Origin of the sequence: Ureibacillus manganicus DSM 26584 (genome assembly GCF_000772945.1) — a bacterium.
GTDB classification, from domain to species: Bacteria; Bacillota; Bacilli; order Bacillales_A; family Planococcaceae; genus Ureibacillus; species Ureibacillus manganicus.
On the sequence record NZ_JPVN01000006.1, the window covers coordinates 115,343 to 201,309 of the forward strand.

The 85,967-nt window shown below is 34.9% G+C and carries 88 protein-coding genes, 2 pseudogenes and 1 riboswitch (1 of these 91 cut by a window edge); of the genes and pseudogenes, 58 read left to right on the plus strand and 32 right to left on the minus strand.

Annotation, left to right across the window (positions count from 1 at the left end):
- The 4 genes from CD29_RS06450 to CD29_RS06465 form a co-directional block, all read left to right on the plus strand.
- A protein-coding gene (locus CD29_RS06450; protein WP_036184364.1) for an ABC transporter ATP-binding protein crosses the window boundary here: on the plus strand, window positions 1-1,030 show its 3' portion. Its footprint begins 713 nt before the window's first position; 1,030 of the gene's 1,743 nt are visible here — the last part of the coding sequence; the start codon falls outside the window, past its left edge; it ends in the stop codon at window positions 1,028-1,030.
- Entirely contained in the window at window positions 1,027-2,859 is a 1,833-nt protein-coding gene (locus tag CD29_RS06455; RefSeq protein ID WP_036184367.1) for an ABC transporter ATP-binding protein, read from the plus strand. The genes CD29_RS06450 and CD29_RS06455 overlap by 4 nt, the downstream gene beginning before the upstream one ends.
- 98 nt (window positions 2,860-2,957) lie before the next feature.
- On the plus strand, window positions 2,958-3,839 hold the full coding sequence (locus CD29_RS06460) for a GNAT family N-acetyltransferase (RefSeq protein ID WP_036184369.1): 882 nt from the start codon (window positions 2,958-2,960) through the stop codon (window positions 3,837-3,839).
- A 527-nt stretch (window positions 3,840-4,366) separates the two neighbouring features.
- Window positions 4,367-5,287, plus strand: a complete 921-nt coding sequence (locus CD29_RS06465) for a 1,4-dihydroxy-2-naphthoate polyprenyltransferase (protein WP_036184371.1) — start codon at window positions 4,367-4,369, stop codon at window positions 5,285-5,287.
- A gap of 191 nt (window positions 5,288-5,478) precedes the next feature.
- Here the strand turns inward: CD29_RS06465 and CD29_RS06470 are convergent, their stop codons facing one another.
- A complete protein-coding gene (locus CD29_RS06470) occupies window positions 5,479-5,979 on the minus strand; it encodes a CarD family transcriptional regulator (protein ID WP_036184373.1) in 501 nt (166 codons plus the stop codon).
- Window positions 5,980-6,115: 136 nt separating this feature from the next.
- Between CD29_RS06470 and CD29_RS06475 the strand changes: the two genes are divergently transcribed.
- From CD29_RS06475 to CD29_RS19590, 5 genes are all read left to right on the plus strand, one after another.
- On the plus strand, window positions 6,116-6,553 hold the full coding sequence (locus CD29_RS06475; protein WP_408056606.1) for a MarR family winged helix-turn-helix transcriptional regulator: 438 nt from the start codon (window positions 6,116-6,118) through the stop codon (window positions 6,551-6,553).
- 902 nt (window positions 6,554-7,455) lie between these two features.
- Entirely contained in the window at window positions 7,456-8,454 is a 999-nt protein-coding gene (locus tag CD29_RS06485; RefSeq protein WP_036184382.1) for an LLM class flavin-dependent oxidoreductase, read from the plus strand.
- Window positions 8,455-8,587: 133 nt separating this feature from the next.
- Complete coding sequence (locus CD29_RS20640) at window positions 8,588-8,875, plus strand: sigma factor (protein WP_235801792.1); 288 nt, start codon at window positions 8,588-8,590, stop codon at window positions 8,873-8,875.
- Window positions 8,876-8,930: 55 nt separating this feature from the next.
- Window positions 8,931-9,104: an RNA polymerase sigma factor gene (locus CD29_RS20645; protein WP_235801793.1), complete on the plus strand. Its 174-nt coding sequence runs from the start codon at window positions 8,931-8,933 to the stop codon at window positions 9,102-9,104.
- Complete coding sequence (locus CD29_RS19590; RefSeq protein ID WP_052124025.1) at window positions 9,097-9,738, plus strand: hypothetical protein; 642 nt, start codon at window positions 9,097-9,099, stop codon at window positions 9,736-9,738. Before CD29_RS20645 ends, CD29_RS19590 begins: the two co-directional genes overlap by 8 nt.
- A 51-nt stretch (window positions 9,739-9,789) precedes the next feature.
- Here the strand turns inward: CD29_RS19590 and CD29_RS06500 are convergent, their stop codons facing one another.
- A complete protein-coding gene (locus tag CD29_RS06500) occupies window positions 9,790-10,626 on the minus strand; it encodes a S1C family serine protease (protein WP_036184385.1) in 837 nt (278 codons plus the stop codon).
- Between the two features lie 119 nt (window positions 10,627-10,745).
- Window positions 10,746-10,842, plus strand: a riboswitch (guanidine-I (ykkC/yxkD leader).
- Window positions 10,843-10,894: 52 nt separating this feature from the next.
- Between CD29_RS06500 and CD29_RS06505 the strand changes: the two genes are divergently transcribed.
- The 8 genes from CD29_RS06505 to CD29_RS20185 all read left to right on the plus strand — a co-directional run bounded on the left by CD29_RS06505 (window position 10,895) and on the right by CD29_RS20185 (window position 16,277).
- A complete protein-coding gene (locus CD29_RS06505; protein ID WP_036184388.1) occupies window positions 10,895-11,248 on the plus strand; it encodes a DMT family transporter in 354 nt (117 codons plus the stop codon).
- Window positions 11,248-11,565, plus strand: a complete 318-nt coding sequence (locus CD29_RS06510) for a DMT family transporter (protein WP_036184390.1) — start codon at window positions 11,248-11,250, stop codon at window positions 11,563-11,565. The genes CD29_RS06505 and CD29_RS06510 overlap by 1 nt, the downstream gene beginning before the upstream one ends.
- Window positions 11,566-11,627: 62 nt before the next feature.
- Window positions 11,628-12,191 (plus strand): RNA 2',3'-cyclic phosphodiesterase, encoded by a 564-nt coding sequence (thpR, locus tag CD29_RS06515; RefSeq protein ID WP_036184393.1) that lies wholly within the window; start codon window positions 11,628-11,630, stop codon window positions 12,189-12,191.
- Between the two features lie 287 nt (window positions 12,192-12,478).
- Complete coding sequence (locus CD29_RS06520) at window positions 12,479-13,315, plus strand: phosphate ABC transporter substrate-binding protein (protein WP_036184396.1); 837 nt, start codon at window positions 12,479-12,481, stop codon at window positions 13,313-13,315.
- A gap of 72 nt (window positions 13,316-13,387) precedes the next feature.
- Window positions 13,388-14,281, plus strand: coding sequence for a phosphate ABC transporter permease subunit PstC (gene pstC, locus CD29_RS06525; RefSeq protein WP_036184398.1), 894 nt, complete (start codon window positions 13,388-13,390; stop codon window positions 14,279-14,281).
- Window position 14,282: 1 nt separating this feature from the next.
- Entirely contained in the window at window positions 14,283-15,107 is an 825-nt protein-coding gene (pstA, locus tag CD29_RS06530; RefSeq protein WP_036184412.1) for a phosphate ABC transporter permease PstA, read from the plus strand.
- Between the two features lie 67 nt (window positions 15,108-15,174).
- Window positions 15,175-15,945 carry a phosphate ABC transporter ATP-binding protein PstB gene (pstB, locus tag CD29_RS06535; RefSeq protein WP_036184534.1) on the plus strand — a complete coding sequence of 257 codons (771 nt, stop codon included), beginning with the start codon at window positions 15,175-15,177 and terminating at the stop codon, window positions 15,943-15,945.
- Between the two features lie 188 nt (window positions 15,946-16,133).
- Complete coding sequence (locus tag CD29_RS20185; protein ID WP_156111876.1) at window positions 16,134-16,277, plus strand: hypothetical protein; 144 nt, start codon at window positions 16,134-16,136, stop codon at window positions 16,275-16,277.
- Window positions 16,278-16,369: 92 nt separating this feature from the next.
- On the opposite strand, the gene helD is transcribed toward CD29_RS20185, so the two are convergent.
- The 3 genes from helD to CD29_RS06550 form a co-directional block, all read right to left on the minus strand.
- A complete protein-coding gene (gene helD / locus CD29_RS06540; RefSeq protein ID WP_052124026.1) occupies window positions 16,370-18,628 on the minus strand; it encodes an RNA polymerase recycling motor HelD in 2,259 nt (752 codons plus the stop codon).
- 177 nt (window positions 18,629-18,805) lie between these two features.
- Entirely contained in the window at window positions 18,806-19,897 is a 1,092-nt protein-coding gene (locus CD29_RS06545) for a copper resistance D family protein (RefSeq protein ID WP_036184414.1), read from the minus strand.
- A gap of 2 nt (window positions 19,898-19,899) precedes the next feature.
- Window positions 19,900-20,490, minus strand: coding sequence for a copper resistance protein CopC (locus CD29_RS06550; RefSeq protein ID WP_052124027.1), 591 nt, complete (start codon window positions 20,488-20,490; stop codon window positions 19,900-19,902).
- A gap of 619 nt (window positions 20,491-21,109) precedes the next feature.
- Here CD29_RS06550 and CD29_RS06555 point away from each other — a divergent pair.
- Together CD29_RS06555 and CD29_RS06560 are read left to right on the plus strand one after the other, a co-directional pair.
- The gene (locus CD29_RS06555; protein WP_235801790.1) at window positions 21,110-21,481 is read left to right on the plus strand and encodes an ArsR/SmtB family transcription factor; all 372 of its coding nucleotides are present in this window, start codon (window positions 21,110-21,112) and stop codon (window positions 21,479-21,481) included.
- Window positions 21,474-23,627, plus strand: coding sequence for a heavy metal translocating P-type ATPase (locus CD29_RS06560; RefSeq protein WP_036184416.1), 2,154 nt, complete (start codon window positions 21,474-21,476; stop codon window positions 23,625-23,627). Before CD29_RS06555 ends, CD29_RS06560 begins: the two co-directional genes overlap by 8 nt.
- 119 nt (window positions 23,628-23,746) lie before the next feature.
- Here the strand turns inward: CD29_RS06560 and CD29_RS06565 are convergent, their stop codons facing one another.
- From CD29_RS06565 to CD29_RS06575, 3 genes are all read right to left on the minus strand, one after another.
- Window positions 23,747-24,052 carry a DUF3784 domain-containing protein gene (locus CD29_RS06565; RefSeq protein ID WP_036184417.1) on the minus strand — a complete coding sequence of 102 codons (306 nt, stop codon included), beginning with the start codon at window positions 24,050-24,052 and terminating at the stop codon, window positions 23,747-23,749.
- A 120-nt stretch (window positions 24,053-24,172) separates the two neighbouring features.
- On the minus strand, window positions 24,173-24,589 hold the full coding sequence (locus tag CD29_RS06570; RefSeq protein ID WP_036184418.1) for a hypothetical protein: 417 nt from the start codon (window positions 24,587-24,589) through the stop codon (window positions 24,173-24,175).
- 166 nt (window positions 24,590-24,755) lie between these two features.
- Window positions 24,756-25,280, minus strand: coding sequence for a hypothetical protein (locus tag CD29_RS06575; RefSeq protein WP_036184419.1), 525 nt, complete (start codon window positions 25,278-25,280; stop codon window positions 24,756-24,758).
- A gap of 343 nt (window positions 25,281-25,623) precedes the next feature.
- Between CD29_RS06575 and CD29_RS06580 the strand changes: the two genes are divergently transcribed.
- From CD29_RS06580 to CD29_RS06610, 7 genes are all read left to right on the plus strand, one after another.
- Complete coding sequence (locus CD29_RS06580) at window positions 25,624-26,349, plus strand: glycerophosphodiester phosphodiesterase (protein WP_036184420.1); 726 nt, start codon at window positions 25,624-25,626, stop codon at window positions 26,347-26,349.
- Window positions 26,350-26,680: 331 nt separating this feature from the next.
- Window positions 26,681-28,264, plus strand: a complete 1,584-nt coding sequence (locus CD29_RS06585; RefSeq protein ID WP_036184421.1) for an ABC transporter substrate-binding protein — start codon at window positions 26,681-26,683, stop codon at window positions 28,262-28,264.
- A gap of 62 nt (window positions 28,265-28,326) precedes the next feature.
- Window positions 28,327-29,241 (plus strand): ABC transporter permease, encoded by a 915-nt coding sequence (locus CD29_RS06590; protein WP_036184422.1) that lies wholly within the window; start codon window positions 28,327-28,329, stop codon window positions 29,239-29,241.
- Between the two features lie 14 nt (window positions 29,242-29,255).
- Complete coding sequence (locus tag CD29_RS06595) at window positions 29,256-30,182, plus strand: ABC transporter permease (RefSeq protein WP_036184424.1); 927 nt, start codon at window positions 29,256-29,258, stop codon at window positions 30,180-30,182.
- An 88-nt stretch (window positions 30,183-30,270) separates the two neighbouring features.
- Window positions 30,271-31,254, plus strand: a complete 984-nt coding sequence (locus CD29_RS06600; RefSeq protein WP_036184425.1) for an ABC transporter ATP-binding protein — start codon at window positions 30,271-30,273, stop codon at window positions 31,252-31,254.
- Window positions 31,254-32,297, plus strand: a complete 1,044-nt coding sequence (locus CD29_RS06605; RefSeq protein ID WP_036184426.1) for an ABC transporter ATP-binding protein — start codon at window positions 31,254-31,256, stop codon at window positions 32,295-32,297. The genes CD29_RS06600 and CD29_RS06605 overlap by 1 nt, the downstream gene beginning before the upstream one ends.
- Window positions 32,298-32,325: 28 nt before the next feature.
- Window positions 32,326-33,456, plus strand: coding sequence for a M20 family metallopeptidase (locus CD29_RS06610; protein ID WP_081976167.1), 1,131 nt, complete (start codon window positions 32,326-32,328; stop codon window positions 33,454-33,456).
- Between the two features lie 132 nt (window positions 33,457-33,588).
- On the opposite strand, the gene CD29_RS06615 is transcribed toward CD29_RS06610, so the two are convergent.
- On the minus strand, window positions 33,589-34,611 hold the full coding sequence (locus CD29_RS06615) for a DUF2804 domain-containing protein (RefSeq protein WP_036184428.1): 1,023 nt from the start codon (window positions 34,609-34,611) through the stop codon (window positions 33,589-33,591).
- A gap of 396 nt (window positions 34,612-35,007) precedes the next feature.
- Here CD29_RS06615 and CD29_RS06620 point away from each other — a divergent pair, with 396 nt between their 5' ends.
- Window positions 35,008-35,538, plus strand: coding sequence for an amidase domain-containing protein (locus CD29_RS06620; RefSeq protein ID WP_036184429.1), 531 nt, complete (start codon window positions 35,008-35,010; stop codon window positions 35,536-35,538).
- Window positions 35,539-35,653: 115 nt separating this feature from the next.
- Complete coding sequence (locus CD29_RS06625) at window positions 35,654-36,241, plus strand: nitroreductase family protein (RefSeq protein WP_036184431.1); 588 nt, start codon at window positions 35,654-35,656, stop codon at window positions 36,239-36,241.
- Between the two features lie 114 nt (window positions 36,242-36,355).
- On the opposite strand, the gene CD29_RS06630 is transcribed toward CD29_RS06625, so the two are convergent.
- Complete coding sequence (locus tag CD29_RS06630) at window positions 36,356-37,351, minus strand: sensor histidine kinase (RefSeq protein ID WP_169716162.1); 996 nt, start codon at window positions 37,349-37,351, stop codon at window positions 36,356-36,358.
- Between the two features lie 607 nt (window positions 37,352-37,958).
- Complete coding sequence (locus CD29_RS06635; RefSeq protein WP_036184435.1) at window positions 37,959-38,585, minus strand: DUF4760 domain-containing protein; 627 nt, start codon at window positions 38,583-38,585, stop codon at window positions 37,959-37,961.
- 352 nt (window positions 38,586-38,937) lie between these two features.
- Between CD29_RS06635 and CD29_RS06640 the strand changes: the two genes are divergently transcribed.
- The 3 genes from CD29_RS06640 (at window position 38,938) to CD29_RS06645 (ending at window position 39,973) form a co-directional block, all read left to right on the plus strand.
- Window positions 38,938-39,234, plus strand: a complete 297-nt coding sequence (locus tag CD29_RS06640) for a hypothetical protein (RefSeq protein WP_036184436.1) — start codon at window positions 38,938-38,940, stop codon at window positions 39,232-39,234.
- A 31-nt stretch (window positions 39,235-39,265) separates the two neighbouring features.
- A complete protein-coding gene (locus tag CD29_RS20190; RefSeq protein ID WP_140422897.1) occupies window positions 39,266-39,550 on the plus strand; it encodes a hypothetical protein in 285 nt (94 codons plus the stop codon).
- 150 nt (window positions 39,551-39,700) lie between these two features.
- A complete protein-coding gene (locus CD29_RS06645; protein ID WP_036184437.1) occupies window positions 39,701-39,973 on the plus strand; it encodes a hypothetical protein in 273 nt (90 codons plus the stop codon).
- 55 nt (window positions 39,974-40,028) lie between these two features.
- Here the strand turns inward: CD29_RS06645 and rlmD are convergent, their stop codons facing one another.
- The 3 genes from rlmD to CD29_RS06660 all read right to left on the minus strand — a co-directional run bounded on the left by rlmD (window position 40,029) and on the right by CD29_RS06660 (window position 43,864).
- Window positions 40,029-41,432: a 23S rRNA (uracil(1939)-C(5))-methyltransferase RlmD gene (rlmD, locus tag CD29_RS06650; protein ID WP_036184439.1), complete on the minus strand. Its 1,404-nt coding sequence runs from the start codon at window positions 41,430-41,432 to the stop codon at window positions 40,029-40,031.
- 270 nt (window positions 41,433-41,702) lie between these two features.
- Window positions 41,703-42,569, minus strand: coding sequence for an RNA polymerase sigma-70 factor (locus CD29_RS06655; protein ID WP_036184440.1), 867 nt, complete (start codon window positions 42,567-42,569; stop codon window positions 41,703-41,705).
- A 5-nt stretch (window positions 42,570-42,574) separates the two neighbouring features.
- Entirely contained in the window at window positions 42,575-43,864 is a 1,290-nt protein-coding gene (locus tag CD29_RS06660; RefSeq protein WP_036184442.1) for a phytoene desaturase family protein, read from the minus strand.
- Window positions 43,865-44,107: 243 nt separating this feature from the next.
- Here CD29_RS06660 and CD29_RS19595 point away from each other — a divergent pair, with 243 nt between their 5' ends.
- From CD29_RS19595 to CD29_RS06690, 5 genes are all read left to right on the plus strand, one after another.
- The gene (locus tag CD29_RS19595) at window positions 44,108-44,944 is read left to right on the plus strand and encodes a hypothetical protein (RefSeq protein ID WP_052124028.1); all 837 of its coding nucleotides are present in this window, start codon (window positions 44,108-44,110) and stop codon (window positions 44,942-44,944) included.
- Between the two features lie 16 nt (window positions 44,945-44,960).
- Window positions 44,961-45,584 carry a hypothetical protein gene (locus CD29_RS06670; RefSeq protein WP_052124029.1) on the plus strand — a complete coding sequence of 208 codons (624 nt, stop codon included), beginning with the start codon at window positions 44,961-44,963 and terminating at the stop codon, window positions 45,582-45,584.
- 613 nt (window positions 45,585-46,197) lie between these two features.
- The gene (locus tag CD29_RS06680; RefSeq protein WP_036184445.1) at window positions 46,198-46,641 is read left to right on the plus strand and encodes an NUDIX hydrolase; all 444 of its coding nucleotides are present in this window, start codon (window positions 46,198-46,200) and stop codon (window positions 46,639-46,641) included.
- Window positions 46,642-46,942: 301 nt separating this feature from the next.
- Window positions 46,943-47,509, plus strand: coding sequence for an NUDIX hydrolase (locus CD29_RS06685; protein WP_036184447.1), 567 nt, complete (start codon window positions 46,943-46,945; stop codon window positions 47,507-47,509).
- A 56-nt stretch (window positions 47,510-47,565) separates the two neighbouring features.
- Window positions 47,566-48,114, plus strand: coding sequence for an NADPH-dependent FMN reductase (locus CD29_RS06690; RefSeq protein ID WP_036184450.1), 549 nt, complete (start codon window positions 47,566-47,568; stop codon window positions 48,112-48,114).
- Window positions 48,115-48,195: 81 nt separating this feature from the next.
- On the opposite strand, the gene CD29_RS06695 is transcribed toward CD29_RS06690, so the two are convergent.
- The 3 genes from CD29_RS06695 to CD29_RS06700 all read right to left on the minus strand — a co-directional run bounded on the left by CD29_RS06695 (window position 48,196) and on the right by CD29_RS06700 (window position 50,159).
- A complete protein-coding gene (locus CD29_RS06695) occupies window positions 48,196-48,588 on the minus strand; it encodes a hypothetical protein (protein ID WP_235801791.1) in 393 nt (130 codons plus the stop codon).
- Window positions 48,589-48,739: 151 nt separating this feature from the next.
- Entirely contained in the window at window positions 48,740-48,895 is a 156-nt protein-coding gene (locus CD29_RS20195) for a hypothetical protein (RefSeq protein WP_156111877.1), read from the minus strand.
- Window positions 48,888-50,159, minus strand: coding sequence for a tetratricopeptide repeat protein (locus tag CD29_RS06700; RefSeq protein WP_036184452.1), 1,272 nt, complete (start codon window positions 50,157-50,159; stop codon window positions 48,888-48,890). Before CD29_RS06700 ends, CD29_RS20195 begins: the two co-directional genes overlap by 8 nt.
- A gap of 320 nt (window positions 50,160-50,479) precedes the next feature.
- Between CD29_RS06700 and CD29_RS06705 the strand changes: the two genes are divergently transcribed.
- Both CD29_RS06705 and CD29_RS06710 read left to right on the plus strand, forming a co-directional pair.
- A complete protein-coding gene (locus CD29_RS06705) occupies window positions 50,480-51,010 on the plus strand; it encodes a hypothetical protein (RefSeq protein ID WP_036184455.1) in 531 nt (176 codons plus the stop codon).
- A gap of 56 nt (window positions 51,011-51,066) precedes the next feature.
- Window positions 51,067-52,248 (plus strand): YcaO-like family protein, encoded by a 1,182-nt coding sequence (locus CD29_RS06710; RefSeq protein ID WP_036184457.1) that lies wholly within the window; start codon window positions 51,067-51,069, stop codon window positions 52,246-52,248.
- A 113-nt stretch (window positions 52,249-52,361) separates the two neighbouring features.
- Here the strand turns inward: CD29_RS06710 and CD29_RS06715 are convergent, their stop codons facing one another.
- Window positions 52,362-52,577 (minus strand): hypothetical protein, encoded by a 216-nt coding sequence (locus CD29_RS06715; RefSeq protein WP_036184459.1) that lies wholly within the window; start codon window positions 52,575-52,577, stop codon window positions 52,362-52,364.
- A gap of 228 nt (window positions 52,578-52,805) precedes the next feature.
- Here CD29_RS06715 and CD29_RS06720 point away from each other — a divergent pair, with 228 nt between their 5' ends.
- Window positions 52,806-53,660, plus strand: coding sequence for a ParA family protein (locus CD29_RS06720; RefSeq protein WP_036184461.1), 855 nt, complete (start codon window positions 52,806-52,808; stop codon window positions 53,658-53,660).
- Window positions 53,657-54,124: a hypothetical protein gene (locus CD29_RS19600; RefSeq protein ID WP_052124030.1), complete on the plus strand. Its 468-nt coding sequence runs from the start codon at window positions 53,657-53,659 to the stop codon at window positions 54,122-54,124. The genes CD29_RS06720 and CD29_RS19600 overlap by 4 nt, the downstream gene beginning before the upstream one ends.
- 265 nt (window positions 54,125-54,389) lie before the next feature.
- On the opposite strand, the gene CD29_RS20920 is transcribed toward CD29_RS19600, so the two are convergent.
- Window positions 54,390-54,473 carry a putative holin-like toxin gene (locus CD29_RS20920; RefSeq protein ID WP_408056607.1) on the minus strand — a complete coding sequence of 28 codons (84 nt, stop codon included), beginning with the start codon at window positions 54,471-54,473 and terminating at the stop codon, window positions 54,390-54,392.
- A gap of 598 nt (window positions 54,474-55,071) precedes the next feature.
- On the opposite strand from CD29_RS20920, the gene CD29_RS06730 reads away from it, so the two are divergent.
- Window positions 55,072-55,536, plus strand: coding sequence for a hypothetical protein (locus tag CD29_RS06730; protein ID WP_036184463.1), 465 nt, complete (start codon window positions 55,072-55,074; stop codon window positions 55,534-55,536).
- Window positions 55,533-56,081 carry a hypothetical protein gene (locus CD29_RS06735; RefSeq protein ID WP_036184465.1) on the plus strand — a complete coding sequence of 183 codons (549 nt, stop codon included), beginning with the start codon at window positions 55,533-55,535 and terminating at the stop codon, window positions 56,079-56,081. The genes CD29_RS06730 and CD29_RS06735 overlap by 4 nt, the downstream gene beginning before the upstream one ends.
- A gap of 170 nt (window positions 56,082-56,251) precedes the next feature.
- On the opposite strand, the gene CD29_RS06740 is transcribed toward CD29_RS06735, so the two are convergent.
- Window positions 56,252-57,748, minus strand: a complete 1,497-nt coding sequence (locus tag CD29_RS06740; protein WP_081976168.1) for a bifunctional metallophosphatase/5'-nucleotidase — start codon at window positions 57,746-57,748, stop codon at window positions 56,252-56,254.
- Between the two features lie 6 nt (window positions 57,749-57,754).
- Between CD29_RS06740 and CD29_RS06745 the strand changes: the two are divergent.
- The 8 genes and pseudogenes from CD29_RS06745 to CD29_RS06780 form a co-directional block, all read left to right on the plus strand.
- A pseudogene (locus CD29_RS06745) lies at window positions 57,755-58,231 on the plus strand (PhnD/SsuA/transferrin family substrate-binding protein); the annotation flags it as partial.
- A gap of 113 nt (window positions 58,232-58,344) precedes the next feature.
- Window positions 58,345-59,139, plus strand: coding sequence for a phosphonate ABC transporter ATP-binding protein (gene phnC, locus CD29_RS06750; protein ID WP_036184467.1), 795 nt, complete (start codon window positions 58,345-58,347; stop codon window positions 59,137-59,139).
- Window positions 59,102-59,911, plus strand: a complete 810-nt coding sequence (gene phnE / locus CD29_RS06755) for a phosphonate ABC transporter, permease protein PhnE (RefSeq protein ID WP_036184468.1) — start codon at window positions 59,102-59,104, stop codon at window positions 59,909-59,911. Before phnC ends, phnE (CD29_RS06755) begins: the two co-directional genes overlap by 38 nt.
- A gap of 10 nt (window positions 59,912-59,921) precedes the next feature.
- The gene (phnE, locus tag CD29_RS06760; protein WP_036184470.1) at window positions 59,922-60,725 is read left to right on the plus strand and encodes a phosphonate ABC transporter, permease protein PhnE; all 804 of its coding nucleotides are present in this window, start codon (window positions 59,922-59,924) and stop codon (window positions 60,723-60,725) included.
- A 164-nt stretch (window positions 60,726-60,889) separates the two neighbouring features.
- Entirely contained in the window at window positions 60,890-61,174 is a 285-nt protein-coding gene (locus CD29_RS06765; RefSeq protein ID WP_036184471.1) for a DUF2564 family protein, read from the plus strand.
- A 177-nt stretch (window positions 61,175-61,351) separates the two neighbouring features.
- Window positions 61,352-62,308, plus strand: a pseudogene (locus CD29_RS06770) (ATP-grasp domain-containing protein).
- A gap of 205 nt (window positions 62,309-62,513) precedes the next feature.
- Complete coding sequence (locus tag CD29_RS06775; protein WP_036184472.1) at window positions 62,514-62,945, plus strand: hypothetical protein; 432 nt, start codon at window positions 62,514-62,516, stop codon at window positions 62,943-62,945.
- Window positions 62,946-63,092: 147 nt separating this feature from the next.
- The gene (locus CD29_RS06780; RefSeq protein WP_036184474.1) at window positions 63,093-63,944 is read left to right on the plus strand and encodes a GNAT family N-acetyltransferase; all 852 of its coding nucleotides are present in this window, start codon (window positions 63,093-63,095) and stop codon (window positions 63,942-63,944) included.
- A gap of 108 nt (window positions 63,945-64,052) precedes the next feature.
- Here CD29_RS06780 and CD29_RS06785 read toward each other — a convergent pair whose 3' ends face one another.
- The 3 genes from CD29_RS06785 to CD29_RS06790 form a co-directional block, all read right to left on the minus strand.
- Entirely contained in the window at window positions 64,053-64,475 is a 423-nt protein-coding gene (locus tag CD29_RS06785) for a GNAT family N-acetyltransferase (RefSeq protein WP_052124032.1), read from the minus strand.
- A gap of 6 nt (window positions 64,476-64,481) precedes the next feature.
- A complete protein-coding gene (locus CD29_RS20590) occupies window positions 64,482-64,616 on the minus strand; it encodes a GNAT family N-acetyltransferase (RefSeq protein WP_215490525.1) in 135 nt (44 codons plus the stop codon).
- Between the two features lie 123 nt (window positions 64,617-64,739).
- On the minus strand, window positions 64,740-65,468 hold the full coding sequence (locus tag CD29_RS06790; RefSeq protein ID WP_036184475.1) for a DUF2087 domain-containing protein: 729 nt from the start codon (window positions 65,466-65,468) through the stop codon (window positions 64,740-64,742).
- Window positions 65,469-65,849: 381 nt separating this feature from the next.
- Here CD29_RS06790 and CD29_RS06795 point away from each other — a divergent pair, with 381 nt between their 5' ends.
- On the plus strand, window positions 65,850-67,121 hold the full coding sequence (locus tag CD29_RS06795; protein WP_036184476.1) for an OFA family MFS transporter: 1,272 nt from the start codon (window positions 65,850-65,852) through the stop codon (window positions 67,119-67,121).
- A gap of 57 nt (window positions 67,122-67,178) precedes the next feature.
- Here the strand turns inward: CD29_RS06795 and CD29_RS06800 are convergent, their stop codons facing one another.
- Both CD29_RS06800 and CD29_RS06805 read right to left on the minus strand, forming a co-directional pair.
- The gene (locus CD29_RS06800) at window positions 67,179-67,916 is read right to left on the minus strand and encodes an HAD-IIB family hydrolase (RefSeq protein WP_036184481.1); all 738 of its coding nucleotides are present in this window, start codon (window positions 67,914-67,916) and stop codon (window positions 67,179-67,181) included.
- Window positions 67,917-67,978: 62 nt separating this feature from the next.
- Window positions 67,979-69,187, minus strand: a complete 1,209-nt coding sequence (locus CD29_RS06805; RefSeq protein WP_036184483.1) for an MFS transporter — start codon at window positions 69,185-69,187, stop codon at window positions 67,979-67,981.
- Window positions 69,188-69,311: 124 nt separating this feature from the next.
- Between CD29_RS06805 and CD29_RS06810 the strand changes: the two genes are divergently transcribed.
- Window positions 69,312-69,860: a GNAT family N-acetyltransferase gene (locus CD29_RS06810; RefSeq protein ID WP_036184485.1), complete on the plus strand. Its 549-nt coding sequence runs from the start codon at window positions 69,312-69,314 to the stop codon at window positions 69,858-69,860.
- A gap of 49 nt (window positions 69,861-69,909) precedes the next feature.
- On the opposite strand, the gene CD29_RS06815 is transcribed toward CD29_RS06810, so the two are convergent.
- Window positions 69,910-70,233, minus strand: coding sequence for a DUF779 domain-containing protein (locus CD29_RS06815; protein ID WP_036184487.1), 324 nt, complete (start codon window positions 70,231-70,233; stop codon window positions 69,910-69,912).
- Between the two features lies 1 nt (window position 70,234).
- A complete protein-coding gene (exaC, locus tag CD29_RS06820; protein WP_036184490.1) occupies window positions 70,235-71,755 on the minus strand; it encodes an acetaldehyde dehydrogenase ExaC in 1,521 nt (506 codons plus the stop codon).
- Window positions 71,756-72,003: 248 nt separating this feature from the next.
- On the opposite strand from exaC, the gene CD29_RS06825 reads away from it, so the two are divergent.
- Window positions 72,004-72,945: a Gfo/Idh/MocA family protein gene (locus tag CD29_RS06825; protein WP_036184493.1), complete on the plus strand. Its 942-nt coding sequence runs from the start codon at window positions 72,004-72,006 to the stop codon at window positions 72,943-72,945.
- Between the two features lie 63 nt (window positions 72,946-73,008).
- Here the strand turns inward: CD29_RS06825 and CD29_RS06830 are convergent, their stop codons facing one another.
- Window positions 73,009-73,554, minus strand: a complete 546-nt coding sequence (locus CD29_RS06830) for a chloramphenicol phosphotransferase CPT family protein (RefSeq protein WP_036184496.1) — start codon at window positions 73,552-73,554, stop codon at window positions 73,009-73,011.
- A gap of 980 nt (window positions 73,555-74,534) precedes the next feature.
- Here CD29_RS06830 and CD29_RS06835 point away from each other — a divergent pair.
- A complete protein-coding gene (locus CD29_RS06835; RefSeq protein ID WP_036184499.1) occupies window positions 74,535-75,038 on the plus strand; it encodes a hypothetical protein in 504 nt (167 codons plus the stop codon).
- 36 nt (window positions 75,039-75,074) lie between these two features.
- On the opposite strand, the gene CD29_RS06840 is transcribed toward CD29_RS06835, so the two are convergent.
- Together CD29_RS06840 and CD29_RS06845 are read right to left on the minus strand one after the other, a co-directional pair.
- The gene (locus CD29_RS06840; RefSeq protein WP_036184501.1) at window positions 75,075-75,299 is read right to left on the minus strand and encodes a hypothetical protein; all 225 of its coding nucleotides are present in this window, start codon (window positions 75,297-75,299) and stop codon (window positions 75,075-75,077) included.
- Window positions 75,300-75,302: 3 nt separating this feature from the next.
- A complete protein-coding gene (locus tag CD29_RS06845) occupies window positions 75,303-75,623 on the minus strand; it encodes a YbjQ family protein (RefSeq protein WP_036184503.1) in 321 nt (106 codons plus the stop codon).
- 330 nt (window positions 75,624-75,953) lie between these two features.
- Between CD29_RS06845 and CD29_RS06850 the strand changes: the two genes are divergently transcribed.
- Window positions 75,954-77,357 (plus strand): GGDEF domain-containing protein, encoded by a 1,404-nt coding sequence (locus tag CD29_RS06850; protein ID WP_036184506.1) that lies wholly within the window; start codon window positions 75,954-75,956, stop codon window positions 77,355-77,357.
- Between the two features lie 49 nt (window positions 77,358-77,406).
- Here CD29_RS06850 and ahpF read toward each other — a convergent pair whose 3' ends face one another.
- Window positions 77,407-78,936 (minus strand): alkyl hydroperoxide reductase subunit F, encoded by a 1,530-nt coding sequence (ahpF, locus tag CD29_RS06855; RefSeq protein ID WP_036184508.1) that lies wholly within the window; start codon window positions 78,934-78,936, stop codon window positions 77,407-77,409.
- 12 nt (window positions 78,937-78,948) lie between these two features.
- On the minus strand, window positions 78,949-79,512 hold the full coding sequence (ahpC, locus tag CD29_RS06860) for an alkyl hydroperoxide reductase subunit C (protein WP_036184509.1): 564 nt from the start codon (window positions 79,510-79,512) through the stop codon (window positions 78,949-78,951).
- A gap of 508 nt (window positions 79,513-80,020) precedes the next feature.
- On the opposite strand from ahpC, the gene CD29_RS06865 reads away from it, so the two are divergent.
- The 3 genes from CD29_RS06865 (at window position 80,021) to CD29_RS06875 (ending at window position 85,898) form a co-directional block, all read left to right on the plus strand.
- The gene (locus CD29_RS06865; protein WP_052124033.1) at window positions 80,021-81,745 is read left to right on the plus strand and encodes a methyl-accepting chemotaxis protein; all 1,725 of its coding nucleotides are present in this window, start codon (window positions 80,021-80,023) and stop codon (window positions 81,743-81,745) included.
- Window positions 81,746-82,023: 278 nt separating this feature from the next.
- A complete protein-coding gene (locus CD29_RS06870; protein ID WP_036184511.1) occupies window positions 82,024-83,625 on the plus strand; it encodes a gamma-glutamyltransferase family protein in 1,602 nt (533 codons plus the stop codon).
- 236 nt (window positions 83,626-83,861) lie between these two features.
- Entirely contained in the window at window positions 83,862-85,898 is a 2,037-nt protein-coding gene (locus CD29_RS06875; protein ID WP_052124034.1) for a bifunctional diguanylate cyclase/phosphodiesterase, read from the plus strand.
- Window positions 85,899-85,967: the final 69 nt, after the last annotated feature.

The window sequence follows — 85,967 nt, forward strand, 5'->3', positions numbered from 1 at the left end:
AATAATGCCGGTACTTTTGTTAATCATGAATGTTAGTTTACTTGCCGTTATTTGGTTTGGATCTAATGAGGTTCACGCGGGAAATGCACAGGTAGGTGAATTAGTGGCTATTATTAACTACTCGATGCGAGTAACAGGGAACTTTACGATGTTTGCCTTTATTATCATTGCGATTGCTCGTGCTAAAGCTTCATCAGATCGTATGAAAGAGGTATTAATAGTTGATGAAGGCGGGTTAGAAGAACAAAGTGATAAAAAGGAAACTAAAATAAATTCTTCTATAAACGAAATAGGAACTGTTCGTTTTGAAAATGTATCATTTACATATCCGAATTCTGAGTTACAAGTATTATCAAATATTTCTTTCGAAGTTAAGCGAGGAGAAAAGTTAGCAATAATGGGGGAAACAGGTGCAGGGAAAACAACCTTACTTAATCTGATTCCAAGATTTTATGAACCTTCAATTGGGAATGTTTTTGTAAATGGACGAAATATCATTGATTGGAGCATGGGGGAGTTAAGAGCAATGATTGGTTTTGTCCCTCAAAAATCTTTGCTATTCACAGGATCCATTTCTGAAAATTTAAAATGGGGAAAACAAGATGCGCTAGTTTCAGAGGTTCGTATCTCAGCAGAGCAAGCACAAATTCATGAAACGGTAGAAACTTTCCCCAATAAATACGAAACTCGTGTAGGCCAAAAGGGTGTGAATCTATCAGGTGGTCAAAAACAACGCCTTTCAATCGCAAGGGCACTTATTCGGAAATCAAGGATTCTAGTATTGGATGACAGTACAAGTGCTCTTGATATTAAGACAGAGGGAGCCCTTTGGGAAGCATTAGAAGATGAAAATGCAACGATGTTCGTTGTCACACAAAAAGTTCGAACAGCTAGATCTATGGATAAGATTTTGTTATTGCACGAAGGCAAAGTAGAGGCCTATGGAACACATGATGAATTGATTCAAATAAGCACACGTTATCAGCAAATTGTAGAGTCACAGGAAGAACAGGTAGGTGAAGAAGGGTGAATTATATAAGAAAACCGTTCGGCTATGAACCTATTCTAAAAAAGGAAGACTTAAATCGAAAGACAGAAAAGAAAAAAGGACCCCGTGCAAGTGATTGGAAAAGCACATTGCTTAGGATTTGGAAAATTGTCGATGAACAAAGAATTTTGTTAATTACTGTTTTCTTCATGGTTGTGATTAGTTCGATATTGTCATTAACAGGGCCGTTGTTAATTGGGATTATTATTGATGAGTATATACTAAAGAGCCAATTCCAAGGAATGGCGCCAATGATTATTGTTTTAATAGGGGTTTACATTATTTTGTCGATATCACTATTTTTACAAAATTACTGGATGATTGGTATATCACAGACAACGATTTTTAAAATGAGGACTGGACTCTTTAATCATCTCATGAAATTACCAGTTTCCTTTTTTGACAAAAGACAACATGGGGAACTAATGAGTCGAGCAACAAATGATATTGAAACGGTAAGTGCAACTTTAAATACATCGTTTATTCAAGTGTTTTCTAGTTTACTAACTCTAATTGGAACCGTCATTGTGATGATATATTTAAGTCCACTATTAACAGTTTTAACGATGTTAATAATTCCGCTTATGTTTATGGCGATGCGCTGGACTACAAAACGAACAGGGAAATTGTTTAAAGAGCAGCAAGCGGCAGTTGGGGCATTAAATGGGATGATTGAGGAAACGATTTCTGGTCAGACGATTGTCAAAGCGTTTTCACAAGAAGAACGAGTGATCGAGGAATTCCGAGAAAAGAATGCTAGATTACGTAGAACTGGTTTTTGGGCTTTAACCTATTCAGGTTTTATTCCAAAAGTTATGAACTTTTTAAATAACATTAGTTTTTCGATTGTAGCTGGAATTGGTGGAATTTTAGCATTTAATGGACTTGTAACAATTGGGGTAATTGTAATATTTACAGAGTATGCAAGGCAATTTACGCGACCATTAAACGATTTGGCAAATCAGATTAATACAGTATTATCAGCAATTGCAGGGGCAGAACGGGTTTTTTCAATCATGGAAGAAACGAAGGATATTGATGAGGGGAAACTTCCTGATAATACTCAGTTAAAAGGGGAAGTAGAATTTAAAGACGTGCATTTTAAATATGATTTAAGCGAAGATCAAGAAACATTAAAAGGGATTAGCTTCCATGTTAACCCGGGCCAAACAGTTGCTTTAGTAGGTGCAACAGGTGCTGGAAAGACGACAATTATGCAATTGATTGCTCGTTTTTACGATGTGGAGAGTGGTGAAATTCTGTTTGATGGTAAAGATGTGCGTGACTTAAAAAGAGAAACATTACGCAGCCAAATGGCATTTGTATTACAAGATCCGTTTTTATTTGAGGCATCTGTATATGAGAATATTCGTTACGGTAAATTAGATGCTACAGATGAAGAAATTGTGGAAGCTTGTAAAAAAGCGAATGCCCATGAGTTTATCATGAAGCTTCCGAAGGGATATGACACTATACTTGCTAGTGATGGTAGTGAAATTTCCCATGGTCAAAAACAACTTCTATCTATTGCTAGAGCACTAGTAGCAAATCCTGTAATTCTATTACTAGATGAAGCGACAAGTAGTATTGATACAGTAACGGAAGTGAAGATACAACAGGCATTAGAATTGTTAATGGAAGGAAGAACGAGCTTTGTCATTGCCCACCGTTTAAATACAATTCGATATGCTGACCTCGTATTCGTCATGCATCAAGGTGAACTAGTTGAGTCTGGCTCACAAGAAGAACTGATTGAATTTGGAGGGATCTATTCCAAAATGTTGGAGCAGAAAGATAGTTTTAGGGAATAAGTGAATTTTATAGTAAACAACACAAAAATTCGCGGTTGCACTTCATACTATGTAACTCTAAAATTATATGGAGTGTAAAAAAGAATTGGAGTTTAGCCATGAATTTTTCAATTATAAAAGCATCTTTTCCAATAGATACTGAGACATTTGATGAAATTAAAACTTTATGTGTAGAAGCAGGGAATGTTGACCGTGTAAGTTATTGTTCTTTGCTGAATTTGCGTGAAAGTAAAGAATTATATAGTAAAGGTTTTTTTGTACTAGCGTATGATGACGAACTAAACCAATTAGTTGGTGTAGCAAGTGCTATTGATATAATGGGACTTGAAACGTATGACTGGTCAATGGTCGTTTCTCCCATGTATCGACAAATTGGGATTGGCACAGCGCTATTTAAAGTGCTACATGAAGGTTTGTTTGAACGTGGTGCAGAAGGGGAGCTAGCCCTTGTTCACGAAAATAGCACCTTTGGTAAAAGGTTCTTAGAGCGTTTTGGTTTTATATATAGCTTTTCTGAAGCGACATTTGAGGCAAAGGCTCAGGTAGCAAATCCAGATAGTCCTATTTATATCAGACAATATTCTAAATTAGATCAAAATGCATTAGTTCAAATTTTTAGTGAAGCGTTTGGTGATTTACGTGAAGAATCTTTGGAACTAATTGATTATAATACTACGACCGAAGGAAGCATCCTATGGGTTGCTGAACTAAATGGAGATGTAGTTGGTACTTTAACTACTTCTAAAGAAGGCGATGTTCAAAAGGTTACCGCCTTTGCAGTTCATCCAGAAGTACAAGGAAAAGGAATAGGCACAGCATTACTTGATTGGTCTAGAGACTTTGCATTAAGAAATGGCGAAAAATACGTTATGTTAGATGTAGAAATTGAAAATGAACGTGCGCTATCTGTTTATGAAAAAGCAGGGTTTCAAAAATGTATGCAAGTGGATTATTACGTGTATAGCAGTGGCCGTGACTGATTTTAAACAAAAAGAGGCTGGGACAAAAGATAATTTTCAACCAAAAGTCAGTATTACGTATAATAAAAATCTGCTAACGCTATATTAGAAAGTCGTCGCTTCCGAGGCATGCGAAGACTCTCTCGAAAATGCTAAAGCATTTTCTCGTTGTGATGTTATTCAACGAAGCATTCCTTGTCCTGCAGGACGTAGAAGCAGTCATGAGACCCCGGAGAGCTTTAGCTCCCGGAGGCTCATGGCTTCCCCTGGATGCGCGAAGCATGCATCGGAAACGAACGTCTCTATATCAAAAAGGTACTATCCCAATTGAAAATGGGTTGTACCTTTTTACTTATGTCCCAGCCTGTTTTTAATATGCTCATGAACAAACAACAAATTGTTATTTCACACTTTTTGTGGATAATCTTTCATTCTCGCACTTATTAGAGAATTTGTTATAATGAATAGACGGAAAGATACATCAAACATTATGTTGATAAAAAATAATAGTAGTTTCAAATATTATTAATAGGAAGTTGAATTAATCAATGGAAGATATAAAGAAGGAAATAAGTCCTGCAAAACTTATGTGGAAGATGACACGTCCTCATACTTTAACAGCAACATTTGCACCGGTAATATTAGGAACGGTTATTGCATTGTATGATACAAACATTAACTGGTTGTTGTTTGCTGCAATGATGGTCGCATGTCTTGCGCTACAAATAGCGACAAATTTATTTAATGAATACTATGATTTCAAACGTGGTCTAGATACTGCAGAATCTGTTGGTATCGGTGGAGGAATTGTAAGGCACGGCTTAAAACCTAAAAACGTACTAACAGTTGCTATATTATTGTATGTATTGGCTGCAATAATTGGTGTTTACATTTGTGCAAGCAGTAGTTGGTGGTTAGTCGCTGTTGGATTGTTTGGTATGGCAATCGGATATTTATATACAGGAGGTCCACTTCCTATAGCATATACTCCATTTGGTGAACTTTTTGCTGGAGCGTTAATGGGATCGGGCTTCGTATTAATCTCTTATTTTATTCAAACAGGTACAGTAACGTTATTAAGTTTCATGATTTCCATTCCAGCTATGATTTTAGTTGGGGCAATTAATATGTCGAATAATATTCGTGATATTGAAGAAGATACAAGAGGCGGAAGAAAGACGCTCGCCATATTACTAGGTAGACATGCTGCAGTAATGGCATTAGCGAATTCATTTTTCATTTCGTATTTGTGGATCATTGTACTAATCATGATAGGGGATCTAAGTCCTTGGTCATTAGTTGTATTATTAAGCCTACCAAAACCGATTTCTGCTATAAAAGCATTTCAAAATGGTGTGAAAGAACCGGCGTTAATGCGAACTGCTATGAAATCGACAGCCCTTACTAATACTTTATTTAGCTTCTTATTATCAATTGGATTATTCATTAATTATTTAATAAACGCATAAAAAAAGAAGTAATCTATTCACACACGAATGTGGAAAGATTACTTCTTTTTTGTAAATTCGTGATTGTATCTTCATAATAAATCCAGTGAAGCCTGAAGTTTATTAGGAGGAAAATAGGAGGCGTTAGATACGAGGTTGTAGCGGAAATTAAAAGGAGAAAGGGCGACAAGCCTTTTCTCAATAATAGGAACTTAGAATTGATGTTGCAAACTTTTCACAACACGATTGTAAATTTCGTCGCTCGTCGTTTCTAATGAGAGTGCAAGTTCTGAAAATAGTATATTTTGAATGGACGTTAATAACTTCATATCTTGTGAACCTAGCTTTTTGCCAAGAAATTCATTGTCATGTTGTTTAACCATCAAAGTGTTTACTATTTTTGCAATTTCAAATCGATCACCATTTTTAATAGCTTCTGAGAAAATATGAATACGGTGGTTGTTTTTTTCAATCCAATCTACACCAGGATGCTTGAAGGAATCTATGATTTTCTCAGCAGTTGCTTTATTAACAACATCTTGTAAATTTATTTTATCGCTATGAATGGGTACATTTATAACAAGTTTAGAATCATTGATAGGATGCATTACATAATAAGTTTTTGTTTGGTTTGAAAAACTTTTTTCTGTAATATCGTCAATTTCACAAATGCCGTGGGAAGAATAAATGATTAAATCCCCAACACTATACATACAGTCGCCACCTATTCGGGTATTTTTTGTCAACTAAGTTTACAATACTAGTGTAACATGGAAATATAAAAATGTCAATTTGGTTGACAATAAAATGACGTTCTTCTATAGTAATAGTGACAATTTAGTAGAAGAGGTGCTCATTTTGACTGAACATCTAAATAATGTTGGTTTAGTAAACTTAATAATAGAGAAACACGAGTATGTACGACATATGATTGAGAGTTTGTGGGAGGAACAGAGTGATATAAAGATTTCACAAACGGAATGGTACATCATGCATAAAATTTATGGATATAAACCAACCATTTCAGATGTATCAAAAAATGTTACAATAACAAGACAAGCAACCCATAAAAATATAAAAAGTTTACAGGCAAAAGGCTTAGTAGAAATTAGCAATTCTGAAAATAGTAAGAGAGATAAATGCATAAGTTTAACCAAATTAGGGGTACAATGCTGCGATAAACATACAGAGTTAAAATCCAATTTTGAAAATAAAGTTGCTTTAATAATTGGTGAAGATCGATTACTTATACTAAAGGATATTTTGAAGGCAAACTGGGTAATATAGATGATTTTGCGAGAAGGATGGTCAATCCTCTCGCATTTTTTTATGTGTAAAATTCAATTGTGGACTATAAAAAAGGGGAGATGGACTATTAATAAGTCGAATAAGGTTGAAATAAAGTTTGAGCTTTATGCATTAGCTTATGGGGCGAATTTAAAGGTTTGCAAGACTATTAATCTATCCAAATTCAAAATATACTGCATAGATTTATAAGTTTTATGTCAATGTAGTTTACAATACTTGCAATGGACTAAAGTCGAATTGTCGACGGCATACAGTAAAATAGAATAGTTTCGTTGTATAGTTTTGTAACTATGTGGAATTTTAAAGTTTTCTCGTTAAAATCAATAGATTAGATAAATAGTATAGTTTTTTATGTCAAATCAGTTGACGGAATTATTATCGTGAGGTGCTAAAGTGCTAACTAAACGCAAAGGTTTGAGGTGTTATTTTACAATAGATATTTAAACACCATCAAATAATTGAAATCGCTCTAAAAACAGCTTTTACAAGAACAAGTTAATAACAATTTGTCAACGAGGTTTACAATAAAAGTATATTCAACAAAGGCTTTGTCGAATAAAATCAAACATTTATCGTTTTGCTACAAAAGATTATGCACCACTGTATAAATGTGAAAACCGACATTACAGTTGGTTTTGTTAATAAGGTCAATTAAACTTATTGTCAACTAAGTTGACTGAATAGTTATTAAATGGTTAACGAAATGTCGTTTTATTCAACATATTATTGTCGAAACAATTTAAACTCGAATTTTGGAATTGAAATGAATGAGTTTAGGTAAGTCTATAAAGTGGATATTTTAGAAGGTTGTTCGTTACAATTGAAATGATTAAGCAATTGTTTGGAAAACGAAAAGTATCAACAAAGGGGGAGTTCAATTGATGCGATTAAGCGTATTGGATCAAGCACCGATCACAAAAGGAAATACAGCACAGGACGCGTTAGCAAAAGCAGTTGAGCTTGCTATTGTAACAGAAGAATTAGGATATGAACGAATTTGGATGGCAGAACATCACAATACACAGGGATTTGCTAGTTCAGCCCCTGAAGTTACAGCAGCCTTCATTGCCGCGAAAACGAATCGTATTCGTGTTGGTACTGGCGGAACGATGATTATGCACTATTCACCATATAAAGTGGCAGAGAATTTTAAGACACTTAGCGCCCTTGCACCAGGAAGAATTGATTTTGGCATTGGAAGAGCACCGGGTGGAGATCAGTATGCTATGTATGCTTTATCAGACGGACGCAGACCAGAAGTGGAAAATATTTATGAAAAGATTGATGCTGCATTAGCATTTATTAATGAGGAAATTCCTGAAAATCCATATTATAAAAGAGTTACTGCTTCTCCAAATCATATCCCTCTACCTGAAGCTTGGATTTTAGGTTCCAGTGGAAATAGTGCAATAGAGACTGGTAGAAGAGGTGTGGGTTATTCTTATGCGCAATTTTTCAATGGTTTCATGAACAAAGGAATCTTTGATGCATACCGTCAAAGTTTTGTGCCCTCTGCATTTATGGAAAAACCAGAGATTATGGTTTCCTATTTTGTTACAGTAGGGGAGACAAGAGAGGAAGCGGAATTCGAAGCAAAACCTGCGGATATCTCTCGAATGTTATTTATGCGCGGGCAAGTCAATGCACCTCGTCTAACACCTGAAGAAGCAAAAGACTATCCGTTAACAGAGATGGACAAAATGTGGATTGAAGAAAATCGTAAATTGAATATTGTCGGTACTGCAAAAGAAGTTGGGGATTTTTTAAGACAAGAACAAGAACTATACGGCTTTGATGAAGCAATGATCTGTACGATTCCCCATTCACAAAAAATGCGATTGAAAGTATATAGGCTTTTAGCTGAGGAAATGCTTGGTTAAAATTTTTATTTAGAACTAGAGAGTAGTTTACCTTTCTAGTTCTTTTTTTAATTCAATCATGACAATATATAGAAAAAACAAACTTCTTAATAGTTAGCCTCGTTTATAAGGTGGAAAGGGGAGTGAGAAGTTGATGCAAGAGGAAGAACTGAAACAAATAATGCAGAATTACACTGATTTGTTGTTACGAATTGCCTACTATTATGTGAAAGATTTATATAGAGCGGAAGATATAGTGCAGGATGTTTTTATTAAATTCTATAATTACCAACACCATTATGAGGAACGTGGAGATTTAAAAGCTTTTTTATCAAAAATGACAATGAATAAATGCAAAGACTATTTGAAAAGTTGGTCCTATCGAAAAGTGCTATTCCAAAATAAGTTGTTCATGAAATCGGGGTGTAAAAGTAAAAGATAGCCTCGTTAGAAATGATGAAGAAAAATTAATTGAAATAGCGATATTAAACCTACCGATTAAACAGCGTGAACCAATTATGTACTATTATTTTGAGGAAATGCCGATTAAAGAGATTGCAAGACTTCTAAATATTACAGAGAGTACGGTAAAGACACGTCTAACAAGAGGGAAAGAACTGCTAAAGAACAAATTAGTAGAAGTGGAATGGGAGGTGCTGTTAAATGAATAAACAAAAAATTGAGAAGTTGAGAGATCTTTCGCAAAGTAAGGAAAAAGTTATTAGAAATGTTCTTCAAACTATTCAAGAAAAGCGAGTGAAAAAGGTAAGATGGCAATTTCCTATTTTAGCATTGATTCTAACAGCATCAGTAGCCTTATTTATTATTAACCAAACAGACTTTAGATCATATAATTTTCTAGATACAGGGATTGAAGCGAGTTCAAAAGTAATTGTCGAACCGCAAATCGCACCTCTAACAGATGAAGAATTTTCGTATGTTGGAACACACGAGGTACCTGATGCAACGAAGGATGACTTCCGAAAGTTTACTTTTACGTTTAAAGTGGAACATGGCCAGGATGTGATTTCAAGAGAAGTTGAGATGTTTCAAGGGTGGAAGGACTTGATGAAATCAATAGATGGTTTTGACCGATATTGGTTCGGTAGTGGATGGGAGCTCGACAACGACAGTGAAGATTATGCAGAGTACTACATGGAGTTTGTCCTCTATACAAAGGGAATAAGCGAAGAACAAATACAACAAACATTTGAAGCAGCCATTGTTCAGGTTACGTTGACCGGTGAAGAAGAAAAGGTTTTAAAGAAATATCGCGTCAGTGATTATTTAGAAATTGTAGAATAATAATAGGAGCTGACTCGAATATAAATGAGCCAGTTCCCTTTTCAATTTTTATTAATCATTCAAACGGTCTTGTACAAGGTCAATTGGAACAAACAACCCTACATTTCCATGTTCTTTATCATCAATCGTTGCAAAGACAACGCCAATTACTTCCCCATCCATATTAATCACGGGACTACCACTATTACCTTTATATACTGGCGCATCCATCATATAGACAGCATCTTTCCAATCAGAAAGTGCTTTTGTCCCTAGAATGCGTCCTTCGTTAGCAATACCCGTAAAGAATAGAGGATTACCTATAAAGTAAATTGCCTCGTTAAAGGTGAATTCATAGGTTTTTGCCAAATTTAAGTGTGGGAGGTTTTCCCCTTCAACTTGTATAAATGCAATATCAATTTCAGGGTAGCTTTCAATTACCTCTGCTTCGTATATTCCATCTTCGGGGAAGTAGACCGTTAGTGACAATGCATCTTCAATCACGTGAGCATTTGTTATTATTAACCCGTCTTTAGTTACTGTAAAACCGGTCCCTTTACTGTCTTGGGTTGAAATTTGTACGACTGACTTTTTATAATCTTGGATATCGCTTTGAAATGATAGTGAAGCTGATTTTTTTATGAACTCTACTGCAGGAATAGAAAATATTTCAAAAATCACAGCAAACGTGCTAAAAGCTAACATGATGGCAATCAACCAGGCTAGGAATCTTGCAAATGGAGGTTGTCGTTTTGGATTAACCTTTTCACCAGCCAACCGGGCAAGTCGTTCTTCCCGTGCTTTTTCTAAAGCTTCCTTCTGTGCTTCTAAAACAAGCTCTAGAAATTCTTCATCTTCGCTAATTGGCTCTGATTCATTTTGTTCGTATCGTTCCTTTTCATTTGACATGCCATCACCACCCACATTAATACTCTAAAACTATCATATCGAAAGTTTAAGAAGATTGAAAATTATTAAGAACACTTGAATCGTATTTGTGAATGTGCAATAATACAAATCAATTGGATAAAAAAGTTTTCTAGGGTTCCGCTCATTTGAGGTCTGGACCGAGAGAAAACGCACGTGTGACAACGTGTAACACGGAAGGATAAAAGCCTGGGAGATACTATTTATAGTAATCTCTCGGGCTTTTTTGTTTAAAAAAAGGAGGTACATGATGAATAAACATTGGATAAAACTGCTAGTTGCAGTAGTGTTAGAGGTCATTTGGGTAATTGGGCTAGCTCATTCTTACGATGTATGGACCTGGTCAGGAACAATTTTAGCTATTCTTGCATGTAATTACTTTTTAATTACAGCAACACAATATCTGCCGACGGGAACTGCCTATGCAGTATTTGTTGGACTTGGAGCAGCGGGTGCTGTTATCTCTGAAATTTTATTTTTCGGGGAGCCTGTACACTTTCTAAAATTACTATTTATCATTCTTCTACTTGTTGGAGTTATTGGTTTGAAATTAGTAACTGATCAGGAAGAAAAGAAGGCAGAGGTAGAGGAGGGACATGAGTAATGGCTTGGATTGCTTTAATATTTGCAGGATTATTTGAAACATTCTTTGTGGCAATGATGAATCAGTATAGTGTTAAACGAAACTGGAAACCGCTAGCATTGATGTTATTAGGATTTGGAATCAGCTTATATTTGTTACAATACGCCATGGAGACAATCCCAATGGGAACAGCTTATGCGATATGGACTGGTATTGGAGTTGTAGGTGGCACAATCGTAGGAATGCTCTTTTATGGTGAATCAAAAAATTGGAAAAGAATCTTTTTCATTGCAATGATCCTTATTTCTGCAATTGGATTAAAAATTGTGAGTGGTTAAATTGTTGGTTTGATGTGAATGATGAAACTAATTAAAGAATCAATTAGTAAAGGAATGACATTATGGCAAACAATCATCATTATTTCTTTGCCGTCAAATTACCATATGAAGTAAAAACTTATCTGAATCGTTGGGTTCAAATGCATGATGCGCATTATCCCTTTAAAAGATGGGTACATCCAGAGGATTATCATATTACATTAGCCTTTTTAGGTTTTGCAGAGAAAGAAATGCTAGATCAAGTTTTGAGTAAGGTTGCTGATCTTCTGAAAAATGAAGACTCATTTGAGCTAACATTAAACAAATTGGGGATTTTTGGGCCAGCAAAATCACCTCGTATTTTTTGGGCGGGTGTTAAAGAATCTGATGAGATAAATCTTCTGCAAAAAAAGGTATTTAAAGCATGTCTAGATACGGGTTTTAAGTTAGATAAAAAGCCGTTTAAACCTCATATCACTATTGCAAGAAAATGGGGAATTGAAAAACCATTGGAACATGAAAAATTACCCGAATTGAAAAACAGTGAAGGTGGAGATTTCTCTTTTACAATCAGTGAGGTCGCGTTATATGAAACGCATCTGGACCAATCTCCGAAATACAGGGAATATACACTTTTCTCTTTGTAACTTAACATTAAAACTTAATATTAATATTTGTAATTAGGGTGTCTGTGAAGTATTTATTTAAACTTCTGAGGCACCCTTTTACTAACAGTTTTTTAAAAATTTTAGGATTACTATAAAGGAAGAAAATATTTACATAATTATAGACAAATTTCAACAATTTTTACATCCAATTTACTGCCAATTAATAAATTTACAAAACCTTTACAATAATGTGGTTGTAAATTTACACATCATAATTATTCTAGAGTAGGCTAATTGATGTCTCATGTCTCGGAGGTATAAAAGTTATGTTAAAAACAATTAGAACGTTAGGATTACTAGCCCTTCCTTTAACGGTTTTATTATCAGCATGTGGACCATCGTCAGATGATGGTGAAACATCAAATGGTAATAACTATACTTTAGCAATATCAGGATCCACATCAGTTGGTCCATTAGCGGAAAAATTAGCAGCTAAATATGAAGAACAAGCTGAAATAAATATAGAAGTAAACCAAATCGGTTCTTCTGCAGGTATTACAAATGCAACGAGTGGTGTATCAGAAATTGGTATGTCCTCTAGGGATTTAAAGGAAGAAGAAATCGCCAATGGCTTAATTGATACGATTGTTGCCTATGATGGTATCGTTGTTGTGGCCCATCCAAGTAATAAAGTCAAAGATCTTACGGTAGAACAAGTAAAACAGATTTTTACTGGTGAAGTTACGAACTGGAAGGAACTTGGTGGAGAAGACTTAGAAATTGTTGTTGTTTCTCGAGAAGATGGTTCTGGTTCGCGAGATGCCTTCCAAGAAATCGTTGGTTATTCTTCCGGTGAACTTATTCGAAGCTCAATTGTTGCAAGTGGAAACGGGAATATTAAAACAACTGTTGCTACAAATAAGCATGCAGTAGGGTTTATATCTTTTGAATACATTGATGACTCGATTTCCCCGATAAAAATAAATGGGGTAGAAGCTACAGCTGAAAATGTATTAAATGAAACTTATAAATTGTCTAGACCATTCTTATTTGTCCATAAAGAAGAAAACCTAAGTGAGAAGGGGCAACAATTTATTGATTTCATTTTAAGCCCAGAAGGACAGAAGATTGTCTCAGAGTCAGGTGTAATACCGATTAAATAAACCATTAATATATTGAATAATCTTTAGCTGTTGTTTACTTAGTGATGTAAACAATTTTTGGAGGAATGAAGAATGTCAAGCCCGCCGGTTGAAAAAACAAATAAAAGAAAATATATTCTTGAGAAATTATCAGGCAGACTTTTTTTAATCTGTGCACTGTTATCTGTTATTAGTTTATTGTTAATCATTGGATTTGTATTCATTAAAGGGATTACTCCCTTTGTAGCAGAGGGATATAGTTTTATCGATTTTCTATTTGGAGACGATTGGGTCCCAAGTGAAGATAAGTTTGAAATTTTCCCTATGATAGTAGCATCTATCTATGCTACTATCGGTGCGCTAATTATTGGTGTTCCAATTGGATTATTTACAGCGATCTTTTTAGCTGAAATTGCACCTAAGAAGTTAGCGAAAATTATCTCACCAGCGGTACAGTTACTTGCGGGAATACCGTCTGTACTATATGGAGTTTTCGGTTTAGCTGTAATTGTTCCTTTTTTACAAAATAATCTAGGGTTAGCAAAAGGACAAAGCTTAATTGCAGTAATTCTTGTTTTAGCAATTATGATGTTACCAACTGTTGTTACAGTTTCAGAAACAGCTATTAGAGCTGTTCCCAAAACTTATCGTGAAGGCTCTTTAGCATTAGGAGTATCTCACATTGGTACTATATTTAAAGTAGTTGTACCAGCTGCTAAATCAGGTATTTTAACGGCAATTGTATTAGGTATGGGTAGAGCAATTGGTGAGACGATGGCCGTTATTTTAGTAGCCGGAAACAGTCTCATTATCCCAACAAGTTTAACAGACAGTGTACGTCCGTTAACAACAAATATCGCATTAGAAATGGGATACGCTGCAGGAACACATCAAGAGATGTTATTTGCGACAGGTATTGTGTTATTCTCATTCATTTTAATATTGAATTTTGTATTAGCAAGAATCAGTTCGAAGGGTGGTCATTAAGTTGAGAAGTTTTAAAGATAATGTATTACGTGGACTTCTTTGGTTATCTGCGCTCTTAACAATTGCCATTCTTGTAACGATTGTTGGGTATATTTTTTATAAAGGTATCGGTTTAATAAGTTTTGATTTTATCTTTGGGGATTATTCTCCAACAGGTGGTGGCGGAATATGGCCAATGATTGTTACAACGATTTATACAATCGTGATTTCATTAGTCATTGCTACACCAATAGGGATTTTAGCTGCTGTGTATTTACAAGAATACGCAAAACAAGGGCGTTTAGTAAGACTTATTCGCTTTGCAACAGAAAGTTTAACGGGGATTCCTTCGATTATTTATGGATTGTTTGGTGCTGTTTTCTTTGTAACTACTTTAAAACTAGGTATGTCAATTATCGCAGCGTCATTGACATTAACAATTATTATCTTGCCAGTTATTATTCGAACAACAGAAGAATCGCTTAAAACGGTTCCTCGTAGCTATCGTGAAGGATCTTTAGCATTAGGAAACACAAAGCTTCAAACATTATATAAAGTCATTCTACCTAGCGCGATGCCTGGTATATTAGCTGGTATCATATTATCAATCGGAAGAATTGTTGGTGAATCAGCCGCAATCTTTTTAACAGCAGGAACAGTAGCAGCATTACCAGAAAGCATTTTCTCATCAGCAAGAACGTTAACGGTTCACTCATTTTTAGTAACACAAGAGGCTGGGGACATTGAGCTTGCAGCAGCTGTTGGGATTGTCTTAATTGTAATTATTTTAGCTTTAAACCTAATAGCAACGCTAATTTCAAAAATCTTCAATAAGGCTAATTACTAAAGAGGTGATGATGATGACAACAATAATGGGTAAACACAATAAAGATATAAAGGAAGATCTACCACAAATGACAGAACAATCAAATGAAAATACAAAAATCAGTGTTAGAGATTTAAGTTTGTTTTATGGTGAAAAACAGGCACTTTACTCTTTATCGTTAGATATTAAGGAAAAAGAGGTTACCGCTTTAATTGGCCCTTCAGGTTGTGGTAAATCAACATTTCTACGAACTCTTAACCGTATGAATGATTTGATTGATGGTGTGAATATAACAGGGGACATTACGATTGATAATGAGAACATTTACCAATCTAATGACGTGATTAAGCTAAGAACGAAGGTTGGAATGGTATTCCAAAAAGCGAACTTGTTTCCAATGAGTATTTATGATAATGTTGCTTACGGCCCTCGAGGTCAAGGCATTAAAAATAAAAAAGAATTAGATAAAATTGTGGAAGAAAGTCTACGTGGCGCTGCAATTTGGGATGAGGTAAAAGATCGTCTTAAATCATCAGCACTTGGTTTATCGGGTGGTCAACAGCAACGTGTTTGTATCGCGCGAGCTATTGCTATGAAACCTGAAATCATTTTAATGGACGAACCGACTTCTGCATTAGACCCAATTTCGACTTTAAAAGTAGAAGAATTGATTGCTGATATGAAACAAGATTATACAATCGTTATTGTTACTCATAACATGCAACAAGCAGCGCGTGTATCGGATCGAACTGCATTCTTCTTAAATGGTGAGATTGTAGAATTTGATAAAACAGATAAAATCTTTTCAGTTCCGAAAGACCAAAGAACGGAAGATTATATTACTGGACGTTTTGGATAAAGATGAGGCTTGATTCTATTTATGAATCAAGCCTTTAATTTTTTATTCACTTCTGCAATCCCATTCATTTCATTCCCTAAATTTACGAAAAATAAAATAATAATTCACCTCATAGGGAAAATAAACCTTCAAATATAGAATATTTTACATATTGTAGCAATATAATATATGGAAAGGAGAATGATAAAATGAGGATGCCAGCATTGCCGCAATCTAAAGAATTAGAAACTGAGAAGAAAGTAAAGGGATCTTTTCTAAAAACGATTCGCAAATTTTTTTCAAACAAAATCGGGAAAAAACAAAAGTCATTTCGATTACCCCCAAGAGAGTAAAGCTGTTCTATTCACTATTGATAGAACGGCTTTTTCTTTTGGTTACATTCATCGCGCATTTGTTTAAAGTATTTGTGCTTTGAAGTGGATAACTACACCAATAAAAACGTCTCCTCACTCGGTCCAACTAAATATAACTCATGCATAGCTCTTGTTAATGCGACATATAATAGTTTTCGGTCAATTGGTGTATCGTTATACGGGAACGAAAAGGCAGCTACAATCACGGCATCAAATTCTAACCCTTTGGCTAAATGACTTGGCAAAACAAGAAGTTTCGATTGGCCAAGCTCGGAAGTTTCAGTTAGAAGTTCTACATCTAAGTTTTCTTCGATTAAAGTTTCTGCAAAATAAGCAGCTTCGTCAGATGTTTTACATATTAATGCAATCGAACGATGTCCATTCTTTCTAATCGCTTCATATATCTCACGTATCTTTGATGGATTAAATTCATCATTTTGAACAAAGGTTGGTGGGTTTCCATGTCGTACTACTGGCTCAACTAAAGGTAAGTTTTCATCCATTTTTGCTAACACTTTATTGGCCACTTCCATAATTTCAATCGTTGTACGATAGCTCTTTTGTAATGTGAAATAATTCGCACGAGGGAATAGCTTTAAGACTGAGTCCCATTCCGTCAGAGAACGGTAACTATGAATTCCTTGAGCTAAATCTCCAACCATCGTGAACATGTCTGTTTCAAGCCCCGTTTTTAACGCAGCAAGTTGGAACAAACTATAATCTTGCACTTCATCGATAAAAACGACCTTCATTTTCCACTCATCTTTAACTCCTTTAATTTGCGCGTGTAAATAATAGATTGCAGCCAGATCTTCCAATGCCCATTTTTCCCTTGCGTGAGTACGGATAAATTTCTCCTGTTCTTCAAATGACCATTCTGGTGCTAGTTCACGAAGCAATACACGATCAGTTAATAAGTTGCGATACATTGTTTTAATTTTTACTTTTTCAAATCGACGCATGTAGTTTGCAACAGTTGATTTTATTTCTGCTTTAATTTTAGGTATTCGTTCATCCCGTTCGTCAATAAACCGAGTTACGTTACGCTTTCTTTTCTCAGGATCTCGGAATCCATTCAAAGCCTTACCAATCATCTCATCATAGCGTGCATTTAAAGAATCGAGAACAGCCTTTGACTTCCGCTTCACTTCTGTTTGAACAACCTTCTTAATTCGTTCCAGTCGTTTTTCAATCGGCATGTATGCAAACTCTTCAAGGAAGAGTTTTTTTAGATGACTACCACGCATGATTCTATACTTTTCAATAAAGACATCCTCATCAAATAGGGATGCAAGATTTCGTTCATGGAGTTTAATGTATCGATCTAAGATTGTTTTATATTCCATAGACCCTTTCACTTTTGGAATGTTAAAAGTGGGGAGGGGAGCGTTATCTTCAATGATTTGTTCAAGCAGTTCATTTGGATCTTGTAGTTTTAGTTTTATGCCTGTTGCGTTTTGTACATATTCAGCATAGGTTGTTTGGCAAATTCGATCTACACCAAGTTCAGGTAAAACTTCACCGATATACTCTATAAATAATTTATTAGGAGCTAGAATCATAAGTTGTTGGGGGTTGAAGTGTTCGCCCATTGTATAAAGGAAATAGGAAATACGGTGTAGGGCGATGGTTGTTTTTCCGCTTCCTGCAGCTCCTTGGACAAGAATTGGTTGGCGCAAGTGAGCACGGATAATTTCGTTTTGTTCTGCCTGAATAGTTGCCACAATTTCCGTTAGTCGAACGTCAGCTTTACCAGAAAGTGCTTCTTGAAGAAGTTCATCGTTCGTAGTTAAATCAATATCTTGAAAACTCAATAGTGTCCCATCTTCTATTTTGTATTGTCTTTTGGAGTATAGGTGACCTGAATATACTTCATCTCTTACGCAGTAGGTTACATCCCCAAGCCGTCCATCATAATAGACGTTGGCAACAGGAGAACGCCAATCTACAATAATTGGCTCAAAGGTTTCACTATGAATGAGTGAAGTTTTTCCGATGTATAAAAATTCTTCTGCTTCTTCTGGACGTTGAAAATGGATGCGGGCAAAGTAAGGCTTTTGTCTAACGGCTTCTAAACTTTCCTTTTGAGTTCGGGCTAGTTCAAAAAAGCGGGAGTTCGTCAATATATTTATGAAACTATCACTGGAGTCTAAATATTCAACGTTTGCCATAGATTCTTTAATTTTCGTGTTAGCTGATAAGAGGTCTTCTTGTGACTTCCTTAAGATGTCTTCCATATAATTTCTAGTGTAATCGAGTCGTTCCACTTCCTTTTGGTAATCTGGGTGAAGTGAAAATGAATCCCTGGTATTTTGTTTTGTTTCAGACATTTACAAATCCTCCTATCATAGAAAGTTGTAGTTTCGAGCGGTAATCGTAAAGATAATCTTACTAAATATCCCAGATGAAGTGAAGTTTTAACATAATAAAAAATGTATTACACAGTAGTGAGTAAGAATGAAAACAACAAAACTGCGCCACATTAAAGTGACGCAGTTCAAAGATAGTTACTGAATACTGAACATGAGTGCTAAATAAGCGCAAATGACTAAACAAATACTCATTAGAAAAGAAAAAAGGGCTGGTGCTTTTTTCAAAAATGACAAAAGGCTTAAACCTAAGAATAGGATTGCTAGAATGATCAAGGTTAAACTCGTCATATTCAAACTAAGGGTTATGGCCATTTCAGGATAGACTTGTCCTTGATAAACTGTATTAAATAAAGCAGAGAAATTTTTGTCATTGAGCACAGTTTCTTTAGGTGGAGATTGTTCACTTAATGCAGCTGTCGCTGAAAATATGAATAGAGCAATGATACTTTCAATTTTTACCCAAGGTCTTGGGTTGAAGCTGAGAGATTGTTTTAATCTCCAGCGAATAAAGATACCATTTATTAATGCGTAAACAAGTAACGGGATAATGAATAAATGCTTCCACAATAAGGCTTGTCCATAAGGAACCAACCATGATTTTATGTATTCATTCCAATTTACCATGAAGTTCATGAGAAGGATTCCTGAGAGAGTTGTTACAAGCAAGCAAATGATGGCAACAGGTGTGTACCATTTTAAAAATTTTAACCAATTGGTAGTATTTTTCGAAAACCAGCTGACAACTATTAAAATCCCTATCCAAATACTTACTGCAAGTAGATGTAATGAATCTCCTATGAATCCCCAAACTCGATCGATAGTGCTAGCATGGCTCGACCATCCTAATGTCAAAATTAATACGATTGATAGAGCTAGTCCAACGAAACCATATAACTTATTTTTATAATTTCCGAACATAAGAACATATAAGAAAATTATAGTAGTTACAATTAATGTAAGAATCCAAGCTTTTCCGGTATGGAAATTTAGTAATACAGTTCGAACGGATTCACCAAATCCAATTCTAGAAGATAAAAATAAAATGTTCTGTAAAATTGGTAAAAATGAAAAGATGGCTATTCCTACAATAGCCATCATTAAAACTATTAACGGAACTATAATCTTTGGTTGGGCTGTTCTAGGAACAAAAGACAAAATGAAATAACCTATACAGAGTGCAACACATAGATATAACAAAGCTTGACTAGTAACTGTAATAACCAACATTACTATTTCTTTCTTCTCGCTAAAAATACTGCACTAAGAATCATGATGACCACTAATACACCTATGATAATAAACAGTAAATTTGAATTTCCTTCGTTTGAATCGGTGTCTGTGTTTTCAGATGGATTTGCTTGAACTACTTCATTTATTTCCTCGTTTGTTTGGGTAGTGACTTCTGTTTCACTTTCCTCATCTTCTGATGTGACTGTACTATTTTGTTCTTCAACTGTTTCAGCAGAAGAAGCGTCTATAGAGAAAGTGAAATTATCTTCAATAAGGTGTCCGTCTTCCCCGATGATACTCCAGTCAACTGTGTAATCACCATTCTTTAGAGGAGTGGAAAAGTCTCCTGTTAAAATATTTGCATTGACAGTAATATTTTCGACTGTGATTGTTTCACCATTTGCATTTTGAAGTGTAAAAATACTGCCTTGTTCAATATTTCCTTCAAATGTTAATGTAATTTGATCTAATTCCTCATTAATGACTTCACCATTTTGAGGATTAGAACTTTGTAACCCTGTATGAGCAAATACAGTACTCACAAAAGTAAATATAAGGACAACTGTGAAAAATGATATTTTCTTAAACATAAGAAACCTCCAATAATATTCGAGCATATTCATAACATATTCCATAAACAAAGGTATGTTTGAATAAACTTCAGCTATTCCATCATAAAATAATCAGCTAAATAGGACAATGATTCCAAAATGACAAACCAAGAACAATACTGTGAAGTGTTGTTTCACAACTTTATACATATTAAATGTGTGAATGTATACGTATTTAACATCTTTTCCAAAATCCTCCTCAACCATTCATAAAGGAATTTATAGATGGTGGGATTTGTGGATATAAATTAGTGAGTGATTCAGCAACATATTCAAATGGATATTTGACTGTTTGAGTAATGAGGTATATGATGATGATAACAATCAAATGGGTATTTGAATAATGGGGAAGGATAAAGTGTATGTTAGACACGATAGTCATATTAATTGGGCTAAAGGTTTTACTTCTAATTATTATTGGATAGAAATTAATGATGTAAATAACGGGTAAGGGATAATAGGTCATGAGCGTGGAATAACAAAGGATAAGGGGAAGATTATTTTAGATGGTGAAAAATATCCATGTAACCATCTATTCTCATTGGAATATATTAAAATAAATAATCAAATAAACGTTTGAATGTATGAGGTGAACAGAGTGGTAAAAGATATTGATGTATGTGAAGTGACGTGTGTAGATGAAGAAAAGGTAACACGCGTACAAAATCAATTAAAAGAAGAAAATCCTATAGATGTCGCGAAAATATTCAAGGCATTATCAGATGATACACGTATTAAAATTGCATACGCTCTTGCTTCTGTAGATGAGCTATGTGTATGTGATGTTGCCAATATAGTTGGTGCTACAACAGCAACAGCATCACACCACTTAAGACTCCTGAGAAATCTAGGTTTAGCCAAGTACAGAAAAGAAGGTAAATTAGTTTACTACTCATTAGATGATGACCATGTGAAAAAACTAATCGAGGTAGCTTTTGCACATCAAAAGGAGGGGGCGAAAGTTGAATGAAGTAAAAGAAGCTGCAAATGAACAAGTATTTCGTGTTGAGGGATTTTCCTGTATTAACTGTGCAGGTAAATTTGAGCGAAACGTCAAAGAACTTCCTGGTGTTCAAAATGCGAAAGTGAATTTTGGTGCATCTAAAATTTCTGTTATAGGGCAAACAACGATTGAAGACCTAGAGAAGGCAGGAGCGTTCGAAAAGTTAAAAATTATTCCAGAAAAAATCAATGGGCAAACGGCAGAGGCTCATAAGGATAAGGTTAAAGAAGTGAAAGTTCCGTTCGTAAAAAAGTATGAAGAATTATTATTTTCAACTTTATTAATCGTCTTAGGTTATATTTCAACTTATACGAATGGTGAAGAAAATCTCGTAACAGTTTTACTGTTCCTAGCAGCCATCTTAATTGGTGGATATTCTTTATTTAAAGTAGGATTACAGAATTTAGTCCGATTAGATTTTGATATGAAAACGCTCATGACGGTAGCTATTATAGGTGCGGCAATCATTGGAGAATGGGCTGAGGGTGCCATTGTTGTAATTTTATTTGCAATTAGTGAAGCCCTTGAACGCTATTCGATGGATCGAGCACGGAAATCGATACGTTCGTTAATGGATATTGCTCCAAAAGAAGCGCTTGTTCGACGACATGGTCAAGAAGTGATGATTGATGTTGGAGCAATTGCGATTGGCGATATTATGATTGTTAAACCTGGTCAAAAAATTGCTATGGACGGTGTTGTTGTAAAAGGCGGTTCAGCTGTGAATCAGGCAGCAATAACAGGTGAATCGGTCCCGGTATCAAAATCTCTTAATGACGAAGTTTTTGCGGGTACATTAAATGAAGATGGTTTACTTGAAGTTAAAGTAACGAAATTAGTGAAAGATACTACAATAGCGAAAATAATTGAACTTGTAGAGGAAGCACAAGCAGAACGTGCACCTTCTCAAGCCTTTATCGATAAATTTGCAAAATACTATACGCCAATTATTATGATTATTGCCGCTTTGGTAGCCGTCGTACCACCTTTATTTTTCAATGGAAGCTGGGAGTCTTGGGTGTACCAAGGATTGTCTGTATTAGTGGTTGGTTGCCCATGTGCATTAGTAATCTCTACACCTATTTCCATTGTGTCTGCAATTGGTAATGCTGCGAAAAAAGGGGTATTGATCAAGGGTGGAATATATCTAGAGGAAATGGGCGGTATAAAAGCTATCGCCTTTGATAAAACGGGGACGTTAACAAAAGGTGTTCCAGTTGTAACTGATATTAAAATTGTAAGTAAACAAGTGAATGAAAGTAAAGTACTCACCATTGTTTCGGCTCTAGAAAATCGTTCAGGGCACCCATTAGCATCTGCAATCGTGAAAAAGGCTCATGAACTTAGAGTACCTTATCAAAACGTGGTCGTTGAAAACTTTGAGTCCATTACAGGGAAAGGTATTAAAGGTTCTATTGGTGGAACTGTTTACTATGTGGGAAATCCAAGATTATTTCAAGAAATAGCCGTTAGTAAATCCATAGAAGAAAGTTTAGTTAATCTACAATCTGAAGGTAAAACTACTATGATTGTTGGTAAGCAATCAGAAGTCCTTGCAATTATTGCTGTAGCAGACGAAGTGAGAGAATCAAGTAAATCGATGCTAGATAGACTTCATAAGTTAGGAATAAAGAAATCGGTCATGCTTACAGGGGATAATGAACGCGCGGCTATGGCCATTGGACGTAAAGTAGGGGTATCAGAAATTCAAGCTGAACTGTTACCTGAAGACAAGTTACACACAATCAAACGGTTACGGTCAGAATACGGAAAAGTTGCCATGGTAGGGGATGGTGTCAATGACGCACCTGCATTAGCAGCTTCCACTGTAGGAATTGCTATGGGTGGTGCTGGAACAGATACGGCGCTCGAAACAGCAGACGTAACATTAATGGCAGACGATTTAACTAAACTTCCTTTCACGATTAAACTGAGTAGAAAAGCATTAACTATTATCAAAACTAATATCGCCTTTGCGTTAGGGATAAAGCTTATCGCGTTATTACTAGTTGTACCTGGATGGTTAACTCTCTGGATTGCAATTTTTTCGGATATGGGAGCAACTTTACTAGTTTCGTTAAATAGTATGAGGTTAATGAGGGTAAAAGAATAGTTAGTATGAAAAATCGGTGGGTGATAGCCTGCCGATAATTCATTTCCTACAATAAGAACTTTGTTAAACCAATAATCAATCCAATTAAACGAGGGAATCAATAGTTGATTCCCTTGTTTTTATGCTCTATTGATTAAATTAATATAGATAATTAATCCAATAGTTCCTGCAATAACAATAATTGTGTATATAATACCTATGAAAGAACCGATAAATTCTAAACCAATTGGTAGAAGAACTGTCAATACACCAATAAGCGTACAAAAAGAACCAACCGATTTTGCTAATTTCTCTTTGTCTCCCTTATAAGATTTTTCATCGTAGCCAGCTATTAACGAAAGTTGTTTCTTTTGCGCGATTAAATAACCAAAAAGGAAAAGTAGAAGACTTACAAGAAGACAAGTTATAAACCCACCCCAAAACATTGAAAACACCTCAATTAATGTTTATGAATTAATATTGATACGTCTAAACTGCACAATAAGTTTCAATATATAGTAATTGAGAGTTAATGCGTAACCAATCTCAAAATCCAAGCTTCAACATTACTGGATCAGTGCCTCAACTCTTTCCATAAATGTTTCATCTGTGACTAAATAACCTTTTTTATGATCATTAATGACGAGTATATTTTCATCTAGGAAAAGGTAGAGCTCAAAATCTCTGTTGGTTTTAGAAGTAATTCGATAATCTGCCTCTGAAAGACGATAAGTAGTGTCGGTTTTTCTTATATTAAGTTGGGTTAATAATGAAAGGATTTCTTGTTGAGATGATTTTGAAATATCGAGTGTAGTGTGTTCTGTACCGTTGACTTTTTCGATTTGTATAGAAGGCTGACTCACTAAAAAATCTTCTGATACAATGTCTGTAAGTTGTGAGGTTCTATTTGTAAAGATGGCAACTAATATGACTAGAGCTAAAACAACTGTAAGCATACCAAATACCATTCTTCTTATTCTCATGAATTCAGGTCTCCCTTCACAGGTTCGATTCAGTTCTAGTGTTGACTTAACATATTTATACAATATTAACGATTGGTAATATTAAAGTCAACAAACTTAAGTACTGAAAAAATTCATATCTATATAAAAGGCAGATTCCTAAATTTAAATCTGCCTTCTATGTTCGTTATGCTGTTTTCTTTGGAAATAGTATATATGACAAACTAATAGCACCGTCGATGATCAATGCAATTGACCATATTCTCCAAACATTAAATAAAGCTTCTGTGCTTTCTAGTCCAACATAAAAAATCATTAACCATAGAAGTACACTGCCAAGTATGTAAGCAATGACATGTCTTGCCCACATTTTTAGTTCGTAAATACCTTTTTCTCTACCCAGTAGTGTTCTTTTCGTTGAAGGTTTCTTTAAAAACCAAACTTGGAATTTCTCATCAGCCCAAGCAATCATCGACTTCCCATACGCCAAAGAGACCCCAATATAGATTGCCGCAATACCGTGGGCTGTTGTTGCAGTAGTTCCACTTTGTAGATCAACAGTTGTTAATAGGACTAAAGCTAAATCAATTAATGGTGTTAGTAAGAAAAAAAATAAACTTAATTTCTCTAACTTTAATACATAGCGGAATATAAGTCCTATAACAATAGCTATCCAAAAAGCGACTTCAGCTACAATTATCCAAATTACCATTTTAATGCCCCTTTATTTAATGCGTTTGTATTAAAATATTACCATGTGGATATTTGTTCTTAAAGAAGTAATTTTACTGGATGAAGATATAGTTAAACTTCATGCTTTAATTGATGGACTAATTATATAGATTATTGGACATTGTTCCGGTAACAGACGACCGAGTTCGCTATTTAGTTGAACGTGACCTGGAATGATTATTTAGATAATTATAAAAACATGCATTGATATATACTTAGAAATCGATGCGTTTCTTTTGTACTATTTATCATCTTCACTCATATACAAACCATAGATTGAAAATTTGTTAGTAAAAACTTTGGTAAAAAGGGGAATGTTCGAGTTGAAAATTTACGCACACAGAGGGTATTCTGCAAAGTATCCAGAAAACACACTGGCAGCATTTTGCGCCACTGCAATGTTACCTATAGAAGGAGTAGAGTTTGATGTTCATCTAACTACTGACTCCCGTGTGGTTGTTATACACGATGAGAAAATTGATCGTACATCTAACGGATCAGGGTATGTTAAAGATATGACTTTAAATGAGCTTCGCCAGTATGATTATGGCTCGTGGTTTAGTAAAGAGTTTGCAGGTGAAGCCATTCCCACTCTAGCTGAAGTACTTGAAGTGTTTAAAGACACACATCATCATATTAACATTGAGCTTAAATCAGATGTTTTTGTATATGCAGGGATGGAGGAAATGGTTCTAAGCGAAGTGAAAGCTCAGGGTATGTTGGACCGAGTTGTAATCTCATCGTTTGACCATGAAGCTGTAAATCGAATATCAAAACTTGCACCAGATGTGGAAAACGCAGCGTTGTTCGTGAATATGATTTTAGATGTTGCTAAATATCAAGAAAAACTCCCAGCAAAAGCATTGCATGTGTCTCTGCCAACAGCAGTACGTAAACCAGTGCTTGATGCAATATCAGAAGGTTCTATTGTCCGTGTCTGGACTGTTAATGAAACAAAATATCTTGAGCCGTTACTTCATATTGGTGTGGATGCAATATTTACAGACGAGCCTGAGAAAATGCTGGAGTATTTAACAAAAAGAGCATAAAAAGCTTTTGTAAAAAAGTAGTAGAGTGTTAGAACTCTATTAAATCTCGCCCAATTCGGAGTAGTTAGATTTTTAATAATCTTACTATTCTAAAGATTAGGGCGTTTTTTATTTGAGAAAAATTTAGTTTAATCGAGCAAAAGTAACCTTTGTTACCAATGTTTATAGGGTGTTTTGACTTCAATTTCGCCAAAATTCGCCATATTTATAAAAATTGTGTTGATTTTAATATAAATATGACTTATTATTTTGAATATTAATATTATTGGTATAATATTAATCTTCTATTAACGAAATAGAGTGAAAAGAAAAAATATTAGGGGGGCAAATGATGAAAAGAAAAGCATTTTGGGGAATTTTTCTATTTGTTATCAGTGCGATCTTACTAGTAGGATGTTCTGGCGGAACGTCTACAGGTGAAACTACTGATAATGGTCAAAAAGAGACAGACAAAACGACTGACAATGGACAAGTTGATAAAACTTTAACAATTGCTGTCGGTTCAGATATGGTTTCTTTCGATATCCATAACCACAACAACACTTCTACTGAAGCAGTCCATGTAAATATGTTCAACTACTTATTCAAAAAGGATGCAAGTGGCAATATTATCAATGAATTAGTAGAGGAATATGAAATTATTGATGATTTAACTGTTGAAATGAAATTACGCGAAGGTGTTACTTTCCACAATGGTGACCCACTTACTTCTGAAGACGTTAAGTTTACGTTAGAAAGAGTAGCTAAGGATGACAAGCTTAAAGAATATCCAAACTATAAGCAAATTAAAGAAGTACAAGTTATTGATGAGTTAACGTTTAGAGTTGTTACTCATGCTCCAGAACCATCTCTATTCCACCGACTTTCTCGTCTAGGATCTGGTATTCTTCCAAAGAACTATATCGAGGCAAACGGCTTTGATCATTTCCTAGCAAACCCAATCGGGACAGGCCCATACCAATTTAAAGAGTGGGTTCGTGATGATCATATTACTCTAGTTCCTTTCGAAAACTACTATAACGGTAAAGTAGAAGAATGGGATGAAGTTGTATTCCGTGTAATCCCTGAAAATTCAACACGTGTATCTGAACTATTAACAGGCGGAGTAGATATCGCAGTTAATATTCCTCCAGCTGACTGGGACCGTGTAAATTCAAATGAAGGTACAGCTATTGTACAAGAAGTTTCAAACCGTGTAATTATGTTAATCATGCGTGCAACTGAAGGATTACCAACCGCAGATGTTCGTGTACGTCAAGCGTTAGACTATGCAATTGATGATGGAACTTTAGCGGATATTGTTCTTAAAGGTGGAGCAGTTCCTACTAAGACAATGGTAGGTCCAGGAAACTTTGGTGATAACCCTGACCTTTATAACACTTTCAATTATGATGTAGAAAAAGCAAAAGCATTACTTGCTGAAGCAGGATATGCAGATGGCTTTGAAATGACTCTTCAAGCTCCACGTGGACGCTACTTACAAGATGCTGAAGTAGCAGAAATGATTGCAGGTATGCTTGCAGCTGTTAATGTAAAAGTGAATGTTGAGTTTTTAGAGTGGAGTAATTTTGTTGAAATGCGTAATGCAAATGAAAACAAAGAAGCTTACTTACTTGGGTTAGGAAATTCAATGTTTGACGGCGCGTATTCTGTAGACTGGTACCGTGCTGAACGTATGGCAGGTCATACAGATTACAAAAACGATAGAATTGAAGAATTGTTAGCGGCTTCTGCTTCTAATATGAATCCAGAAGAACGTGAAAAACAAATTCAAGAAATTTCTGCAATTGCAGCAGAAGAAGTACCATTCATTAAGCTTTATCAAGAAAAAATTAACATCGGTGTAAGCGATAAAATTGATTTCGCTCCAACATCAGATGAAATGATTAACGCTGCATCTATTAAAAGAAAATAAATAGAGTTATTAAAAAGGGACTAAGGAGTAATCCTTAGTCCTTTACACTAAGAGGTGAGAAGATGGGTAAATATTTGATTCGACGTCTACTGCAAGTTATTCCGGTTCTTTTCATTATTTCTTTTGTTGTATTTTGTCTAGTCTTTGTTGCCGGTGACCCGGTTGCACTGATGCTTCCAGAAGATGCAAGCCAAGAAGATATTGAACAGCTACGGGAATCGTTAGGTTTAAACGAACCATTCCACATTCAGTACTTTACATATATGGTAGGGCTAGTTCAACTAGACTTTGGAGATTCATTCCGTTATAACCAAAGTGCTTTACCAATTGTCCTTGAACGGCTTCCGGCCACACTAGAACTGGCAGCTGCTGCAATGATTATCGCAATAATTATTGCCATTCCATTTGGTATTTGGTCAGCTACGAAAAAGAATTCCCCAGTAGATTTCCTTGCTACAGGTGGATCTGTCTTATGGAAAGCAATGCCGAACTTCTGGTTAGGTATTATGTTGATTTTATTATTCTCAGTAACATTAGGTTGGTTCCCAGTATCAGGCCGAGGAACCCTTAGCCATCTAGTACTACCGGCGATTACGTTAGGTACTGGTATTGCAGCAGAAATGACAAGGCTAATTCGCTCAAGCATGCTTGAAATTTTAAATCAGGATTATATTAGAACAGCAAAAAGTAAAGGTATAAGAAATTTCTTTGTTGTAAATAAACACGCATTCCGCAATGCACTTATACCTGTAGTAACAATTACTGCACTACAAACCTCCACTTTAGTTGGTGGTACGTTAGTTACTGAAACAGTATTCTCTTGGCCTGGTTTAGGTCAGCTCCTAATCCAAGCTGTAAATACAAGGGACATGGCGATTGTTCAAGCAAGTGTATTTGTCATAGCTTTCATCGTAATCCTTATGAATCTATTAGCAGATATCCTTTACAAAATACTAGATCCAAGAATTAAGTACTAGAAGGGGGAGGACATATGTCGGTAAATTCACAGACTCAAAATCAAAATCAATCAGTTACAAGCACGGTCGAGAAAAAACAAGCACCTAATGCCTTTGTCCGTTGGATGCGTCTTTTGTTTAAAAGTAAAACAGGGACTTTCGGGTTTATTATTGTTCTTGCTGTAATTCTGGTTGCTATTTTTGCTAAATTTCTTGCACCGTATGATCCGAATATGATTAATCCCGCTGCAATGCTTAAACCACCTGTTTGGGTAGAAGGCGGATCAGCTGAACATATACTAGGTACAGATAATCTTGGTCGCGATATGTTAAGTAGAATTATATATGGTTCTCAAATTTCTCTACTTGTAGGATTATCAGCTGTTGCTCTTGCAGGAGTGATTGGTGTTTTTGTTGGCTTAGTAGCTGGATACTATGGAGGATTTGTAGACAATGTATTAATGCGCTTAGTTGACTCATTTTTAGCAATTCCAACGATACTATTTGCCCTAGTTATTTTAAGTATTTTCGGGCCAAGTGTAACAACATTAATAGTTGTGCTTGGAATCACGAACTGGGTTCAATATGCTCGCCTTGTCCGTGGGGAAGTACTATCTATAAAAGAACGCGAGTTTGTAAAAGCGGCAAAATCTATTGGTGTTCGTGATAATAAAATAATACTTAAACATCTTCTTCCAAATGTCATTTCACCTTTCATCGTAATTTCTACTTTAAGTGTTGCGACTACAATCATTCTTGAAGCTTCATTAAGCTTTTTAGGATTAGGAATTCAGCCTCCAACAATTTCATGGGGTGGAATCTTAAGTGACGGAAGAGATTACATTGCTACTAGCTGGTGGTTAGCAACGTTCCCTGGTCTTGCGATTACGATTACAGTGCTTGCGATTATCTTCTTAGGTGATTGGCTTCGCGATGTACTTGATCCTAGATCAACAAATTAATAAAAGTAACATATAAAAATATACTTGCAGTTGAGCAAGGAGAAAATGTGTACAAACATCCAGTAGATATGAAGAGGGGGTCTTGAATATGACAGAAGCTTTATTGGAGGTAAAGGATTTAAAAACCTACTTTCACACGGAGAATGGAGTAGTTCCGTCAGTAGATGGTGTTTCTTTTTCGATAAAGAAAGGGGAAACAATTGCTGTCGTTGGTGAATCAGGTAGTGGTAAAAGTGTGACATCGCTATCAATCATGGGACTAGTTGGATCTCCAGGTAAAGTTGTAGGTGGAGAGATTTTGTTTGAAGGGAAAGATCTTACGACAATCTCAAATCGTGATATGAGAAAGCTTCGCGGAAATGAGATTGCTATGATTTTCCAAGAACCGTTAACCTCTTTAAATCCATTATTTACAGTTGGCAACCAAATCTCTGAATCAATTAAACTACATCAAAAAGCAAGTAAGGAAGAAGCGAAGATTAAAAGTATCGAGATGCTTAGGAAAGTTGGGATCCCTCGCCCAGAAAAAGTTTATTCTTCTTACCCACACATGTTAAGTGGAGGTATGAGGCAGCGAGTAATGATTGCGATGGCACTTTCTTGTAATCCTAAACTATTGATAGCTGATGAACCTACAACAGCGCTAGATGTAACGATTCAGGCACAAATTTTACAACTAATGAGAAACCTTATCCATGAAAACGACACTTCCATTATGTTAATTACCCATGACCTTGGTGTAGTTGCAGAAATGGTTGATACAGTTATCGTGATGTACGCTGGGCAGGTTGTTGAGTATACCGATGTTTATACAATCTTTAAGGCGCCAAAGCACCCCTATACAAAGGGGTTGCTTGATAGCACTCCTAAAATTCATGAATTGAAGGATGAACTACAATCAATTGAAGGGACAGTACCTGCACCTGGTACGATTACTAAAGGTTGCAGATTCCAAACACGCTGTCCGCTTGCAACTAGCAAGTGTTTCAATGAGGAACCAGAGTTAAAAGAAATTCGACCGAACCACCAAGTTCGTTGCTGGCTCCATGAAGAAGGAGAGGTGACAATCTAATGGTACAAAACCTTGAACAAGTTGAAAAACAAGCAAAGAAAGAAGAATACTTATTAGAAGTTAAAGGTTTGAAAAAGTATTTTGATGTTACTGAAGGGATGTTTAAAAAGGAAAGACAATATTTAAGAGCGGTAGACAATATTGACTTCTTTGTAAAACAAGGTGAAACCCTGGGGATCGTTGGAGAGTCAGGTTGTGGGAAATCTACAACGGGTAACTTAGTCATGCAATTGTTGGATAAGACAGAAGGGGAAATTATCTTTGAAGGCGTCGATTTAGGAAAACTAAAAGGCGAAGCTCTACGCAAAAAAAGAGCTGAAATTCAAATGATTTTCCAAGATCCATTTAGCTCACTAAACCCAAGGATGAGAGTATTTGATATTATTGCAGAACCTTTAAAAACACATAATGTTGCGAAGGGTAAAGATTTAGAAAACCAAGTTTATGAATTAATGGATGTTGTAGGGCTAGATCGTTCTTATGCTAGAAGATATCCACATGAATTTAGTGGAGGGCAAAGACAAAGGATTGGTATTGCTAGAGCTATCGCATTAAAACCTAAGTTAATCATTTGTGATGAGCCTGTCTCTGCACTTGACGTTTCAATTCAGTCACAGATTTTAAATTTAATGTCTAAGCTACAAAAGGAATTTCAATTGACTTATATTTTTATTGCCCATGGATTGCCGGCCGTTAAGCATATAAGTGACAGAGTAGCAGTTATGTATCTTGGGAAAATCGTTGAGATCACGACTAAAGAAAAATTATTTGACCAACCATTACACCCTTATACAGAAGGTTTACTATCGGCTGTTCCGATTCCTGACCCAACACTTCGGGACCAAAAAGACCGAATTATTATTGAAGGTGACATGCCAAGTCCAGCAAATCCGCCTTCAGGTTGTCGTTTCCATACAAGATGCCCGTATGCTCAGGAAAAATGCCGTAATGTAGAACCGAATCTGGTTGAAGAAAAGCCTGACCATTTTGTTGCTTGTCATTTCCCGCTTGAGGAAGGACATGGAGTACTAATAGAAAAATAAGTATGTAAAGAATTTGGAGATGGTGGAAGTGGAAACTTTCGTATATGAGAAAAAAAATGAGATGCTTCAACTAATTGAACAACTCGTTAATATCGATAGTGGTTCTTACTATAAAAAAGGGGTTGACCAAGTAGGCTCAATCTTAAAAGAGAAGTATGAAGAACTTGGTTTTGTAGTTGATGTTAAAGAAGAAAAAGAGTTTGGAAATAATATGGTCATCCAGCATAAAAATGCAAAGGATCCGAAAATCATCCTAGTTGCCCATATGGATACTGTATTCCCAGAGGGTACTGTTGCCAATCGCCCTTTCCATATAGAGGGAAGTCGTGCATATGGACCAGGTGTAGTTGATATGAAGGCTAGCCAAGTTGAATTAATCTATGCAATTAAAGCTTTGCAAAAAATAGATTCAAAGAGTGTTGAAAATATTCAAATCATATTAAATGGAGACGAAGAAATCGGTTCGATTACTTCACGCCCATTAATTGAAAAACATTCAATTGGAAAAGAGTATGCTCTAATCATGGAGCCTGCTAGAAAAGATGGCTCTCTTGTTACAGCAAGACGCGGTGGCGGTCGTTATGAGATTGTTGTTAAAGGGGTAGCGGCACACTCAGGAATTGAGCCGGAAAAAGGTAGAAGTGCAATCGAAGAACTTGCCTATAAGATTATACAGTTGCATAAATTAAATGATCACGAAAAGGGTATCAGCGTTAACGTTGGGATCATTGAAGGTGGATCATCTGTCAATACTGTGTCAGCAAATGCAGTAGCGCACGTAGATATCCGAATTTCTGAAATGGAGCAAGCATCCTATTTAGAAGATAAGATAAAAGAAATTTGCTCTACAACAGTAGTGTCTGGAACTGAAATTCATCTAGAAGGTGCAATTAATCGTCCGCCAATGGTATTCAATGAAAAGACAGAACAATTGCTTCATATTATTGAGGATGTTGGTGGAGAGATTGGTTTAAAGGTTAAAAATACAGCAACAGGTGGCGGTGGAGATGCTTCATTTACATCGGCAACCGGGGTTGCTACAGTTGATGGCCTTGGTCCAGTTGGAGGAAATGCGCATAGTGAAGAAGAGTATTTAGAAATTGATACACTTCCAGAACGCACGCTACTTTTAGCAAAAACGATTAAGCGACTTTCCTAGTTAGGACTGTTAATAATTATTCTGATTCCTAAAAAATAAAAGGGATTGACTCCTCGTTTGAAAAACAGAGTCAATCCTTTTTTAACTATAGCAAGTATTATTCTCTCAAGCTTGGAGTCGATAAATGACTTCCTACCACTTTGCAACATGTTCTTCAATACAGCCAAGCATTTGTTGGATTAGGAATGTGCTTCCGTCGTCTAATTTCACTTGGCCGCTATAGTAGCCAACTAGTTGATGGACCTCAGATTGAACCACTTTCATTTCATTTTTTGCTACACGTTCGAAGAAAGGATGGAAAGTGAGCATGACTTGATCTGAAAATTTTGTTGTTATATACCAAGGCTTCTTAAAGTTAGCACGATCATAGGTAAACACAACATCTTCATGAATTTTAGTCATTTTACCATCAATGATGATTGCATTCTCGGTCATGCCTGTGCCGTCTGTCCATTGTCCTCCGAAATTTAAGCCAACACGATGATTTCGAACTTTTTGAGAAGCCATCGCCCAATTCCATACAACTTCTCGTGGCCAAATTCCACGTCCAAAATCTAAAACGGCAAAACATTCTTCCTCATTGAATTTATAAGTTCGGTTACCGATTTTAACAAAACCTGAAGTAGGTAACGTGTGGTGTTTTGCTGTGAATTGGAAATTTTTTCGGTTTCTTGGAATGACTACATTTAACGATTCGTCTTCTAATGGATGTTGGATAATTAACTCAGCTAGAAGTGCTTCATTTTCAAAATTATTGGTAGAAACAGATAAATAAGTAGTCGATTGTAAGTTTGTGATGCTTATTGATAATTCAGGATTGGAGAATTGAACGGGTTCCAGAACTTTTGTAGGCATTTTTAGCTTACCGCCAAGTGGAATAGTAATGGTTTTTTCGATAAAGCGCTGTGTTTCATATTCTAAGAAATAAATAAAACAAACCGCAGCATAATCTAAATGACTAACTGTCACTGAGAACAAAACTTCCTCGCCGTAAATGCACCAATAGTTCCATTTCTTTTTCCTCATAAAATGGCCAGATAAATTACAATCAATTAATGGTTTTCGAGCATAGCCGATCGCTAGCGGATTTAAATTCCCTTTGTTATCACATAAACGGGTAAGCTCCATAATTTCTCGTTCAGCGTGCTGCGCCAATTCAAAACACCCTTTCAAAACAATTCTAACTTACTTTTATATGCACCTTAAAATATGTTTTATATTAAGTTAATATATCATTATTTTTAGCAATAAAGGTAAATTTTATAGGAAGTTTTATGTTTCATTATTGTTACAAACAACCCCCGAAATTCGATTTCGGGGGTTGTTTGCGACGAGGATAGCGTAGTGACGCAGGAGCAAGAATTAGAATGAAGAATAAATTCAACAGGGTTCACTAATAAAGATGCGGCTATATTTTGGGTGATGTCTTGCGACGAGGATAGCGTAGCAACGCAGGTGTAATAAGTTCTTTAAATTCCTTAGTAAAAAACTAATGCAATTTTTGCAGATTGATTCTCATTGATGCATACGATGTTATGAGGAGGGGCGAAGATTCCAACAGTTTATAATCGTGAAGCAGCGGTACAATATGCTAGAACGTGGTGGGATAGTAGAAATCCAAGGTACCCGGCGTTTGGAGATGACTGCACAAACTTTATTTCTCAATGTTTGAGAGCAGGTGGGGCACCTATGACAGGTATGCCAAATCGTGGACGAGGTTGGTGGATTACAGATGGTTGGCAATCGAATAGACCAGGTCAATTCGCAAGGGAAACATGGAGTTATAGTTGGTCTGTAGCACAGGCATTTAAATTACATCTTGATAATTCGAAATCTGGGCTTACAGCAAGAAGAGTTGATTCTTATTCTGAATTAGAGATTGGCGATGTGATCTGTTATGACTTTGAAGGGGATGGGAGGATTAATCACACAACAATTGTGACAAGCATGTTCTACGGAGTTCCCTATATTCATGCGCATACAGTCAATAGTGCAGATCGCCTTTTCGATTATAAAAACTCAAGAGCGTATACACCAAACACGATATATTATTATTACAAAATCGACGATGTATTTAAATAGATAGTTCAAAAACAAGTAAAGTATAAGCTGATAGTTTTTGAAAAGTTCCATTATAATGTAATATGTATATGTCCAAGAAGTGAAACAATGTCTTTTAAGGAGAGAGCGCGAAAAAATGACACAACAATCTTTATCGATTAGAGAAGCTATCGTAGGTAGGCGTTCAATTAAGAAGTTTAATGGTCAACTTGTTGATCGTGAAAAAATTATGCAAATCATTGATGACGCAGTGTGGGCGCCAAATCATCAAAACCGAGAGCCTTGGAGAATGGTAGTCGCATGCGGTGATGAACTTAAAGACCTTCAGCAATTATTAAGGGATACAACAATTCCTAATTGGAAGGAATTATCTCCAGATTCGTTAGAAAAGCAAATGCAAAAATTCACATTGCCTGGCGCGTATATATTTGTAATTGTTCCTGAAGATGTGCGTCAAAAAATAAGGTTAGAAGATTATGCTGCTGCAAGCAGTATGATTCAAAACATACAACTATTAGCCTGGGATAATGGTATTGGCTCTTGTTGGAAAACACCTGAATTTCTAGATGCTCCATTATTCCGCTCAAGTCTGGGAGTAAACCCTGGAGAAAGAATTATTTCCATGCTTCAATTAGGATATTTCGATGATTTACCTAAGGCACGCGAACGTAAAAAGTCTATTCAACTAGTGACTAATTTTCGTTTAAAGCAAGAAACCGAGTGAATATATGAATAAGTTTCAGTGAAGACATTTATAAATGAGAATATAGTATAAATGAAAACGCTTATCCAATTATTAATGGATAAGCGTATTATATTCAAATTAATATTGGTGGATTTAAACTGCGTGAACTAATTCTCTTACTGGAATCTCAAGCTCTTGCATGAACCAGCCATCTTCAACTTGAGTCGATAAATTCACAGTTTCATAACCTCTTAATATATCTTTCACATTCGTTAAACCAATACCTCGATTTTTCCCCTTAGTAGAGTAATTTTCCTTATAAATATCATCTAAATTGAGCTTAAATTCTTCAATCGTATTATCTATGCAAATCATGATGGTATTGTGATTGGTATTCATAAAAGCAATATTAATTTGAGGAGACTTGCAATTTGAGCAAGCTTCAATTGCATTATCAGTTAATATACCGATAATACGAGTTAAGTCTATGATATCCATGTTGATGGATTCGATTGTTTCAGGAATCTCTATATTTAACTTAATTCCTAGATGGTCCGCATGAATAATTTTGGTTGTTAATAATCCTTTTATTTCTACAATTTTTAAATTATCTAGGTTATTAAAAGCTTCATTTTTGAAAAAGGTTCTTTGCTCTGCTTTTAAAATATGTGATTGGAAATAATGTTTTAACCCTTGTAAATTATCTGTCTCCAAGTATCCGCGAATTGAGAGTAAAATATTAGCGTAATCATGTTGGAATTTTTGCATTTCCTTGTTGATCTTCTCTAAGGATTGCATATATTCTATATTCTTTTTCATTTCTATTTCAAGTCGTTCAAATTCTTTTTTAACACGAGTTCTTTTTATAGAAGTTTGATATAGAACAAATATACAAATGAAATAAATAAGTTCAAGGGCAAGGTTAATTTTAAATAATAATAGTTCCTCGTCAAAAACAGGTAGTTGAATATTTATGTACAAAAGAAAAATCGTTAAGGATGAAGTAAAGATAATGATTGCTCTTGCTTTTGATGAAAAAGCCACAGTTGGATGGACTTTCATAATAAATCTTTTGTAATAGAAAGTGAAAATAGCAAAACTAACTAAAATAATTGAATAATATATGTATGAACGCTCGGGTAGTTCCATTATGAATAGGCTAGAAGTTCTGTAAGCAATATAATCTGAAATTAACCCAACAAATGCTAAAGAGGATAAATCGATAAATGTCCTTAAAGATTTAGTAAGGTAACTATAAAAAATTAAAGTGGAAATAGTTAAATAGCAAACAAATAGAAATTGAGCCCCAACCAATAGAAGACTGAGGGAAGGAAGGAAAATTAAAAATATCCATATCAAAGTGGTTTTAAATGTTGTTTTTAAATTTAATGTATAAGTAAGAGCTATGAATAAGAAACAAATTTCTATAAGGGGAAATAGATCATGGAACAATTAAATAACACCTCACATTCATTATAATAGACTAACTCTTTATAAGATTCAGAAAATTGAAATGACCAGTTAAAAAAATATGTATAAATGTACTAAGTTTGCATAAATTATATAAGAATTAACTCCATTATTATATTAACACGTTTTTCCAAATAAATAAACATTTTCTATTATACCATCATACTAAATATCTGAGTAAAACGAATTAAATAGATAGTAATTTACTATTTATGAAAAAAACTAATCTTTATATTAAAAATATAAATTATTAGAACGATAATATAGTGGGAAAAATCCCCAAACTCTAAATAGAGAGGGGATTTTCATTCATCCGTTTTTCAGGAACATATTCCATACTTTTGCCTGGTTTAATTTTTGTGAATTTTTTGCGCCAATCTTGATATAAGGATATCACTTGATCATACGCTCTACTATCTTCTTTACGAACATGAAGAATCATATCATAGTATACTTCTACTGCTTCACAAAATTCTTGTCCAAATAATTTACAACAAACCTCTTTATCGACACGTCCGTGTTGGATACCTGTAGCAATTGTTTTAAGATTATACAAAGCTTCATGTACATGAAAATCTTCACGAGTGGCCACTTGATCTCTTGTTAAAGGGTAATCATATCTAAAATTATGAATCCCTTTTACATCTGATACAAAAGAATTGTCATAGTATGCTAAATCAAACACATTTGCCTTGTACTTTCGTAAATGTGGAATAATTGTATCAGTAAAACGATCCGCATAAGTAATCGCTTTTTCTGTTGCATCCCGCTTATCCTTTACTAAATCGATTTTGACAAGTTTATTTAATCTTAGCCATACAATAACTAGCAAACAGACAGTAAATAATAGAATTGCCGTTTCAATAGGGTTTTGTTGCACTAATGTAATTAGTAGTTGACTCCAACTTTCCATAGTTTCTCACTCCCATTCAATGAAAATATATTTAGTTCTAGTATGTTTAGTAATAAAGGATTCTATTCTTCATATGCGAAAAAAATAGTAAATATGAGTAATAGTTTGCAATAAGGTGAAAATTATAGACCTTTTTCGATTGAAAATAGAAATTTGATAGTAAATCAACAATTCTAATTAAGAGATTTAAGTAAACGGTTTTATTTATGAGTATTTTTATGGTGCCCTTTACAAATGCAGTTTAATATGTTTTTCAAAAAGAATAATGAACAAATAACATAAATAATCTAGAAGGTTCGTAAATTACAGTAATACACGATAGGGAAGTTTAACTTCTTGGTTGGAGGACTCTATGAAGATTCTTATGAGAACTTATTTGTTAATGAGTCAGTTACTATATTTGTGGGCTTTACATGTTTGGGTAGATGGAGCTTTATTAGCTTACTTAGTTTTAGGTACTACTTCATATTTCGATTTTGTCTTATGGCTAATTTCTGTTCCAGTGTTTGCTTATCCTTTTCTAGTGACTGCTTGTTCGGTTTTCGCATGGAAGAATCATATCCATAAGCCCATTCAATCAGCAATCGTGAACTTGATACCGATGCTTTGGATAATTGCTTATTGGATTTTATGGTTAATGATTTATTAAATCTTTAAGAGGTGAAACGATAAGAATCTTTATGATCATCTATTTACTTGTAACGCAAGTGCTTTATGTATTTAGTGTGCCATTTTGGTGGGGGATGTGGCTAATATCAACGGGAAATGTAAATCGTGATAATTTAGAAATACAAGTATTAGATACAATCGTAATTTTCCTATACCCTATCATTATCATTGTCAGCGCAATTATTAGTTGGCTTTTTTATAGGAAAAAGTCAGTCACCGCATTCTTCATCAATCTTAGCCCAGTGATCGTAATTACGGGATTTATTGTTTATTTGAACTTTAGATTTTGGACATAATTAGGCGTATTTGAACTCTCATTTTAATGAGTGTTTAAATACGTTTTTTATATGCATTGATTTTTAACATACATGTCCAAGGTGAAACGTATAGTATATTATGATTCTTCGCTACTAGCTTGTGATATTACACTTCCTTGGGGGAGAACAATGAAACTGTATTTAATAACAACACAGATGGTTTATTATGTTGCATTTGTACTCTGGGTAATCTTTTGGGGAATGGCACTTTCAGCTATACTGCAAGTGCCAACATTCGAAAACATGCTCTTTTTTGCAATAACGACACTCTACCCAATCGCAGTGATTGTTTGCACTATATTTGCTTGGAATTTCCATATGAATAAAAGAAGTATTTCTATTGTGATTAATATTGTCCCCGCAATTTGGCTAATTTGCTATTATATCTACTTTTTCCATTAAAAAGGGTTTCGAGCTTGGAGATTAAAAATACTCCAATGCTCGAAACCCTATTTCATTAAATGTGCTCTTTTCTAACTAATAAAGCAACAGATTCAACATGTACAGTGTGTGGGAATAAATCCACTGGTTGAACAGTTACAAGTTCATAACCAAATGGCTCTAATTCTTTAATATCTGTTGCAAACGTATCTGGGTTACAAGATACATAGACAATACGCGACGGTTTTGTACGGCCAATTCTACGCATTACTTTTCCGCCTGCACCAGAACGTGGTGGATCAACTACTAATAAATCAGGAATACCGAAAGTTTCTAATACTTCAACTAATCCATGTCTTGCATCTCTTGCTAAGAAATACGTATTTTCTAATCCATTGTCTTTTGCGTTACGTTTAGCAGACTCAATTGATGATTCCACAATTTCAATTCCTGCAAGCTTACCAACTCGGCTAGCAAATGGTAGGGAGAACGTACCTACACCACAGAATAGGTCAATCATACTTTCTGTTTCTTTTGGTTGACCCATTTCTAATGCTAATTCAACTAATTTTTGAGCTTGAGTTGGATTTGTTTGGAAGAATGTATCAAACCATAGACGATATCGGTAACCTAACATTTCATCGTAGATAAAGTCACGACCAGCTAATACATGTGTATTTTCTGATTGAGTTCTGTCTGCCCAGTCTCTATTTTCAAGCCACAATAAGCTTTGTACTTTAGGGAATTTCTCTGTAATTCGAGCAACTAAATCTTTTACGGCGTTTTCTAATTCGCCTTCTGGAGCTTCAGTTACAAATAGGGCAAGCATAATTTCTTCTGTAACAAATGATTGACGTACCATTAAGTGACGAAGTAATCCTTCATGCTCATCTTTGTTATAGCCAGGAAGCTTGTGATCTTTAGCCCATTGTCCAACTTCTAATGCGGCTTCCACCATTTCTTCACGAGCGATTAAGCAAGTTTCAAGTGAAATGACATTTCTAAAGTTACCTTGTTCGTGTAAACCAAGTTCGCCATCTTTTGAAAAAGTAAACTCCATTTTATTACGATAATGCCAAGGGTTGTCCATACCGATTGTTTCTTTTACAAGGTTAGGGTCAAATCCCTGTGCTTCAACAACTTCTTTAACGTAATCTGTTTTTTGTTTCAACTGTCCTGAGTATTCCCAGTGCTGCCAAACACACCCTCCGCAAAGGTCGAAATGAGGACACTCAGCTCCGATACGTTCTGGGTGTGGTTGTATGATTTCATTTAAAGCTGCTACAACTCTACCTTTTTGACCATATTTTAAAGTAGCTTGTACTTTTTCACCAGGCAAGGTTTGTGGAATCGTCAATTTCAGCCTTTTCTGGTTTGGTTTTGCCTCATCTTTCTCCCGGTGCACAACCGCTTGTCCCGAACCCTTTGCATCTAGACGATGAATTTCTGCTTCTAAAACTTCTCCTTTAATATAGTGCAATTGTGACTCTCCTTTTCTAAATAACTAATATATAAAGCATGTAACATGCATAATTTCAAAGCGCATAGGTTCTATTATAACGAAATATGAGCGATATTGGAATATTTCAGATATTGGATAAGGTGGGGAGGGGTTGTGGTAGCTGGTGATGGTGTTGATTTGTATATGAGGTTGAGGGACATTTGGAAAGGCGATGTGGAGAAACTGTCGTTCAAAGCCGGTATGAAGGACATTTCACTTTGGTGATCTATAAAATGCCCTTCACCTGACTTACAATGTTTTAATAGGAAGCTTATTTGGATTTAATGTCATGTAAATGTCCTCAATACGTTCATTCCTGATCAAGAAACTAACTACATTACTAAGTTGGCCGTTTAAGTAGATGACAATCGCTGGTTGCCCGTTCACATTGCTTACTTCAACTGTAAAGTCTTTCGGCGCTTTCTTTAGGAGACCGATTATAAAGGCAGTAACATTTTGAAGTGTAAAAATGGGTCGGATCGCTGCACGAACGATTCCTCCACCGTCAGAGTAGAGTGTGACATCTTCAGATAACAGCTCAAGTAGAACTTCCGTTTTCTGCAACATAAAAGCCTCGATAAACCGGTTAACAATCGATTTATTCCGTTCATAATGGAGACTTTCATCCTCAATTCGGGAGATTTTAGATTTGGCACGGCTAAAAATCTTCCGACAGTTATCCTCGCTTTTTTCTACGATATTAGCTATCTCTTTATAAGAAAACTCAAATACTTCACGTAATAAAAGAACAGCACGCTCATCAGGTGTTAGATGTTCCATCATGCGTAAATAAGCGATACTTAACCCTTCTTTTTGGAGAAGTAATTCAGATGGATCATCTTCATTGGATTCAAATACTAGAGGCTCTGGATTCCAGGGCCCAATGTACTTTTCTCTTTTCAAACGCGCAGACTTTAGCACATCCAGACTTCGATTTGTGACAATCTTGCATAAGTATGCCTTTTTATGCTCTACATTTTCCATATCTACTTGATAGGCTTTTAAAAAGGTCTCTTGGACAATGTCTTCTGCTTCTGAAATAGAGCCTAACATTCGATAGCTAATCGAAAATAGTAAAGGTTTAAATTGCATGTAATCTTCATTACTAATTGGCAAAAGTCTCAACTCTTTTCTTTTTGGATGATTCCAATAGCAGCTTGCTGAGCGCTTGAGACAGCTGCTTCGGAAAGAATGGAGTAAGGCGAAGTCCAGTCCCCAGATAAATATAGTCCCGGTACGGCAGGTTTAGAACTTTCTAACCGCAATTCATCGCCAACCAATGGTAATCGCTCGTTCACCGTAATATATGGGATGAAGCGACTTGTAATTTCGTATTGTTTCCAACCGGGTTGAATAGTTTCTAAAAATTGTTCAAGTTCTAATTGGACAGATTTAGCCTCTACTAGTTCATCGGGCTGTAGGTATTTATAAACGTGTAAAATAACATTGTTTGAATGTTCGGAAAGCTGAGCATATGTTGAGTGAACAGAATAATAAAGTGGGGCATGAATACCCAATGCGAAAAGTTTCGATGGGTCAGGAAGTTTAGTTAATGCAACATCTAATGTTGCACCTTTAACTGGTTCCATTTGGGCGAAAAAATCTTTCATAACCGAAGGAGCGTATTCTCCAAGCATTTTGAGTAATTCTCGTGGTCCGGTTGTAGAAATGATATTCCTAGTGGAAATGCTTTCCCCATTAGCAAGTGTAATATCAAATGCCGTATCTTTTTCACTAAACATAGGAAGAATCTGTTTCACTGTTTGATGAGAACGGACTTCAGTACCTTTCATTAACGCTTTATTGTAAAGTTGGTCAATCATTGATTGCCAACCGCCATCTAGATAAATGACACCACTCATAACGGCTTTTAATTGAGTTACGATAACTTTTGCACTCACATGAGCGGGTGCGTGACAATAGGTTGCTAATCTGCCAAGTGATAAAAGAACAGTTTGTACGGATTTTGATGAGGATACACCTTCCACCCATTGTAAGAATGATTGTTGTGATATTGAATCTGTTTTTGTGTTCAGAATTTTAACTAGAGCCTTTATCCACTGCATTCTTTCCTTCCAATTAAAGAAGCAAGTTGTAAAAACGCCAATGGGATTGAAGGGTGCACTGTATTTGACTTTCTCATCGATTAATAAACCACCTAGTTTGGGAGACTTTCCATGAAGTTCAATACCTAATTGTTCTAGAATCGACTTTGCTTCTCCTTTTTTATAAAGTGCATGGGGGCCGATATTAAATAATTGGTTGTTAATGCTGTCTGTTCTCGCTCGCCCCCCAAACTTTTTACCTTTTTCTATAACTAAAACTGAAAGTTGCGATTGTGTTAGACAATTAGCTCCAACTAAACCTGATAATCCTCCTCCAATAATGACAACATCCCATTGTTTCGCCATACAAATAACCTCCTAATATTGATTTCATATTCATAACGAGGTGGCAATCGGTTTTGTGACACCAAAATAACCCGTAATTTGAAAAAGTAAAAAGTTGTTAATAATACTCTTTTATGATGAGGAATTATATTCATTGGAGCTAGTGTAGTTCACATTACATTTTCATATTGTTTTTAGAAATGAAGAAGGGAAAATGAGGTGGTTGGTTAATAGATAAAGTATTAGGAAAAGGAGGAACACATAATGGGCCAAGATTTAGCAAAACTATACGCACCTTATCAAATTCCCACTGAAATCGTAGAACTGTTTAAACTTGAAGCTGAATTGAAAAAGGATGAATTATCTCTAGAGATGATTGGACTTAGACCGATTTATGAGCCATATGCTTATTCAATTACTCCAGTTGATTGCATTCCTTTTGCTGAAACAGGTGGTGATGGAATTCATTTTGCTTTTCTAACGGAATTTGGAAAGGTTAATAGCTTGGAAGAAGCGCCAATTATCTGTATTAGCCCTACAAATGATCCACCAATTCGGTTGGTTGCGAAAAATATCCGTGATTTCTTTGATTTAGTAAGCTCTGTGCCATATGCAGAACTTTTAGAGAGTATTTGGGATTTTAATGATGAAGTAAAATTGAATGAACTGATTGAGGAAATGGAACAAGATACCCCTACTGATTGGAAAGAAAGACGTCATGCAATATTAAATAGGGTAAAACAAACATTTAGTGCCAAAGAAAAACAGGTCGTTACCTATATGAAAGAAATTCTGGACAAGCGTGAGAAAGAAACTGTTATTTCTACATTAGATAATTTAGGGATTATAGGTACTTTAAATCCACAGGCAAGTAAACAAAAGTTTCAATTCGAGCATCCTTTGAATCAAGCTCGCTTAAACAGCATGAAGCAGTTTTTGCACAATGCAAACACCGTTGAAAGGTTAGCATTCATCCGTGATGCAAATTATTATTATGTTGTCGCACCAGGATTCGATGAAGACATTTTACATTTGATATCCGATCTTTTGGTTGGTTTAAATCTTTCTGCTGAAAGGGAAAGATTAAATTGGAGAATATAAAAAATAGGAGCCTTGAATGACTATAGTAAACAGATTAGCTTCACAGTTAGATCGCCGTGATGAGGAACCGAATATCGAACTTGCCCATGAACTAGCAAGTGAAGAAAACAAAGTAGGGATAATAGAAATTATTGATAACCTTTCTAACAAAGATAAAAAAATTCGTCATGATTGTATCAAAGTGACTTATGAGATAGGACAAGTTAAACCAGAGTTAATTAGCGATTATGCAATAAAGTTTGTCGGGTTGTTAAGAAGTCGTGACAATCGGATGGTCTGGGGGGCAATGCAGGCGTTAGCAACCATTGCTCATTTGAAGGCGGATTTGCTTATGAAGCAATTACACGAAATTCAACTTGCTGTAAAAAACGGCTCAGTTATCACGGTTGATAAAGGGATAATAACATTGGCGAAAGTAGCTGCATCGAACAAAGAAAAAAATGAGCGAATATTTCCTTTCTTAATTGAACATTTAAAAAAATGCAGAACAAAAGAAGTGCCGCAGCACGCAGAAAGCACATGCATTGCTGTTAATGATGAAAATAAAGAGGAGTTTCTTCAAGTATTACGTGAAAGAGAACCATACATGACAGAGCCTCAAAGAAAGCGAATTGCTAAGCTTATTAAGTCGGTTGGATAATAATAAACACACATAAAAAGCGCATGGATTTAATTGTCCATGCGTTTTAAAGTCCCTAAAATGTTTCTATATGTAATTGAAGTTGTCGGAAAAAGTAATGAAATAAGTTCATTCAATTATCCCTACTCAACAAAATTCGATTATTTCCAAGGAAATATTTCAAATAACCATTACTGTTTGTCTAATGTACCCGAAAGCTCAAAAGCAAATACAAAAAGAGTCGACACTTCTAATGAAGGTCGACAAAGGGAGGTGTATGAAAGGGTTATAATAACTAATGAAATTTTTCCATTTTTAGAACAGCTTTTATCAAATATTCCGAGAGTAAATGAACAGCAATAAAGAAAGAATATTCACAGTGATTTCCCCGAATAAGACTTATCATTGCAAATGTCTGCATTTCTAAAATAATTTGTTCTAATTTTTGTATCATAGTAGTCTATTCTAAAGAAATCATGTTAACTGGGACATTTAATTAGTGTTTTTACGTATCTTGCTACTTAACTTTTAACTGTTAGAATTAAATACATATATTCGTGACAAATGCTAAGGTTGATGAATTGAACAACAATATAATATGAACTAGTAGTTTTATAAAAGGGGACATGAATTCATGGAATATTATAAATATCTAAGGCAATACGTAGGAACGAAACCTTTAATTTTACCGGGATCTGTAGTAATTATTCGGAACAATCAAGGGGAAGTATTGTTACAAAAAAGACCTGAGGGTAGATGGGGGTTGCCAGGTGGATTGATGAATCTTGGAGAAAGTTTTGAACAAGTGGCTATTCGAGAAGTATTAGAAGAAACAGGTTTACATATTCAGAGCTTAAGATTATTGGCGGTGTTTTCGGGTGAGGATACGTATGTGAAAGGTGCAAATGGAGATGAGTTTTACTCTGTAACTGCGGTATTTATGACGGATCAAACTAAAGGTGAAATTCATTTTGAAACACCAGAAACAGTAGATGTCCAATATTTTAAGAATGATGAACTACCAGAACAAATGGTTGGTAGCCATCGTAATTTTATTTATCAGTTTTTATTTGAGTAAAAAACTACAGTACCCAGGGTTTATTCTGAAAAAGTAAACTGCTACAAAAATAATTACCAAAGTGAAATATTGATGGCATAATAGGACAAGTGTCGATATGTGTATACACCCAAATAGGTAATAATGATAGAAATTCTTATTCACACAATGGGGAGGCAGTTCCCTAATTCAAAAAAATAATGTATTGAACATTTATGCCTGTCCACTTTTAGGATAGGCTTTCATTTTTATGTTCATGTATAATTGATTGAGAGTTACATTAAAAAGTCTATTAAAACTTGCACTGTTAAAGGAGTAACGTATGAATCTTAAAGAACAAATACAACATTATAACCCATATAACGCACAAGAGAAAAAGGACCAGGAAATCATCTTACGATATATGGATACTTTTGATAACTTGTTAACGAGAGAAAATGAATTTGCTCACTTTACTGCATCTGCATGGCTAGTAAATAAAGACCATACAAAAGTATTGATGGCTTACCATAATATTTATGATTCTTGGTCTTGGGTTGGCGGACATGCTGATGGAGACGATGACCTGCTTCAAGTAGCTATAAAAGAGGCGAAGGAAGAAACGGGGTTAGTTAACGTAGAACCTATTACAGACGCGATTTATTCTATTGAGATATTAGGGGTTCCTGCTCACGAAAAGCGCGGTCAACACGTGGCAACACATGTGCATTTAAATGTTACTTATTTACTCACAGCCGATGAAAATGATCTAACTCATATTAAACCTGATGAGAATAGTGACATTAGGTGGATGGAATTAGAAGAAGCGGTAGAAGCTAGTACAGAACGAGAGATGAAAGTTGTTTATCAGAAGTTGAATGATAAGTTAAAGGTGTACCAAGTAAACTAAATTGTTAAAGTTGATAACAACGTTAAATGTACTACTAATAATAGGAGATAAATAAAATGAAACTTGTTGGTATTTCTGGTGCTCTGGCCGGGTATAAAACTTACACAGTAATACATAAGGTTTTACAAGCTGCTAAATCTTTTGATTCAGATATAGAAATTGAATTGATTGACTTAAAGGATTATGATGTAGAGTTTGTTAAAGGAACACCGCTAAGCTACTATAACGCAGACACTGTAAAGGTAGTAGATACTATTCTCGCAGCAGATTGCATTGTTATAGGAACACCAATTTACCAAGCCTCCATTACAGGTGCTTTAAAAAACTTACTAGATCATTTACCTGTGGAAGCCCTTCTTAATAAAGTAACAGGGTTGATTGCAACAGGGGGAACAGATAAGCACTATCTTGTATTGGATTATCATCTAAAACCAATTCTATCTTTCTTAAAAGGGGTCGTTCCAGATAACAGTGTCTATGTGTTAAATGATCATTTTGATGAGGAAAATGAAATCCATGACGCAAATATCAATAGACGTATTAAGAAATTAGGAGAAGACATCATTCAACTTCAAAAACTAGTTAATGAAAAAAGCAAAATTTAAATTTCGATTTAAATAAAAACGCTTGGAAGATGGCTATAACCTAAAGGGGAAAGCCATCTTTCAAGCGTTTCTTTAGTATGCCTATAATGACTGTTTTGCTTTTACATCAAATAAGTATTTAAAATAATGCCAGTAGTAATAAACCAAATACCCATAAGCAAGACACATAGCAATGGCTAATAGTAAAAGTGACCAATCTAAAAATAAATGAAGCAATAAAATGTTAACGATAATGGCAGCTAATGCAACAAGTGTGAATACGACAAAACGATTGGCCAACAATAATATTCCACAAACAACCTCAAGCCCTTTTTCTGCAAATAACAAATATTCAAACTGGAACAAAGCCATTGCAGCAGGACTAGTTGGTGCAATTGGTTCAAAGCCAAAACCAACAACAAATCCATTAATCCCAGCACCTAAAAATACAAGACCTAGGAACACTCTCGCAATATGCATTAAAATTATTTTCAATTGGAAGCTCCCTTAAGAATTTTTATAAGTATATTAATGAGCACGGAAAATTATTTATCATCAGGCAAATATAAAAAAGGATCTGAGCTTAGCAGGCTCAGATCAAAGTGGCATTTTAACGAAATAAAGTTAAATATAGAAGGTTATTAAATTAGCGATCTAACGTGTATCCACCAACACTCATTGGTTTTACGATTGGACCTGGATCGATTTCATAAATTGATGCTTCCGAAGGTGAAGCTGTAAAAATTGCAAAACCAGAAACTAAAGCAAGTGCTAGAACTAACTTTTTCATTTTTTTAGCCATTGTTCTTTTCACCTCCCTTTAATAGATTTTCATATGCATCAAAGGCATATTTGTAAAGTTCATTACTTTTTTTATAAAATTTATTTTTTTCTAAAATAGCACCAAATTCTTTTGAGAAGAAGATGATTATTTCGTATACACGATTTTTAATTACTTGTGGAAAATTAGTGTTTAGTATGGTAAATATTTCATCCATATCTTTATATTCAGAAAATAATAAACAGCTTAATAAATTGTTTGAAATAACATATAGTTCTGGTGGGTTTGCTGACTCCATAACATGATCAGCCTTATTTAAATAAGCTTTTGCTTCTTTAAAATCCCCAATCTTATAATAAGTTCTCGCTAGATTTGATAGTACATTATAGTTTTCAGGTGAAATCTCTAAAGCAGATTGATAATACAATATAGCATCATGATATAAATATTGACACTCACTGGAATAGCCTAAATCATTATAAATCATTAATTTGTCAGAGTTTGAAGAGTTGTTCAACTGCTCAACAATACTAAGAGCTTGTTTATAATATTTAATTGCTACATCCCATTCATAAACATTGTTATAAGCTATTCCTAATAGAACAAGTGCCTTAACCATGTGTTGTAAATGGAAAACGTCGCTATATTCAGCTAATGCTTTTTTAGCATAGTCAATACATTGTTTGTACAATCGCACTCGTTTAAAGCAAAGGGCAATATGATAATACAAAGTACCATGTTCTTCTTTTGAGCCAAAGTTGAGATTGTGTTCTTGTGTATAATCTTCAAATACTTGAATTGCTTCTTCATTTTTATTTAAAAAGATAAAACACACAACATAGGCATTGATGAACATGAACTTTTCATAACTATTTAAACTAGAGAAAATACTGTAGACATCATCCAAGACTTCTTTCGCTTGTGCATACTCTCGAAGTGTTATTAAATATCTAGAATAGATGATCTTGTATTTAATGACTAAGCCTTGGTTGATCTTACTCTCAAGATTTAAATAGTGAGATAAATCTTTTTTTAACGGAGTTTTCTTTGTTAAGTGTTCATACCAGTCATCTAAATCATTCTCAATTTCAATTGAATCATAGATAACCTCATCGTAGTCCGCCCCAAGTTTACCAAGAAGCAAACGATAGATTTCTTCGTCTGGTGTTACGTGATTATTTTCAATACGACTTAAATAGGAATTGGTACAAATGCCGAGTGCTAACTCTTCTTGACTGATTCCTTTTTCAATTCGTTTGAATTTAATAATATCTCCAATTTTCATACCAAATTCCTCCGAATTAACCTCATTATTACATAAAGTTGGTAGAAGTTGAATGCTATTCAATGTTTTCACAAATACAAATTTTTTTACCACTTTAACCTATGTATTTTAGTCAAACTTTCATAAAAAACGAGTAAACTAGTCTCACTTTCCTCAAAGTTGATTATTAACTCCACTTTAAATGGGGGTCCCCAATAAAGTTTGTTCGATTTGAAAATTTCTGAAATATCCTATAATTAATACTAACAGAAAGCAAGATTGATATTAATACTTGCAGAAATATAAAATCAAATGTTCCTATATGAAATGGAGGGAAGAGTATGTTTGTAAAACTTAAAGAGAAAAAGATGAATAATGGGAATCTAGTCATTCAATCTAAAATAACTTCATTATTAAAAGATCAGCCAAGTAAAAAAGTTGAAGGATTGAATAAGGAAGCAAAAGTTGCTGCTAAATCAAATTGTACTAGATTATCCAAACAATCTATTTCCACTATTAACAGCACCTTGAATCGGTTATTTAACCAAGGACTACTCAAAAAGTTCCATTATAAAGAGATAGAGAGTGTTTTAATCATTACGAAAAACCTTTCAGAAGAAATTCAACAATGCATTAATTACGAGAAATATGCCTACGACATTCGTGTCATTCATATAGAAGAAATGTCACAAGTAGATTCTAATACAGATATAATCTTTGCTTTTGACTTCGTTTATGAAACTATTTTTTTCAATGAAATTTCTGAACAAGCTAGAGGTAAGAATGTACCGTTTATTCAATTTGAAATAGCAGATAAGAGTCTATATATGGGTCCAGTCTATTTTAACGCAAGAGCCAGTGTGATTGTTTGATCATAAATTTGTTGCTCGTTTGTGAAGTTTAATACAAAGTAGAAGGGGTGCTATTAATGTATAAAGGTAATTTAATTCATACTTTAGAGAGTGTTCCTATTAGTGTGATGAATAATCAGTTTCATCGATATATGGCCATAATAAAACAAAAATATGAACAAAGGATTTTTCCTGGCACAGGTTTTTCAATGGATTATCACGTTGCAAAATCTCATGCAGTGGGGGAAGCAATCGAGCGCTATTGTGCTGGTATTATGAACCCCTCAGGTATTAAGGAACAATCTGAAAACAACCTGGACTATCCATGTATAACTCCTTTGCAATTCAATCGATATACAAAGGAACAATATGCAAACCATATTAAGGTTGAACAATACGATGAAAAAGAAGCTCGTAATTGGGTTCTTTCCAATAACTATATAACGGGAGAAGAAGTTTATTTACCCATAGAAACAGTATATTTGTTAATACCAAATCATTATAAGAAGTTTAGAGATGTTGTATCAACGGGACTAGCATCAGGACCAAGCTTTAATGATGCAATTGAAAATGCATTAAATGAGTGTATAGAAAATGATGCGTTTATGCTGTTTTGGCTATTAAAGAAAGTGAATTATGAAATTTCATTGGAAAGTATTAATACTTCAAGAATAAAAAAATTAGTTACTTTAATGGAAGGTCTAAACTATTCCCTTAAAATTTACGATATCTCTCAACCTGATATAAATTCCTTTACCATCTTAACTGTCATCAAGGCAAAGGATTCAAAAGGATTTTTTATGACAGCTTCTACCAATCGTAATATACGTAAGGCAATAAAAAAGTCAATTGAAGAAGCAATAAGTGGATATGTCACTTTACAGGAAAAGAGTGTTTATCAATCGAATACAGATGCGGATATGACAAACGAAGGATCTGTTTATGATTACTTTAATGGATATGACGAGCAAGTATTAACAGATGTAATCAGTCCAGAAATAGAAGTGAAGAATTTGGAGTCAATTGAGCAAGAATATACGTTTTCGGAGATGGTTTGCTCTGTTGCAAAACAAACTGATATTTATTATAAAGATTTAACTACAGAAGATATAAGAGAATTGAACTTAATCTCTTTAAGAGTGGTTACACCGAGTTTTTTAATAGTACCTTATGAAAAACAAGCACTCTTAGAATCAGAGAGATTACGAAAATTTACAGACGGGGTAGAGTTAAATTTGAAACCACATCCGTTCCCATAACATTAGTAATAAAACCACTTAAAATAGCTGCAAACAATAAAAGTCGATTCCGTATATAAATGGAATCGACTTTTTAGTTTCGTTTTCATTTATAGTCTCAACACCTATATTAACTAACTATGGATAATTTTCTTAACACCTCTGTAAACAATATAACCCATCATTAAAATGAATAAAGTAATTAACAACAAGGTCCAAAGGTAGTGGTTCGTAAAAAGCATACCCAATAGTTCACCTAAGCTTGGAACTTCTAAGGCATCCATTATCGGAAAAATGATAAACATAAATAAGAATACACCTATAATGAAAAATATTGAAAAATACTTCATCCAAAGCCCCCTATAATCGTCTTTTTTTAAGAAGATTTACTTTGCAATTCTAGGTGAATCGTTCTAAATTTTTATATTTAATAAACTATTCTTCAAGAAATCTACTTTTTCCTTTTAAAATCCGAACCCCAACTAATAAATTTACTTAAGTAGGAATTTGCACATAGTCTTACAAGCTAGCCATATATTTTATAGAAGATAATTCTTTGAAAGGGGACCTCGGGTTTATTGGCAATTGTTATTCCGATTATTAATTTAAAGGGTGGCGTAGCAAAGACGACGACAAGTGTAGGACTAGCAGAAATGTTGACTTCGGATTTTAAGAAAAAGGTGTTGTTCATTGACCTCGACCCGCAAACGAATGCGACGGTAATGCTAATAGGGGAGCATAAGTGGAAGGATTTAAATGATCAAGGCTACACAATGGCTCGATTATTTGAAAGTGCACTAAAACCAGAAGAATTTACCTTTGATCTTAAAAGGACAGTTCAAAAGAATGTTTCGAACATAATTTCATGTGAAAATTTAGATTTAATCCCTTCAAGCCTCAATTTAATTAATATCCAAGATGACTTAACAAGACTTCCCCCGGGGAAATTTTATACGAATAATCCATACGATATATTACGGAAAGCAATCCAACCAACTATGAATAACTATGATTATATTATTATTGACTGTCCACCAAATTTAGGTGTAATTACCCTTAATGGCCTTCGCATTGCAACGGGCTATATTATTCCGACGATTCCTGATGTGCTTTCAACATATGGCATTCCACAGATTATTAATCGTGTGAATGATTTTGCAGGGGAAATCGGTTACCCAATAGAAACGCTCGGAATTGTAATTACGAAATATAGAGAAACCTCCAATGTTCACCAAACTAATCGAGCAAAACTGGAAAAAGAAATAGATGCCCCTTTGTTTCAATCAGTGTTCAAAGATAATAATCAAATGGCAAGTGCTGCAGACTTCACAATGGAATATGGAACGTTCCGACAAAAGTGGGGGTATAGTGGTCAATTTAATGCTTTCTATAACCTTGCAAAGGAAATTGTTGAGAGGTATGAACGAAGATGAAAATTGAGACCCAGTTAGCGCAACTGTTTGAAGTCATTATGCAAGAAGTACGGACAAATAACGTATTTGCTGAGAAAGTTAGGGGGATTTTCAATGGGAATGAAGAAGAATCTCATCAAATTAGTGGAAGTCGGGGAAGAAGAAAAGATAGAGCAATATCTACAATCAGCCCAGATGAAAATACGAGTGCCCTTCCTTCAAGCACTACTTCGAAAAAGTCTACCAGAAAGCGAAATGCAGCCCTTTTCAACCCGGAAACGTTATTAGAACAATGTGGAGAGAGTGAGCTTCTTGATTTGCTCAACCAATTAGAAGTAGATCAATTAAAGGATATTGTTTCCGAATACGGTATGGATCCAGGAAAGAGAGTTATGCGGTGGAGAAAAAAAGAAAATTTAGTGAATCATATTGTTGAAGTAGCGGATAATCGTTTGAAAAAGGGATCGGCTTTTCGAAAAATATAGTCTTCTGTTGCGATTCCGGTTGAAAATAATAAGAATAAATTTGTTGGAATGTATCTCGAAATTGGCGCATAAAATATGCATTGTGGAACAATATTGTAAAAACTGTCGAAAAATAGTATAATAAGGTTAAGATAATGAATAATAAAAAAGACTGCTTGATGCTGCAACATCAAACAGTCCGTATAATAGTCGGTCCCAACAAGGGATTGGCTCCAGAAAAAGAAGGAATTACCTAACCCATCTGAGCTACCAACTCAAAGGTGGGTTATTTTTTTACATTAAAAGACAGGATCGCAATGACTAATGTTGAAAATGAAATTGCCAACATTAGTGCTTCTGAGACTGTCATAGCACCACTCCTTTCTACTTACTGGAGTGAGCCAACCACCTTTGAGCCCAAAACTATTATAATTTAATTTTAGCACAAAGGTTCCTTTTTTTGAATAATTTAACAGTAGGTATAAAGAAGTAAAAAATAAGTTCATATATAGGTTGCAAGACATTGAAAGAGAGTCGAAAAGTAGGTCGAATCCAATAAAAACGGGTTCGGCCTTTTTTTTATAAATAAACAAGGATAGCAAAAAAATAATAATTTAACATTTTCTTAATATTTTAGATGACTTTTTAATTTGTAATTATTTGATATCGATAATAACTATTTAATAATCAGAAAATATTATGTTTTAAAATGAAAAATTTCATCTATGTAATATAGATGAAAATAATTTTTTCAATTAATTTCAATACCTATAACCCCTCTGAAAAGGTTTTTTGAATATCAGTTGAGTCGAAAACGATATTTTAGCCCCTTTATAAAATCCAAGCGAATTTGACAAAAATTTGGAATCTAATAAAATGAAGTTATCTTCAATACTACCCTTATCTCCCACGTTTCTTTTAAAAATTCTAAATGAAAAATGATTAATAATCCAAATGAAAATAGGAGGTTGAAAGTTATCGCTTCAATTATAGAAAATGTAAAATGTCCCAATTGCCAATTGATAGCGTTAATGGATTACTATTATAAATCAGATGAAGTATTTATTGTGTGTCAACGGTGCGGGTATAACTATAGTAGATACTACAAATTAGAAGAAAAAGAAGACGGTAAACTTTTCGAAGAGTTTATCGATGAAGAGCTAGAGGGTCATGGTGTTTATGTATTAGGAAAAAAAGATGGGTTTACGACAACAAACTTATTCAATTGCCATATTACAGATAAGCATATTGAGGAGTTTCACGAACTTTACCTGTCAGAAGAAACTGACCAAGAGAAAAGTTATCTTGTGCGATTTGAAAGAGGTGAATTCAAAGTCATTTCAGGAATGTTACCGGAAGACTTTTTTACAACGTGCGAAAATAATGTAAATCCCTTAATTTTAAAGCCGATATGGAAGAAGGTGGATATATGACTATTGATACACAAAAACTAAGTGAAACTAAAGTATTGATTGAAAAACTTGCTAATGGTGTAGATCCAATAACAGATAAACCGATTCAAGATGAGAGTTTTTTAAATAACCCCAAGATTGTACGCACATTTTATTTCCTCATTGATTATATCGAAACTCAAATAGAGCAAAAAAAGTTCCCACTAAGAAAACCAAAAAAATTTAAAATTACATATGAACAACTAGAAAAGGTCGAACTTCCTACTGGGAAAATTGGTGTTAATGAATTTGCAAAGGCAATTAACACAGTAATCGATCCACAGGTTAGCAAAAAAGTGACTGGCCAGATGATTAATAAAAAGTTAAAGGATCTGGGAATACTAAGCGAAACGATTGATGAAGATGGAAAGGTTATTACAATTACTAATGAAAACTCTGAAGGTTACGGTATCGAAAGTATCACAAAAAACTTTAACGGTCGCGAATACCAGAAGGTTGTATATAACGAAGTCGGGAAGGAATTTCTATTAAAAAATTTTATGGAATGGATGAGTGAGGGAGATTAAATAACTCCCATTCGATGTAAGATTATATTGCCGGGATTTTACTTAATTTTAGAGAAATACCATTTATCTTTAATACTTTCTAAATTGAAACCCGCACCTAACGAAGTAAAAGGAAACTAAGGCTGAAGAATGTATAGGTGCGGATATTTTTAAAAGTGAGTAGTAGAATACTAAATCTTTACAAACCAATTTTGGTTACAAGTGGCACTAATCTTTTTATGATTAATAAAATATTGAGCTATTACTTCGATCATGTCTGATTGAATTTCTTTTAGTACAGGTTTATCTTGAAACATTGGGAAATTCCCTGCTCCCGTTGCACGGTAACTGTTCATCACTACTTTAAATTGGTCATTCATTGACATGGGTTCGTTGTTCCAATGAAGTTTCGTCACACGCTGTCCAATTGGATTTGATATGGTGAATTCATATTCAATGCCTTCCCACATGTCGTAGTTATAAGGTTGAGATTTAGGGATTAAAAACTCAGGATTTACAACGAGCTCTCCGTCAGCAACGGCGAAGTAGGTTGCACATTGTTCTAAGGCGAGTCGAATATCATTTCCGCTTAGAAGTAAAACTTTTAACGTGTTTGGATAGATATAGTTATTCATGATGTCTCTCATTGTGACTCTGTAATTAAACCCGCCTTTTTCATTATGAAAGAGGGCTGTACTTGAAATTTGAGCACCACTTATCTCTAATTGGATATTATTTATAAATTCTACATAAGGATGATCTACTAACCTTGCTTGAAATGAATCTTCTATTAACATATTGCCACTCACTGTCCCAATCGGTTCATCAAGCCAGCTTTCTAATCTTTTTTGCAATGAAATTGCGTTGGTAAGACTTTCATCGTCCGTCTCTGTTAAATCATTTACATAAATTAATGATGGCTCATGAAATAATCTGTTTATATTTAATTCTTCATCGAGCTCTACTTTTACATCAATTTCAGCCATGCAAGTTCCTTTCGTTCCAGGCTGTATGACAGACTTCCCATTAAATTTCTTAGCAATTTCTCTATGTTGATGTCCGGTAATGAGGATATCAATACCATCTATTTCACTTATTTTATACCCCTGATTTTCTCCAGTATCAGCTTCAGCAAGGTCACCAGTTTCAAGGTCTCTCTCAATGCCTCCGTGATAACAAACTACAAGGAGATGAATATCTTCAGTTTTGCGAATCAACTGTACCCAATGCTTTGCACTTTCATAAGCGTCATGGAATTGAAGTCCTTCAATATTAGAAGGCTCCTCCCAAAGTGTTACAAAATGTGTTGTTACACCAAGGATTGCTATTCTAATTCCATCTATTTCTTTTATTATGTAAGGCTTACTGAGATGCTCTTTGTTTTCGTAATAAATATTTGCTGCAAGCCATGGAAAATGGGATTGTGCAATCACGTCTTTGAGAGTTGCTAGCCCGTAGTTGAATTCGTGATTTCCAAAAACCGCTGCATCATACTGTAAATCGTTCGCTGCAGTGATCATTGGATTTGGTTCATTATGAGAAAATTTATGATGGAAAAATGCCAATGGACTTCCTTGAATAAAATCCCCGTTTTCAACTAATATAATGGGTTTTTCTTGTCGTTTTTTCTTAATTATTGTAGCTAGTTTTGAAAGTCCTAATTGTGAAAAATCAGGATTTCGATAGATGAATTAAACTGGAACGTGATGTCATCATCTTCACCAGCAGGGTATATTTACCCAGCTTTATGGTTAAAAGAAAACTTCGGAAAAACAATTACAGATTTATCAAAAGTTGTACAAGTAGATTCATATGGTAGTGCTTTCGCTCGACTTGCAGCGGGTCAAACGGATGTATTAGTGACATATGCTGATGCACGTCGTGATAATGAAGAAAAATGGACTGCTGAATTTGGTCGTGAAGCTTCTATCTGGGAAGAAACAGATGTAGTAGGTGTAATGCCTGCGATCTATAACGATACAATTAGTGTAAGTAAAAACTCTGAAATTATGGATGAAGATTTAAAATCATCATTACAACAAGCGTTCATGAACATTGCTCAAACAGCAGAAGGTAAAGAAGTAATTAGTATCTATAACCATGAAGGTTACCAAATTGCTAAAGATGCTGACTATGATAACGAACGTGCAGCACAAGAAGCTGTTCAATAGTTAAGAAACAAATCTAATAGTTGTGAAATAAAAAAAGTGAGGACATTCAATTTTGATGTTCTCCTTTTTTCACGAATAGAAATGAAAGTTCAGACAAAAGATTGGAGATCACTATGATTGAATTTATAGATGTTGAAAAGCAATATCCCAACGGTTTGACGGCTTTAAAAAATATTAACGTCAAGATTGAACAAGGGGAATATGTAGCAATCATCGGGTTATCCGGTGCAGGAAAATCAACCTTCATTCGCTGCATAAATCGAATGCATGGAATTACAGAAGGTTCTATTTATATAAATGGAATGGATATACGCCTATTAAAAGGAAAAGGGGTTAGAAAACTCCGTCGTTCTATTGGTATGATTTTCCAATCATTTAATTTAGTAACTCGAACAACAGTCTTAAAAAATGTTCTAGTATCCTATGTTCCAGATCTACCATTTTGGAGAAAAATAACTGGGATTTTTACGAAGGAACAAAAAATAAATGCACTCACTGCCTTAGACAAAGTCGGCATATTAGATAAAGCCTATGTACGTGTCGATCAATTATCTGGGGGTCAGCAGCAGCGTGTTGCTTTAGCAAGAACATTGGCTCAAGCTCCCCAAATTATTTTAGCTGATGAACCTGTTGCTTCTCTTGACCCTGTTACAGCAAATTTGGTAATGGAAGATTTTAGGAAGATTAATAAAGAACTAAACATGACTGTGGTGATGAATATCCATCATGTTGAATTAGCACTTACATATGCAGATCGCATTATAGGAATCCGTAGTGGGGAAATCGTGTTTGATGGAAACGCTTCTGATGTGAATGATGAGGTACTTTCATTAATATATAGCGGTCAAGAAGTGGAGGATACGAGTGCCAATGAATCTACTATCTCCGAAAAAAATCCAGTTGCCTAATGGGAAAATGGTTGTCGAAAAAAGATCAGTAACACCACTCATCATCATTGTTTTGTTGCTTTTTACGATAGTCTCTATCAATATTACGGAATTTAAATTGGAAGTCATTGTTAAACAAATTAACAGGTTATTTGTCATCATAGATGAGATGATTCCGCCAAATGTGGAATATATGCCAAGTTTATGGCAACCACTTCTAGACACAATTAAGATGTCATTAATAGGTTCAGTTCTTGGGGCTATATGTGCACTTCCTGTTGCATTTTTTGCAGCTTCTAATATTACAAAGAATCGGTTAATCACGACTGTGGTGAAGTTTTTATTAAGTCTTCTACGAACACTACCAACACTAGTCGTAGCTTTAATAGCAACGTATGTTTTCGGTTTAGGAACAATGGCTGGAACAATTGCCATCTATTTATTCACCGTTTCATATGTTGGCAAACTTCTATACGAGCAGATTGAGAACGCCAATATGGACTCCTACGAAGCAATGCAATCTTTAGGACTTACATCGATGTATTCTTTCCGCTATGCCATAATGCCACAAGTGATTCCAAACTACTTATCTACAACTCTGTTTTGTTTCGAAGGGAATGTTCGTTATGCAGCCATTCTAGGATATGTAGGTGCAGGTGGAATTGGACTAATGATCAATGAAAGCATTGGGTGGCGAAACTATGCGAACCTAGGCATGATTATATTAATGCTTGTCGTCACGGTATTTATTATTGAAACAATTAGTGAGTACTGTCGGAAGAAACTAATGTAGGAGAGATCGAATGAACGCAATAGAACAGCAACTTCAATATGGAAAGAGAAATCGAATTTCATTGATTATAACGGTTATCACTATTTTCTGTTTGCTCGTCTGGTCTGCTACGGCAATCAATTTAGAGAATATGGCAGCAAATGGCCTTGATATTGCTAAAAGTATAATTTTAGGTATTTTAAACCCCGATTGGACATTGTTAACCGATTTTAAAGGTGGCATTCCTTATTTATTAATTGAAACATTGGCTATCGCCTTTTTAGGAACAATTATTGGAGCTATTATAGCAATACCTTTAGCTTTTTTTTCAGCTTCCAATATCGTACCAAAACCAGTAGCCTGGATTGTGCGCTTGCTTTTAATTTGTATACGTACAATTCCAGCGATTGTCTATGGTTTGATGTTTGTCCGTGTAACAGGATTTGGAGCGTTTACAGGTGTACTAACTATTGCATTCGTGTCAGTGGGGATGCTAGCTAAATTATTTGTGGATGTCATTGAAGATTTGGATCGCAGTGTGCTGGAATCAATGACTTCTATTGGTTGCAACATGTTTGAAAAAATCCGTTTTGGTATCATTCCTCAATTATCAGCACTATTTTTATCCATTGTTATTTATAGGTTCGATATGAATTTGCGCGATGCGTCCATACTAGGTTTAGTTGGGGCAGGTGGAATTGGGGCACCATTAATTTTCGCTATGAATTCTTATCGATGGACACAAGTAGGATCCATCTTAATAGGTTTAGTTTTATTAATTTTAATTGTTGAGTATTTGTCAAATAAAATCCGTACAAAATTAGTAAAAGGGTGAAGATAATTTTTCACGAATAGTATGATTCAAAATAATTCAATTATGTGTAAGAATCAATTGTTCATTCGACTAAGTATTGGCTAAATGAACTTTACATATTTCAATGTTAAACATTGAATACTATGCATAGTAAGTCAAGAAAATTGAATGAAGGGATGAGGCAATTGGCGAAACATTCAAGTGAAAGTTGGAAACAGGATCATCCAAGTACTTTATTTGGGAACTCTGTTCAAAGAGCAGATCGCGCGGTAAAACAAGCGATGTCACATCCACAGGAAATCGCAGTAGAGCATGCATTTAATTCGATTGAACATGCCGAAAATGCATATCAAAATGCGATGGAACATAATGAACATTTAGACATGGTAGAACAAAATAAGGATCATCTGGAGACGTTAAAACAACAATTAGATGAAGTTGATCAGATTGTTGAAGAAAAGCAATTTTAACATCATCTTCATCAGCGATATAAGAGGATGTATTAATACACAAAGCAGTTGTTTGCGCAAAGAAGCTTCCTTTTTACTCTGTAGTTATTTAACTACAGAGTTTTTTATGGTTAAATGTTTATTAAATTGATTGGTTTAGTACGTTAATGTTAGAATGTAAAAAAGAGGTGATTGTAAATGACAAAAAAAGTCTATGTAATTCACGAAAATGATGATTGGACAGTTCATTTAACTAAAAGGTTAGATGAGTTGAATATCCCTTATGAAACTTGGCATTTAGACGAAGGGATTGTTAATTTAAACGAAGCACCACCAGAAGGTATTTTCTACAACCGTATGAGTGCTTCATCGCACACACGTAACCACCGTTATGCACCAGAACTTGCGACTGCTGTTATTGACTGGTTAGAATTTTACGGACGAAAAGTGTTAAACGGAAGTAATGCACTTCGTCTTGAAATTAGTAAAGTAAAACAATATACACAATTAGAGAAATACGGTATCCGTGTTCCTAAAACAGTTGCAGCTGTGGGTAAAGAACAAATTATAGAAGCGGCTAAAGCACTAAATATAGTACCTTTCATCACAAAACATAATCGTGCATGAAAAGGGCTAGGTGTTCAATTATTCTTCTCTTTAGAAGCGCTGCAGGAACATTTAGACAAACCAACTTTTGAAGATTCGGTAGATGGGATCACACTTGTGCAGGAATATGTAAAATCACCAGACTCATCAATCACTCGCGTAGAGTTTGTTGGCGGTGAATATGTGTACTCTGTAAGAGTAGATACTTCTGAAGGCTTTGAATTATGCCCTGCAGATGCTTGTCAAATTGGGGATTTATATTGCCCGGTAGGTGAGGAACCAAAAGACCAAATGAAGTTCAGAATTTATGACAACCAACGTACTGAACTTATTGAAAAATACAAACAGTTCTTAAAAGGGAACAGTATTGATGTAGCAGGTATTGAGTTTATCGTAGATGAGGAAGGCGCAGTTTATACTTATGACGTGAACACAAATACAAACTATAACTCTGACGCGGAAGAACTAGAACAAAAATTTGGTATGCTTGAGTTAGCGAAACTATTGGGTAGAGAATTAGAGAGTCTTAACGAACGTGTAGAGAAATAAGTGACAATATAAAAGAGAAAACACAAAAACATGTGTTTTCTCTTTTTATGTGTAATGCGATTGATTTAAGGAAATACTAGCCTTTTATGTATAGCTTTTCGAGCAGAAAATAAAAAAATTATTGCAGAAGGTAATTGTAAAGCATAAACGAACATATATAAAAGATTAACTACTTATTTTCATATTATACAAAGGGGAAATGGATATGTACGATTTATGGAATGAGTTTAAAATTACACCGCTTTTTAATTATATTTGGGATAAAGCAAAAGAAGCTGGACTATATCCACTTTATGCAAAAAGTAAGGAAACCATGCAATTATTCTTAGACCATGAGCTACTTGAAGATCGAGCGATTCGCATAGGTGCTATACAATATGAAGGGATTAGTACTACGCAAAAAGAGCCACATTTAGTGAATTGGAGATTTGAAAGACGCCTTTTACCAGAGGATTTAAAAAACGAGTTGGAGATATTAACATCTTTTCGAAGAGATACAAATTCAGGTCCTGATATAAATCCTCATGCTCAATCGATTTCATTTAAGTTTGAAGAACTAAATGAACCTACCAAAGAGGCCATTGAAAATATTGTGAAAGTAATAAGTAAATATATAAAAAGTGTAAAAGAAAAATGACAGTTCAAGATTTACTGTCATTTTTTACTTTTATCTTACAGAAAGAACAATAGGCTAGAATTTTTTCGTGTAGGAGAAGGAATTTACAATCCATATAAAGAATTTGCTAGAGTTGTACAATAGTTTTTATAGAATTGGGGAAAGAGTATGATGATTAAAAAATTGTCTCAGTGTACTTTAGATGAAATACTAACGGCGTGGAATGATGGCTTTGAAGGTTATTTTGTGCAAATAAAAATGAATGCAGAAGTATTTTTGAATCGACTGGTGGGAGAGGGATTATCTCCGAACCATTCCATTGTTGCTTTTGATGATAACAAACCGGTTGGAATCGTGTTAAATGGTTTTAGAAATGTGGAAGGGAAAAAGATAGCTTGGAATGGCGGTACAGGAGTTGCACCAGATTATCGAGGAAAAGGTGTATCCAGAAGCTTAATGGAGGAAACATTAGCGATCTATAAACAGGAAAATGTGGATACCTCCACATTGGAAGTGATAAAAGAAAATGAAAGAGCCATTAAGTTATATGAAAAGTATGGCTATGAAATTAGTGATCACCTACTGTTTATCACTGGAGAATATGAATCGAAAATAAGTGAATCTCTTGGGGTAAAAGATGAATTACTAAGACCAGAACAGCTTCCTAGTTTCTCATTTTACAAAGAAGATGTACCTTGGCAATGTAATTGGTTGAGCGCAAAACAGGGAGAAGCGAAGATTTTTTATAATGGTAAGAATGAACCGATTGGTTATGCAATTTATCGAAAAGTTTGGAATGAAGATAAGAAACTAGATCGAATTATCCTCCATCAGATGGAATTGCTTGAAAAAGGAAATATAGAGGATATTCCTAAATTTATTGGGACGATTACTAAAGAAAAAGTTAATATTACAACGATTAATTTCTCTGCTTCCAATCCTGTTTCGAATTACCTGATTGAACAAGGGTTAAAGGTGACAACCGAACAATATCAAATGAAGAAGAAAATGAACCTATAAAGGCTATGAAAAGTAAGGGGTTCAAAGTACGAATCCCTTGCTTTTACTCACTTAAATGAGACAACTTTTCTGGAAAGCACAGAAAGTTGTCCAAAAACTCCCTTAATATTACATAGTCTTAAAATATTGTTCAGCTGTAAGTGAATAGTAACATTGACCTTCGAAATCACTTAAATTTTCCTGGAGATGGCTAATACGAAAATGATAATTCATGCCAAGATTCTCCAATAGTTTAAGAGAAGATAGGTTTCTGTAATCTGCAAAAGCCATAATCTTCTTTAAACCAATTACTTCAAATCCATATTTCATGGTTGCTTTTGCAGCTTCAAGAGCAAGTCCTTGCTTACGATATTTAGAGGAAATCCCATAGTAAATTTCTATTTCACCCATATTTAAGTCATCAGGTCCAAGACCGCAATATACAATGATACGGTTATCTTCTTTATGAATGATAGAAAGATTGAATTTATAAATTTTATCCGGTGTATTCTTCTTATTCTGCGCAATTGACCACTCGATAATTTTCCTCACACCGTCTCAATCTGGAATATCTTCAGGTATGTACTGATAGAAATCCTTTTCGCTGACCACCGCATAGGTTTGATCAATGTCATCTATTTGGTATGGACGAATGATTAATCGTTCCGTTTCTAATTTTGCGTTTAAGAACATGTAGTTTCCCCTTTATAGTAAGTTTGCAATTTTACTATTCTATTATTAATTGCATAATTCCTTTCTTGACCCTATAAGTTTTTGGGGGGAAGTGAATTATCCTAAGATTCAAATTGGCATTCTTTACTCTTTAATCCAATAGGAAGCTCCGTCGTTACTTCGATCCATAAAGCCATACTCAATTAAATGACGTCGTAACGATACATAATCTGCGTTGACCGTTTTTAAGATCGTGTTGACTTCCTTTTCTGTATACGATATTCCAACCTCAAATCTCTTTAAAATATGTTGAAGAATTATTAATTTTTTCTTTTCTTTACTTGGAATTGCATCAATTCCACCATCTAATCCACTCTTGAAATAAGTTTTTAATACCTTTTCTCGGTCCTCTTGTTCGATACTATATCGCTCATCCACTTGTTTTGCTCCTTTATGAATCATATATTTTTCGGGATCATTAACAAACTGCATTAATGCTAAGAAAAACTTTGCTTGTCGTTCCTTTTCGCGTAATTTGAAACGATGCTGTCTTACCGTAGAAATACTTTTTACATTGCTTCTGTCTACAATTTCTTGGTCAGGTGTTTGTTCATAGAAATGTTGTAGCATTTCAAGCTGGACGTCTGTTAGACCAGTTGTTTTTTTGTCTAGCTGAAGAATAGCGTGAAAAGGGGATTCGTGATGAGATAATATATGCCTTTTCATTCTTCCTTCGGCAGTTAGTAACTTTTCCTCGTAGGGGTAGATTTCATCGGAATGATATTTTTCACTACAAAATAAACAGTGATATTCGTAGTCTTGGAACTGATAGCCTTTTGCCAAATCCTCTATCGATAAATTTTGAATATTCAATACAACACCTCCATAAACATAATATCTCACCGTTTGTTTATTTGTAAACAATTTTTATATTTGTTTATATAATTGTGTTTTTCAACACATTTGAATAGAAGCAAACCAATCCTTTTAATTCGGCTATATTTATAGCTATTTATAGAAGGAGATTGTGATTTTTTGACGACGGGGCAATTGTTTAAATTATTGAAATATAACATTACTATTTATTTGTACAAAAAGATGATATATAATCGACTTATTAATTTTCGTAAATATAAATATTTCACCTAATATTTAGTTGAATTTAGCTAATATTTAGTTTAAAAAACGAACATTTAATTTAATTTTATTAATAATATTCGTTTTTTAAAAGTGAAAGTAAAAAGGAGATATTATATGGGAATGTTTGAGAACAAGTGGATTCGAGCAGTACTTCCTGCTTTATTAATTCACTGTAGTATTGGGACAGTTTACTGTTGGTCATTATTTAAAGGTGATATTGCCACTTACATCGGAAAGCCTATTGGTCAAGTGGAGTGGGCATTTAGTATCGCCATCTTTGTTTTAGGGATGTCTGCAGCTTTTGGAGGTAAATTTGTTGAAAAAGATATACATAAGTCATCGTTACTTTCTGCGCTATTTTTTGTCGTTGGGATGGCCGGAACAGGGTTCTTTATTTATCAAAAATCCCTACTAGGAATTTATATTTCTTATGGAGTTGTAATGGGGATTGGTCTTGGAATTGGCTATTTAACACCTGTAAAAACGTTGATGCTTTGGTTTAAAGAGCAAAAAGGGTTAGCGACAGGGCTTGCTGTTGCCGGATTTGGATTAGCGAAGGTAATCGCAAGTCCTTTAATGGAACAGCTGCTTGGTGAACGAAACAGTGAAGGAATACTAGTTAATGCTTCGAATGTATATACAATGTTTTATATTTTGGCGGGAATTTATTTGGTGATGATGGTTGTTGGTCACTTAATACTAAAGAAACCTGCAGGATCTGAAGTTGAAAGTGTACAAGCACAAAGCTTTAGTTACAGAAAAGTGTTAACAAACCGTACGTTTATCGGTATTTGGCTGATGTTCTATATTAATATTACATGTGGTTTAGCTTTAATTGCACAGGAGAAAGGGATCCTTGCATTCATTGGCTTTGGGGCAATTGGTTTAGTAAGTTCCTTAACAGCAGTTTTCAATGCTGGTGGACGTATTGCGTTCTCAGCATGGGGAGACCGCTTAAAAGACCGTAATTCAATCTATAAAATTATCTTTATTTCATCAATTTCAGCGATTTTATTAACTATAGTGTTTGATGGAATTAATAACTCAATCGCGATTCTAATAATCGCTTTACTTTGTATCGTTAACGCTGGTTATGGCGGTGGGTTCTCATCATTACCACCATTATTATCTGACCGCTTTGGAATTGATAGTATTTCTACAGTGCATGGATTAGCATTATCTGCTTGGGCAATTGCAGGATTGACTGGCAACCAGCTAAGCGCATTCGTACTTGAAAAAACTCAATCATATGACATGGTTTTATACGTTATCATGGCTTTATTCGCGGTTGCGACTTTAATTAGTATGTTTGTAGTAAGGCCTGAAAAAGTTCACTTTGAAAGTGAAGCATATGATAAAGAAGATGATATGGTAGTAGTAAAGTAAATAAAGATGAAAGGGATGCCTTGATATAGAAGGTGTCCCTTTTATTATGATTAATATTTATTTTATCGATTCTACTAAGTAATTTTTCATTTCTCTTATAGTAGTTGCAACTTCTTCACTTTTAATAGATTTTGAAGCATATTTTTTCACATCGTTAGTACCGATACATACGCTGAAAATAGCATTTTCAAACAAACATTGATCGTTGCTGTCGTTTCCAAAGGCGATGAAATCTGTAATTTGTAATTTCTGGAGTCCATAGACTTTATTTATACCTAAAGAGCTTAGATCAACTGCGTTTTCATTTTTATATAGCGTCACTGTAACGGGTAATTGATTTATTTCCTCTATAATTGCTTCCGGTGGGTTAAATAAAACTAATTTGCATATTTTTGATAGACTCGCTAATTCTCGATTTTGCGCGGTGCTCTGGTCGATATTCTTATAAATGGGATGATCCTTATTCCCAGTAAATGAATAATCCCTTTTTCCGTCAGCCAAATAAGCTAGATCATATGTATGTATTATATTGTGCAGTTGATCAACTAATTGTGGATCAAAATAGCTAGTTGTGATTTTTCCGTTGTCAGAAACAAAGCAACCATTACCGCCAACTAATTTGTTCTTTTTAAAATTCGATGGAAGAACAGGAATTAAATCTCGTATAGGTCTTGCAGACGCAAAAATAATTTCATGCCCTTCCTCTGTTAGTTCATTTATTGCTTCAATGATGGACAAGTCGATTGTCTTGCCATCAAAGCACAGTGTTCCGTCGATATCAAATACAAAGTTCAATTAAATCGCCTCCCTATAATGAGTATAACTTAGAATTTCAAAATATTGTAAGAGTGAAATCGTTACTTTACTTCACCTGATTGAAAGTAGAGTCTATGTTTAACAAGATGGATATAAAGATAGATCGCAAGTAATAATCCAATAAATGCGAATATGCTTGTGACAGCTTGTACAGAATACCATTCTGCAATGAGTCCAATTACTAATGTAAAAAGGATTTGTAGAATGCCTTGTAATAGGTTAAGTGAACTGCCGAATCTCCCCATTATTTCAGTGGGGATAGACTTTTGATAAAGTGTCGCATAACCAGTGTTTCCAAATGCCATGAAGAACCCAAGCGCGATGAATGAAATGATTGCTATCGATAGGTTTTGTGACATGTAAAAAATAAAGTAGCTTAATAAAGTTAATGAAAAACCAGCACCAATATAGGAAACGAGAGAAATTTTTTTAACATAGATTGCAGCAGCTGCCCCGCCTAATATTGCTCCTACTCCTGCAACACTTACAACAACTCCGTAGATTGTATCAGAAACAAGAAGATGGTCTTTTAAAAAGGTCATTTCTTGAGAATCTAGTGCGTGTGCGATCATTAAAGCGAGAGAATAGACAATGAAAAATGTCTGTAATAAACGATTTTCAAGAATAAAACGAAGTACATATAAAAAATCTGTCCGCAATATTCCTAATGTGATAACTTGCCTAGCTTTACTTTGGTTTGTTTCAATATTAGGAAGAAAAGATAAAGCAAGTGCACAGATGAAAAATGAAAATCCATTAATCCACATAGCAATAGACGTATTACTTAAAGCAATGATGGTACCACCTAAAGCTGGGCCTATCATGAAAGAACCCGAACTTAAAATACTATTAATAGCATTGAAGCGTTTACGGTCCTGTTCCTCTACAATTTTTGTAATCATAAAAGTACTACTTGGTCCGAAAAATGAACTAGCCATATTAGCTAGAAATATTAGTGTATAGATCAACCAAATTGATGAAACAAAGGGCATTATACAAACGATTAATCCTCGAATGACATCAGTCAAAATCAGAATTTGCTTTTTGTTAGAGCGATCAATTATGGATCCTGCAAAAAAACTACAAAGAATACGGGCAATTGGTCCAACTATATATATTCCTGCAACAGCTGCCGGCGAATGGGTTAAATGCCAGACAGCTAAGTTTAATGCAATGAGGTAAATCCAATTGCCGAGATTTGAAACGCCAAAACCAAATAAAAGTAAAATATAATTTTTAGGATAATTCATCGGGTTTCTCCTAACGAATCTGACTTGTGAATTCATCTTTCTAACTATGAATAGTGTTCAAATTATAATAGACTGAAAATTATGAAACTGTAAAGCGTTTAGAAGATTAGAAGGAGTGAGACTCATGGTGTCGATCCGACAAATATATTTAGAAGAATATCCGGTGGGGAAGAAGATAACTTTTCAATACACTTCCAAGAAGTATTACAAAGTCCATTCTGAAAAAACTGAGAATGGATGGAACTTTTCACTAGTGGAAGGAGCATTTGAGACACCATTTGTAAAAGAGATGGAAGAAGAAATCTTTGAGCCCTATAAAGAGGGTTCGGAAGTTTATGTTGCAGAAATTGAGGCGCAAGAAGCTGCAGTTATGGTGATTCAAAAAATGGAGTGGAATAATACGTTATTAGTTCATGACTTGTATGTAAAGCCCGATTTTAAGAACAGTGGTATTGGAACTAGATTAATAGAACAGGCTAAGAGTAGGGCTATTGAACTAGGAGTTAGACTCATTGCATTAGAAACGCAGACATCGAATTTTCCAGCCATTCAATTTTATTTGAAAAATGGCTTCGAGGTGATTGGGTTCAATACAATGTCATACACGAATGATGATGTGAAGAATAAAGAAGTAAGATTAGAAATGGCTTATATTGTAAATGATGGGTGCTGATCTAAACAAAAAACCCTCCACTCAATTTGAGTGAAAGGTTTTGTTAGTCTTAAAGTGCTTTTGCACGTATGATAAAGGATTTATTCTCTGTACTTTCAAGAGAAAATGAATTCCCCATCCCGTCTGACACATCGATGATGATCTGTAAGTGTTGCCAGTAAGAGAAGTTTGAGTTGTGCATAAAGTAGGGCACACCGACAACTTCTCCGATTTGTTCATCTCGGCTACCAAGATAGAAGTCACCCTTTGTCATACAGATCGGTGACGTTCCGTCGCAGCAACCTTCAGAATGAACGAAAATTAGTTCACCGTGCACACTTTGCAACTGTTGAATCAGTTTTGTAGCTGCTTCTGTTGCGATGACTTTTTCCATCTTAGAAGAAGCCCATTGATCCTTTGTTGTAACCAACTAGGATACATTTTGTTTGTTGGTAGTGTGAAAGCATCATTAAGTGGTTTTCACGACCGATACCTGATTGTTTGTATCCACCGAATGCTGCGTGAGCAGGGTATTGGTGGTAAGTGTTTGTCCAAACACGACCAGCTTGTACAGCACGACCTGCGCGGTAAGCAATTTCGCCACTGCGAGACCATACACCAGCACCTAAGCCATATACTGTGTCATTAGCAATTTCGATTGCTTCGTCGAAGTCTTTGAATGTTGTCACAGATAATACTGGACCAAAGATTTCTTCTTGGAAAATACGCATGTTGTTTGTACCTTTGAATACAGTTGGAGCAACATAGTAACCTTCAGCAAGTTCGCCTTCTAATACGTTTTGGTGACCACCGATTAGAAGTTCAGCGCCTTCTTCATTACCGATTTCAATGTAAGATAAGATTTTATCTAATTGTTGTTTAGAAGCTTGAGCACCCATCATTGTTTCAGTGTCTAATGGGTTACCGATTTTAATCGCTTTAATACGTTCCATAACTCTTTCCATGAATTTGTCATAGATTGACTCATGTACTAATGCACGTGTTGGAGCTGTACAAATTTCACCAGAGTTAAGTGCGAATAATACGAAACCTTCGATTGCTTTATCTAAAAACTCATCATCTTGATCCATAATGTCTGGGAAGAAGATATTTGGTGATTTACCACCAAGTTCTAATGTTACAGGAATAATGTTTTCTGTTGCATATTGCATAATTGAGCGACCTACTACAGTTGAACCAGTGAACGCGATTTTTGCGATACGTGGGTTTGTAGCAAGTGGTTTCCCAACTTCAAGACCAGTACCTTGAACGATGTTTAAAACACCTTTTGGTAATAAATCTTGGATTAACTCGATTAATACAGACATAGAAGCTGGTGTCTGCTCGGCTGGTTTCATTACGATACAGTTACCTGCAGCTAATGCTGGAGCAATTTTCCAAGCAGCCATTAGTAATGGGAAGTTCCAAGGAATAATTTGTCCAACTACACCTAGTGGTTCGTTGAAGTGATAAGCTACAGTATCACCGTTGATTTCACTGATGCCGCCTTCTTGTGCACGAATAACTCCTGCGAAGTAACGGAAGTGATCCACGATTAAAGGTAAGTCTGCATTTAATGTTTCGCGAACTGCTTTACCATTATCCCAAGTTTCAGCAACTGCGATCATTTCTAAGTTTTCTTCAATGCGGTCTGCAATTTTATTTAAAATTTGTGCACGGTAAGCTACAGTTGTTTTACCCCAAGCGTCTTTTGCTGCATGTGCTGCGTCAAGAGCAAGCTCAACGTCTTCAGCTGAAGAACGAGGTACAGTTGTAAATACTTTCCCTGTCACTGGTGAGATTACATCTAAATATTGACCTTTAACTGGTGCTACCCATTCGCCACCGATAAAGTTTTGGTATTGTTCTTTAAATTGAACTAAAGATCCTTCTGTATTTGGATTTGCATATATCATAATTATTTCCCCCATAATTATATATTTAGCTTTCGTAGGGAAGTTCACGTTTTCGACAAATTTCCCTATGAATCTATCATGCCACATTTCCGACAAAAATGCAAACGCTTTCAATATATTTAAATATTAAGATTTTTATTGCAAATATTTAGAATAATGATAGAGATATTCGTTAAAAAGCTACATAATAAGATTAATGGCTTTAATTATTTATACTAGTAATCGCAAAAGGTGAAGGGAGAAGTTATATGAGAAAAACATCATTTGCTCTAATTGGAGTTGGAGTAGTAGGAGAAAGAATTATTAATCAACTATTAAATAGTGAAACATGTGAGATTATCTCAATCTATGATGAAAATAAAGCGAGATTACAAGAAGTGGCTACTAAATATGAACTACCGGTAGCTCAATCTGTTGATGCACTTTTTGAAACGAAACCAGATTGGGTGTATATAGGGACACCACCTGTGAGTCATGCTAGTTTAGCGGAACAGGCGGCAAAACATGGATTAAATATTCTTTCTGAAAAACCGCTAGCTCATAATGTGGAAGACGGAGAGAAGATGGTTGCATCAGCGACAAAGGCAGAGGTTCATACAGCTATGCATTTTCCTATGATGTATAGCCCTGTTGTTCATCAATTGAAGGAAGCATTAAGAGAAGATGAACTTGGAGAGATTGTAAGAATTGAGCTTCACACATATTTTCCTGTTTGGCCACGCCCTTGGCAACAAAATCCTTGGATTGCAACACGTGAACAAGGTGGGTTCATTCGTGAGGTCTTCCCGCATTATTTACAAGTAATGCACTATTTATTTGGTGATTTAACGATCCTTTCTCATGAAGTATCTTATCCTGAAGATGTAGAACACTGTGAAACTGGTGTATCAGCATTAGCGAAAACGACATCCGGTATACCTGTTTTATTGAATGGATTATCGGGAATTGGACAGAAGGAGCGACTTGAATTTAAGGTATTTGGTACAGCAAAGGTGATGACGATCCGCAATTGGTCTGAGCTTTGGGTGAGTGAAGTTGGACAGGAAGAAGTTCAAGTGATACCAGATGTAAAACCATTGTCACTAATTGACTCGTGTTGTGGATTATTGAGTGGTGAAGAAGTTCTGACGGTGCCGTTTGAAGAAGGATTAAAAGTTCAAAAGTGGATTGATGAGTTATTAAGTAATTAAATCGACAGTTATATAATTTACCCGCCTTAATTTTATTTTTGGGAAGCAAGGCGGGTTTTTGAATTATCTATTAAAAGTTTTATGTGATTCGTTAAATCCTGTGAAAGGATTCGGATTCTTTAAACGCTCAACGATTTTTTGTGCACAAATGGATAATGGTTCAACCGTTGTATTTACCTCAATATCATATACTTCTTGCTTATGAACAAATTCAAGCTGTGAAGTCGCTAGCCCGATGCGGCGATCACCTCTTAATTGCTCTCTACGATTTAGTTCTTCGGAAGAACAGTGTACCCCAACTAAAAGTATAGAATAGTCCCTTAAAGTTTCATAAAACGTATGCTTTGTTTTGGAATCATGAATGATTTGATCAAGTATCAAATTTACACCTTTGTCTGCAAACATTGCTACATTTTTATAATAAAAATACTCTGTTTCAATGGGAATCAGTCGATTATTCTCCCGATCTTCCATTTTTTCAATTACAAGATCATAGTCATCTATGCTAAAAGAAAAATAATCAGGTAGTAGTTTTGTTAGTTCCTTAGCTAACGAAGATTTGCCTGAACTTGAGACACCGTTAAGGACAATTATTAATCCTTTTTCCATATTTTAGCTCCCTTTAAGTTGATGAATTAATTTTAATTAATAGAGCAGTGTTGGTAAAGATATTATTAATTCTTTTATAGCTTGATGTAACGATGGACTTGTTTAATTGACTGAAATTGAAATCAAATGTCCAATATAAAAGTTTGTTATGGGAGAATAGAAACATTTTTTAAGGATTCCTCTCTACTGTTTAGGTCGAAGCATGTAAAAGATTGCAATCTCATTTATGCAGTGCTGTTTAGCTGAATTTATAATAGTAGGGAAATATAAAAATGTCTCTAAGTTAGAAGATTAGTAATACTAAAATTAATTTTATGTCAACTTAGTTTACGAAATTGAAGATAGCATGTTGTCGTTTTGTCGATAAGAAAGTGTCAATTTAGATATTTTACTAAGATATTTGTAACGAAGATTAACAAAATACAAAAATAAGGACAAAAGCTAATTTTATATGTTCTTAATGCGGTTTTTTTGTCAATTAGGTTGACTAAAATGTTATCGTAGTGATTTTCGAAGCTACAGAATAGCGATTATTTTATTTACTATTCAACTATAGAAAACAATTTAAAAAGGTTAACCTTAAATTCTGATTCAAAATTAGATTTATAACATCGTATGGTAAGTTATTTGTAAACCAAGTATACAATGTAAGTATTGTAGTCTAATGATTTGTCGAATATAGTAAAAAGTTTATTATTTTATTGCAATAAATTATACAGAAATGCATATTTTAATAAATCCTCATTATTCCTAAATCCCATGTATTTTCCACTTGAGTTTTTTGTCAACCTGATTGACAAAATTGTTGTTAAACTAAAAGTTATAAGTCGTAATATTCATTTTGTTGTTGTCGAAAGTTTTATAACTCGAATTTTGTTATGAAAAGAACAAGTGTAATTAAGTAATAAACGTCTAAGTTATTAGAGAATCCGACCATATACTAATTTGAAGAAATTTATGCCGATAGGTGGTGAATGTATATGGTGTACTATCCTTATGGGAACGGACCACGTTATCAAATGAATTCACAGAGGAATGGGTCAGCTGTACCAAATAGAAGACAAGATGAAGCTTATTTTTACCCTAGTGAAATGGCAAGACAGTATGAAGGCTACTATAATCCGTATCAGGTGAGAAGGCAGGACGAATATTATCCAAACCCTACGAGGGGAAGGGGAGAAGGGTATATTTACCCTGATCATAGAAGAAGACAAGAAGAAGTCTACTATTACCAAAATCAGATGAGAAGACAGGACGAAGCGTATTTTCATCCCAATGGAATGCCAGGACCCAACCAAGCTCCAATGGCAGGGCCAAACCAAGCTCCAATGCCAGGACCAAATCAAGCTCCAAACAGGCGACCTCCATCCCGATTACCAGAACAACTAAATTCTATCGCAGGACATATGGGAACAATCACACAGGGGATTAATATAATGAGGCAAGTAGGCTCGCTGCTAAGTATGTTTGGTGGTAGAAGGTAAAATAGTGTGAGTGCTAGGCACTCACACTATTTAAGTTCATTCTTCTTTATAAAATCGTTCGCCCGTTTCTTGGTTGAAATAAACGACGAGTCTTTTCTTAGTGGTTGGGTCAATAGAGACTTCATTTGTTCGTCTGAATCCAGGAGGTACTTGTTGTCCATGTTTTTTTGAAAAACGTTGATCCCAAATGAACCACGATCCAAAAACTAAAATAAGAAAGATAATAAAAGAGATGCCATAGATTCCGAAAATCCACTCCATAGCTTATACCTTCTCTACGATAACCGCAGTTCCATAGGCGATAATTTCACTCATGTTTTGACCGATTTCTCCAGAGTCAAAGCGCATCATAATAATGGCATTTGCGCCCATTGTTGTTGCATTTTTTACCATTCGATCAATTGCTTGCTTTCTTGCATCCTCAAGCATTTCTGTGTATTGATTGATCTCCCCACCAATTAACCCTTTTAATGATGCAACGATATCTTTTCCAAGACCTCTTGCTCGAACTGTTAGTCCAAAGACAGGTCCTAAAACTTCTTTTACCTCATAATTTGGTATCTTTTCAGTTGTTACAATGATCATAACTATCGGCTCCTTTACACATTATCCTACCAATTAATTATATGTTATATATAGGTTAAGATGCCATTTAACTATTGGTGCAAGGATAATAGAGCGGGTGATTTAAAATAGATAATAAAAAGCACGTATATAAAATATGTACTTAAAAAATTATTCAACAATATTAATAGAAGACCAAATAGTAAACATTTCTTAAGAATTTAATGACTAAAACTTACGATTTTGTTATTTTGTTATATACTAAAGATAAATTAGTAGAAAATTGAGTGAAATAATTATATTTTTGCATAGTTTGATATTTCATTAACAAGTAAGAGTTGGGTGTATTGTATGGAATTAGAAGAATTAAAATTATTGCAACAACGTGTTACCTCACTAAGAGCAGAAGGGAAATATAAAGAAACGATTGAAACAAGTCAGGAGCTTCTTAAACTCGGTTTGGAATGTAATGATTATAAATCAGTTCTAATTGCGCATTTAAATAAAGCAGCATCATTTTATTGTATTGGAGATATGGAAGAAGCTTTTCAAAGTATCGATTCATACAGTGAGGTATGTCTTCAATATGGAGACGATGTGGATTGGTTAAGCTTTTATAATGTTCGATTTTTGCTTTATGAATTTCAAAAGGATTATACAAAAGCAAAAGAAACACTATATCGAACAATTGATATAGGAAAGAAAATACATAAGTACAATATTGTTAGCAATGGATATAGCAATTTAAGCCATCTATTCTTAGTGGAGGAAAATTTTGAACAAGCGCTAGAGATGGCCAACTTGGGATTAGAAATGGCAAAGTTACATAAACCAAAAAGTGAAATTTTAGAAACAAGAGTTAAGTTAAATATGGCTAAATCCTATATTGGGCTTCAAAAATTTGTAGAGTCTAAAAGAATAATGGATGAGATTACTCGTTCCAATATTTTAGATTCATTTATTAGAGAAAAATCTCAATACTATGATTTACTGGGCATGTGGCATGCAAAGCTAGAATTATATCAGGAAGCATTTGATGCTTATACAAATTCGAAACAACTTGTCGAAAGTTATAATGATTTGTATCTATTAAAGACCATTCAAGAAGAAAGAATAAAGCTATGTGACCTCATGAATGATATAGAAAAAGGATATATCGTGCAAAAGGAATATATTAAATTGCTGGAGGATATAAATGACAGAGAACTTGCATTAACTGCTTTAAAGCTTGAAGTGAAGCATAGCATCAGGTCATTTGAAAAGAAGGCAAATACTGACTTTTTAACAGGGGTATTCAATCGTAATTATCTGGAGAGCAAGGTTAGTGAATTATTAAATCAAGCATCTGATAAACAAGAAAACATTGTTTGTATCATAATTGATATAGATGATTTTAAGTTGTTTAACGATGAGTATGGACATTTATTTGGTGATGAAGTGATTAAACAAGTTTGCAAAGCTTGTGAAGATATCTTGCAAAAAGATGAAATCATTGGGCGATTTGGTGGAGATGAATTTGTCATCATCACAAATGGTCAATCTCTTGAAGAAGGGAAGAACAAAGCTATGCAAATTGACGAAGCAATACGTAATATAAAAATTAATAATGGCGGCGAGTCTTTCTCAATTACGGTTAGTATGGGTGTAGCAGATAATCAAAAAGGTAAAATTACATCCTTCCAAGAGTTATTCCACCTCGCGGATATTGCTCTCTATGAAGCAAAAAACCGTGGAAAAAATCAAATCTATGTCTAATTAAAAAAACACTATCCCTTAGAATGAAATGGATAGTGTTTTTTCTATATTAGTTACGAATTAAATAATCAAACGACGCTAATGAAGCAGTTGCACCAGATCCCATGGAGATGATAATTTGCTTATAAGCACTGTCAGTACAGTCACCTGCAGCAAATACGCCAGGAATTGTAGTAGCACCACGCTTGTCAACAATGATTTCACCGAAACGAGAACGTTCAAGAGTACCTTCTAACCATTCTGTGTTTGGTACAAGACCGATTTGAACAAACACACCAGCTAATTCGATATGTTTTTCTTCACCTGATACTCGATCTACATATGTAAGACCATTCACTTTATCAGTACCTGTAATCTCTTTCGTTTGAGCATTAGTTACAACAGTTACATTTGGAAGAGTATGTAAACGATTTTGTAATACTTCGTCTGCTTTTAGACCATCGTTGTATTCAATAACCGTAACATGATTTACAATTCCTGCAAGGTCAATTGCAGCCTCAACGCCAGAGTTTCCTCCACCGATTACTGCAACGTCTTTTCCTGCAAATAGAGGACCGTCACAGTGAGGGCAGTAAGCTACACCTTTGTTCTTAAACTCTGCTTCACCAGGAACGTTAATGTTTCTCCAGCGAGCACCAGTTGCTAGAATAACAGATTTACTCTTAAGAACTGCACCGTTTTCTAATTCAATTTCAACAAGATCTTTCTTTTCTAAACGTGTTGCACGTTGTAGATTCATAATATCTACGTTGTATTGCTTTACATGTTCTTCTAAAGCTTGCGCAAGTTTTGGTCCTTCTGTTTCTTTTACACTAATAAAGTTTTCGATAGAAAGTGTATCTAAAATTTGACCACCAAAACGTTCAGCAACAATTCCTGTACGGATACCTTTACGCGCTGCATAAATTGCTGCACTAGCACCAGCAGGGCCGCCACCAACAACAAGAACATCGTAAGGTTCTTTATTAGAAAAGTCTTCTGCTTTAAGACCTGAGCCTAATTTAGCAAGAATTTCATCTACCGTCATACGACCGTTACCAAATTCCTCACCGTTTAAGAAAGCAGCTGGTACAGCTAAAATATCTTTAGCTTCAACTTCTTCCTTGAATACAGCACCATCTACCATCGTGTGTTTAATGTTCGGGTTAAGCACACTCATAATATTAAGAGCTTGTACAACTTCCGGACAGTTATGGCAAGTTAAGCTAACGTATGTTTCAAAGTTGTAAACACCTTCAATTGCTTTAATTTGATCGATGATACTTTGATCCACTTTTGGAGTTCGGCCACTAACTTGAAGTAGTGCTAATACTAAAGATGTAAATTCATGACCTAGTGGAACACCTGCAAATACGATACCTGTATCTTCACCAACACGGTTTACACTAAAGCTTGGTGTTCTTTCTAGTTCTACTTTTTCTACTGTGATTTTTGATGAAAGAGAAGCTAGCTCATTCACTAGAGCTAGCATCTCCTCTGAAGCTTTATCAGTACCTGTACTAACTTTAAGGACGATATCGTTCTCAAGCAGCTGTAGGTACTGACTTAATTGTGATCTAATTTCTGCATCGAGTGCCATTAATATCGCTCCTTAAATTTTACCTACAAGGTCAAGGCTAGGTTTAAGAGTTTCGCCGCCTTCTTCCCATTTAGCTGGGCAAACTTCACCTGGGTTTTTACGCACGTATTGTGCTGCTTTAACTTTGTTAATTAGAGTACTAGCGTCACGGCCAATACCACCAGCGTTAATTTCCATTGCTTGAACTACGCCATCTGGATCGATGATGAAAGTTCCGCGGTCTGCAACACCTTCTTCTTCGATTAATACGTCGAAGTTACGAGAAATAACGTGTGATGGGTCACCAATCATTGTGTAAGTAATTTTGCCGATTGCTTCTGAAGAATCGTGCCATGCTTTGTGTACGAAGTGTGTATCAGTTGACACTGAATATACTTCAACACCTAATTCTTGTAATGCTGGATATTGGTTTTGTAGATCTTCAAGTTCAGTTGGGCATACGAAAGTAAAGTCTGCTGGGTAGAAACAAACAATGCTCCATTTACCTTTTAAATCTTGGTCTGAAACTGAGATGAACTCTCCGTTTTTGTAAGCTTGTGCTTGGAATGGTAAAATTTCTTTTCCGATTAATGACATAATAAAAAACCTCCATATAGTTTAATAATAATAATTCTAATATAGTTATAATTCTCTAGTAGATGTCGACTTTTGTCAACTAATTGTATGTGTATATTGTATGAACAATATAGAAAGTATACTTTGGAGATAGATCCTTGGGTTAAGGTACGAGAAAGCGTAATAATTAATTTCCTTAGTATTTTAATAACTTTCTACGAACAAAGAGAATGATAACTATTAGGACCTAATAGAAAAAAATATAGATAAAAAAACATCGTTTTTTGTATTTCAATTTCTCAATTAGGTCTTGAACTTTATCTATTGTAACCATTGTTTCTACTGTTAATACTTCGATCTCGCCGTTGTCATGAATCATATTTTAAAAATAATTGGGTTTTTCAAATTTATGAGTATTTTGGTTTTATTTTCCTCAATCTAGTCTGTTATAATTAGTTCGTATTAGCTTGGTTCTGGGTAAAAAGAACCATAGGGATGCTTAACAAATGTTTTTGGGGGAACTGTTCATATGAAAAAAAGTATAAGAACTAAACTGATTGTTATATTAACATCTATTATTCTACTTATTAGTATTACAATCACATCAATTAGTTTATTTTCGAGCATGAAATTAGTAGAGGAGTCGGTTAGTCAAACAGCTGGTTCGATTGTTCAAAATGCAGTAAATGTTATAGACCTGGATAAGTATAATGAAATTACTTTGAATTCAGGTGAAACAGGGTATTACATCGAACTAAGAGAACAACTAAATGATATAAGAGAAACAGGTGGTTTAAGTTATCTTTATACCATGTCTCGTGAAAAAGTGAACGATACATATGAATATTATTATATGGTTGATGGTCTACCCCTTGAGGATGATAGTGCATCAAAGTTAGGAGATAAAGAAGAAAATATTGAGGAATTTGAAGCAATAGTCAATACATTTGAAGAAGGTGCTATGCAAATAGAAATGTCCTACACAGATGAGTGGGGCGGCATGGTATCTGCCTATTATCCAATTAAGTCTGAATCTGGAGAAGTGATAGGGCTAATTGGCGCTGATATTGATGTAACAAGTGTCTACGATAAAATGTTTTCAAGTCTACGAAACTTGCTTATCCTCATTATTGCGATTGTTTTAATAAGTAGTATTATTGTTTCCTTTGTCATTTACTACATGATCAAGCCTTTAAAGAGTTTAACAAAACAAGTGGAAATCGTCGGTAAAGGTAATTTGACTGAGAACATTGAAGTGAAACGTTCTGACGAAATAGGTGCATTGGCAAATGCAGTAAATACAATGCAACAAAATTTAAAAAATATGATTCATAACATATCTAAGGCATCAGATTCAGTAGATAGCCAAAGCGAAGCATTAACGGTTGTATCCCATGAAGTTCAACTTGCAAACTCACAAATTGCAGTAACAATGCAGGAACTTGCTTCTAATATGGAAAAGCAATCAGACTCGTTATCTTCATTAACAAATGAAATGAATACCTTTGCGCAGAAAATATCTGAAGCAAATGATTACGGGATGGAAGCTTCAGTAGATTCAAAGGAGATTCAAGAATTCACAATTGAAGGCAGTCACCTAATGGATACTTCAATGCAAAAGATGCAATTGATAAATCAAACGGTAAGTGAAGCTGTTAAACGGGTTCAAGAATTGAACGTTCAAACAAATGAAATATCCTCATTAGTTGTAGTAATCCAATCCATTGCAGATCAAACGAATTTATTAGCTTTAAACGCATCGATTGAAGCTGCTAGAGCTGGAGAACATGGAAAAGGATTTGCTGTTGTGGCAGAAGAAGTGCGAAAACTAGCCGAACAAGTGTCAAATTCGGTACAAGATATTCGGAAGATTGCTGAAAACATTCAATCCGAAACAAAAATCGTTGCACAATCTTTAGAAGCTGGATATGGCCTTGTAGAAGAAGGAAGTAATCAAATTCAAACGACTGGCGAAGCGTTTCATAAGATTCAAACATCCGTTGTTAGTATGGTAAACAAGCTTGAGAACATTTCAGGAAATCTAGGGAATATTACAAAAACCTCTCAAGTGATCAATCAAGCGGTTGAGGATATTGCAACGATTTCTGAAACGGTCGTATCTGGTGTAGAAGAAACAACTGCTTCAATCGAGGAATCTAATGCATCAATGAAAGGAATTCTTATTAGGGCAAATAATTTAGAACAATTAGCTGATGGATTGAATAGTGAAGTGAAGCAATTCCAGGTGAAGTGAATAATAATGTAAACAAGCCCAGCCTTAGTGCTGGGTTTTTTAGTTTTGTCATTTTAATAACTAGAGATGAGTAATCTTTTATAATTCTATAATTAATAATAACCACTTAAATAAACTGAACTCTACTACTTTTACTCATTATCAAAAAAAGATAAATTTCTAGAACAATCCATACATTTTCTGTAACTTTATGGTAAAATATTCTTAATATTTAGAAATATGAAATTTATTATAAATCTTTTAAATTTTAATTCTGAAAAATGAAAGGGAGTGGGGAAATGGATTATTTATATCATCCATTTGCAGCAAAGCGTAATACCATTTTTGCCAAAAACGGAATGGTGGCAACATCTCAGCCACTTGCAGCACAAGTTGGACTTGAAATCTTAAAAAAGGGTGGAAATGCCATTGATGCAGCTATTGCAACGGCAGCAGCTTTAACGGTTGTGGAACCTACATCAAATGGAATTGGTGGTGATGCCTTTGCTATTGTTTGGGTAAAGGGAGCGCTTTACGGTTTGAATGCTTCAGGACCTTCCCCAGAAAGTTTAACTGCTGATGCAGTAAAGGCACTTGGTCACGACCAGATGCCTAACATGGGGCTTTTACCGATAACAGTTCCGGGTGTTCCAGCAGCATGGGCTGCACTTTCTAAGAGGTTTGGAAAACTTTCTTTAAGTGAAACATTAGAACCTGCCATTCGATATGCGGAAGAGGGGTATCCTGTATCGCCGATTTTAGGTAAGTATTGGCAAAGGGCATATGAAGCATATAAAAAACAAACAGGAAAAGAATTTGAAGCTTGGTTTGAAACGTTCTGTATTGATGGACGAGCACCTGAAATCGGAGAAATTTGGCGTTCAAAGGATCTCGCAGAAACATTGCGGAAAATTGGTGAAACAGATGCTAGAAGTTTTTATGAAGGGGAATTGGCTGATAGAATCGAGAACTTCATGATTCAGCATGGTGGCTTCCTAAGGAAATCGGATTTAGCAGCCTATGAAGTGGAGTGGGTGAAACCAATTTCAACGAATTACCGTGGCTATGATGTGTGGGAGATTCCTCCAAATGGTCAAGGGATGATTGCTTTAATGGCATTAAATAATTATGAACAAATGGATCCTCCTAGATGGCAATCAGTTGAGACTATTCATCAACAAATTGAATCTACGAAACTCGCATTTGTCGACGGGAAGTCCTATATTACAGAGCAAGCTGATATGCCAATTAGTACGGAGTATTTATTGTCTAAAGAGCATGCATTAAAACGTGTAAAAGAAATTGGAGAAGTAGCGATTGAACCAAAACCTTTAGAGCTTGTGGCAGGAGGAACGGTTTACCTAGCGACAGCAGACAGTGAAGGTAATATGGTGTCCTTTATTCAAAGTAACTACAAAGGCTTTGGATCCGGAATTGTTATCCCTGATACAGGAATCGCTTTACAAAATAGAGGAGCAGATTTCTCATTAGATAAAAATCATCCAAATTTCCTGAAGCCAAAGAAACGCACATATCATACGATCATTCCAGGTTTCTTAACAAAAGGGGAAGAAGCAGTGGGACCATTTGGAGTCATGGGTGGGTTTATGCAACCACAAGGACATTTCCAAGTAATTTCGAGCACCATTGACTTCTTATTAAATCCGCAAGCGGCACTTGATGCCCCGAGATGGCAGTGGATTAGTGGGAAGAAAGTTCAAGTTGAACCAGAGTTTCCAAATTATCTAGTTCAGGCTTTACAACGAAAGGGTCATGAAATTGAAGTGATGCCTGATACGGGTGGGTTTGGACGAGGACAGATTATATGGAGAAACCCTGAAACAGGTGTACTTGCAGGGGGAACAGAGTCAAGAACTGATGGCATGGTCGCAGCTTGGTAATTTTGCATGGCGATAAGAAAAGGTAACTTAATTTATGTGAAAATCAAGGACTGAGAGATCAGTCCTTTTTTAATTCTAGTAAATTAATGTGAATATAAATGTAGGAATAATTAATCTTTATCAATTGAAAGCCCTAACAAAGTGTTTTTGTATACTATATATTTAGTATAATTTAGAGAAACTCTTTCAGTTAATCTTAAAAGATAGTTAAATCTAAATGTTAAAGGTTGTTATATATGTTTTCAGTACCGAGTTCAGAGAATATAACAATATTAGAAGGGCAATACTCAGTTCCTATTGTTGTATTATCAATCATTATTGCTTGTGCAGCTTCATACACAGCGTTGATTTTGAACCAAAGAGTGAAACGAAATCTATTATTTAACGAATTGTTTTGGATGTTTCTTGCATCTATTGCAATGGGTTTAGGGATTTGGTCAATGCACTTTATCGGAATGAGTGCATTTATGTTACCAATCCCAATGAAGTATAATGTATCACTTACGATAATTTCCGTTCTACCAGCCATTTTCGCATCCTTCATAGCCTTTTATTTTGCTAATAAAGAAAAACAAACACATCTTGCATCCATTAGAAATGGAGTCGTGATGGGACTTGGGATTTCTGCTATGCATTATATTGGAATGTCTGCTATGGATATGGAAGCTAAGTATTACTATAAACCGTCAATATTCCTTGCATCAATTGCTATAGCCATAATTGTTTCTTATGTGGCGATCTTAATCTTTACTAAATTACATAAGGGCAATTATTTAATTAGGGTACTATTTTCTATTTTAATGGGATTTGCCATTGCAAGTATGCATTATGTAGGGATGTTTTCTGTCGTTTTTTACATAGAGGATTCTTCCACACAAACTCATACACATGAGATGCATATTATGGATATGACGTTACTCATTATTATAGTAACCGTTGGAATATTTTGTTTGTTTGCATTATCAGGTTTAACGAGCTTGTTAGGCCGATACGCAGATTATCGGTTAAATTATTTCGATGCCATTACGAGATTGCCAAATCAACGACAGTTTGAAAAAGATTTAAAAAATACAAAGGTTGCAGAAAGTGTAGCCATTATTCAACTAATGCATTTAGAGAATTGGATTAGTGCATACGGATATTCTTTTGGCGACGAAATTATTAAGAGATTGAAAGACTCTTTTCATGATTTGAAGGGTCCACAGGCAAAAGTATATAGAATTGAATGGAACCGTTTTGCAATCATTAATACAGGGATTCAACAAGTTGAAAAAACGAAATTTTCGATTCAAAAAGTGCTAGAATGCCTAAAAGAACCTTTAGTCATTGAAGACTATCCGATAACAATTGGTGCTGTCGGTGCGTTTTCCCGTTCAAATGGAAAGACGAATGTGGAGGAATTGTTTGCTAATAGTATGGCAGTACTAGAGTATTCCTCCAATGAGTCAAACTATCAGGTTATTGAATTTAATCCTGAAGTTCATAAGTATAATTTTGAAAGACAAATAGTTGATGATATTGACTATGCTATGAAAAACAATGAATTGTTTTTAGTGTATCAACCAAAAATCAGTTCCAGTTCAAAAGAGGTAGCGGGTCTTGAGGCACTAATTCGATGGAATCATCCTACTTTTGGAATGATCTCACCAGGACTATTTATCCCTATATTAGAAGACAAAGGGAAAATATTCGATGTGACTGATTGGGTTATTCAAAAAGTTTGTGAGCAAATAGTCAAATTCCTTGAGGATGATATACAGTTTTCACATGTTTCGATTAATATTCCAGGATCCTATGTAACGTCGCCTCGATTGCTACAAGTGGTGAAGGGAAATCTTGCAACGTATAATTTAAAAAGCCGTTATATCGAGTTTGAAATTACAGAGACCAGTGTCATTCATTACATTGATAATGCAATCGCAGCAATAGACAAGTTTATTGAAATGGGTGTGTCAGTAGCTCTTGATGATTTTGGAACAGGATTATCATCATTGTCATATTTAAAAACAATGCCAATTTCCACAGTGAAAATTGATAAATCCTTTGTTGATGGGGTACCGATTTCGGAAAAAGATTCAGCTGTTTTAAAAGCGATTATTAAATTGTGTCACTCTTTAAATTTAAAAGTGGTTGTTGAAGGGGTAGAAACTGATGAGCAATTCAGATTTATTACCTCTCTTGGATTTGATGAAATACCTAATATCCAAGGCTACTATTTCTCTCAACCGTTAAAGGTAGATGAACTTAAAAGTTGGATGCAAGATAGAGATTAGAGAAAGCGAATGATGCTTTCTCTATTTTTTGTGCGCTCGGCATGGGCTTATAACTTGGTGGTGAAAGTC

Coding starts and splice junctions, on each gene's coding strand:
- CD29_RS06460 (WP_036184369.1), top strand. CDS start 2,958: ATGAATTTTTCAATTATAAAAGCATCTTTTCCAATAGATACTGAGACA.
- CD29_RS06465 (WP_036184371.1), top strand. CDS start 4,367: ATGGAAGATATAAAGAAGGAAATAAGTCCTGCAAAACTTATGTGGAAG.
- CD29_RS06470 (WP_036184373.1), bottom strand. CDS start 5,979: ATGTATAGTGTTGGGGATTTAATCATTTATTCTTCCCACGGCATTTGT.
- CD29_RS06485 (WP_036184382.1), top strand. CDS start 7,456: ATGCGATTAAGCGTATTGGATCAAGCACCGATCACAAAAGGAAATACA.
- CD29_RS20640 (WP_235801792.1), top strand. CDS start 8,588: ATGCAAGAGGAAGAACTGAAACAAATAATGCAGAATTACACTGATTTG.
- CD29_RS19590 (WP_052124025.1), top strand. CDS start 9,097: ATGAATAAACAAAAAATTGAGAAGTTGAGAGATCTTTCGCAAAGTAAG.
- CD29_RS06500 (WP_036184385.1), bottom strand. CDS start 10,626: ATGTCAAATGAAAAGGAACGATACGAACAAAATGAATCAGAGCCAATT.
- CD29_RS06505 (WP_036184388.1), top strand. CDS start 10,895: ATGAATAAACATTGGATAAAACTGCTAGTTGCAGTAGTGTTAGAGGTC.
- CD29_RS06510 (WP_036184390.1), top strand. CDS start 11,248: ATGGCTTGGATTGCTTTAATATTTGCAGGATTATTTGAAACATTCTTT.
- thpR (WP_036184393.1), top strand. CDS start 11,628: ATGGCAAACAATCATCATTATTTCTTTGCCGTCAAATTACCATATGAA.
- CD29_RS06520 (WP_036184396.1), top strand. CDS start 12,479: ATGTTAAAAACAATTAGAACGTTAGGATTACTAGCCCTTCCTTTAACG.
- pstC (WP_036184398.1), top strand. CDS start 13,388: ATGTCAAGCCCGCCGGTTGAAAAAACAAATAAAAGAAAATATATTCTT.
- pstB (WP_036184534.1), top strand. CDS start 15,175: ATGACAGAACAATCAAATGAAAATACAAAAATCAGTGTTAGAGATTTA.
- CD29_RS20185 (WP_156111876.1), top strand. CDS start 16,134: ATGAGGATGCCAGCATTGCCGCAATCTAAAGAATTAGAAACTGAGAAG.
- helD (WP_052124026.1), bottom strand. CDS start 18,628: ATGTCTGAAACAAAACAAAATACCAGGGATTCATTTTCACTTCACCCA.
- CD29_RS06545 (WP_036184414.1), bottom strand. CDS start 19,897: ATGTTGGTTATTACAGTTACTAGTCAAGCTTTGTTATATCTATGTGTT.
- CD29_RS06550 (WP_052124027.1), bottom strand. CDS start 20,490: ATGTTTAAGAAAATATCATTTTTCACAGTTGTCCTTATATTTACTTTT.
- CD29_RS06565 (WP_036184417.1), bottom strand. CDS start 24,052: ATGTTTTGGGGTGGGTTTATAACTTGTCTTCTTGTAAGTCTTCTACTT.
- CD29_RS06570 (WP_036184418.1), bottom strand. CDS start 24,589: ATGAGAATAAGAAGAATGGTATTTGGTATGCTTACAGTTGTTTTAGCT.
- CD29_RS06575 (WP_036184419.1), bottom strand. CDS start 25,280: ATGGTAATTTGGATAATTGTAGCTGAAGTCGCTTTTTGGATAGCTATT.
- CD29_RS06585 (WP_036184421.1), top strand. CDS start 26,681: ATGAAAAGAAAAGCATTTTGGGGAATTTTTCTATTTGTTATCAGTGCG.
- CD29_RS06590 (WP_036184422.1), top strand. CDS start 28,327: ATGGGTAAATATTTGATTCGACGTCTACTGCAAGTTATTCCGGTTCTT.
- CD29_RS06595 (WP_036184424.1), top strand. CDS start 29,256: ATGTCGGTAAATTCACAGACTCAAAATCAAAATCAATCAGTTACAAGC.
- CD29_RS06600 (WP_036184425.1), top strand. CDS start 30,271: ATGACAGAAGCTTTATTGGAGGTAAAGGATTTAAAAACCTACTTTCAC.
- CD29_RS06605 (WP_036184426.1), top strand. CDS start 31,254: ATGGTACAAAACCTTGAACAAGTTGAAAAACAAGCAAAGAAAGAAGAA.
- CD29_RS06625 (WP_036184431.1), top strand. CDS start 35,654: ATGACACAACAATCTTTATCGATTAGAGAAGCTATCGTAGGTAGGCGT.
- CD29_RS06630 (WP_169716162.1), bottom strand. CDS start 37,351: ATGGAACTACCCGAGCGTTCATACATATATTATTCAATTATTTTAGTT.
- CD29_RS06635 (WP_036184435.1), bottom strand. CDS start 38,585: ATGGAAAGTTGGAGTCAACTACTAATTACATTAGTGCAACAAAACCCT.
- CD29_RS06640 (WP_036184436.1), top strand. CDS start 38,938: ATGAAGATTCTTATGAGAACTTATTTGTTAATGAGTCAGTTACTATAT.
- CD29_RS20190 (WP_140422897.1), top strand. CDS start 39,266: ATGATCATCTATTTACTTGTAACGCAAGTGCTTTATGTATTTAGTGTG.
- CD29_RS06645 (WP_036184437.1), top strand. CDS start 39,701: ATGAAACTGTATTTAATAACAACACAGATGGTTTATTATGTTGCATTT.
- CD29_RS06660 (WP_036184442.1), bottom strand. CDS start 43,864: ATGGCGAAACAATGGGATGTTGTCATTATTGGAGGAGGATTATCAGGT.
- CD29_RS19595 (WP_052124028.1), top strand. CDS start 44,108: ATGGGCCAAGATTTAGCAAAACTATACGCACCTTATCAAATTCCCACT.
- CD29_RS06670 (WP_052124029.1), top strand. CDS start 44,961: ATGACTATAGTAAACAGATTAGCTTCACAGTTAGATCGCCGTGATGAG.
- CD29_RS06680 (WP_036184445.1), top strand. CDS start 46,198: ATGGAATATTATAAATATCTAAGGCAATACGTAGGAACGAAACCTTTA.
- CD29_RS06685 (WP_036184447.1), top strand. CDS start 46,943: ATGAATCTTAAAGAACAAATACAACATTATAACCCATATAACGCACAA.
- CD29_RS06690 (WP_036184450.1), top strand. CDS start 47,566: ATGAAACTTGTTGGTATTTCTGGTGCTCTGGCCGGGTATAAAACTTAC.
- CD29_RS20195 (WP_156111877.1), bottom strand. CDS start 48,895: ATGGCTAAAAAAATGAAAAAGTTAGTTCTAGCACTTGCTTTAGTTTCT.
- CD29_RS06700 (WP_036184452.1), bottom strand. CDS start 50,159: ATGAAAATTGGAGATATTATTAAATTCAAACGAATTGAAAAAGGAATC.
- CD29_RS06705 (WP_036184455.1), top strand. CDS start 50,480: ATGTTTGTAAAACTTAAAGAGAAAAAGATGAATAATGGGAATCTAGTC.
- CD29_RS06710 (WP_036184457.1), top strand. CDS start 51,067: ATGTATAAAGGTAATTTAATTCATACTTTAGAGAGTGTTCCTATTAGT.
- CD29_RS06715 (WP_036184459.1), bottom strand. CDS start 52,577: ATGAAGTATTTTTCAATATTTTTCATTATAGGTGTATTCTTATTTATG.
- CD29_RS19600 (WP_052124030.1), top strand. CDS start 53,657: ATGAAAATTGAGACCCAGTTAGCGCAACTGTTTGAAGTCATTATGCAA.
- CD29_RS20920 (WP_408056607.1), bottom strand. CDS start 54,473: ATGACAGTCTCAGAAGCACTAATGTTGGCAATTTCATTTTCAACATTA.
- CD29_RS06735 (WP_036184465.1), top strand. CDS start 55,533: ATGACTATTGATACACAAAAACTAAGTGAAACTAAAGTATTGATTGAA.
- phnC (WP_036184467.1), top strand. CDS start 58,345: ATGATTGAATTTATAGATGTTGAAAAGCAATATCCCAACGGTTTGACG.
- phnE (WP_036184468.1), top strand. CDS start 59,102: ATGAATCTACTATCTCCGAAAAAAATCCAGTTGCCTAATGGGAAAATG.
- phnE (WP_036184470.1), top strand. CDS start 59,922: ATGAACGCAATAGAACAGCAACTTCAATATGGAAAGAGAAATCGAATT.
- CD29_RS06775 (WP_036184472.1), top strand. CDS start 62,514: ATGTACGATTTATGGAATGAGTTTAAAATTACACCGCTTTTTAATTAT.
- CD29_RS06780 (WP_036184474.1), top strand. CDS start 63,093: ATGATGATTAAAAAATTGTCTCAGTGTACTTTAGATGAAATACTAACG.
- CD29_RS20590 (WP_215490525.1), bottom strand. CDS start 64,616: ATGTTCTTAAACGCAAAATTAGAAACGGAACGATTAATCATTCGTCCA.
- CD29_RS06795 (WP_036184476.1), top strand. CDS start 65,850: ATGGGAATGTTTGAGAACAAGTGGATTCGAGCAGTACTTCCTGCTTTA.
- CD29_RS06805 (WP_036184483.1), bottom strand. CDS start 69,187: ATGAATTATCCTAAAAATTATATTTTACTTTTATTTGGTTTTGGCGTT.
- CD29_RS06810 (WP_036184485.1), top strand. CDS start 69,312: ATGGTGTCGATCCGACAAATATATTTAGAAGAATATCCGGTGGGGAAG.
- CD29_RS06815 (WP_036184487.1), bottom strand. CDS start 70,233: ATGGAAAAAGTCATCGCAACAGAAGCAGCTACAAAACTGATTCAACAG.
- exaC (WP_036184490.1), bottom strand. CDS start 71,755: ATGATATATGCAAATCCAAATACAGAAGGATCTTTAGTTCAATTTAAA.
- CD29_RS06825 (WP_036184493.1), top strand. CDS start 72,004: ATGAGAAAAACATCATTTGCTCTAATTGGAGTTGGAGTAGTAGGAGAA.
- CD29_RS06830 (WP_036184496.1), bottom strand. CDS start 73,554: ATGGAAAAAGGATTAATAATTGTCCTTAACGGTGTCTCAAGTTCAGGC.
- CD29_RS06835 (WP_036184499.1), top strand. CDS start 74,535: ATGGTGTACTATCCTTATGGGAACGGACCACGTTATCAAATGAATTCA.
- CD29_RS06840 (WP_036184501.1), bottom strand. CDS start 75,299: ATGGAGTGGATTTTCGGAATCTATGGCATCTCTTTTATTATCTTTCTT.
- CD29_RS06845 (WP_036184503.1), bottom strand. CDS start 75,623: ATGATCATTGTAACAACTGAAAAGATACCAAATTATGAGGTAAAAGAA.
- CD29_RS06850 (WP_036184506.1), top strand. CDS start 75,954: ATGGAATTAGAAGAATTAAAATTATTGCAACAACGTGTTACCTCACTA.
- ahpF (WP_036184508.1), bottom strand. CDS start 78,936: ATGGCACTCGATGCAGAAATTAGATCACAATTAAGTCAGTACCTACAG.
- ahpC (WP_036184509.1), bottom strand. CDS start 79,512: ATGTCATTAATCGGAAAAGAAATTTTACCATTCCAAGCACAAGCTTAC.
- CD29_RS06865 (WP_052124033.1), top strand. CDS start 80,021: ATGAAAAAAAGTATAAGAACTAAACTGATTGTTATATTAACATCTATT.
- CD29_RS06870 (WP_036184511.1), top strand. CDS start 82,024: ATGGATTATTTATATCATCCATTTGCAGCAAAGCGTAATACCATTTTT.
- CD29_RS06875 (WP_052124034.1), top strand. CDS start 83,862: ATGTTTTCAGTACCGAGTTCAGAGAATATAACAATATTAGAAGGGCAA.